92 protein-coding genes, 1 tRNA gene and 12 pseudogenes (1 of these 105 cut by a window edge) are annotated in these 115343 nt (G+C 34.3%); 48 read left to right on the top strand and 57 right to left on the bottom strand.

The annotated features are described in order from the left end of the window. On the top strand, positions 1–115 hold the 3' end of the coding sequence (locus OOT12_RS05255) for an IS256 family transposase (RefSeq protein ID WP_096097236.1). The gene continues 1118 nt to the left of window position 1, outside the view; 115 of the gene's 1233 nt are visible here — the last part of the coding sequence; its start codon lies off the left edge, out of view; it ends in the stop codon at positions 113–115. Here OOT12_RS05255 and OOT12_RS05250 read toward each other — a convergent pair. From OOT12_RS05250 to OOT12_RS05235, 4 genes and pseudogenes are all read right to left on the bottom strand, one after another. Continuing rightward, positions 112–324 (bottom strand): hypothetical protein, encoded by a 213-nt coding sequence (locus OOT12_RS05250; protein ID WP_264685241.1) that lies wholly within the window; start codon positions 322–324, stop codon positions 112–114. The two genes, OOT12_RS05255 and OOT12_RS05250, sit on opposite strands and share 4 nt — an antisense overlap. A gap of 177 nt (positions 325–501) precedes the next feature. Next, positions 502–624, bottom strand: a pseudogene (locus OOT12_RS05245) (IS110 family transposase); the annotation flags it as partial. 265 nt (positions 625–889) lie between these two features. Then, a pseudogene (locus OOT12_RS05240) lies at positions 890–1710 on the bottom strand (IS256 family transposase); the annotation flags it as partial. Positions 1711–2087: 377 nt separating this feature from the next. Beyond that, positions 2088–4700 (bottom strand): hypothetical protein, encoded by a 2613-nt coding sequence (locus tag OOT12_RS05235; protein WP_264685240.1) that lies wholly within the window; start codon positions 4698–4700, stop codon positions 2088–2090. Between the two features lie 746 nt (positions 4701–5446). Between OOT12_RS05235 and OOT12_RS05230 the strand changes: the two genes are divergently transcribed. Together OOT12_RS05230 and OOT12_RS05225 are read left to right on the top strand one after the other, a co-directional pair. Beyond that, a complete protein-coding gene (locus OOT12_RS05230; RefSeq protein WP_264376260.1) occupies positions 5447–6685 on the top strand; it encodes a hypothetical protein in 1239 nt (412 codons plus the stop codon). Between the two features lie 101 nt (positions 6686–6786). Beyond that, on the top strand, positions 6787–20172 hold the full coding sequence (locus OOT12_RS05225) for an ankyrin repeat domain-containing protein (protein ID WP_264685239.1): 13386 nt from the start codon (positions 6787–6789) through the stop codon (positions 20170–20172). On the opposite strand, the gene OOT12_RS05220 is transcribed toward OOT12_RS05225, so the two are convergent. Beyond that, a complete protein-coding gene (locus OOT12_RS05220; RefSeq protein ID WP_264376226.1) occupies positions 20156–21052 on the bottom strand; it encodes an Rpn family recombination-promoting nuclease/putative transposase in 897 nt (298 codons plus the stop codon). The genes OOT12_RS05225 and OOT12_RS05220 overlap by 17 nt on opposite strands. A gap of 364 nt (positions 21053–21416) precedes the next feature. Here OOT12_RS05220 and wmk (OOT12_RS05215) point away from each other — a divergent pair, with 364 nt between their 5' ends. The 3 genes and pseudogenes from wmk (OOT12_RS05215) to OOT12_RS05205 form a co-directional block, all read left to right on the top strand. Then, positions 21417–22346, top strand: coding sequence for a WO male-killing family protein Wmk (gene wmk / locus OOT12_RS05215; protein ID WP_264377138.1), 930 nt, complete (start codon positions 21417–21419; stop codon positions 22344–22346). 171 nt (positions 22347–22517) lie between these two features. Continuing rightward, positions 22518–23102, top strand: a complete 585-nt coding sequence (locus OOT12_RS05210; RefSeq protein ID WP_264685238.1) for a JAB domain-containing protein — start codon at positions 22518–22520, stop codon at positions 23100–23102. A 29-nt stretch (positions 23103–23131) separates the two neighbouring features. Beyond that, positions 23132–23569, top strand: a pseudogene (locus tag OOT12_RS05205) (transposase); the annotation flags it as partial. 63 nt (positions 23570–23632) lie between these two features. On the opposite strand, the gene OOT12_RS05200 reads toward OOT12_RS05205, so the two are convergent. Both OOT12_RS05200 and OOT12_RS05195 read right to left on the bottom strand, forming a co-directional pair. Next, positions 23633–24865 (bottom strand): IS256 family transposase, encoded by a 1233-nt coding sequence (locus OOT12_RS05200; protein ID WP_264685173.1) that lies wholly within the window; start codon positions 24863–24865, stop codon positions 23633–23635. Positions 24866–24894: 29 nt separating this feature from the next. Continuing rightward, complete coding sequence (locus OOT12_RS05195; protein WP_264685236.1) at positions 24895–26154, bottom strand: IS256 family transposase; 1260 nt, start codon at positions 26152–26154, stop codon at positions 24895–24897. Between the two features lie 58 nt (positions 26155–26212). Between OOT12_RS05195 and OOT12_RS05190 the strand changes: the two genes are divergently transcribed. Next, positions 26213–26362 (top strand): hypothetical protein, encoded by a 150-nt coding sequence (locus OOT12_RS05190; RefSeq protein ID WP_264685235.1) that lies wholly within the window; start codon positions 26213–26215, stop codon positions 26360–26362. A 353-nt stretch (positions 26363–26715) separates the two neighbouring features. Continuing rightward, positions 26716–28422: an arginine--tRNA ligase gene (gene argS, locus OOT12_RS05185; RefSeq protein ID WP_264375397.1), complete on the top strand. Its 1707-nt coding sequence runs from the start codon at positions 26716–26718 to the stop codon at positions 28420–28422. A 62-nt stretch (positions 28423–28484) separates the two neighbouring features. On the opposite strand, the gene ccmA is transcribed toward argS, so the two are convergent. Both ccmA and OOT12_RS05175 read right to left on the bottom strand, forming a co-directional pair. Next, on the bottom strand, positions 28485–29108 hold the full coding sequence (gene ccmA, locus OOT12_RS05180; RefSeq protein WP_007302587.1) for a heme ABC exporter ATP-binding protein CcmA: 624 nt from the start codon (positions 29106–29108) through the stop codon (positions 28485–28487). Positions 29109–29111: 3 nt separating this feature from the next. Then, positions 29112–29543, bottom strand: a complete 432-nt coding sequence (locus tag OOT12_RS05175) for a hypothetical protein (protein ID WP_264375398.1) — start codon at positions 29541–29543, stop codon at positions 29112–29114. Positions 29544–29980: 437 nt separating this feature from the next. On the opposite strand from OOT12_RS05175, the gene OOT12_RS05170 reads away from it, so the two are divergent. Next, positions 29981–31024: a hypothetical protein gene (locus OOT12_RS05170; protein WP_264375399.1), complete on the top strand. Its 1044-nt coding sequence runs from the start codon at positions 29981–29983 to the stop codon at positions 31022–31024. A 506-nt stretch (positions 31025–31530) separates the two neighbouring features. Here OOT12_RS05170 and OOT12_RS05165 read toward each other — a convergent pair. Genes OOT12_RS05165 through secG form a run of 4 tightly spaced genes read right to left on the bottom strand, consistent with a single transcriptional unit; the run spans position 31531 to position 34216 of the window. Further along, complete coding sequence (locus OOT12_RS05165; RefSeq protein ID WP_264375418.1) at positions 31531–31938, bottom strand: nucleoside deaminase; 408 nt, start codon at positions 31936–31938, stop codon at positions 31531–31533. A gap of 17 nt (positions 31939–31955) precedes the next feature. Further along, positions 31956–32249 (bottom strand): hypothetical protein, encoded by a 294-nt coding sequence (locus OOT12_RS05160; RefSeq protein WP_264375400.1) that lies wholly within the window; start codon positions 32247–32249, stop codon positions 31956–31958. 39 nt (positions 32250–32288) lie between these two features. After that, on the bottom strand, positions 32289–33896 hold the full coding sequence (locus tag OOT12_RS05155; protein ID WP_063631082.1) for a CTP synthase: 1608 nt from the start codon (positions 33894–33896) through the stop codon (positions 32289–32291). Beyond that, positions 33896–34216 carry a preprotein translocase subunit SecG gene (gene secG / locus OOT12_RS05150; protein ID WP_007302593.1) on the bottom strand — a complete coding sequence of 107 codons (321 nt, stop codon included), beginning with the start codon at positions 34214–34216 and terminating at the stop codon, positions 33896–33898. The genes OOT12_RS05155 and secG overlap by 1 nt, the downstream gene beginning before the upstream one ends. Before the next feature lie 116 nt (positions 34217–34332). Here secG and OOT12_RS05145 point away from each other — a divergent pair, with 116 nt between their 5' ends. Continuing rightward, positions 34333–34857 carry a gamma carbonic anhydrase family protein gene (locus OOT12_RS05145; protein WP_213863939.1) on the top strand — a complete coding sequence of 175 codons (525 nt, stop codon included), beginning with the start codon at positions 34333–34335 and terminating at the stop codon, positions 34855–34857. Here the strand turns inward: OOT12_RS05145 and OOT12_RS05140 are convergent. The 5 genes from OOT12_RS05140 to OOT12_RS05120 all read right to left on the bottom strand — a co-directional run bounded on the left by OOT12_RS05140 (position 34847) and on the right by OOT12_RS05120 (position 39915). After that, complete coding sequence (locus OOT12_RS05140) at positions 34847–35872, bottom strand: hypothetical protein (RefSeq protein WP_213863940.1); 1026 nt, start codon at positions 35870–35872, stop codon at positions 34847–34849. The genes OOT12_RS05145 and OOT12_RS05140 overlap by 11 nt on opposite strands. 227 nt (positions 35873–36099) lie before the next feature. Continuing rightward, positions 36100–36849 carry a hypothetical protein gene (locus tag OOT12_RS05135; protein WP_007302596.1) on the bottom strand — a complete coding sequence of 250 codons (750 nt, stop codon included), beginning with the start codon at positions 36847–36849 and terminating at the stop codon, positions 36100–36102. A 625-nt stretch (positions 36850–37474) separates the two neighbouring features. Then, positions 37475–39286 (bottom strand): glutamine--fructose-6-phosphate transaminase (isomerizing), encoded by a 1812-nt coding sequence (glmS, locus tag OOT12_RS05130; RefSeq protein ID WP_264685234.1) that lies wholly within the window; start codon positions 39284–39286, stop codon positions 37475–37477. 8 nt (positions 39287–39294) lie between these two features. Beyond that, on the bottom strand, positions 39295–39708 hold the full coding sequence (gene yajC, locus OOT12_RS05125; RefSeq protein ID WP_264685233.1) for a preprotein translocase subunit YajC: 414 nt from the start codon (positions 39706–39708) through the stop codon (positions 39295–39297). A gap of 130 nt (positions 39709–39838) precedes the next feature. After that, positions 39839–39915, bottom strand: a tRNA-Asp gene (locus tag OOT12_RS05120). A 181-nt stretch (positions 39916–40096) separates the two neighbouring features. On the opposite strand from OOT12_RS05120, the gene rpsB reads away from it, so the two are divergent. The 6 genes and pseudogenes from rpsB to OOT12_RS05090 all read left to right on the top strand — a co-directional run bounded on the left by rpsB (position 40097) and on the right by OOT12_RS05090 (position 45470). Beyond that, a complete protein-coding gene (rpsB, locus tag OOT12_RS05115; RefSeq protein WP_264375403.1) occupies positions 40097–40912 on the top strand; it encodes a 30S ribosomal protein S2 in 816 nt (271 codons plus the stop codon). Further along, positions 40909–41754 (top strand): translation elongation factor Ts, encoded by an 846-nt coding sequence (gene tsf / locus OOT12_RS05110; protein WP_264375404.1) that lies wholly within the window; start codon positions 40909–40911, stop codon positions 41752–41754. The genes rpsB and tsf overlap by 4 nt, the downstream gene beginning before the upstream one ends. After that, positions 41738–42481 (top strand): UMP kinase, encoded by a 744-nt coding sequence (gene pyrH, locus OOT12_RS05105; protein WP_010407219.1) that lies wholly within the window; start codon positions 41738–41740, stop codon positions 42479–42481. Before tsf ends, pyrH begins: the two co-directional genes overlap by 17 nt. A 7-nt stretch (positions 42482–42488) precedes the next feature. After that, positions 42489–43046 carry a ribosome recycling factor gene (gene frr, locus OOT12_RS05100; protein WP_017532537.1) on the top strand — a complete coding sequence of 186 codons (558 nt, stop codon included), beginning with the start codon at positions 42489–42491 and terminating at the stop codon, positions 43044–43046. Positions 43047–43239: 193 nt separating this feature from the next. Continuing rightward, a complete protein-coding gene (locus tag OOT12_RS05095; RefSeq protein WP_135352867.1) occupies positions 43240–44256 on the top strand; it encodes a substrate-binding domain-containing protein in 1017 nt (338 codons plus the stop codon). A gap of 92 nt (positions 44257–44348) precedes the next feature. Beyond that, positions 44349–45470 (top strand): annotated as a pseudogene (locus OOT12_RS05090) (IS256 family transposase). 77 nt (positions 45471–45547) lie between these two features. Here OOT12_RS05090 and OOT12_RS05085 read toward each other — a convergent pair. Both OOT12_RS05085 and OOT12_RS05080 read right to left on the bottom strand, forming a co-directional pair. Continuing rightward, positions 45548–45802 (bottom strand): annotated as a pseudogene (locus OOT12_RS05085) (BRCT domain-containing protein); the annotation flags it as partial. Positions 45803–45977: 175 nt separating this feature from the next. Next, the gene (locus tag OOT12_RS05080; RefSeq protein WP_264377077.1) at positions 45978–51341 is read right to left on the bottom strand and encodes an ankyrin repeat domain-containing protein; all 5364 of its coding nucleotides are present in this window, start codon (positions 51339–51341) and stop codon (positions 45978–45980) included. 1136 nt (positions 51342–52477) lie between these two features. Between OOT12_RS05080 and OOT12_RS05075 the strand changes: the two genes are divergently transcribed. From OOT12_RS05075 to OOT12_RS05065, 3 genes and pseudogenes are all read left to right on the top strand, one after another. Continuing rightward, positions 52478–53917, top strand: coding sequence for a hypothetical protein (locus OOT12_RS05075; RefSeq protein ID WP_264376879.1), 1440 nt, complete (start codon positions 52478–52480; stop codon positions 53915–53917). 148 nt (positions 53918–54065) lie between these two features. Next, positions 54066–56069: an ankyrin repeat domain-containing protein gene (locus OOT12_RS05070; protein ID WP_264685232.1), complete on the top strand. Its 2004-nt coding sequence runs from the start codon at positions 54066–54068 to the stop codon at positions 56067–56069. Positions 56070–56679: 610 nt separating this feature from the next. Next, positions 56680–57132 (top strand): annotated as a pseudogene (locus OOT12_RS05065) (transposase); the annotation flags it as partial. Between the two features lie 154 nt (positions 57133–57286). Here the strand turns inward: OOT12_RS05065 and OOT12_RS05060 are convergent. The 3 genes and pseudogenes from OOT12_RS05060 to OOT12_RS05050 all read right to left on the bottom strand — a co-directional run bounded on the left by OOT12_RS05060 (position 57287) and on the right by OOT12_RS05050 (position 60158). After that, a complete protein-coding gene (locus tag OOT12_RS05060; protein WP_019236582.1) occupies positions 57287–58375 on the bottom strand; it encodes an IS481 family transposase in 1089 nt (362 codons plus the stop codon). 49 nt (positions 58376–58424) lie between these two features. Beyond that, positions 58425–58892, bottom strand: a pseudogene (locus tag OOT12_RS05055) (IS256 family transposase); the annotation flags it as partial. A 33-nt stretch (positions 58893–58925) separates the two neighbouring features. After that, positions 58926–60158, bottom strand: a complete 1233-nt coding sequence (locus tag OOT12_RS05050; RefSeq protein WP_264685173.1) for an IS256 family transposase — start codon at positions 60156–60158, stop codon at positions 58926–58928. Between the two features lie 70 nt (positions 60159–60228). Between OOT12_RS05050 and OOT12_RS05045 the strand changes: the two are divergent. Next, positions 60229–60393 (top strand): annotated as a pseudogene (locus tag OOT12_RS05045) (IS256 family transposase); the annotation flags it as partial. Positions 60394–60495: 102 nt separating this feature from the next. Here OOT12_RS05045 and OOT12_RS05040 read toward each other — a convergent pair. From OOT12_RS05040 to OOT12_RS05020, 5 genes are all read right to left on the bottom strand, one after another. Then, positions 60496–61989 (bottom strand): recombinase family protein, encoded by a 1494-nt coding sequence (locus OOT12_RS05040; protein ID WP_264685231.1) that lies wholly within the window; start codon positions 61987–61989, stop codon positions 60496–60498. A gap of 2 nt (positions 61990–61991) precedes the next feature. After that, on the bottom strand, positions 61992–62423 hold the full coding sequence (locus OOT12_RS05035; RefSeq protein ID WP_262986422.1) for a DUF2924 domain-containing protein: 432 nt from the start codon (positions 62421–62423) through the stop codon (positions 61992–61994). A 4-nt stretch (positions 62424–62427) separates the two neighbouring features. Next, a complete protein-coding gene (locus tag OOT12_RS05030) occupies positions 62428–62880 on the bottom strand; it encodes an ankyrin repeat domain-containing protein (protein ID WP_264685230.1) in 453 nt (150 codons plus the stop codon). A gap of 38 nt (positions 62881–62918) precedes the next feature. Continuing rightward, positions 62919–63620: an ankyrin repeat domain-containing protein gene (locus OOT12_RS05025; RefSeq protein ID WP_264685229.1), complete on the bottom strand. Its 702-nt coding sequence runs from the start codon at positions 63618–63620 to the stop codon at positions 62919–62921. 168 nt (positions 63621–63788) lie between these two features. After that, complete coding sequence (locus OOT12_RS05020; protein ID WP_262986419.1) at positions 63789–64949, bottom strand: phage tail protein; 1161 nt, start codon at positions 64947–64949, stop codon at positions 63789–63791. A gap of 98 nt (positions 64950–65047) precedes the next feature. On the opposite strand from OOT12_RS05020, the gene OOT12_RS05015 reads away from it, so the two are divergent. Further along, positions 65048–66280 carry an IS256 family transposase gene (locus OOT12_RS05015; RefSeq protein WP_264685173.1) on the top strand — a complete coding sequence of 411 codons (1233 nt, stop codon included), beginning with the start codon at positions 65048–65050 and terminating at the stop codon, positions 66278–66280. A 22-nt stretch (positions 66281–66302) separates the two neighbouring features. On the opposite strand, the pseudogene OOT12_RS05010 reads toward OOT12_RS05015, so the two are convergent. The 20 genes and pseudogenes from OOT12_RS05010 to OOT12_RS04915 form a co-directional block, all read right to left on the bottom strand. Continuing rightward, positions 66303–67076 (bottom strand): annotated as a pseudogene (locus tag OOT12_RS05010) (baseplate assembly protein); the annotation flags it as partial. Between the two features lie 2 nt (positions 67077–67078). Further along, positions 67079–67414: a GPW/gp25 family protein gene (locus tag OOT12_RS05005; protein WP_264685227.1), complete on the bottom strand. Its 336-nt coding sequence runs from the start codon at positions 67412–67414 to the stop codon at positions 67079–67081. Positions 67415–67416: 2 nt separating this feature from the next. After that, a complete protein-coding gene (locus OOT12_RS05000; protein ID WP_264685226.1) occupies positions 67417–67671 on the bottom strand; it encodes a PAAR domain-containing protein in 255 nt (84 codons plus the stop codon). Further along, positions 67672–68136, bottom strand: a complete 465-nt coding sequence (locus tag OOT12_RS04995; RefSeq protein ID WP_264685225.1) for a phage baseplate assembly protein V — start codon at positions 68134–68136, stop codon at positions 67672–67674. Further along, on the bottom strand, positions 68123–68599 hold the full coding sequence (locus OOT12_RS04990; protein WP_264685224.1) for a hypothetical protein: 477 nt from the start codon (positions 68597–68599) through the stop codon (positions 68123–68125). Before OOT12_RS04990 ends, OOT12_RS04995 begins: the two co-directional genes overlap by 14 nt. Further along, positions 68596–69102 carry a phage tail protein gene (locus OOT12_RS04985; protein WP_264685223.1) on the bottom strand — a complete coding sequence of 169 codons (507 nt, stop codon included), beginning with the start codon at positions 69100–69102 and terminating at the stop codon, positions 68596–68598. Before OOT12_RS04985 ends, OOT12_RS04990 begins: the two co-directional genes overlap by 4 nt. Then, on the bottom strand, positions 69103–69408 hold the full coding sequence (locus OOT12_RS04980) for a head-tail joining protein (protein ID WP_264685222.1): 306 nt from the start codon (positions 69406–69408) through the stop codon (positions 69103–69105). A 122-nt stretch (positions 69409–69530) separates the two neighbouring features. Further along, positions 69531–70535, bottom strand: coding sequence for a major capsid protein (locus OOT12_RS04975; RefSeq protein ID WP_264685221.1), 1005 nt, complete (start codon positions 70533–70535; stop codon positions 69531–69533). Between the two features lie 25 nt (positions 70536–70560). Next, positions 70561–70932 (bottom strand): head decoration protein, encoded by a 372-nt coding sequence (locus tag OOT12_RS04970; protein WP_264685220.1) that lies wholly within the window; start codon positions 70930–70932, stop codon positions 70561–70563. Between the two features lie 142 nt (positions 70933–71074). Further along, positions 71075–72127 carry a S49 family peptidase gene (locus tag OOT12_RS04965; RefSeq protein ID WP_264685219.1) on the bottom strand — a complete coding sequence of 351 codons (1053 nt, stop codon included), beginning with the start codon at positions 72125–72127 and terminating at the stop codon, positions 71075–71077. Then, complete coding sequence (locus OOT12_RS04960) at positions 72124–73542, bottom strand: phage portal protein (protein WP_264685218.1); 1419 nt, start codon at positions 73540–73542, stop codon at positions 72124–72126. Before OOT12_RS04960 ends, OOT12_RS04965 begins: the two co-directional genes overlap by 4 nt. A gap of 102 nt (positions 73543–73644) precedes the next feature. Beyond that, positions 73645–73926 (bottom strand): type II toxin-antitoxin system RelE family toxin, encoded by a 282-nt coding sequence (locus OOT12_RS04955; protein ID WP_010962706.1) that lies wholly within the window; start codon positions 73924–73926, stop codon positions 73645–73647. After that, complete coding sequence (locus OOT12_RS04950) at positions 73917–74177, bottom strand: hypothetical protein (RefSeq protein WP_264685217.1); 261 nt, start codon at positions 74175–74177, stop codon at positions 73917–73919. The genes OOT12_RS04955 and OOT12_RS04950 overlap by 10 nt, the downstream gene beginning before the upstream one ends. A gap of 39 nt (positions 74178–74216) precedes the next feature. Then, positions 74217–74450, bottom strand: a complete 234-nt coding sequence (locus OOT12_RS04945; RefSeq protein WP_264685216.1) for a gpW family protein — start codon at positions 74448–74450, stop codon at positions 74217–74219. A gap of 1 nt (position 74451) precedes the next feature. Further along, positions 74452–76284 carry a phage terminase large subunit family protein gene (locus OOT12_RS04940; RefSeq protein ID WP_264685409.1) on the bottom strand — a complete coding sequence of 611 codons (1833 nt, stop codon included), beginning with the start codon at positions 76282–76284 and terminating at the stop codon, positions 74452–74454. Then, positions 76281–77765 (bottom strand): ankyrin repeat domain-containing protein, encoded by a 1485-nt coding sequence (locus tag OOT12_RS04935; protein WP_264685215.1) that lies wholly within the window; start codon positions 77763–77765, stop codon positions 76281–76283. The genes OOT12_RS04940 and OOT12_RS04935 overlap by 4 nt, the downstream gene beginning before the upstream one ends. Before the next feature lie 18 nt (positions 77766–77783). After that, positions 77784–78269: a hypothetical protein gene (locus OOT12_RS04930; protein ID WP_264685214.1), complete on the bottom strand. Its 486-nt coding sequence runs from the start codon at positions 78267–78269 to the stop codon at positions 77784–77786. Positions 78270–78456: 187 nt separating this feature from the next. After that, positions 78457–80349 carry a hypothetical protein gene (locus tag OOT12_RS04925; RefSeq protein ID WP_141456759.1) on the bottom strand — a complete coding sequence of 631 codons (1893 nt, stop codon included), beginning with the start codon at positions 80347–80349 and terminating at the stop codon, positions 78457–78459. Between the two features lie 133 nt (positions 80350–80482). Beyond that, entirely contained in the window at positions 80483–81703 is a 1221-nt protein-coding gene (locus OOT12_RS04920; RefSeq protein WP_264685213.1) for a DNA modification methylase, read from the bottom strand. 103 nt (positions 81704–81806) lie between these two features. Further along, a complete protein-coding gene (locus OOT12_RS04915; protein ID WP_174515997.1) occupies positions 81807–82268 on the bottom strand; it encodes a crossover junction endodeoxyribonuclease RuvC in 462 nt (153 codons plus the stop codon). Between the two features lie 590 nt (positions 82269–82858). Here OOT12_RS04915 and OOT12_RS04910 point away from each other — a divergent pair. From OOT12_RS04910 to OOT12_RS04790, 25 genes are all read left to right on the top strand, one after another. Next, positions 82859–83347: a sigma-70 family RNA polymerase sigma factor gene (locus OOT12_RS04910; RefSeq protein WP_174515994.1), complete on the top strand. Its 489-nt coding sequence runs from the start codon at positions 82859–82861 to the stop codon at positions 83345–83347. Positions 83348–83446: 99 nt separating this feature from the next. After that, on the top strand, positions 83447–84268 hold the full coding sequence (locus OOT12_RS04905) for an ATP-binding protein (RefSeq protein WP_174515993.1): 822 nt from the start codon (positions 83447–83449) through the stop codon (positions 84266–84268). Positions 84269–84279: 11 nt separating this feature from the next. After that, entirely contained in the window at positions 84280–85068 is a 789-nt protein-coding gene (locus OOT12_RS04900; protein WP_264685212.1) for an AAA family ATPase, read from the top strand. 37 nt (positions 85069–85105) lie between these two features. Next, a complete protein-coding gene (locus OOT12_RS04895; RefSeq protein WP_019236461.1) occupies positions 85106–85606 on the top strand; it encodes a hypothetical protein in 501 nt (166 codons plus the stop codon). Beyond that, the gene (locus OOT12_RS04890) at positions 85591–86838 is read left to right on the top strand and encodes an AAA family ATPase (RefSeq protein WP_264685211.1); all 1248 of its coding nucleotides are present in this window, start codon (positions 85591–85593) and stop codon (positions 86836–86838) included. Before OOT12_RS04895 ends, OOT12_RS04890 begins: the two co-directional genes overlap by 16 nt. Before the next feature lie 17 nt (positions 86839–86855). Further along, a complete protein-coding gene (locus OOT12_RS04885) occupies positions 86856–88904 on the top strand; it encodes an AAA family ATPase (protein WP_253303056.1) in 2049 nt (682 codons plus the stop codon). Between the two features lie 83 nt (positions 88905–88987). Then, entirely contained in the window at positions 88988–89689 is a 702-nt protein-coding gene (locus tag OOT12_RS04880) for a hypothetical protein (RefSeq protein ID WP_264685210.1), read from the top strand. 15 nt (positions 89690–89704) lie between these two features. Next, complete coding sequence (locus tag OOT12_RS04875; RefSeq protein ID WP_264685209.1) at positions 89705–91642, top strand: DUF4815 domain-containing protein; 1938 nt, start codon at positions 89705–89707, stop codon at positions 91640–91642. A gap of 14 nt (positions 91643–91656) precedes the next feature. Then, positions 91657–92841 carry a hypothetical protein gene (locus tag OOT12_RS04870; protein ID WP_264685208.1) on the top strand — a complete coding sequence of 395 codons (1185 nt, stop codon included), beginning with the start codon at positions 91657–91659 and terminating at the stop codon, positions 92839–92841. A 4-nt stretch (positions 92842–92845) separates the two neighbouring features. Continuing rightward, positions 92846–93040: a hypothetical protein gene (locus OOT12_RS04865; protein ID WP_141457048.1), complete on the top strand. Its 195-nt coding sequence runs from the start codon at positions 92846–92848 to the stop codon at positions 93038–93040. Then, positions 93037–94458 carry a hypothetical protein gene (locus OOT12_RS04860; protein WP_264685207.1) on the top strand — a complete coding sequence of 474 codons (1422 nt, stop codon included), beginning with the start codon at positions 93037–93039 and terminating at the stop codon, positions 94456–94458. The genes OOT12_RS04865 and OOT12_RS04860 overlap by 4 nt, the downstream gene beginning before the upstream one ends. Positions 94459–94464: 6 nt before the next feature. Continuing rightward, on the top strand, positions 94465–95025 hold the full coding sequence (locus OOT12_RS04855) for a hypothetical protein (RefSeq protein ID WP_155968663.1): 561 nt from the start codon (positions 94465–94467) through the stop codon (positions 95023–95025). Beyond that, positions 95018–96205 (top strand): phage tail sheath subtilisin-like domain-containing protein, encoded by a 1188-nt coding sequence (locus OOT12_RS04850; RefSeq protein ID WP_174515985.1) that lies wholly within the window; start codon positions 95018–95020, stop codon positions 96203–96205. The genes OOT12_RS04855 and OOT12_RS04850 overlap by 8 nt, the downstream gene beginning before the upstream one ends. Positions 96206–96216: 11 nt before the next feature. Next, positions 96217–96714 carry a phage major tail tube protein gene (locus tag OOT12_RS04845; RefSeq protein ID WP_010082216.1) on the top strand — a complete coding sequence of 166 codons (498 nt, stop codon included), beginning with the start codon at positions 96217–96219 and terminating at the stop codon, positions 96712–96714. Positions 96715–96775: 61 nt separating this feature from the next. Beyond that, a complete protein-coding gene (locus OOT12_RS04840) occupies positions 96776–96976 on the top strand; it encodes a hypothetical protein (RefSeq protein WP_007303020.1) in 201 nt (66 codons plus the stop codon). Next, positions 96960–97241, top strand: coding sequence for a type II toxin-antitoxin system RelE family toxin (locus OOT12_RS04835; RefSeq protein ID WP_264685206.1), 282 nt, complete (start codon positions 96960–96962; stop codon positions 97239–97241). Before OOT12_RS04840 ends, OOT12_RS04835 begins: the two co-directional genes overlap by 17 nt. A gap of 583 nt (positions 97242–97824) precedes the next feature. Next, positions 97825–99108, top strand: a complete 1284-nt coding sequence (gene ltrA / locus OOT12_RS04830) for a group II intron reverse transcriptase/maturase (protein ID WP_264685205.1) — start codon at positions 97825–97827, stop codon at positions 99106–99108. A gap of 29 nt (positions 99109–99137) precedes the next feature. Further along, positions 99138–100370, top strand: a complete 1233-nt coding sequence (locus tag OOT12_RS04825; protein ID WP_264685173.1) for an IS256 family transposase — start codon at positions 99138–99140, stop codon at positions 100368–100370. A 210-nt stretch (positions 100371–100580) separates the two neighbouring features. After that, the gene (locus OOT12_RS04820; RefSeq protein ID WP_264685204.1) at positions 100581–100847 is read left to right on the top strand and encodes a phage tail assembly protein; all 267 of its coding nucleotides are present in this window, start codon (positions 100581–100583) and stop codon (positions 100845–100847) included. A gap of 115 nt (positions 100848–100962) precedes the next feature. Beyond that, positions 100963–103221 (top strand): phage tail tape measure protein, encoded by a 2259-nt coding sequence (locus OOT12_RS04815; protein WP_264685203.1) that lies wholly within the window; start codon positions 100963–100965, stop codon positions 103219–103221. Next, on the top strand, positions 103221–103577 hold the full coding sequence (locus OOT12_RS04810) for a phage tail protein (RefSeq protein WP_038536970.1): 357 nt from the start codon (positions 103221–103223) through the stop codon (positions 103575–103577). Before OOT12_RS04815 ends, OOT12_RS04810 begins: the two co-directional genes overlap by 1 nt. Further along, positions 103574–103783: a tail protein X gene (locus tag OOT12_RS04805; protein WP_038536967.1), complete on the top strand. Its 210-nt coding sequence runs from the start codon at positions 103574–103576 to the stop codon at positions 103781–103783. Before OOT12_RS04810 ends, OOT12_RS04805 begins: the two co-directional genes overlap by 4 nt. Next, positions 103784–104719: a phage late control D family protein gene (locus OOT12_RS04800; protein WP_264331024.1), complete on the top strand. Its 936-nt coding sequence runs from the start codon at positions 103784–103786 to the stop codon at positions 104717–104719. A gap of 56 nt (positions 104720–104775) precedes the next feature. Beyond that, positions 104776–105300 (top strand): ankyrin repeat domain-containing protein, encoded by a 525-nt coding sequence (locus OOT12_RS04795; protein ID WP_007301895.1) that lies wholly within the window; start codon positions 104776–104778, stop codon positions 105298–105300. 47 nt (positions 105301–105347) lie between these two features. Then, on the top strand, positions 105348–105566 hold the full coding sequence (locus tag OOT12_RS04790; protein ID WP_264331023.1) for a hypothetical protein: 219 nt from the start codon (positions 105348–105350) through the stop codon (positions 105564–105566). Here the strand turns inward: OOT12_RS04790 and OOT12_RS04785 are convergent. Next, a pseudogene (locus OOT12_RS04785) lies at positions 105557–106063 on the bottom strand (phospholipase D family nuclease); the annotation flags it as partial. The gene OOT12_RS04790 and the pseudogene OOT12_RS04785 sit on opposite strands and share 10 nt — an antisense overlap. Between OOT12_RS04785 and OOT12_RS04780 the strand changes: the two are divergent. Beyond that, the gene (locus tag OOT12_RS04780) at positions 106062–106976 is read left to right on the top strand and encodes a patatin-like phospholipase family protein (protein ID WP_264685202.1); all 915 of its coding nucleotides are present in this window, start codon (positions 106062–106064) and stop codon (positions 106974–106976) included. The pseudogene OOT12_RS04785 and the gene OOT12_RS04780 sit on opposite strands and share 2 nt — an antisense overlap. 78 nt (positions 106977–107054) lie before the next feature. Here the strand turns inward: OOT12_RS04780 and OOT12_RS04775 are convergent, their stop codons facing one another. The 5 genes from OOT12_RS04775 to OOT12_RS04755 all read right to left on the bottom strand — a co-directional run bounded on the left by OOT12_RS04775 (position 107055) and on the right by OOT12_RS04755 (position 111061). After that, positions 107055–107387, bottom strand: a complete 333-nt coding sequence (locus OOT12_RS04775) for a WD_0736 family protein (protein ID WP_264330455.1) — start codon at positions 107385–107387, stop codon at positions 107055–107057. Positions 107388–107795: 408 nt separating this feature from the next. Further along, a complete protein-coding gene (wmk, locus tag OOT12_RS04770) occupies positions 107796–108698 on the bottom strand; it encodes a WO male-killing family protein Wmk (protein WP_264337295.1) in 903 nt (300 codons plus the stop codon). 25 nt (positions 108699–108723) lie between these two features. After that, positions 108724–109638, bottom strand: coding sequence for a WO male-killing family protein Wmk (wmk, locus tag OOT12_RS04765; protein ID WP_264330457.1), 915 nt, complete (start codon positions 109636–109638; stop codon positions 108724–108726). A gap of 87 nt (positions 109639–109725) precedes the next feature. Continuing rightward, positions 109726–110871, bottom strand: coding sequence for a hypothetical protein (locus OOT12_RS04760; protein WP_264685200.1), 1146 nt, complete (start codon positions 110869–110871; stop codon positions 109726–109728). Positions 110872–110971: 100 nt separating this feature from the next. Then, the gene (locus OOT12_RS04755) at positions 110972–111061 is read right to left on the bottom strand and encodes a JAB domain-containing protein (protein WP_264685199.1); all 90 of its coding nucleotides are present in this window, start codon (positions 111059–111061) and stop codon (positions 110972–110974) included. 58 nt (positions 111062–111119) lie between these two features. Between OOT12_RS04755 and OOT12_RS04750 the strand changes: the two are divergent. Continuing rightward, positions 111120–112211: pseudogene (locus OOT12_RS04750) on the top strand (IS256 family transposase); the annotation flags it as partial. A gap of 7 nt (positions 112212–112218) precedes the next feature. On the opposite strand, the gene OOT12_RS04745 reads toward OOT12_RS04750, so the two are convergent. The 3 genes and pseudogenes from OOT12_RS04745 to wmk (OOT12_RS04735) all read right to left on the bottom strand — a co-directional run bounded on the left by OOT12_RS04745 (position 112219) and on the right by wmk (OOT12_RS04735) (position 115322). Beyond that, positions 112219–113451, bottom strand: a complete 1233-nt coding sequence (locus OOT12_RS04745; protein WP_264685173.1) for an IS256 family transposase — start codon at positions 113449–113451, stop codon at positions 112219–112221. Between the two features lie 262 nt (positions 113452–113713). Next, positions 113714–113947: pseudogene (locus tag OOT12_RS07385) on the bottom strand (JAB domain-containing protein); the annotation flags it as partial. A gap of 463 nt (positions 113948–114410) precedes the next feature. Then, the gene (gene wmk, locus OOT12_RS04735; protein WP_264685197.1) at positions 114411–115322 is read right to left on the bottom strand and encodes a WO male-killing family protein Wmk; all 912 of its coding nucleotides are present in this window, start codon (positions 115320–115322) and stop codon (positions 114411–114413) included. Positions 115323–115343: the final 21 nt, after the last annotated feature.

Here is a 115343-nt window from a genome sequence, read left to right as displayed (position 1 = left end):
TTGTGCTATAAAAAAGGTAGAGCAAAAGTGGATTATGGCTCTCCCTAATTGGGCTTTAACTATGTCTCAACTTGATATTTTCTTTCCAGATAGATTGAAAATTGAGTTGAACTAAAAATGCGGCTTGACACACTTTTTTGAACGTTCCCTGAGTTGAACTAAAAATGCGGCTTGACACACTTTTTTGAACGTTCCCAATACTTTATAATGTCCAAGTGGATGAATGTGGATATCTAGCTTATTTTTGCTAACATCAATGCCAGCAATGATATTTGATGAATTCATAATTCCTCCGTAAGAATAATATAATACTGCATTTTCCACCCTTATATACGAGCCTAAAAACTCAATCAGTTGTTCGGAACTATTCAGTATATAAACAGAGAAGAGAACCTTGCTCCAATACGGTCCCTTATGACCAAGATCTATGACGGTTCCTCTTCTCTATACATCTTTATATTACTACTTCTTAATACTTATAAAGACTTGTTTTTAACATATAAGATCTTTGGTGAAATTATCCAAGTCTTTTAAGCGAAACGTTTGAATATGCTCAGGTTTCCCTTCTTGTAAGTAACAAACAGTAAAACTATTGGTATGTAAATCGACTCCAATGTGACGCATATTTTTTCCTCCAATTGCATATTTCAATATATCAGAGTAGAATATTGCCGGTTGTTCCAAACTCCTATACGAGGTCATCACATTTTGTGAGCCTCACGATGATTTTCGGTGGCAGGGGCAGTTAATCTCCCCCACGAAGTCTTCTTTCTACTCCCTGGGCAGAAAGTGCTTCAGAAAAACATCCAACCTGCCACCTATCCACTCTGAGAAGTCATTATCTTCTCTTGCTTCCAACCAAGCAATACTTATTCATACCATCTCCCTATTTTTCCTCCAGTTCAAGTAAATAATTCTCGGCAATTTCTCTACTTGATATGTTTTTTTCAAATCATTCATGAAAACTTTTGCTCGATACATATTTCAGTGAATTTCTTATCTGATGTACTATACATTTCTGCTTTAGGAAATACACTGTTTATTGCTTTAGGAAAGCTTTTTAACACATACAATCAGGATATCTTCTACTCCTTTCTCTTTTAAGTCATTTAACATCCCTAGCCAAAAGTTAGCTCCCTCACTTTCTGCTATATAAAAGCCTAAAACTTCTTTTCTGCCATTTTGCTAATATGTTATACATACATTTGCTTACACAATGCCCGTCCTCCTTGACCTTAAAAAACCATGAACACTATTGGATATACAGATTGCAGCGGACGACTGCGCCATTCGTTGATTACCAGTAACAATTTGTCAGTAATACTTGATATCTCTGCTGCAGATATTTTATATTTCTTCTACATGCGATGCTATATCCCATGCCACTGGCATATGTACTTAAAACCTTTGCTTCAAGTTCGGTTGTTTGCCTTTTTCTGACTACTTGTGGCTCGAAACTTCCTTCTCTATCTCCTGGTGTCAATAGTTCAAATACTTGTCCGTAAAGTCTTTGAATTTCTTCGGTTGTTTTCTTCGCTTTCAGCCGACAAATGGTTTTCTATCTCGCCTTCCCTCTAGCAGTTTTTTTATAAATGGTGTTAATGCTCCATCTCTTTCCGTCAATGGTCTTCCTTCTCGTATAGATGATAAGATATTTGTTTCTAATTCTTTATAGTCTACCAAACCGGTAGTTCTGTTTGCTTGACTCATTGTCAAACCTCCATTTTTTGTTTCTATTTTATTTTTACTTCTCGGTTTGACACAGTTTATTTAACACTCCCAAGCTTAATAGACAAATGGTAGGCAAAAAGCTTGTTACACCACCTCCAACGTTTCCATTACCCTTTTCCTTAAGTCATAACTATATGCTACTGGCATCCTTACCTTCACTACTATAAATCCATATCTTACTCTTTTTGGACTATTATGAGAAGGGCTATAGTTCCTTCTTTCTTTATCATTTATTTTGATAGTTCCAATCCTATCCTATGTTTATCACTATAACCAACACTGCCTGGCTCTAAATTAAAAAGCATCTTCGCTCCTCTTGTTTTTACATTTTAGTATAATGCAGATAATTTGTATTATCATAATCCTGGACCATATCTCCTTGCATTTACTTTGAGTAGTTGATTTTTATTAACCCCCTCTAGAAAGCTAGATGGATTTTCTATTGTATAATCTGACTGTTTAATAGCCTTATCTAACTCTTCAAATACGCTGCTATTTCTTTTAAAATACCCATATTCTATAGCTGTTAAAACACTTTTCCCCCCTAATAGACAATTTAGCCCTAAACTTGATTTATTCTCTAATTTGTTAAATCTTACTTCATCGACAAGCCTCACCTCTATTTTATTACTATCTTTCTCATTAGGACATAGATAAATACTGATCTCTCCTACTTCAGTGGTAAAAGACATTTCAATGATATCTCCTGAGATGTCTGTATAATTTCTCCTTCCTTCTATGTTTTCAACTCTAATTATACTTTTTCCAACTTGAACTATACCAATATTTAGATTTAAATCTTTAGCTTTTTGATTATTGAATATCTTTGCAACTTCAATAGTACTATTTTGTGGGTAATCTATACAAAAATATCCATTATCTATTTCTAGTTCAAAGTCATGTTCATCAATTTGCTCACTTTTACTTATAATACTTTCAAGTGCTAACTCCTTCAGCTTTGAAAGGTTTGCTTTTCTCTGACCTAAGGTATCTTTATCTGAACAAATTACGTTTACTACATCTCCATGCTCTTCATCGCTAAATCTGTTTAAAGATGCACCTTCTGATATTATCTGAAATATTTTTTTCTTGTGTAAAAACTCATAAATTCGAGTAGTGTCAGCAGATAAATATAGCTTTGGGAATGTGTCAGCTATACGATCTATCAAGGACATATCAGATTTATATGGAAAAGTGAACATTATTCCTTGTTTCAGTGCTTCGTTTATAACTTTATCAAGTTCTTTTTCGCACTCCTCATAATCTTCTTCGCTACCAGAGTAACCTAAAATATCCAGATAATCATGGATCTTATTTATTTTTTGCCAAATACTTTCATACTTTTCTTCTTCTCTTGTATTCGGTTTCACTTTCGCTAAAGAAAAAGAATCTTTTTGACGAATTAAAACAAAAGTATCTTTTTCTTTATGAATTATGGCTTCATCATAGAATAGTTGACTGTAACGCCTACCAAAACTTTCATCATAATCAGGGCAAGGGCTAACATTGTTGTCATCGTCACTTTCACTATCCGTTTCGTTCCATACTTCAATTGGGAAATCATTATTTTCAAGGTTTTCATCTTCACTTGTTCGACAATTTTCTGTTTTTCCATATAGCCAGGTTGATTTCTGGTCATCGCTACTTTCATCGTCAGCTTCATTCCATACTCCAATCTCGAAATCATTATTTTCAAGGTTTTCATCTTCACTTGTTCGACAATTTTCTGTTTTTCCATATAGCCAGGTTGATTTCTGGTCATCGCTACTTTCATCGTCAGCTTCATTCCATACTCCAATCTCGAAATCATTATTTTCAAGGTTTTCATCTTCACTTGTTCGACAATTTTCTGTTTTTCCATATAGCCAGGTTGATTTCTGGTCATCGCTACTTTCATCGTCAGCTTCATTCCATACTCCAATCTCGAAATCATTATTTTCAAGGTTTTCATCTTCACTTGTTCGACAATTTTCTGTTTTTCCATATAGCCAGGTTGATTTCTGGTCATCGCTACTTTCATCGTCAGCTTCATTCCATACTCCAATCTCGAAATCATTATTTTCAAGGTTTTTATCTTCACTTGTTCGATAATTTTCTGCTTCTCTATCTGGTAAGGTTGATTCTTGGTCATTATTATCAATAATATGTTTAATTTTCACTTCAGGTACAAACTGAAGCTTTGCTATTTCTTCTATTACGTTTTCTTTGTTTATTTCATCTGCAAGAGACACTTCATTACTAATATAGAAATTTTTCTGTTTTAAACTTTCGTTTTCCTTCTGCAGTCTATTGAATTCTGCAAATAGTTCTTTATACTCTGATAAATAAATACAAAATTGATCTCTTACATCATTAAGCTCCTTCTCTTTTTCTAATATCTGATTTTCATAATCACCTTTCAAATCCTCTATACTGTTTATCAGCACTGTACTTTCTTTTCTTACTCTATTTAACTCATCTTCAGTCAAAACCAGTTTTTGCTGTAACTCTTCATTTATTTTGTCTGTTAACTGAATTTCATTCTTTGCCTCTTTTAATTGATTATTTAAGTTCTTAATTATATCACTTTTGTTCTGAGTTTCTAATAATAATATTTCTATTTTCTTTTTTAGCTGTTCGATGTCTTGATCATTTTCAGTTAAATTTCTCGTCCTTCTTTGTAATTCAACTTCAAGCCTTTTAATTTTCCCTTCTAGGGTTTGCATTTCTCTGGTAAGTTCACTTACTTCTTCGTAATACTCTTCTACTCTTTTCTTATAGTGTTTTTGTAACTCTACATTTTTTTTAAGATCAAAATTTTCTTGTTGTAGATTTTCTATTTTACTTTTCAAACTATCTATTGCTTGATTTTCTTCATTGCTAATCTCAAATACCTCTTCAGGAAAATCTTCAAATTCACAAGATGAATTGCCTTCAAGGTCGTTACTACCAAATAAATTATATTGTACTACCTGCTTTAAACTAAACATACCTATACCCCCTACTAAAATAAACAAGTAATATATTGTATGCGCTATATATCATAAATACAATCAATTTGAATATAATCTATTTACTAATTCGTATTGTGAATTTTTATAGAGTAGGTTTAGGTGTAAAATATTATAATACCATTAAAGCAGGTGAATAAAGCACTGTCTTTTTGAGAGGATAAATTTAATGAAAAGACCATACTAATTAGTGTTATAAGGAATTGAATTATTGACTCTTCTGAAATTGCAAAAAAGATCGTATATTTTTGAGAACAAGCAGCGTAAAAATAAGGTTATAAAAATAGAAGATTTAAATTATTTCAATAAGCTTAGGCAAAACAGTTCGTATGTAGATATGGATGAAATGGGCTAATATGGCTAGTTTTAGCGTATAGCAAAGTCAGAATATAAAAAAGTTCGTATGTATCATTTGGTAGACCATGCCATCCCAAGAAAAACACTTCTCACCGCCCTTCGTTTTTAGTGCTGAAAATGGTTATTTTACTTGAGATCTTAATAATATATTTTGCTAAATTAATACTAGTTTATTTTAGAATAATCACTAAGGTAGACTTATAAAAAACAGAATTAAAAAATGAACAAAAGATCGTATATTAAGCCTATTAAGAGCCTTTTACTAAAAACCACTTTAGGTTAGAAAATTTTTCTAAAATAGTAATTGACAAAGTTTTAAAGGTAGAGCAATATGCCTAAAATATATTAAATCTTGTTAGGGGGTAAGTATGGATTACGAAGATGTACAAAAGATATTACTAACGTCTATCAAAGAAGATGATCCTCATAAAGGGTTTAAAGGGTTAGAGATTAAGAGATATTGTATTGCATATCAGGGACTATTTAGTAGATGGAATAGCATAATACTACCACCTTTTTTAAAGAAAATTCTAGAAAGCGAAATTTGTTGGAAAGCCGATGATACCTTAGGTTATATTAAACTCGATAGGTATGCACTAGGGAAAAAATTGTTAGACTTGAAAACTGAAGATGAACAGAAATCTCTTCTTGATTCCTTTGACCGTTACAGAATTGCCTGCTGGTGTTGTTTTGAAGACGAGATAAGAGCTATTTTTGAGGAATTTAAATTAACATTAGGTAATAAGCCAGTAGAGAGTTTAGTTAAGGGATGTGATAACGGGGCTTTAATGGTCTACTGGTCACATGCTATGAATAACCAGGAACATCAGTTAGAATTAAATAATGAGCATCCATACGTTTACGCTTTTAAATGTGCAATGCTGGAAAAGCATGTTGAAGCTTTGGAATTCTTCTGGAATAAGTTACAGTCAATTGGTTCTGTATCCCCAAAAAGGAAAGAAGATTTATTAATGGAGGTAGCATATAATAAAGGGCGTTTTTCCACTGACGATGTTGGTATGGTTGATTTCTGTCTACGTTACCTTCATGAAGATAAGTATCATGAGTTATTGAAAAGGGATTTTAAACAACATGGGTGTTATTATACTTTAAGTATATTAAGAAGAAACCATTCTTTCGAAAATGCTAGAAAGCTATTTGAACATTTAAAGCCAGAAGATTTATCTCCTGAAGCTTATAGTACATCAATGTTTTCGGCATTAAACTCGCTTGTTTCTGCACCAGATGATAATTTTATCAAATCTGGTAGTGATATGCTTACCTCTATGTGGAATAGTCCTGGCTTTGAGTCTCATAAACAACACTATTTAAATAAGCTAAGCGAACAACTCTCATCAACCAGAGATTTGGTTGCTTCTCTTATTAAGGGAAATAAAGCTGTTAAAATATTATCTGAAATTGTTAACTCCCTTAGCCAAGAGCAAATGTACTCTATTATGGAAGAAGATAAATCAGAATATGAGCTGTTTATGAGAGTTAGAAACACGCAATTGCATCGTGGGGCAGGTGATACTCAGTTACCAAGTTCATCATTAGATGTAGAAACTATACAGCAGAAGGTAAGTGGTGTTAGAGGCGAAGTGTAGAGTTTCTCTTTTGGAAAATTCAGTTACTTAGACTTAAACGAAAGCATGCAAAGAGCTTAGTGAGGATAAAATTTGTAAAGGGTTAAAATCGGGGGCTAGTTATGGTTAATAACGATCAACAGCAAGAAAAACCACAAGATTTCGAGCTAATGGAGTTACTTTTTGGGAAAGTAGATTCTTCAACTTCTGATTCACTGGATAAATCTTTTGAAGCAAGATATCAGTCGTTGGTTGATCAAATACAATCTTATTTACATTCTAGTGAAAAGCCTGGCTTTTTTCCTCATCGATTTTTAGGTTCTTTTTCCAGTGTATTAGATACTAAACTTAATGACAAGTTAGGCATAAAGAAATTGCACTTTCGTTTTGAGGGGGCGAGAACTTTAAAAGTTGTAGCAGAAACAGAATCCAAAATACATGTTTTTATTTTCACTGAAGATATAGAAGCTCAACATTCTAAACAAACAAATACTAAGAATTTCGAATTCACCACAGGTGAGTGGAAGAATGTGATGGGTAGAGATTATACTAAATCAGATGCGCATAAGCTTCAAATTGATGTAATAAAAATTTTAAAAGATAAGTATGAGTTAGTAAAAAGCAGATCGAAGTCAGATAAAGATGTTAAATCGAAGAAGTTATATTTATACTTGAGGAATAACGTATTGAAGTGTAAAGCTAAGGATGTATATGGAAATACTCAAACGATACAAATTGGTCCTGATGAATTAAAAGGTAATAATGCATTTAAAAATAAATTTTTTGATGAAATCAAGCAGTTTTTAGATAAGTCAGGTAAAGATCTTAGTGATGATGTTAGAAAGGAGTTATCAAGAATCACGTCAGCAAAAGGATATACCTTAAAGAGTGATGGAGAAGATGAAAAAATAAACATTAAGGTAGAAAGTAAAAAGAAGATTGTAGATCAACCCATCGAGCCTATAGTGAAGTTTCAGGAAGTGACAAAAAGGTTGGGTAAGTCTGTTTATTTAGAAAGTTATATTGAAAAGCTTGCTAACCCAGATGCAGAAATAGATCAAGTTCAGGAAAATCTTAAAGCCATTCTAAATTATATTAAAAAAATTCATACCAATTTAGACTTACAAGCTAATGTTTATGGCATTAAGGCTCGTGAAGCTGCTCAACATGGCTTTGTAGCAGGAATATTCGATAATTTTCGATATCGTGATAATACCAAACTCTATTTGGAACAATTTGCTGGTGGAGGTTACGCTGATATTGTTTTGCTTGTTCGTGGGCCTAATCGTGCTATTGATTCAGTTCCAATTCTTATTGAACTCAAGGCTGGAACTGAAGGACAAGTTGATCCAAGTGATGCACTTGAGCAAGCTAAAGATTATATAAAAGGTTTTAGACCAAATAAGATGAGGATTTTAACCAATGCAGATAATGCCATTGCTGTTGGGTTAAATTTAGATGACGCGGAACCGTTTAAAACCGAAGTACAACCTATTAAACAACCACCAGCTCCTTTGATGGAGGAATTTATCGAACTAGTTGGCGAGTGGGATAATCAACAAATTTCTGAGGAAGATTTTAAGCAAGAAATAACGGATTTGTTATCAAGTGAATACCATACTTTTCCAGCAAATAAAGAAACAAAAGATCATTACTATTTCAGTCGAGACATATTAGGTCAATCAATTTTAATCAACAAGATTGGTCAAGATCAAAGTAACATTAAAAAATATATATACTCATATGGTGAGTACCCTCTGGATTGGTCTGGAGGAACGGAGTACACTTTGTCCAAAAGCCCGGTTATGACATTAATATTTGTTCAAGGTAATGAAGGGCAAGAAAACACAGCATTCATTTTTCATATACGAGAGTCCAATACAAAAGAATTCTATGCTGATAAAAAAATTCCAGTGCTGAACATACCTGAAATAGGAAGAGTAGGCAATGTTATAGAAATTAAAATGAGTCTCAAAAAATATGAAACAGGGTTATCTTTTGAAGACCTTTTTGAAATAGAACAGATAAGTAAATATGAATCAAGTGGTAATGATCAACAATTTACAGATGGCAAGTTTATTGAGATACCTAATTCTGATGAATTAAAGGCAAAATTTGATCAAGCAATCACTTCTCAACATGCTTCCGACGGTGAGGGTTCATTGCAAGCGTATAAAGTGTTGCTTACTGAAGTAGCAGATACGATTTACCCTATTAAAGATTTGATTACTAATGAAGCAAGGTTACAAGCTGTTCTTAATGGTTTACTTAGTAGTTACAGTGATTTGAAGCTAAAAGAGACTTCTACAAAACAACAAGATTCTGCAAAGACTGTAATTATACCTGAATTTCAAGTAGGAGCAGGTGGTCGTGTAGATATGGTAATTCAAGGTATTGGTCCTTCACCTCAGGGTACTAAAGAATACACTCCTATAGCGCTAGAATTTAAGCTTATAGATAAAAACTTAGATGAAGAAGGAATGAAAAAAGAAGTTGATAAATTAACAAAAGAACAAAATGTTAGATATGCTAAAGGGGCGGCACTGAAAGCAATTACAGATAGTGATAAAATGTTTTTCATGGGTGTGGTTGTTAATATGAAGGCTAAAGATAAAAATTCTTTAATATTAACGAGTGATGAGTTTGTTTCTGCTATAGTAGTTCATAGTTCTATTGACATAGCTAAGAGAAAACATTTAGAAGAAATACAAGAGGTAACTCAGAGACTCAAAAATATTGGTATACAAGAGGAGAATTTACGTACATTAGAATCTGCAACAGCAGAAAAAGATTATCATTATTGGCTTCAACAACATGATATAGCTGATATTGCAAGAATAAAATACGATTATGGAATTGACACATTGTTTGAAATAGTGGGATCACCAGAACATATAGTTAATCAATTGCAACAGTTTCAAGATAGAGTAACAACAAGAGGTGAAAGAAGGCCATTAACTTTAATTGTTAATTTAGATAATAATCACTGGGTTACGTTGGTCATCTCCCATCAAAATGGGCAGTATAATGGATACTATGTAGACTCGTTGGGTAATAATGTTCCAGATAATATTCGTCAAGTTTTACAACAGGCTCAAATTACCGTTAATGATGTTTCTGTTATTCAACAAAGAGATGGTTATAATTGCGGCTTATGGGCGTTAGAAAACGCTAGAGATATTAATACTGTGTTGCAAGGAAATAGATTAAGTAATATTCCTGATGAAATACGTAACCATTTGCGAATTCAAAGAAGAGAAAATCATTTTATACGTATGAGAGAAGGTATTTCAAACACATTAAGTATAGATCCACAACGTATAGCTAACTTAGAGGCTGTACTTGCTGGGACACAACAACCAAAATTCGACCTAAATAGTTGCGTAGGAGGAGGTAGAAGTAGAAGAAGTATCAATCCTTGTTTATTTTCAAAGGGTGATGTGGAAGAGTTTAGTAAAGGGAAAGTAGATGGAAATAATGTGGACAAAATTATAGTTGATAGCGAAAAATTTCTAACTTATGTTAAAAATAGTCAAGATGAAGCAAAAAATGCTCAACTAGTGGAGTTTGTTAGGAACAAAAATATTGAAGGTGACTATAAATATTTAGTTGATAAGGTAATTGAAGATCAAGGATATGAGCGCTATGTCCAGAATGAACGTATCAAGGATTTGCACGGTGATATTGTACATCAAGAGAGTAGTTTAACAAAAAATCTAAAGCTAAAAAGCAGGTTAATGAATGCTGCTGGTGGGATACAATTAATAAGAGGGATCCATGGTGCCATTGTGTCTTGTAAGGATGGAACAGCAACGGATTGTGGATTAAATCTAGGCGGAATAGGATGGTCTTTTGCATCTCAACCAATTGAGAATGTAATGGTTAAAATTACTCCAAGAGTTGTAACATCAGCTGAAAAGGTTGTAGGAAAAGTTATACCAGGTGCTTTAGGTGAACAGACAAAATTTGCTATTCGAGTTGCAGGAGTAAAATTTGGAAGTACAATAGCGAAAGGTACAGCAGGAGCTTTAACTGGTGTCTTTGATATTGTTGATATAGGCATGTCAGCAAGTAATCTTGTAGATTGTAAAAAAAGAGAGAATAGTGATAATCCATGTGGAGAGAAAGAAATAAGAGATAATATAGCATCTATATCTTTTTCTGGTGTGTCATTTGTTTCTGGTGTTGCTCTTACAGCAGCAAGTATGCCGGTAGTTGGTATTGCAGTTGGGTTTGGGCTCATGGTAGGTTGCGGAATTTATAGTGGTGTTAGCAATATCGTAGAGTACAAGAAAAAGTATGATACAACCCATGGAGAGAATTGGAGTATTTTTTGGCGTACACTTCTTTTTCAACCTATGGCAGCTGATGTGCAGCATCTTGCAGCTAGGAAAGACATAGTTAATAGTTTAGCTAAACAAGTTTGGAAGGCTTTAAATAATGCTCCTAATAGTGTTATTGCTTATGGTGTTGGTCTTGGAAAAGTAAGTGGTAATACTCTTCGTCCAGATTATGCAACGATTATGATGAATAGGAAAAATGCCAATACAAAAAATCTTTCACGTGTTGTACCTGATTATATCAAAGGTGCTAACATGCTTTGTTTACCACAGATTACTAATCAAGATTATGAGAAAGGTATTAAAAGCTCAGTTAAGTCGGCTGTATACTACTGTGAAAATGCAATGGTTATTAACCAAGGTGGTAGAGTAAACGTGGCGCAGAAAGACAAGACAATTGTTTATGATCTACAAAATGTAAACAGAGGTACAATTGTTGGAAGTAATGAGTGGCACAATAATTTTCTAATTGGCTCAGGTACAGCAGAAATAACTGGTGGTAATAATGTAGTGAACAGGTTTGTTCTTGTAAATAACCCTAGCTTTTCAGGCAAAATGATTGGTGGAAGTAACTCTATTAATATACTTGATCTAAGTCAATTAGCAGAAAATAAAGTTACAGGTGTGATTGACTATCGTTTTAAGCCTAGTGCCTCTGGGTCATTAAAGGCAAGAGTAAATGGTCGTTGGCTAATCAATGATCAAATTGATAATAATGGCATCTTTAATTACTACTATGTTGGAAGAAAGAACAAGGTGGATGAGATTTCGTGCATGGGTTATTCTGAACACTTTACAGGAACCGATGATCGTGACGTTATCATAGATAGTGGTGGTGGCTCTAACAACAATGAGAAAGATGTAGTTGAAAGTTGCAAAAAAGTAATTATTTCGCCGTATACTAGAGTCAAAGGTAGAAAAAGCAATTATACTTTTTACGTAAAAACTGCAGACTATAAGGGTAGGGGGTTATATTCAGAAATTGACGTAGATGGAACAGGAACTGTAAGTTTTCCTGAATTTGATTTATTAAGTGATTGTGATCAAATAACTTACTCTAAAAACAGTAATACTTTATCTTTGAAAATAAATTTTGGTCAAAATAATCAATTTACTCTCGATATAAAAAATTACGTTGAGCGAAGCAGTAATAAGCCTTACTTTGTACTAATAGATAAAAATGGTAGTAATATTGTTCCTAAGATTGAAAGATCAGATTCATCAACTATAAAAATTACTTCATTTGAATTACATTCAGAACATTCCTTAGATAATTTTGACGATGTTGCAAGTCATTATAAGAAAATTCTAAACAATAACAAGGATTACAAAGTCTTTAGTGTTATCAGAGATAGAGTACAGAATCATGGTAATAGTGCAGTTCCACATATGGTTTTTGGTTCTCTGGAAGATGATGTAATAAACTTCGATCAAGGAACTATGTTTGCTAGGGGAGGAGGAGGAAGTGATGTGTATTTTATTAGCAATGATATAAATAGTAGAGAAGTTAAAATTGATAATAACTCAAGTGATAAAAAACTAGATACACTATTTATGTCGGCAGTTGAGAAAGATTTTTCAATCCAGCAATGTGATCTGTATTTAAAATACAATAATAGTAACATTCGAGTGAAAAATTACTTTCAAGATCCTAATTATAGGCATCTTATAGTTATGAACAAAAAAGGAGAAACTTTTATCCCCAATATACAATCAATGTTTTGTTCTCCCTCTTCTTCGGGAAAGGGTAAATTAGTTCCTTTTTTCCACTCTACACAAGCTCAAAACATGTTTGTGTTACCTAAAGATTTTCAAGATGATCATGTAGTGATAGATTCCCGTCTTGAAGATATTGAAAAATATAAAGATAAAGATGACCTCTTATTAATAAGAGAAAGTGAAATTCCTTTTATTATTAGAATAGAAGGGTTTTATACTAACCGAAATAAATGGAAAAATATTTCTTATTCTTTATGGAATAATAATGACCTTTTCCTATCTTCTGGCTTATTAGAAAATGTTGATAATGTAGTGGAGTATAAGGATAAACTTAGAGGTGATTATGAAAGAATTGTAAAAGAATATATTGAAGACTTTAGTGATTCTACTAGTATCATTCAGCACAATCAAAAATTAGAAAAAAATATCTCTATTTCTGTAGGACAAGATGAGGAACGAATAGGAGTAATGGTACTAAAAAATATTACTCCGGATCAGGTTGAAGTTTCTAGTAGTGGTACAGATCTGATATTTCGTGATAAGAAGTCTAATCATACGATCAACATGAACAATTGGAATAATTCTGAATCTTATAGAATTTCTACGTTGGAGTTTGATCTAGGTTTAGAACCAATAACGCTCCGTAGATTAGATAGGTTTAGTTTATCTGAGGTAAGAAAAATACAAGCTTTAATTGATAAAGCTTCAGAAAATTACCAAAATAGAAGTAAATATACTCCTAAAGTAGAAAATGACTTTAAATGTTTAATATCAGTTGACGATTTTGAAAGAGAAAATAGAGACTCAGCACATCAATGTCTTGGTTTTCCTTCACTGCAAGACCGGGTTAGCTTTACAGAAAGTTCCTGTAATTTAGAACAAATTGAGGAATTAAAAAATAAAACGCCAAGTAGTAATCAGATTTTAACATTGCTTGAAAAGTTAGAAAATGATCTTTTGCTGAATGGTTATGATTCAGACATAATAGATCAGTGCAATAAGCGGATGATAACTTCAGGATTGGGGGTATTAAAACCATTGGTAAGCACAGCAGTTTATGAAGGTAAAGAGGATGAAGTTAAAGTTCTTCTTGATAAAGCTGCTAAAAAAAGTACTGCTGATGTTGAACATAAAAATCAGTGTTCACAGAACTGGACAGCTTTGAATTATGCTGTTTACAACGGTAATGTGAAATTAAGCAAAAGTGTATTTAAATCATTTTTAGAGAAGAAAGGTGACATTAATGCCTTAACTAGTTGCAACGATGATAATTGGGCACTTTTACACTATGCTGTTCATTACAGCAACTTTGATATGGTTAGTTTTCTTGTAGATAAAGGTGCTAACATTGAAATTAGAAGTAAGGAGGGTCAGACACCCCTGCATTTGGCTGTTGAAGAAGCCAAGCAAAATATAATTAATCTTCTTCTTGATAGAGGTGCTGATATCGAGGCTAAAAACAACGATGGTAGAACACCTCTGTACTTAGCTGCTTACAATAATGACTCAGGTGTAATTGAACTTCTTTGTAACAGGATCAAGACTAAAAGTAATGACGCATCTAAAATGATAAAACAGGTTGGATTTTTAAAGAAGGAAGTTGTTAACCAAGCAAATATTCCATCTAATGCAAAAAGATTGGTAGAGTCTTGTATAAGTAGTTTAAGAGATTCAATAAAAAGTGCAGCCAAAAAGGTGCTAAAGGAGGGTATACTGCATAGTCGTAGTGCTTCGACTATTGAACTCATAGATAAGGTTTATAATTTCGATGAAAGGTTGTTTAATGAAGCAATTAAGGAAGCTGTAAATGACACATACGCGGGTGTAGGTATAGAAGGAATATTAAGGTTTATACGCAGTCACCATTATATTGGTCAGTTTATTCCAGGTTATATAGCTGCGTTTGACAAAATACCAAAGAATGATGGTGCAATGTTCAAATTAGCTTACTCTATTAGAGAGACCATGACAACGCCTAGCGTCAATTCAGAAGAGAAATCTGATCTTGAAAAGCTAAAAAACAAATTACCAGAATCAGTGAGAAATGCAGTATTTTCTTCAGAGATATGTATTAAAAATGTTGAGTATGGAAGGTATTTGTACTCACCTAATAATGATTGCATGTACCACTTAAACAAGTGTGACAGGGATAGGCGGTATGTGTTCACTTGGCCTTCAAATGGAAATAGTGATCAATTTAAGTGGAAGGTTGAGCTCAATGGCGATAATGTGTATTTAAAGAATGTTGAGTATGGAAGGTATTTGTATTCGCCTAATGATGATTGTACATACCACTTAAACGATTGTGACAGGGGTAGGCGGTATGCGTTTACCTGGCCTTCAAATAGCAATAGTGATAAATTTAAGTGGAAGGTTGAGCCTAATGGTGATAATGTGTATCTCAAGAATGTTGAGTATGGAAGGTACTTATATTCACCTAATAGTGCTTCTACTTTCCAAGTTGACAATAACAGGCGGTATGTGTTTACCTGGCCTTCAAATGAAGAGGGTGGTCAATTTAAGTGGAAAATTGAAAATTGTGGATCTACTCGCAAGAGACGTAGCATACGAGAATTAAATGGTTATAATCAAACTGCAGTGGACTATCAGTTAATATTAACTGAAGAAAATAGTCAGCAAATAGCAAGTAGAATATCTGCTATAGTGGAAGATGTTGAAAGGCATACCTTTTTAAATCAGTCAAAAAATAAGTTATATTTAGATAGTTATTTAAATAATAGAGGGAGAAGCAATGCTGCGGATTCTATGAGGAGAGATGTATGTAATGAACTCAATGCAAGTGAGAGAAGAAATATTGTTCTAAGCGGAAACGATGTATGTGCAATTACTTCAGGTTATGAAACACTTGATATTGAAAACTTCCCTATTCAAGAAGTAGTGATTAATGATGATGTCAATGGAAAGAAAAGTTTAAGAAGTACATTAGACCTACATCAGTTGGTGCAGCAGATAAATAGGGATTTGAGTATAAAACCGATACCAACAGTTATTAAAGGCAAAAGTGATTTATTAATTAAGTTATCTATATCAGCTACCGGCTTGCAGCAAGATGTAATAACAGTTAGGTTGAAAGATGCCCTTGTAAATAAGTGGTATAAAAAATTACAAATTATTTTTGATAATGCACCGATGGAAATCGATGATAGTTTAGGTTTAAAGTCTTCGTTCTTTATTTCTGATGAGAAAATTATTGTAGTAACACCTCAAGACGTGGAAGAAAAGAATAAACTAATCATATCTAAAAAAGCAGGGCAGTATACCTATCTTCATGATAAATATGATCTGATAGTTACCAATGCCTTTAATGCTGATATAGAAGCAAGTGAGTTGTGTATTATACATTTTAAAGATTTTTATAAAGAACTTAAAATGGAAACATTATCTATAAAATTTGCTGACAAAGAAATATTATTAAGTAACGAAATAGATAAAATACGTAATTCAGATAGTATTGATGAATTAAATAATGTGAGTTCTATTATTAATTCACAAAAGAATTCTATACCTTTAGAGGCTCCAAACAGTGGAGACATAAATGCTCAAGGTAAACTTGGTAGGACATCTTTGCATCTTGCTTCTGGAGCTGGTGAATGGGATAAGGCCAAACTTCTTCTTGACAGAGGTGCTAATACCGAAATTCAAGACGAGTTTGGTTACACACCAATATTTCTTGCTACTCAGTCAGGTAAATGTAGTATAGTAAAACTACTCCTTGATAGAGGTGCTAATATTGATGCTCAAGATAAGGAAGGTAAAACACTTTTACACTTTGCTGCATCAGGAAATAATTTGGATATGGTTCAATTCCTTCTTGACAGAGGTGCAAGTATCGAAGTTCAAGACGGGCGTGATTGGACACCGATACTTTATGCTGCTCAGTCAGGTAAATGGGGTGTGGTCAAGCTTCTTGTTAGTAACGGTGCAAAATTTAATAATGAGATAACGTATCAGGGAACGCCTTTACATTTTGCTGCTCAAGAGGGTAATCTGGATATAGCTCAATTTCTTCTTGATGAAGGTGCTGACATAGAGTCTCAAGACGACCATAATAGAAAACCTCTACATCTTGCTGTTGAAGCAGGAAGGTTGAACGTAGTAAAACTTCTTCTTGATAGAGGCGCTAGTGTCAATGCTAAAGATGAGAATAATAAAACACCTTTAGACTTAGCTACTAAAGGAGATATGATAGAAATTTTGAAGAAGGCGGAGTTGGATCAAGGGTTATTAATTAATGCAAGGGATGGTAATCTTGATAAAGTAAAAGATCTTATTGCTCAAGGTGCTAATTTAGAAGCTAAAGATAATAATGATAATACTCCTCTACATAATGCTTGTAATAATGGTCACTTTAACGTAGCAAAATATCTTATCGAAAAGGGAGCTAGTTTAAAGGCTAAAAATAAAGACAATAAAACACCTTTAGAGTTGGTTGAGCAAAAGGGTTACACAGATATAGTGGAAATTTTAAAACAAACACAATTAAATCTGGATAGAGAATTATTGATTGCTGTAGAAAAAGAAGATCTTGGTAAAGTTAGAGACAATATCAGACGAGGTGCTAATGTTAATGCTCAAAGTAGGCTGGGTTGGGTCTCTGTGTTCTGGGCAATTCAAAAGGATAATTTAAATATAGTTAAACTTCTCATAAATAACGGTGCTGATATTAATGCCAAAGATAATGAAAGTTGGATGCCTCTTCATTGGGCTGTTCAATTGGGTTCATTAGATGTAGTTAAGTATCTTGTTGAGAGAGGTGCTAATATTAATGCTTTAACTGCCGACGGTAGAACACCTTTAGACTTAGCTGCTCAAAAGAATCGCGTAAATGTAATAGAATTTTTGAAAAAAGCACAGTTAGATTTGGATAAAGAATTATTGACTGCAGTGCAAGATGGAGATCTCAATAAAGTTGAAGGCCTTGCAAATCAAGGTGCTGGATTGAATACTAAAGGTAGTAATGATTGGACACTTTTACACTTTGCTGTTTTTAGCAACAAGTTCGACATAGTTAAGTTTCTTCTTGATAAGAACGCTAATATTAAAGCTAAAGATGTGTATGGTAATACACCTTTACATGTGGCTGCTCAGTATGATAGTAAGCTTGAAATAGTTGAATTTCTTTTAGATAGAAATGCTAGTGGCATTAATGATGTAAATAATAACGGTTCAACACCTTTACATTTAGCTATACAAGGAAATAAACCAAGTACAGTCAAACTTCTTCTCAATAAAGGTGCTAATATTAACGCTAAAGACAAGGATGGTAAAACACCTTTGGATTTGGCTGTGCAAGAAGGTTATACAGATATAATACAAATAATAGAACAAGTACAGTCAGATTTAGATAAAGAATTGCTGACTGCAGTACAAAATGGCGATCTCAATAAAGTGAAGAGTCTTATTAGTCGAAATGCTAATGTTAATACTAGAGATAAGTACAGCTGGACACCACTACATTGGGCTGCATACAAAGGTCATTTAGAAGTTGCAGAGTTTTTGGTAAAGAAAGGCGCTGATATTAATGCTGCAGATAAAGGCCCTTATGGTAAAAAGTCTATACATGTTGCTGCTGAGAATAATAGTAAAGATATCATAGAGTTTTTTCTTAGCAAGGGAGTAAGTATTAATGATACTGATAAACAAGGTTACACACCACTGCACTATGCTGCATGGAGAGGACGTTTAGAGGTTGCAAAGTTTTTGATAGAAGAATACGCTAATTCAATATTTAAATACAATAATGGTAGCACTCTTCCATGTAATGCTTCTTTAGGTAATCATTTAGATATAATTAAATGTTCTATGGGTGAGAAAAATATTTTAGAAATCAGAGATAATAGTGGCAGAGTTCCCCTGCACTGTGCTGCTTCCAACGGTAAATTAGATATAGTAAAATATTTTATAGATGAAGAGAAAGTCGATGTTAATGTTAAAGATAACAATGATGATACCCCTCTGCACCTTGCTACTGGTTATTTGGATGTAGTAAAGTACCTTATAAGTAAGGGAGCCAATATTAATGCTAAGTGCAAGGCTGGTAAAACACCGCTAGATATTGCTGCCTATCAAAAACTTAGTGATGTTGTAGAATATTTGAAGCAAACGCAATTAGACTTAGATAAAAAATTGTTGATCGCAGCAAAAGGTGGTGATCTTAATAAGGCTATAGATCTGATAAGCAAGGGAGCTAATGTTAATGTTAAAGATAACAATGATGATACTCCTCTGCACCTTGCTGTTGGTTATTTAGATGTAGTAAAATACCTTATAAGTAAGGGAGCCAACATTAATGCTAAGTGCAAGGCTGGTAAAACACCGCTAGATATTGCTGCCTATCAAAAACTTAGTGATGTTGTAGAATATTTGAAGCAAACGCAATTAGACTTAGATAAAAAATTGTTGATCGCAGCAAAAGGTGGTGATCTTAATAAGGCTATAGATCTGATAAGCAAGGGAGCTAACGTTAATGATACTGATACACAAGGTCATACACCACTGCACTGGGCTTCTTGGAGTGGTCATTTGGATGTAGTAGAGTACCTTATAGTTAAGGGGGCCAACATTAATGCTAAATGTAATGCTGATGGAACACCGCTAGATATTGCTAGAAGCGAAGGACACAATGATATTGTGGAATATTTAAAAGAAAAACTCAAGGAAGAAAGAGAAAAACCTGTGCAACGCAGACGTCGTCATCACCATGGAGATCATGCTCGTCATCATATTTCAAGAAAACCACTTGCTATAAATCAACCTGAGATAGCAGCAAGTAGTGGCACAAGACCATCTTCATGGATAAATGTATTTGGTTGGATAAGAAGCTCTGTGAGTGGGTTATTAGGTTCTAGAGCTGCTTTACCTGAGAAAACATTCACTCAAAGTTCAATCTCACAAATTAGTCCACCAATCGATGTAAATGGTACAATAATGTTACTTGATTTATTAATTAGAAAAGTTACAGGTCAAAAGTATATTTCTACAGTAGGTCAGTCTATATCCCCACTAGAAGCACAGGGCTATGCATTAAATATTACAAAGGAATTTGAGAAAGTAGTAGAGCAAGCTGGATTAAAAAGTGGTGTATCAATGCATCGATTGAATATTGATTTTGTGGGAATGCACAAAGAGATTACTGGAAAAATCATGGGTGGTAAATTCAATGAAATTTCAGGGATTTTAAAATCGTATGTAGAGAAAGCATGTCCTGATGAAGAAGCTGGTAAATTAAATCCGAAGAAATTTGACAAGTTTATAGCTCAATTTAATAAGGGTCTGCTAAATCAATCAATAGAGCAGATATTACACAACAGAGATGGTAGATTAGAAGTTGATGATGCAAAGCAAATGAGTTTAGAGCCTCAAAGTTATTTAAGTAATGCTTCAGTTCAAGGCCATTTGACTAGGAATAAGGTTAAATTAATTTCTTAATCTCATCTAAAGAAAGGCCCGTAGTTTGTGATACAACGTCAATAGAGATGCCAGCTTTAAGTAAATTTTTTGCAACTTCAATTTTACCTTCAATTTTACCTTTTTGATGGCCGATTTGGATACCTTCTTGTCTACCTTCATGTTTAGCATCATCGAGTTTTTGTTCCAAGATAGCAGCTTCTTTCTGTAAATCCATGACCCTTTCTTCATAAGCTACGAGATCTTTCTCATTCCAATGAAACTTGTCTAATTCATCATATGCTAGCTTTATTATCGGTGACTTTTCTGCTATTTTCCTTAAATCTTCATCAGTTGTTTCTTCTGCATATTTGAAGAAAAATAGCCAACGATCTACTACATTTTCTAGCTGTTCTTCTCTACTCTTAGGAAACTTTGGTAACTCAATGAAAATAAATTGAAAATCTTTTAAGTCATGCTCGTTAGTTTTTTCATCTCTTATGGTATGGCTAGATATATAATCAGGCTTATCAGGAAATAAATTACAATTGGAAATAGCAATAAAGAAAACCTTCTTTAAATCAATGTACTTACCACCTTTATCAGCCTGCCTTGAGTAAGCCTTAGCAGCATATAATTGAGCACGTTTTTCAAAGCCTTTATCACGAGCGAGTTGCATCTCAATCACGTATCTGGCCCCAGTGGAATCTCTGCACAGAACATCAACAATACTCTGCTTATCAGAGGCAATTTCAGGGTCCATAATGGTGCTGAGGAACTCAACATCTTGAATAGCATTGACTCCAGTAAAGCCTAAGATATCATTCAAAAAGTGAATAAGGATATTCTTATTTTTTTCAGTACCGAATATTTTTTTAAATGTTAAGTCTAATTTTGGATCGAGAAACTTCGAAAGAGCCATAGCGCGAGTACCTAAAAAGCATTAATAATTATACACAATTGTGAAGAAATATTCAACGTTTTTATGCTAAAGTCTATTAAAGTTAGCTAAATTTCAAGAGTTGGTAAAAAACTACCTTCATAGATGACCCTAGTACGCACCTTGGACGTCCTTTTATAGATCTTTTTATCAACTCTTCTATAAGGTACATTAAAAGGCCAACAAATGGATTCGTGATTTAGCAGCCTCAAAGATACCTATTTAAAGTGTGAACTTCTTAGCTTGTCACAGCATAGAAGTTTAATATACTACTCTTCAATAAAGATAACAATATGCTAGCAAAACTTCTATATAAAATTTCTAAAATGGCAGGTTACGAAAAAGAATGACCGCTAGCGACCTTGAATCTTTAGATTACAAACTAGGACAGAAAGTAAGAAGTTGTAGGTTAGCAAAAGGATATACTCAAAAAGATTTAGCGGGAAAAATCGGAACAACATATCAGGTAATACTGCAATATGAAAAAGGAACACGCAGAATTTCAATTAAGAAGTTATATGAATTAGCAGAAGCATTATCAACAACTGCTAGAGATCTAGCTTGCGGACAAGAAGTATCAAATAAGCAAAGGTATGAGGGAGAAGAGATAGTAAATCTAGTAAGAAGACATAAAGAGATTAAGGATCAAGAATTACGCGAAACGTTTTATTTATTAACTAAATTCATCTGTATTAGTGAGGAAGAGAGTGGAAAGGCAGTAAAAGTAGAGGTGGCAAAGGGTTTAGTTAAGGAAGGAGTTTCTGCTCATGTTATCTCTCAAACGACCAGTTTATCTATTGATGAATATGATAATGATGAGAAAAAAATTTCCATTCCGTATAAAGTAGGTCAAAGAATAAAAGAATGGAGGTTGAGAAGAGGATACACTCAGGAAGATTTAGCAAGTAAAGTGGGTATAATAAATCAAAGAATATATGAATATGAACAAGGACGAGCTGCTGTTTCACTTGAAATGTTAGATGAAATAGCAAAGGTACTACTAATTAATATTACAGATCTGCTTCCAGAAACAACAGAAAATGAGAATAGTGAAGCAGAGCTATCAAGGTTAATAGAAGAATACAAAAAGATTAAAAGCCAAGAACTACGTTATGTACTAATAAAGTCTCTGCTTGAAATCATACAAGTTTGCAAAGAGAAAGTAAAGAAAATAGAAAAGATAAAAATTGCAAAGAACTTAGTTAAGGAAGGAATTTCTATCAATATTATTTTAAAAACAGTGGGCATCTCTTTAGACGAAATTCAACAAATTTAAAATAAAAAAATCAGTATCTATTAATATCTTTACTTTTTGATGAAAAAATAAGTAAAAAAGATTGAAAAATTGATTTGACTTCACTCGAAAGCTATGGCTCTATGCCAATGCTGACAAAAAAACAGCAGTAAATATATAAAAACATTTTGTTATTAGTGAAGGGTAATTTTTATGAATAATAAGAAAGATCGTAGAGAAGAAATAGAATTCAGAGCATTAGAAAGCAACGGTAAAGCACTACTTGATCGTGAAGTAATAGAAACGTTTCTAAGTGCAGTGCATGACAGGGAAGAAGCTCGAATTATTGCTAGAAAGCTAATAGATAGTTTTGGAATAGGAGGAGTTTTAGGCCAGGAAATAGATGACTTGAAAACTATAGAAGGGATAACTGACTCTACAGTAGCAGTAATTTTATGCCTAAAGGAAGCTTCAAAGAGAGTACCAAGAGAAGAGTTAAAGAAAGGACCTGTAATGGATAACTTGGAAACCATAGTAAAATATTTAAGGGTGAGTATTGGCTATTCAGAGGAGGAAAAGATGAAAATAATATATTTTGATCAAAAGTGCCGTTTAAAGGGGGAAGAAGTGTTTACTGGTACAGTAGATAAGGTACCTTTTTACATAAGAGAAGTAACAAGAAAGGCATTAATAAGAAAAGCGACGTCAATAATAATATCGCATAACCACCCAGAAGGAAGGTTAAAGCCATCTGATGGGGAACGTTCAAAAAAGTGTGTCAAACCGAAAAAAAAGTAATAAATTGATATAAAAAATGGAGGTTTGATATGGGTCAAGCAAATAGAACTACTGGTTTGGTAGATTATAAAGAATTAGAAACAAATATCCTGTCATCTATACGAGAAGGAAGACCATTGACAGGAAGAGATGGAGCATTAACACCGTTTATAAAAAGGTTGCTAGAGGCAAGTCTGGAAGGTGAAATAGAAAGCCACATGTCAGCTAAAAGTGAAGAAAATAACCGAAGAAATGGAAGGAATGCAAAAACTTTACGTACAAGTTCAGGCTCATTTGAACTATTAACACCAAGAGACAGAGAAGGAAGCTTTGAACCGCAAATAGTCAAAAAAAGGCAAACAAGCCTACATCCAGAACTTGAAGCAAAGGTCTTAAGCACATATGCCAGTGGCATGGGATACAGAGATATAGCTTCACATGTTGAGGAAATATATGACCACGGGAACGTTCAAAAAAGTGTGTCAAGCCGCATTTTTAGTTCAACTCAATTTTCAATGGGAACGTTCAAAAAAGTGTGTCAAGCCGCATTTTTAGTTCAACTCAATTTTCAATCTATCTGGAAAGAAAATATCAAGTTGAGAAATAGTTAAAGCCCAATTAGGGAGAGCCATAATCCACTTTTGCTCTACCTTTTTTATAGCACAATATACCTGTTTGTACAAGGCATTTGTACTAGTAAATGAACCCTTAGTTTTAGTAAATTTCCTGATTTGTCTATGCAACCCCTCAATTGGATTGGTGGTGTAAATCAGCTTCCTAACTTGCCCAGAATACTTAAAATAACTGGATAAGTTTTCCCAATTGTTCTGCCAGGATTTTATAACTAAAGGATACTTCTCTCCCCATTTTTCTTCCAGCTCAAGCAGATAATTCTCAGCGATCTCTTTACTTGAAGCACGATATATTTTTTTCAAATCATTCATGAAAACTTTTACATCTTTGCTAGATACATATTTCAGTGAATTCCTTATCTGATGCACTATACATAGCTGTACTTCTGCCTTAGGAAACACACTATTTATAGCCGCAGGAAAGCTTTTTAGCCCATCAATGCAGGCAATTAGAATATCTTCTACTCCTCGCTCTTTTAGGTCATTTAGAACTCCCAACCAGAAGTTAGCTCCTTCACTTTCAGCCAAATAAAAACCTAATACTTCTTTTCTGCCATTTTGATTTATGCCCAATATATTATACATGCATTTACTTATACAATGTCCGTCCTCCTTGACCTTAAAGAACATGCCATCCATAAACACTATTGGATACACTGATTGCAGTGGGCGGCTGCGCCATTCATTGATTACTGGTAGCAGTTTATCAGTAATACTGGATATCTCTGCTGCTGATATTTTGTGGTCATATATTTCCTCAACATGTGAAGCTATATCTCTGTATCCCATGCCACTGGCATATGTGCTTAAGACCTTTGCTTCAAGTTCTGGATGTAGGCTTGTTTGCCTTTTTTTGACTATTTGCGGTTCAAAGCTTCCTTCTCTGTCTCTTGGTGTTAATAGTTCAAATGAGCCTGAACTTGTACGTAAAGTTTTTGCATTCCTTCCATTTCTTCGGTTATTTTCTTCACTTTTAGCTGACATGTGGCTTTCTATTTCACCTTCCAGACTTGCCTCTAGCAACCTTTTTATAAACGGTGTTAATGCTCCATCTCTTCCTGTCAATGGTCTTCCTTCTCGTATAGATGACAGGATATTTGTTTCTAATTCTTTATAATCTACCAAACCAGTAGTTCTATTTGCTTGACCCATATCAAACCTCCATTTTTTATATCAATTTATTACTTTTTTTTCGGTTTGACACACTTTTTTGAACGTTCCCTTTTCAATCTATCTGGAAAGAAAATATCAAGTTGAGACATAGTTAAAGCCCAATTAGGGAGAGCCATAATCCACTTTTGCTCTACCTTTTTTATAGCACAATATACCTGTTTGTACAAGGCATTTGTACTAGTAAATGAACCCTTAGTTTTAGTAAATTTCCTGATTTGTCTATGCAACCCCTCAATTGGATTGGTGGTGTAAATCAGCTTCCTAACTTGCCCAGAATACTTAAAATAACTGGATAAGTTTTCCCAATTGTTCTGCCAGGATTTTATAACTAAAGGATACTTCTCTCCCCATTTTTCTTCCAGCTCAAGCAGATAATTCTCAGCGATCTCTTTACTTGAAGCACGATATATTTTTTTCAAATCATTCATGAAAACTTTTACATCTTTGCTAGATACATATTTCAGTGAATTCCTTATCTGATGCACTATACATAGCTGTACTTCTGCCTTAGGAAACACACTATTTATAGCCGCAGGAAAGCTTTTTAGCCCATCAATGCAGGCAATTAGAATATCTTCTACTCCTCGCTCTTTTAGGTCATTTAGAACTCCCAACCAGAAGTTAGCTCCTTCACTTTCAGCCAAATAAAAACCTAATACTTCTTTTCTGCCATTTTGATTTATGCCCAATATATTATACATGCATTTACTTATACAATGTCCGTCCTCCTTGACCTTAAAGAACATGCCATCCATAAACACTATTGGATACACTGATTGCAGTGGGCGGCTGCGCCATTCATTGATTACTGGTAGCAGTTTATCAGTAATACTGGATATCTCTGCTGCTGATATTTTGTGGTCATATATTTCCTCAACATGTGAAGCTATATCTCTGTATCCCATGCCACTGGCATATGTGCTTAAGACCTTTGCTTCAAGTTCTGGATGTAGGCTTGTTTGCCTTTTTTTGACTATTTGCGGTTCAAAGCTTCCTTCTCTGTCTCTTGGTGTTAATAGTTCAAATGAGCCTGAACTTGTACGTAAAGTTTTTGCATTCCTTCCATTTCTTCGGTTATTTTCTTCACTTTTAGCTGACATGTGGCTTTCTATTTCACCTTCCAGACTTGCCTCTAGCAACCTTTTTATAAACGGTGTTAATGCTCCATCTCTTCCTGTCAATGGTCTTCCTTCTCGTATAGATGACAGGATATTTGTTTCTAATTCTTTATAATCTACCAAACCAGTAGTTCTATTTGCTTGACCCATATCAAACCTCCATTTTTTATATCAATTTATTACTTTTTTTTCGGTTTGACACACTTTTTTGAACGTTCCCGATAAAACAATTGATGAATGCAAAGAATTTTTTGATAGTGATAAAAGAACTAGTTTTGCAGAAGAAAAAGGAGATTGTGAAGTTTGCAAAGAAGTAATTTGGGATTCTTCGGAGGTAGTGCCAGTGTTTTTTATATAAATGATATTTTGAACAGGGAATGGAAATTTTATAAGCTTATATGATTTTGATGCATGTGTCGTTAAAGGCAAGACTTCAAGATTGGAGTCTTGCATAACCATATGAAAAATCAATAGCCTTTCTTCTTTGCCATTCCAGCGTTACGCATTGGAATGACAGAGCTATAGTTGTCATCCAAGTAGCTGACACGGAGCAACACGTCATACCACCGCGGCCGCTAACAAGTAGCGGAACGACAGTTCTTCAAATTGTCGGTAAACCTAAGTCGCTTTAGCTATAAATTACATCAGATAAACCTTCAACTTCCCCCACTTGTCCGCTATACTGCTATAGATTTTATAACAGTATAGTGAATGAGCATTTTTAAGCGGATTTTTTCTCTAATTTCTGGCAAATTAAATGAATTGAAACGAAGGGGTATTATAAGCACGAATGCAACAAACTTTATTGTGGAACCTCCAAGCAATAGAGCGCATGGAGATATTTACACAAACGTTGCTATGGTGCTTGCAAAACATGAAAAGAAGAATCCCATTGAAATCGCAGAAGTTTTAGCTAAAGAGTTTGAACTTTTTGATGAAGTTGCAAAAGTGGAAATAGCAGGTCCTGGGTTCATCAATATGCACTTGAAAATGGAAGTATGGCATGGGATTTTAAAACAAATAAATGAGCTAAAAACGGAGTTTGGCACTCTCAACATTGGAAACAATCAGGCCATCAATGTTGAGTTTGTATCCGCAAATCCAACTGGGCCACTACATATTGGTCATGCAAGAGGGGCAGTGTTTGGTGATGTTTTAGCAAATTTGCTAAAGAAAGTTGGTTATAAAGTTACTAAGGAGTACTATATCAATGATGCTGGAGCGCAGATAGATACGCTAATTCGGTCAGTATATTTGCGGTATAAGGAAGCTCTGGGAGAGAAAATTAGCATCGAAAAAGGTTTATACCCAGGTGAATATTTAAAACCAATAGGGGAGGGGCTAGCTAAAAAATATGGCAAGGAGCTTAGAGAAGAGGAGGATAATCAAATAATTAGAGAGTATACTTTAAGTTCCATTTTAGAGATAATAAAGGAAGACATGAACTTACTTGGAGTAAGTCATGATGTCTTTACTTCAGAGTATGAGCTACAAAAAAGTGGCAAAATCGAAGAGAGTATAAAGATATTATCTGATAAGGGTCTTGTGTATGAAGGATACTTGGAGAAACCAAAAGGCAAAGAAAGTGAAAATTGGACTTCCAGAAAAGAAATGTTATTTCGCTCTACAACATTTGGTGATGATGTTGACCGCGCACTGAAAAAAGAGGACGGCAGTTGGACTTATTTTGCCTCAGATATTGCTTACCATTTTGATAAGATATCACGTGGTTTTAACAATATGATCGTAGAGCTCGGCAGTGACCACGGCGGTTATGTCAAAAGGCTTAGAGCAGTTGTCTCTGCGCTCAGTGATGATCAAGCAAAGATAGAGGTAAAACTGCATAATATTGTGAATTTCTTCGAAAATGGCAAACCTGTTAAGATGTCGAAAAGATCAGGAAATTTTCTTACAGCTAGGGATGTAGTGGAAGAGGTTGGCAGGGATATAACTCGTTTTATAATGTTAACACGCAAGAATGATATGGTCTTGGACTTTGATTTTGCTAAAGTTAAAGAACAGTCAAAAGACAACCCTATTTTTTATGTGCAATATGCGCACGCCCGTGCTCATTCGTTAATGCGTAATGCTCCAAAAGAGCTCCCAACAACAAACCTTTCACTTTTAAAGACAGATGGCGAGCTATTCCTCATAAAAACCTTAGCAAAGTGGCCAGATGTGATAGAAATATCTGCAAGGCTTTGTGAGCCACATAGAATTACTTTCTACTTACTTGAAGTTGCAGAAGCGTTTCACGTTTTATGGGGATATGGCAAAAGTGATTTAAATATGAGGTTTATACTGGAGAATAACTTAAATCTCACCGCTGCAAGAATGTTTCTTGTCCAAGCCTTAGCACACGTCATTGCTTCTGGACTTTCGATTTTTAATATAGAGCCTTTGAAAGAGATGAGTTAATTTTAATGCGTAATATTAAATGTGATAATAAATTATTGATGTAAGTACAATAAGGCCAAAAATTATACAAGAGGTCTGTTAAAATCACGTATGTCGATTGTCTTGAAGTCACACAATTGTTCTGTAGAGCTATGTCCTGTAATAATTACTGTACCGTTCTGCTCAGAGCGTATTGAGATTAGGTTCAATACTAATTCACATGTTGTGCTATCAAGATTACAGAAAGGTTCATCTATCAGCCAGATATTTGCATTAGAAATTAAAAGGCGGGCAAGCGCAACTCTTCTTTTCCAGCCTGCAGAAAGTTCACCATATCTAATGTTAAATACAGGTTGCAACTCTAAACAATAAGCAGCTGCCATAACTGATTCTCTAGTGTTCCGTATTCTTGCCCAGAATTCTATGTTTTCACCAATTGTTAAGCTATCTTTACAGGCGTTTTTATGTCCTACGTAAACCATGGAAGATATAAAGGATTTTGGATCATCATATATGTCTTTTCCGTAGTATCTTATATTGCCTGATACTGGCGGTAAGAGTCCAGATAAACTTCTGATTAAGCTGGTTTTGCCGCTACCATTTGGACCAGTGATTAAGATTTTTGATTTTGGCTCAGCTTTAAAATTGAGGTTTTTAAATAATACTTTGTTATTACGAGCACAGGATAGATTTTTACATTCAAGCATGGATTATCTGCCTTTTCCTTTATATTTACCCTTAGTTGAAGACTGAGCTTTTATAAATAGCTCCCAAAATCCTTTTTTATCACCTTCTCTGTGTATCAATTGTGCAAAATGCTTCATTAAACCACTACCCATCATAACCATCTTTGTCCATTTACCTAGTGGCTTTGTTATATCAACTATTTCTAGATCTTCTTTGTAAACTTGAATATCTTTTTGCTTCTCGCTTAGCATTTCCTGTTGTTTCATCAACTCTTTTTGCTTATTTTTTTGATATAATTCATTAAATCTTCTATTTTCTTCCCACTCTTCTTTGAGAACTTTTAGAGGAAATATAATTTTTCTAATGTGATTTTTGTATATTTTTCTCAAAAAGAGAAATACTGCAATTATAGCAAGTAATATCGTGCTATATGTAATGATTTGTCCGAACGGCATTTTTATACTTAGCTTATTGGCAAGCGGTATTTACAATTATACCATAACTATAGAAATTTTACAATTTTTTTCTGGATAAAGATAGTAGACTAAAAATTTCTAAAGGACAAAAGCAACGTATTTACGTACAGGCTATCAACTACTACACTCAAAACTGACAAGTGATTAATCATTGGAGAGTAGAGGAATCACGGCTCTCTAATGAATAAAGATGGACTGTGTCAAGCTGGTGAGTAAGGTGGAAATTGAAAGAAAATCTAATTGTTGGTTATCATGCTAGATCTATAATATAAGTTATAAAATTTTTAATCATTTTGGCTTATAATAATTTCTGAGTTAACCTGAGATTTCCTGAACTGTGGTTTCTTTTACTCACATTAAATTTGTAGTTTTTTTATTTTAATACAATTTCAATTTTGACTGTAGAGGAGGTTCCGATGTCAAAAAATACCTATAGTGATCAAGTTAATAGTAGTTATTTATATACCAATAAACTTTTTTATGGTAAAGAAGGTATAGACGAAATGACTGAGGGTGAAACTACGACTGAGAAGCAATTCACAAATATAGTTCCGATAGTAAAAGAGGATTTTGAACTAGTAGAAAAGGAACTTACGAAATGCGCAGAGGAGGTTAAGCGAGCAAAAGCAGAGACTGAGTGGTATAAAAAAATAGCTGAAGAATGTAAAAAAGGAAGTGGTACGGGCGAACCTGTTACTGATGAAGGAGAGAATGAAAATGGAGAAATTACATCTCAAAAAGTAACCTCAGATTGTTCCAAGTATGAAAATTGTGGGCCATATTCTCATTTTTATAAAGTTGATAATAAGATAGGTTGTCAAGGTTTTAGTGCATCTGATTTACTAAAGGAATTATATCCTGAGATGTACAGTAATCCTAAGATTGCAAAATATATAGAAGAGGGAGCAAATGGTAATTATGGTGCAGTAAATTTTAAATTTGCCTTTACAGAGGATCTTAATTCAATATCCTGGCTTGGTAATATAGAATGTGAAAAATGTGTGGATAATCAAAGAGAGTTAGCGTGTCAAGAAGAAGAGATTAAGAGTGTCTGTTACCCGAACGTTTACCATAGTAATCCAGAATTCAACAAGAGCTTTTTTTCCAGAGGAGCATGTCCTAATCTCTTTAGAGAGTCCAGTGAAACAAGTGTTGTAAAAGCAAAACAAGTTGCACCATTGATACTTGTTAATACCTTAGGACAAATGATAGATAAAGAGGGTAATAACACTAAAGTATACTATGATGCATTGAAGCGTTATCTAAATGATGATAGTAAAATCAAGGATTGTGGAGATAATCAAAAGTGTAAGGATTATATTCCAATTATGGAGAAAGTTGCATGGAATAGTGATAAGGAAGTACTATTAAAAACTGCTGTTAATAATACGCAAGAAGCAAATCCTTACTATTATGGAAATGAGGATAATTCTACTTCCGTTGAATTTGGTTCTATATAAGGCTGAATTTGTCTAATTTTTTCTACACTAGACACAATTTAGTCGTATCTGAACAAATACATAATCTATATAAAGAGGACGTAGGTACCATCTGTCCTTTTAAGGCATTTATGTCAATGATATGCGTAATCCATGATTTTAAACATGATGATCCTCCTAAGTAATACAAAAAAACTCAGAAAAATGTATATAGCTATGATAGAAGTTATCTATACATAAGTACAATATACTTTAACTAGAGATTATAAATTAATGAAGTTGAAAAGTCTGCAGACGAAGATAGATTTCGAGCTCTAGAATATCTTCACTATCAAAATAACAAAGCTGTCAAAATTTGTCAAGTAATTTTTATCGCAACTGTACAAACATTGCACAGGACAAATTTAAAATGCTGTAAAATGGTGTCTGTTCAGACGCATGTGAAACCAGTGCTTCTTTTCATCCCACTTTCATGCGGCTAAAACCCTTTTCATAATCTCCTATCTATCATTTCTTAAACCACTCCCCTAAGTTCTCAATTTCTCAAAGAAATCTTTTAACAAAAGAGAACATTTTGTTTCTAATATTCCACCATAAACTTCAGGTATGTGGTTACAGAATTGAAATATTCTAGTGCCGTTTTCAACTCCTCCACCTTTGGGATTGTAAGCCCCGAAGTACAGACGTTTAATTTTTGCAAAAGAGATAGCTTGAGCGCACATCGGGCACGGCTCTAACGTTACGTACATTTCAGCTTCATAAAGCGTGGAAGTTGAAAATGCTTGTCTAATTGTTAACATTTCTGCATGTGCAATTGGATCATTAGATATATTGTGTGCAGAGGAGATGATATTGTTTCCATTAACTATTACAGCACCTATTGGCACTTCGCCATCTTTCTGAGCAAGTTTTGCTTGCTCTATGGCAAGTTCCATGTATTGGTACTTAAACATTAGGTGCTTGGGTAAATATAATTTTCTTTTCTTGGCTTTTCTATTTTTTCTAGGTTATAGAGTTCACTAAGGACTATTGTCCTTTTTACAAGGCTATCTATTTCTCGCTTTAAATATTTTTTTATTTCTTCTACCGATTTTAGTTCGTTTATAGCTACAACTACTTCTTCCATTATATCCTCTATAATTTGATCCTCCTCTAATTTATATATTATTTGTTCTACATGCCTATTCAATTCCTCGAAGGTCGCAGATCCATATGTAATGCTATCTTTACTATTTCTTAGTAACATTTTTTACCTCTCTATTAGAATATAGTTTATTAAGTTCTATTAAACTCTATTGTCAATAGCTGCCTTAATAAATGATGTAAAGAGAGGATGAGGAGAAAATGGTCTTGATTGAAATTCTGGATGAAATTGCACACCAATAAACCATGAGTGATTTTTTAGCTCCACTGCCTCTATGCATGTTTTATCTTCTGATATACCACTGCATATCATTCCATTCTCTTCTAAGTTATTTTTATAATCTAAATTAACTATATATCTGTGTCTGTGTCTTTCTGAAATAGTGACACTACTATACACATTTGCCATTTTTGAATTTGGACTTACATTACACTTGTATGTTCCAAGTCTCATGGTTCCACCAAGATCAACGTTCTTACCATCAGCGAGCTTGATGATTGGGTGTTTGCAAGTATAAAATTCTTCAGAGTGTACATCTTCAAGCTTAATAACGTTACGAGCAAATTCAATCACTGCAAGCTGCATACCAAGACATATTCCTAAAAAAGGAATGTTATTTACACGGGCATAGTTTATTGCTAATATTTTACCTTCTATTCCATTATCACCAAATCCTCCTGGAACAAGGACTGAATTAGAGCTTTGTAATTTTTCTCTGATAAACTTTGCATCTATAGATTTTCCATTCTCTTCTCTTGAGTTGACCCAATTTATCTTCACTCTAGCTTTATTACTAATTGCACCATGGTTTAATGCTTCAATCAGTGATTTATATGCGTCAGGAAATTCAGTATATTTTCCTACTATGGAAACGATAACTTCTTGTGTTGGATGTCTCATAGAGTGTACTATTTGGTCCCATTCAGGTAAGCTTGGTTTTGGCTTACTTAAGTGAAAGTGATCCAAAATTTGTGTCCCGAGCCCACATTGATTATACAAGGACGGTAACTCGTATATATGGTTTACATCAGGAGCAGGTATTACGTTAGATAAAGAAACATTGCAAAGATTGGCTATCTTTTCTTTTTGATTATCGGAAATTTCTTTTTCACTGCGACATAATATAATATCTGGTTGTAACCCCGCAGAGTTTAACTCTCGAACTGAATGCTGTGTCGGTTTTGTCTTTAATTCTTGTGCTGCAGTGAGATATGGTATTAAAGTTAAGTGAATAAGGATAACTTTTTGCTTTCCTAGTTTATAATTAACTTGGCGTATAGCTTCCAAAAACGGTTGGCTTTCAATATCACCTACGGTTCCGCCTATTTCGCATATTACAAAATCTAAATCTTCTGTACCATTAAAAATGAAAGATTTGATTAAATCTGTCACATGAGGAATGATTTGCACAGTTTTGCCTAGATAATCACCACACCTTTCCTTCTTTAATAATTTATTATATACTTTACCAGTTGTTATATTGTCGTCCTTGGTTGCTTTAATTTTAGTAAAACGCTCGTAATGTCCAAGGTCTAAATCAGTTTCAGCACCATCCTCAGTAACAAATACTTCCCCGTGCTGAGCTGGGCTCATTGTTCCAGGATCAATGTTGAGATATGGGTCAAGCTTTCTGATGCGAACATTGAATCCATGAGCTTGAAGAAGTGCTCCCACACTTGAAGCAACTAAACCCTTACCAAGTGATGAAACAACTCCACCTGTAACAAAGATAAACTTGGTTTCTTTCATTAATTTTCAAATGGAACAGAAGTTGATTGGCCTTCTTGCTTCTTTTCTGATATAATCTTCTCTGCAATTGATTTTTTATGTACATCTTTTGAACATAATCCTGATAGTAACAGTGTATTTATAATGAACAGCCCAGCAACTATAGAAGTTATTCTACTGAGTGGATTTTCAGAAGACTTTACCGGAATTATTGAATTCATTCCCTGTTGTGAATTACTAAAGCCACTTAATGAACTACTTCCAGGTGGCTGCAGGAGCACTAAAATTACCAATACAACAACTAATATTATTTGAAGTACACTAAGTACTGTTACTGACATTATGAATAGAGCTAAAAATAAAGATTTTAGGAGCATAAGGATCATAAGTCAAGAATATCTTTACCCGAGTAACTTGACTACTGGAACCCAAGTATGTATTAAACCTTATTTAAATTATGAGCTATCAAATTTTAAAATACAAAGATTATGAACCAAAAATGGATGAAAGTTCTTTTATCGCAGATGGTGTGCGTATCATAGGTAACGTTGAAATAGGAAGGAATGCGAGTATCTGGTTTAATTGTGTGATCAGAGGAGATGTTGGATCAATCAAAATAGGTGATGAAACGAATATTCAAGATGGCACCGTAATTCATGTAGATAGAAATCCAGGCGGTGACACGATTATTGGTAGTATAGTGACGGTTGGACATTTTTGTGTGTTACATGCATGCACGATACATGATAAAGCATTTATTGGTATGGGCTCTGTTATAATGGATCATGCGATTGTCGAGTCTGGAGCTATGGTAGCTGCTGGCTCACTGGTGACACATGGAAAAGTGATAAAAAGTGGTGAAGTATGGGCTGGCAGGCCAGCACAATTCTTCAAAAAAATGTCAGATGAGGAAATAAAACATATTACACAATCTGCACAAAATTATATCATGCTGATGAAAGAATATAAGGCTATATGCTAGGTTGAGAAATCTTCAGCTCTGATGCACATTCTACGTTAACTACTTCAAAAGTTTCTTCAACTATATAATGCTTATCAATATAAGCTTCTTCAACTCTAGGAATATGCTGATTAATAAAACTACCTCTGACTAGAATATCCTTTACTGGCCAGTTTGTTTCTATCTGAGTACCTGATGATTTAGCTGCACATTTTGTCCATGCTGACGTTAGAAAAAGAGATATAGTATTGTTTGAGTTAAGAAAGAAATTTACACGACTCCTGCAGTATTCAAGCGATTTGCCCACTGGATAATCTGGTATTTCACCTACAACCTTTCTTATTAACCAATTGCACTCTTTGGTAAATATGCTTGCTTCTTTTGGAACTTGTAGCGGTATTATAATATCATTGCTAATTCTATTTTCTTCTTGAGAAAAAAGTTCGGTGTAAGCTCCTTTTTTACTGTGTTTCTCAAAATACTTAGGAAAATAAATATTGAGATATTCAGAGTGTAATTCTATTCGACTTTTCTGATCATTTTCTAAGATAAACGTATATTTATCACCATTTTGCTTAAGTTCGCATAACTTAAATTTACTAAGGTCAGAGTCTGGAAATGGCTTTTCAATTTCAAAAGCAAGTGTAAGAGTGTGCGTTGTGTGATCAAATTCATTTTTTTCTTGTAGACCATCTTGTAGACTATAGTACTTATTTTTTTCATACTCTTTTCCTTCTATGTTAGCACTCACTTCCTCTTCATCCAAATTTTCAATAGCATCAAAAAATTCTTCTTCATCCAGATCTCTTTCTTTTTCACCTGGCTCTTGTTCTTTCAGAGAATCATACCATACATCCTCTTCATTAACTTTCTCCTCTATTGTATTTTCTACACTTATTTTTCTTGTATGATCATTTCCATTGCTAGCAGTTGTTTGATGATGTGTATCGTTAGTTTGAAAAAAGCTCTTTACTTTTGATATTAAGCTAATCCATGAAAGTCTGACTTGATTAAGTAGCCATTTAAAACTCTTCATTGTTTTACCCCAACCTAATTACTAAAAATTGTAACAGAATAAATTAAATATGTCAATAAGATACACAAATTGTACTAACTGGGAATTAGTGGCAGCACTTAACATCTGTGTAAATTTTGACATAGGCGTTTTCTGCATTTTAACCAAATCAGTAAGGAGAACACCATTGATATTCTCCTTTTAGAAGCAACTTGAATAAAACTGATAAAGTTTGAATTAAAGTGTGATTAGGAAAGTGAGTGATGAGAACTCTTTATTTGGACTTCTTTTGATTCATCTATTTTAGTATTAGGTCTTAGTGCTTCATATGTAGCACCACCAGCTACGAGTGCAGATGCTGTAGCTATGCCAATTATTGCTAATATACTTAGTCTAGTTGTATGTTCAAGTATAGTACTTGCTACCAGCCCAACAGCAAGACCAACACCAATAACAGCAGTGTACAACATTCTAGGATTATTTGAATTAGGCATATAGCTCACTAACTCTCTGCAACACTTTTCTGATTCTTTCTTTATATCCTCGAGCTTATTTAGATCTTCTTCTTCTATTTTAGCATTTAATTCTAGTTTCTTACATAATTCTTGCATTTCTTTTACTTGTTTTTCTAATTTTTTTAAAAAATTTATTATTTTTGTTCCTTGTAATTTTATTATTGTTTCCTTAAGTAGTAACGTTGATATTGGCATTGCTATTTCTTCTATCTCTTTTTCTGTTTTCCTTTCCAATTCCACTACTTTTTCTATTCCTTCGTCTGATATTTCAGTGTCTTTTTTTAGTTCTATTTCAAATTTTCTTTTTTTCAACTCTGATTTTGCTTCTTCTAATGATTCTAATGCATTCCATAGCTTTTCACCAGAATTCTGACTCCGTTTTGGTGACATAGACTGACTGCCTTTGAACTTTTTTGGTGATATGGGCTGATTTTTACCATCTTTAAGCTTTTTTGAGTTTTCACCAGCACTTACTTTAGCCATAATAAACCTCGCATATTAAATAATGCTATTACATAATATCTTTAAAGCTCAAGGTCAAATAGTATCTTTACATAATATAAATCATAAACAGAAAATTTTAGTGTAAATTGCCATATTTACTTTGTGCTACGGTTTGAGATAGAATAACAACTTGCTTCAAATATGGAAAGGCAGTACAACTCTATAATCAAGTTACTGAACTCTCATTTACTCCTCTTTTTTTGTAAAACAATCTACAATTAATTAGAAGATCTTCAGATAGACGTTGATCATTGGTTGTGTTTTTACAATGAGACAAGACCTCATTCTAGTAAATATTGTTATGGCGATGTAGACTTTCCTGAATAGAAAACATATTAGAAAAATATTAGTAGCATTACATAAGAGACTGATATTAGTTTTCAATTTTTCTGTTAGTTAATTCTTGCTTGCTAGGTTAAGTTGTGTCTGGTAACCATAATGGCAAATCTTGTTAATTTGAGGTGTGGATTTTAGCCTCTCTCATCCTTACATTAGTTACATATTCTTTCGCAGAGGGCTAATGATAGCAATGAATTTATTAGTAAAATTCAGTAATTTATAACTGACAATTAGAGCTGTTAATTAGCAACTCACTTTAAATAAGTTACTCAACTGTGACAGATTTAGCTAAATTTCTCGGACAATCTACATCTAACCCTTTTTTTTCTGCAATAGAATAAGCAAGAAATTGCATAGCAACACTGTAGATAATTGGAGAAACAAAATTGTCAACTTCTGGAAGTTGCACCACATCTATGCAAATTCCCTTTAAGAGCGGTGCTCCTTGCTTATCACTAAAGGCAATTACTTTACCTTTTCTTGCAATAATCTCTTGTATATTGGATAGCGTTTTAAAGAATAAATTATCGTAAGGAATAATTGCGATAACAAGTACAGTAGAGTCTATCAAGGCGATAGAACCGTGCTTCATTTCTCCCGCTGCAATACCAATTGTGTTGATATATGAAAGCTCTTTTATCTTCAATGCACCTTCCATTGCAACTCCATATGAGCTTCCTCTCCCAATTATAATTATATTATTGTGCTCTAATATACTGCCTGATATATGTTGTATTTCCATCACATTCAAAACATGCTCTACATGTTCGGGAATGGAATTAATAGCACCGCTTAGTTCCTTTATCCTCTCTCTACCCAGTATACCTTTTATTTTTCCAAGCTCTACAGCAAAGCATGCTAAAATTGCAAGCTGCGTAGAAAAGGTTTTTGTCGAAGCAACACCAATCTCAGGTCCAGCAAGAGTATGCAATACAATATCTGAGGCTTTTTCTATGCTGCTATTAAATGTATTAATTATGCTAATGATCATTTGTTTCTGCAATCTCGCATAACGTAGTGCTTCCATAGTATCTGCAGTTTCACCAGATTGAGAAATGAATAAGCCAATACTACCTTCTTCGAGCTTGACGCTGCTATACCTAAATTCTGACGAGATTTCTAGATATACCCGAATTTGAGCAATACTTTCCAGCCAACACTTTGCTATTAGTCCAGAAAAATAGGATGAACCGCATCCAACTATAGTAATGTAACCTAGTTCAGAAAATAATTCTTTGTTGATTTCTTTATATTGTTTATAAAATTGATTTATTGTTTTGTTTAATGCATACGGTTGCTCAAAAATTTCTTTTAGCATAAAGCTAGGGTAACCATTTTTACTAATTAGAAAATTTCTTGGACTGCTATTTTCTGTTCTGCGTTTAACTTGTATACCATTATTATATATACTGAATTCGTTAGATTTTATTACTGCAATATCATTATCTTCTAAATGCAATATTTTTTCTACAAATGAATTCAAAGTATTAGTATCAGAAGCAGCAAACACTTTATTACAGTTATATCCTATTGCTAAAGGCAAATTTCTTTTTGCAACAAATAAAGTATCTGGATATTCTGCAAATAATAAAGCCAAAGCAAGTGAACCTTGTAAATTGTTTAGACACTGTAATATAGAATCAACTGGTGACAATCCTTCATTAAGATATGCAGTTAATATGTTTGGTATTACTTCTGTATCAGTGTCGGTATGAAAAGATACTCCCTTTTCCTCCAGATCCTTTTTTAATATATTGTAATTTTCAATTATGCCATTATGAGCAACAACAACATTATTTATATAAATGGGATGAGCATTTTTAAGATTTGGAGCTCCATGTGTAGCCCAACGAGTATGTGCTATACCAACTTTGCTACTAGATATCTTGCTCTCATGAACAACTTCACACAATCTTTCAACTTTACCTTCTGATTTTTTTACTTCTATCTTACCTCTATTATTTATAATTGCTATACCTGAAGAGTCATAACCTCTGTATTCCAATTTTTGCAACGCGGTTAGTAAAGTTGGTATTACTGAATCACCGCTACTTACTATACCTAATATTCCACACACTTCTTAAATTATGAAGCATTTTTGTCTTTTTTACTTTCCTCTAGTTTATTTTTCTTGCCATTCTTTTCAACTTTGCTTTTTTCAATAGATTTAGCTACTGGCTTTTGAATTTCTTTATTTAAGATTTCAGATATAGCAGACTTTAGGATTTTTATTTCAATTTTTGGTGCTATTTCTAGTATTAGTTGTGCATTTACTTCGTCAACTTTGTTTACTTCACCTATTATTCCACTAGAAGTAATAACCGTATCACCACGTTTTATTTGATCTATCATCCTTCTATGTTCTTTTAGTTTTTTGTGATTGGGGCGAATAATGAGAAAATAAAATACTACAAATATTAAAATGAGTGGAATAAAGTTAGCAACAGATACTGATACATTGTTAGTCGCATCTGCCGCAAAAACCTCAGAAATGAACATATTTAATCCCAATTATTAATAATAAAATTAAATAGATTAAGCAGCAATTACAATATCATGTCAAGTCTCTGAAAGAAATTAATTCAAATTAATAAGAAACTTAAAGAATTTTAAGGTGTTTCTGCTGTAATGGCGGGAGTGATGAGACTTGAACTCACGACCTCATGCGTGACAGGCATGCGCTCTAACCAACTGAGCTACACCCCCCATTGCTTTTTAACGTTTGCAACCTTAAAGCTAATCAACGTGTTGCCACTTGTCAATATTTTTTGTTTGCGCTTTTTTGTCTTTTTTATTACCATGTAAATAACTTAATTTCACACATGGCTTATGCAAGTAGTCCCGTTAGGGTTATGCCATGGAGGATAAACTATTTGGAGGAGTAAATATGACAAATTTGCCTAAAGTTACTATACGTGATTTAGCTGAATCTGGTGTGCATTTTGGCCATAAAGTTAGTCGCTGGAATGCGAAAATGGCCCCATATATATATGGTATACATCAAGAGAATCGTATACACATAATAGACTTACGAAAAACATTACCATTGTTAGAGGCGGCGATGAAAGCTTTATACGATGTTGCATCTCAAGATGGTCGCATTTTATTTGTTGGTACGAAATTTCAAGCTTTAGATATTGTTGCAAGTGAAGCAGTTCGTTGTGGTCAGTATTATGTAAATGATCGATGGCTTGGTGGTATGCTTACTAATTGGAACACTGTTTCTTTTTCGATAAAAACTTTGATACAATATGAGAAAATATCCAATGATGAAGATAGCATCTTAACAAAAAAAGAATTAGGAAACATTGAAAAGAAAAGAAAAAAGCTTGATAAAGAATTGGGTGGAATTAGAGAAATGGGAGCAGTTCCTGATATTTTATTTATTATTGATACTAACAAAGAGCATATAGCGGTTAAAGAGGCTAAAAAACTGGGTATTCCTGTAGTTGGAGTACTTGATACCAATTCTGATCCAGATGGTATTGCCTATCCTATACCAGGAAATGATGATTCAAGAAAATCAATAGAGCTCTATTGTAAATTAGTTGCTGATTCTATATTAGCTGGAATAGAGTCTAGTTTGACAAGGTCTAGAGTTAAGGATGATGAGCTTATTCAAGGAAAAGAAGAGGATATTGTGCAAACTAAAAAGAAGCGTATTAAGGTTGAAACAGCAAAGGAGGTAGTAGTAAGTAAATGAAGATGGATTCAAGTAGTATAAGGGAATTACGCGATAGAACAGGGCTTGGCTTAAGCGATTGTAAGAAAGCGTTAGAAGAGTGTGATGGTGATATTAAGAAAGCCGTTGATAGGTTACGTACAATAGGATTTGCTAAAGCTGACAAAAAGTCTGATAGAGTAGCTTCGGATGGGCTTATTGCTATGTGCTTGGCTAAAAATTATGGTGTATTGGTTAAAGTCAATTGTGAAACTGATTTTGTTGCTAGAAATGAGAAGTTCATAGCATTAGTTTCAAATTTAGCATCAATTGCTTGTCAAGAACGTTGTACTAGTCTTGATGAGTTAAAAAATGCCAAATATGAAGATGTTGGTACAGTGCAGGAAGCTATTATGAGTGGTACATCGGTTCTTGGTGAGAAGTTAGAGTTAAGCAATCTTTGCTACCTAGAGACTAAAGATGGGATTATTTCTGGATACGTACATGGTGATATGCATGGCTTAGGTAAGATTGGTGCTTTAGTAGCATTGCAATCATCTGGTGATAAACAAGAGATTGGAAAGCAAATAGCTATGCATGTAGTTGCTATGAAACCTGAAGCTTTATCTATAGATGATTTAGATCAAGAAAAATTAAACAATGAGCGTTCTATAATTGAGGAGCAAGTAAAGAGCTTAAATAAACCTGAAGAGGTAGCGAAAAAAATAGTAGATGGACGAATGGCTAAATACTATGAAGAAGTTGTTCTGCTAGAGCAGAAGTTTATAAAAGATGATAAAATGAAGATTGCTGATTTTATAGAATCAAGTGCTGTTAAATTAGCTAATTATAAGTTACTTACTTTGGATGGTGCAAATAAGTAACAAAACTTCAGAAGTAAAGTACCCCAGAGTGTTATTCAAAATCTCTGGGGAGGCTTTGATGGGATCAAAGCTATTTGGCCATGATATGGAAGTTATAGATAAACTATCCAAAGACATAGTTGAAGTTTGTAATCTCGGAGTTCAAGTTTGTATTGTTGTTGGTGGTGGGAATATTTTTCGTGGTGCATCAGCATCTTTAAGTGGCTGTGAAAGAGCAAGCAGTGATTATATTGGAATGCTTGGTACTGTCATTAATGCTTTAATTTTGCAAAATTTTTTAGAAAAAAGCTCTATAGTCTCTAGGGTGTTGTCTGCTATACCCATGACTACTATATGTGAGCCTTATATAAGAAGGAAGGCTATTCATCATTTAGAGAAAGGTAGAGTAGTCATTTTTGCAGCAGGCACAGGTAACCCATTTTTTACTACAGATACAGCTGCAGCTTTACGTGCTGTTGAAATGAATTGTGATGTTATTTTAAAAGGTACTCAAGTAAGTGGTGTATATTCTGCCGATCCAAAAAAAAATGAGAATGCTGTGATGTATGATAGGCTTTCTTATACAGATCTGCTAACTCGTGATTTAAAAGTTATGGATGCATCAGCAATTTCACTTGCTCGTGAGAATTCTATCCCAATTGTAGTTTTTTCTTTAAAAAGAGAAAAAATGGTTGATATTATTAAGGGTCAAGGCACTTATACTATAGTTTCAGATTGTAAACATTAGGTAATTTATGTTAAACGAAATAAAAGCTAAAACAAAAGAAAGAATGCTAAAAACTATTCAGTCTTTTCACGATGATATGAAAGGTGTACGTACTGGTAGAGCTAACGCATCATTACTTGATGGTATAGTTGTAAATATCTATGGTGGACATCAAAAACTGAACCAAGTTGCAGGAGTTTCAGCTATAGATAACAAAACTCTATCAGTTAAAGTTTGGGATGCTACTGTTATCGGTGAAGTAAAAAATGCGATAATCAATGCTAACCTGAATTTAAATCCTGTTGTTGAAGGAAATACTATACGTATAGTTCTTCCAGACTTAACACAAGAAACTCGTGAAAAATTAGTGAAATTATTGCATCAATTTTCTGAAAATGCACGAGTTGCAATTAGAAATATACGCAGAGATGTTATGGAAGAAATAGAGGAAATGAAGAAAAATAAGGAAATCTCAGAAGATGATTTTCATGTTGCCAAAAAGGAAATACAAAACATTACTGATGATAATGTAAAAAAAGTCGATGATGACTTATCTATTAAAGAAAAGGATATATTGCATCATTAAGTTAATATGAAAGAATTTTTCAGTATTGAAAAACATAAGAGGATTCGATATAGATACAGTTGTATGAATGCTGTGATTCAGATCTCATCATTACGCACACATTTGATCGTTATACCTTTTGAAATCTAGAAAAAAAGCTTTTCAGTTTGATTTTTTATTACGATAATTAAGTTTACACTCTTGAGCGAAAACGATGCTGAAACGCCTTTTCCTTATTTTTGCATTTGTATTACTCATCCCACTGTCAAATGTTGATGCCAGAAGATATATCAGAATTGTTGGATCTTCAACTGTTTTTCCTTTTATCTCATTTATATCTGAAGAATTCAGCCGTATATTTTCCTTTAAAACTCCAGTTGTAGAATCGATAGGAAGTGGATCAGGGTTCAAAATGTTTTGTTCAGGAATAGGGGAAGGCACACCAGATATCACTACTTCATCTCGCCCTATGAAGGAAGTAGAGAGAGAATTATGTAAAAGAAATAAAGTGAATGAAGTAATAGAGATCATAATTGGCTATGATGGAATTGTTATTGCAAATTCAAATCAAAGCCATAGATTTGATTTTACAAAAAATGACCTGTTTGAAACTTTATCTTCATATTCTGAAGACAATGATAGATTAGTAAAGAATAACAAGAAATTTTGGTCTGATGTAAATCAAGCTCTACCAAAAACAGAAATTAAAATCTATGGCCCACATCAAAATACAGGTACACATGAAACTTTGATTAATTTTATTATGCTTGATCAATATTCATGTATGAACTCAAGGATTTTCAAAGAGAATTATCAAGACCAAGAAAAAAGAAAGAAAGCATGTAGTAATATCAGAGATGATGGAAGATATATAGAAGTTGGAATTAATGAAAACATAATAATACAAAAATTGAAGAGCAATAAAAATGCTTTAGGAATATTTAGCTTCAGCTTTTTAGCGAAAAACCAAGATGAGATTCAAGGAAGCACAATCGCAGGAATTGAGCCAACTTATAAAAATATATCATCGGGGGAGTATATGTTAGCAAGGCCTTTATATCTTTATATAAAGAAAGAACACTTAGATACTGTTGATGGATTAAGGGAATTCATTAGAGAAGTTGTAGACTCTATTAGTACTGAAGGTGGATATTTATCTAGGCTTGGCTTAATTCCACTTTCAAGCGAAAATATGAAAAAAGTCTTGGAAAAGGTTCGTGATATAATATGATGACTTTGATATTTTTTTATTGGAAGTGTTAAATAAACTGTGTCAAACCGAGAAGTAAAGTAATAAATTGATAAAAAAATGGAGGTTTGACAATGAGTCAAGCAAACAGAACTACCGGTTTGGTAGACTATAAAGAATTAGAAACAAATATCTTATCATCTATACGAGAAGGAAGACCATTGACGGAAAGAGATGGAGCATTAACACCATTTATAAAAAAACTGCTAGAGGGAAGGCGAGATAGAAAACCATTTGTCGGCTGAAAGCGAAGAAAACAACCGAAGAAATTCAAAGACTTTACGGACAAGTATTTGAAATATTGACACCAAGAGATAGAGAAGGAAGTTTCGAGCCACAAGTAGTCAGAAAAAGGCAAACAAACCGAACTTGAAGCAAAGGTTTTAAGTACATATGCCAGTGGCATGGGATATAGCATCGCATGTAGAAGAAATATAAAATATCTGCAGCAGAGATATCAAGTATTACTGACAAATTGTTACTGGTAATCAACGAATGGCGCAGTCGTCCGCTGCAATCTGTATATCCAATAGTGTTCATGGTTTTTTAAGGTCAAGGAGGACGGGCATTGTGTAAGCAAATGTATGTATAACATATTAGCAAAATGGCAGAAAAGAAGTTTTGGGTTTTTATTTGGCTGAAAGTGAAGTTCTGGTTGGGAGTACTAAATGACCTAAAGGAGAGAGGAGTAGATGATATTCTGATAGCTTTGTGTTAAAAAGCTTTCCTACAGCTATAAATAGCGTATTTCCTAAAGCAGAAATGTATAGTACATCAGATAAGAAATTCACTGAAATATGTATCGAGCAAAAGTTTTCATGAATGATTTGAAAAAAACATATCAAGTAGAGAAATAGCCGAGAATTATTTACTTGAACTGGAGGAAAAATAGGGAGAAAAATATCCGTTGGTTTTGGCAGAATAATTGGGAAAATCTGTCTAGTTATTTAAAATATTCTGGCCCTGTAAGAAAATTAATTTATACCACAAATCCTATTGAGGGACTACATAGACAGATCAGAAAATTTACTAAAACCAAGGGCTCATTTACTAGCACAAATGCCTTGTATAAACAGGTATATTGTGCTATAAAAAAGGTAAGAGAAAAATGGACTATGCCTATACATGATTGGGCTTTAACTATCTCTCAACTTGATATCTTTTTTCCTAGTAGGTTAAAAATTGAGTTGAACTAAAAATGCAATTTGACACAGTTTATTTAACACTCCCATTCTTCTATCAGTTAATTCATTCCCGTCAGATTAAGTTGTGTTTAGCACAATTTGTTCCACTGTTCTTCATATAAAATTTCCACACCCAATTCCATTGCTTTTTTATATTTTGAACCTGGATCTTCTCCTGCAATTAAATAGTCAGTTTTAGTAGAAAGGCTTGAACTGATCTTTGCCCCTAAAACTTTAGCTCTTACTTTTGCCTCCCCTCTGCTCATAGCACGTAGCTTACCAGTAAACACTATAATTTTGTTATTCAAAAAAGAATCGCTAGAGTTGGAGCTCACGGGAAGAATTTATATGTTTACAGTGCTCCTCATTTATTTACACTACCATCACACTCTGGAACCATGTATCTAAACTTCTGCTGAAACCTTACTGTAATTGTCCTTAGATTATCATTAAATAATATTAGAAATTTAAGCATCTAGACCCATCTGTTGTAAGAAGATAATGTTTTGCCAGTCAATATTATAAATTGACTATAGCATCTTGCTGACGGCTAAGATTTACGTTGACATCGTTAAGATAAATCTTACTGGCTGGCTGGTTATCTATTTTTCTCCTTTTAGTTTTTGTACTCTCTGTGTCTAGAAACCTTTTGTTTCCTAGCAGTAACTCTTCACTTGATACTGAAGAAGAACTTTCCCTATTTTTTTCTACATAAAGCTCTTTTAAGATTGAAACACCCTTAGCATTCAAATCAGATTTTTCAAATTGTAAGAGCGATTCTCTTTTTTCTACCTCATTTTTTAAATATGTTGATTTATCTTCATCTCTAGTAAACAACTTTTGTATAGCATATACAGTATCTAAAGTATCAAGATGATTTATCCCTATAACCTTCTCTTGTAATTCTTGCAATCGTTGAAGTTCTTGTAATGCTTTTTCTTTATCCTCTAAGCAACTATGTAAAACAGCTATATAAAACTTCACAGATAGTACGTTAGGATGATTATCTAAAAATCCATAATTTTTTTGTAGCTTCAGCACTTTCTCAAAATATTGCAATGCTTTCTCTCTTAATTCTCTTTGAATTACTTTTCCTACCTCTATTGCAACAAAATAAGGAGCCGGTTGTAAGTACTGACTACTCTCTTGATTTATCAGAATATCTTGTAGCTGCCTAAATAAAGCTTTTATACTCAATTCACGAGGTAAATCTTCTTTATGTGGTAACGCTTCTTCATTTATAGTTACTTTTTTTCTTTCTTGACTCATAAAGAAATATGCTAAGGCATAGATATATTTTGTATCTAAATTATAAAATTCATACACCTCGGAAGGATCAAGATAAGGATCATCATCGGAGTTAAAATCACTTATTTTAAGGAAAATTTCATTTCTCAGTTGTCTTACATAGTACAAAGTTGTAAATGCATCAGTATATCTTTTTTGCATTACAAATACTTCAGCTATAATAACTGCCATATCTAGATGTTCTTCTATAAGTTCCATGATTTCTTCGTTAAATGAACTAGTAAATATAAAGTTATTGTATTTACTGTACGACAATGCTTTTTTATAATTTTTTTGTTTGAGATAAATAGAAAGTATTTTTTTATCCAAAGCAAGAGAAGGAAATACATCATTTACCTTCTCTAATTTTTTCAAATCTAGAAAGACTTTTAATGCTTTATCATACCATCCCAAACCAGCTCGCGCACAGGCAAACTCATATTTGATCAACCTTGAATATCCATCATCTACAGCAAGTAATTGATATAATTGCGACGTAAGATTGATAACTTTTTGATACTCATATAACTCATTTAAGCCACTTAAAATTAAACAAGGAAGATTCTTATTTTCTTCTATTAGATAGTCATATTTTTGACCATGATCAAACAAAGATAAGAGGTGAACTACATCTAAAAACCCTCCTTCAGTTTCAGATACCAATTCTATTATACAACTTAATATGTATTTTTCCTCATCTATGGTAAACTGTGAACGTATTACTTTTTTTATTAATTCATGCATAGTATAGACCTTGTATTTACCTTCCTTTTTTGGATAAATTATCGAATATTGTTCTAGCAATTTAAAAATGGAGTATAGCCTATCCTCATATCTAATCCAGGGAAGAAATAAATTGGGATCAATTGTACCATGACCAAAATAAGCCATAGCATTTAAAATTTTTAGAACTTTCTCTCCAGAACTCATCTTTTCTATTGTTTCCATCGAGATTAGTAATGTTATTTGCAGTATTCTATCGTATTCATTTTGTCTAGTGTTTCGTGGAAATTTCTGATTAAAACTTTCGTATTGTATTAAATATTCAAAAATTCCAAATGCTTCGCTCAAAGAGCTTGATCCTTTGTTTTTAATACATGCTACTGCTAGATTTATAGCTAATGGAAAACCTTCGAGTTTTCTTATTAGTGCTTTTATTTTTTCATCTTGCGACTTATCTGCTATCTCTAAAATTCTTTTTACAAGTTGTATAGCTTCTTTTTCTCCAAGACTATCTAAAGACACTTCTGCTATATCTTGATAACCTTGATCAGAAGAAGTAAATAAGCAGTCAAAACCACCTCTTTTACCTCTGATCTTTAAAATTCTCTCTAGATCTTCTTTTTTAACTCCCTGAAAAAGGAATAGGCATTTTTCCTCTCCTTTATTTCTTTCTCTTTCCATACACATGCTTAGCCTATCTCGGACAAGGGAATCAAAAGAACTTTCCATGGACAATATATCTTGAGTATTTACCTCATAGATATGAAGATAAACTCCTTTGTTTTCTTCAACAAATTTTCTAGCTAGTTGAGTTTTGCCAATTCCAGATGGACCTACTATTATTACTTCTCCCCCATGTAATTTTGTATATATCTCCTCTATTTGTTTCTTTCTTCCAGTGAATTCTTCTACTGGAGCACATACATCCTTAAAATTCATTTTCCCAAGTAGAGATGATAATCTTTGTATATCTGATACTTTTATACTAGGCCAAAAACTCCTAGATCTTGCTGTATTACCATGCTCTGATTCAAGTAGGTTGCTATAGTTTTGAGAGACTGTTTCAGCATGATTTACAAATGCTTCTTTTACTTTTAGATAATAAAACGAATTTGGAATTGTTTTTAAATTTTTTTCCATCAAAGATACAACATCACTATTTTTTTCAGTTCTTCCTATTAACTCTTTGCCTCCTATTATATGTTGTTCTTTTTTTCCTTCTTCTTTAACTAAGTATTTCAAATTCATATCTAAATTTTGTTTGCGCTCTTGACAACAAAATAAGATATGCTCGTTTAAAAAGCTTACCTCTTGTTCAATATGGGATTTAATTTTTACTATAAGATCCTCAATTATCTTTTTGCTTGGCATTTGGATTTCTTTATTGACAATATAAAATACCTTCTCCACTTTAGCCTTAAATTCTTGTATATTTAAGGCATCTAAAGTATACACATAGTTTTCAAGTTCTACGTTTGTAGCTTCTACTCTAATATATCTTGTATCATATGTTCTTTTCGACTTTTCACCCATAAGGGAACGGCGATAACCATACTGACTAGATTTATCCTCACTTTTCTTTCTATAATAGACGAAAGAGCCTTCACTGCCTTCTGCAATTCCGATATTTTCATATAGGTCTCTAAGATTATAACTTATTTCTCCATACTGCGCAGACATACCTTGAAAGTATGTATTTAGAACAAGGGTTTCAGCTATTCTTATATTGCTCAAATCTCCCTTGTATTCTTTCTGAATGTAATATTCAATTATCTTATCTACGATATCATCTGCTATCTTTGAAATATGATCAAAGCCTATTTTCTCAAACTGCATTTCAAAACTTTGAAAAATATTGCATCCAGCATCCATTAATATTTTTCTAAAGCCCAGTTTATATTCATTAAACGTTCCTATTAAGTCTGATAGATTAATAAAACTTTTTGTCGCTTTTGTTACATTACCTTCTCTCAAAGATGCTTTCATACCAAACATCTCCCAATCATCATGTGTTGAACATCCAAAAATACTTTGCACAAACCTGTTAATGCTCACCCCATCCGAAAATATTCTGTTCCCCTCTCTCAGTGTACTTGCAAGTATATCATATATAATAAGCCTCGTTTCAAATGATTGAATGAAACTCAGAACAAACTTCATCAAATTTGAATACTCTACTTGATAAAATTGATAATGATTATTTTCTTTATAAGACAAGCGTATTTTGTTACAGTATTTTTTCTTTTCATTGTATATAAGATCTTTTGAATCTTTCTCAGACACTATTATCGCTGTATTTAGTAGATCAGACATTGCATTTATTTCATGCTTTCCACCCCAAGTTTGAGTCATTTCCATGCATTTCAAGTATGTATCAAATATAAATTCCTGAACTTGATCACGTTTTTTTATCTTATTAAGTTCAGTACAAATTTCCTTTATTGCACTTTCATCAAAAAAATTGGGTTGGAGTTTACTAGTGTCAATATTATACTGCTCAATTTTTTCAGCACCGAATTCATGTTCAAACTCTTTTTTAAAGGTACCTCCTGTAAAATAACTTCCACTGTGACTCTCAAAAAGATCCATAATTTCAACCTTATTTTCAAATCTTCTTTGGCTGAAACATACTTCATCAGCAACCTCACAACGAAATGTCTTCGTTACTAATTGCTTCATTACACTATCTTCATAAATATTTGCATTACTTTGTATTAGCCTTTGAATTGAATGTACATCATAGTCGCTCGCAAATAATTCTTTAAACCTTTCATGAAAGGCATAATCATCAAATTTTACGGGAGTTAAGTAAGCTAAAGCAACGGACCAAAATAAGCAACTGCCATCTCCCGGTACATCAACTTCTTCATATGAAATAAGCGGTTGCAGTATCTTAGCGATATCTTTTCTGTTATTATCTTTAGCAATATCTATAGGAGTCTTTCCCTCTCCATTTAAAACATCAACTTGCGTTCCTATCTTTAGCAAAAACCTAACAATTTTTGATTCTCCAGCACGAACAGCAATATGTATCGGTGTATCATTATATTGATTCACCTGAAAATTAACGTTTAGACTCGGATATGCTTCAAAAAAACTTTTTAGCTTTTCAAGCTTTCTATCTTCTATAAGATTAGAACCCTCTAGAATACTAGTAAATTCTTTCTGTATTTCACTTATTAATAGTGTCTCGCTCAAGATTGGCTCAAAATGAAAATCTCCTTTATTTATTATATGTATAGTATCTTTTTCATTATAATCTGTACTTACAAATTTGGATCCTAATCCATAAATAAGAGACCCTGACCATTCATATATGGGAAGATATTCAATAACATGCAGCTTAACATTATATTCATTACAAATCATTCTTCCCTCAATTTCAGGTCTGCCACATATAGGAACCTGCAACGTATTTCCATACTTTAAATCAGTTAATGATGAAGCCACTTCTTTATTGTCCTTCTGCATTCTTTCTATATCTTCATTACTGTATTCTATACCAACCAAATAAGTCTTCCATAATTCATCATCATCAATACCAGGCCCTGGAGGTATTACTGTAGAATCTTCACGGTTTCTAGCATCGGCTATAATCTTTTCTTTCATTTCTTGACTACTTAAAGCTTGCTTCCTACAAATTTCTCTCAAAGATTTCACAGTAAAGTTTGTTTCAGGCTTTAATTGCTTAAGTCCTTGTGCAACTGCATCAAAGAAACAATCCCCTCTTCCAATTGCTTTCCCTATTGTAAAACCTTCTGGCAGCTTTAATATTTGCTGATTACTAGATGGCAGTATGTCTTCTTTTTGCATTCTTATTAACCTAGATTGATTATCTGTTACTTGTTCCTTTGTATTTTCTTTACCTAACATAAAGCCCCCTATATTTTAATATTCATATTTTGATTGTTTTGTCGTACACCTCTTTTCTGAAGATTGGTTTTGACATCTCATTCATTTGATTCTTATGCAGCTGTAACAAACCAATTTGCTGTAGAAACTTTACGGTAATCCTAAGTAACTTTGATTACAGTGCGCCTTTCTTTTGATTTCTTACTAAACTAGATATATTCTTAAAAAAGCCAGGATTGCTTTCTGAATGATGTACATAATACAATTTATCTAACACCCCATGTATTCTTTACATTGAATCACATTATAGCTAAAAAGATCTAGCAGAGCAAGAAATTTTTAGCATTTTATTTTAGTTTGTATTTTTAAAACTAAAGCCAGTACTTGCAAAAACACTTCTGTTTTTTTACTGCAATGTACTCTTTCTATTTTTAAGTACTAATTCAACTTTACATATTACTCAAAACTGAAACAATACAGCCATTTCCGATAACTAAAATCAGCAAGCGTGAGAGCTTTTTGTTTTGGGATCCATTGGTCTACCGCGCGATACATACGAACTTTTTTGTATTCTGACTTTGCTATACGCTAAAACTAGCCATATTAGCCCATTTTATCCATATATACATACGAACTGTTTTGCCTAAGCTTATGGAAATAATTTAAATCTTCTATTTTTATAACCTTATTTTTACGCAACTTGTTCTCAAAAATATACGATCTTTTTTGAAGGAGTAAACAATTGAATTGTTTATAATACTAGCTAGCATGGTATCTTCACTAAAATATTTTTTGAAAAAGTTAATTGACTTATAAATAATTCTCTACTAATACTGGCATGTGTTTGTTTATTCTGCTGAAGTTGCTCCATACAGGTTTGCTGTAAAAACTTCAGCAGTTTCCGTACTCCTTTAAAGCATAATCCATCACGCTCTTAATAATAGTGATATCAAATATAGGTCTTAACTATTTTAATCTATAGTAAAATTAGCTCAAATTTGCAGTCATAAGCAACTTTTAACCTATCTACATACTCCATTGTTACTCACCATAAAAACTTAACAAAAATATGAGTAGTAAAAAGATTGTGTTGAAATTAGCTTGACCAATATTATATATTGTACATAATATATTCTATATCTAGGCTAGGAGGTAGTATGGATACAGAGTCAGTAAAATATGTTGTAGAATCTATCAGTGAACAAAAGCTAGGAGAGGAATTAAATACTGAGCCATGGCATTCAAAAATTGAGCGTAATAGCAATGAGGAACCAACGCCTGAAGATGACATAACAGATTTAGATGATTATAGTTTGTTTGTTCAAGGAATAAGTAATCGTTCGGAATGTTATGACCTTGATCAGAGACATGAAACTAGGGAGGCTGTTGACACATGTGTAAAACATACATTGTCGTATCAGAGTGAAACTGATGATAGTGATTTATATTGGAAAAATTACTCTATTAGTCCAAGAGACTCTGCTTTAATTAAGTTAGATCTACTACTGACTGAAAGTGAGAGAAGTCTAATTGATGAATTTCGTAAAGAGTTAAAAGATGTAGTAACAAAAAATGATCAAGGTTATAGGGATAAGCATGAAAATTTTACAAACACTGCTTTAGAGCGTATAGAGTGCATAACAAATAAATATTTGCAAAAAGGGATAAGACTCAATTCAAAATATAACGATGATAAGTATACTATAACAAGTTTAATTTTTAAGGAAATAAGAAATATCCCTGATAGAATACGACAGCATAAGGGATTACCACCTTATGAGAGTTTATCAGACGATAGTGAGACTATAACAAGTTTAGTTTCTAAGGGAATAAGAGATATTCCTGCCTACGAGGGTGTATCAGATGATAAAAATATAGGTATTATACGCAATATCATGAGTAATTTACTATTAAAAGGTGGAAGAGTAAAATGCAGTTCCTTTTATGATGATAAGTTATTGTATGCAACTTATGGGTTCAGTTATGAGATTTTTGCAGAACGTGAAGAAATCGATAACAAGCTAAAAAGTGTAGCAGATGAAGGTATTATAAACAGTAGTGCCCAAGGCAAAGCTTTACACGTAGAAATGGATAATGGATATTTTTATGTAAAATATTCGCAAGATAGCACTGTTGAGGTTGCAAAAGTTATAAATAATCCAAAAGTGAAAGATTTAAGTTTTAGACATCATATATTTCATGTTGGAAAGAGTATAGTAAGAGTTGAAAATGTAGGAGGAAAAAGAAATTATACAGACGTTTTAGAAGGTGGCATTGAAATGTCTTTTACTACTGAAGTAGGAAAGATTAGTATTCATCTACGTTCTAGTGATAAAGACAACAATAAAATTGAAGTAAAGATAAGTGACGATGACAAGAAGAAACTTGATCAATTAAAAGATAAGGAAGAAATAGGAGAAAATTGCTTACTTGGTGGATATTCAGTACATGATGCGATTAAACGAGGATATTTTGAAAAACATGAAACACTACGTCAATCTTCTGAAAAAATTACCTTATCTAATGAAAAGAAAAAAAATAGTTGGTGTGAGATAGTAACAAATTCAAAACAGACAACAAGCCGTACTGTAGGGTAAATGCTAAACTGCTTGATTGTCTAAAGATCTTATATTACTCACCATAAAAACTTAACAAACGACGTGAGTAGTAAAAAGATTATGGTTATTGATTTAATGTTATATATTGCATATAATATATCATATGTTTTAGCTCAGAGGAGTAAGTATGGGTAAATTTACTGGGATAACAAAATCTATCATCAATCAAATAAAGCTAAAATCCAAACCAGAGCCATCTGATTTTGAATATGAATCAATTATAGAACATCTATCATCTAAAGAGCATTTATTAAATGAGCTGATGAATGATATGTGGTACTCAGGAGACTTACCATCAGTCAGAAACTATAATGAACCATTATCTTTGATAGATAGCAAACTTGGATTAAGTGAACAGATTTGTGTTTGGTTTGCTCTAGATCATGACCTTACACCAAGTCAAAAAAATTTAAACAAAAAGTTACTTAGTGCTCTAAAATGTTTAACTTCTAACTGTGGTTCATTTGATAATACTGAGCCCCTTGAAGAATTTTTACATGATAATAGAAACAATAAAGATTTAAAAGTAATTCTTAACCTAAGAAGAGGAGAATCTCAATCAACAGTATTGCATGCAATTGCAGGAGCAAAGATTGGTGGATTTCGTCGCACAGGAAATCAGGCTATAGATTTACTCTTAGAAGCAGGCGCAGATCCTAACATACAAGATAATAAAGGAAAAACACCATTATACCTTGCTGCTGCCAAAGGTCACCACGATAATGCAAACTCTCTTCTTTTGAAAGGAGCTAAACCTAATATAACAAGTAGAAAGGGCAAAACTCCACAACAAATAGCAACTAATAAACTCTGCTATAATATAGAAGAATTATTTTTAACTGATAAACAGAAAAAGTTGAATAAGGAATTGTATGACTTACTTGTACTCGATTCAGACTGCACTAAAAATTTAAAGGAGTTTTTAAGTAAGCATAAAAGAGATTCAGACCTAAAAGTAGTGCTAAATATTAGGCAAGGAATGGGTGAATCAAAAGTGTTTTCGTATGTTGATCGTTTTGCTTGGGATAATGAAGATCTTGCTCAAGAGTTAAGAAAAATATTTCTAGAAGCAGGAGCATTAGATTATGGTATAAATATTTATCGTCAGCAAAAGAAAGGACAGGTCAGTAAATTACTCGTTAATTTAACCTCAAATCAAAAGGAAAAGTTAAATGAGTTTTCTGATAAGGTGTTTCAGGCTCAAAACATGGCTGAACTTGAAGAGATTGTAAACGATGCTATAAAGTCTGGTGTACGATTAAACTATTCTCTTTCACAAGATTTCTTTTCAGGTAATGAGTACACTTTTACCGATTATGTGATGAAAAAAATCAGTGAGTTGGAAAAAAATCCTAAAGTTGCTAGTAATATAATATGTCAATTAGTATCAAAAGGGGCAGTGTTTGGTAATACAGTTGATGCTAACACACTGACATCAGAATTTAAAGAGCATAAAACTAACCTAAAAAAAGCTTATAGAGATTATATTAGCAATTCTCATAAGTTTATTGAAATCGCAAAAAGTGCAACCAATAGCGAGCTAAAAGATGCAAGAGTAGACAACTCCGTTTTTTACTTAGAATATTCTAAAGATAGTAAAATAGACATTATAAAGATAACAGATGGGGCAAGGGATTTAGGTCTAACAGATGGAGATGTAAAGTGTGGAAGAAATATAGTAAAGATCGGTAATAGTGAAGTAGAAATTAAAATTGAAGATGGCATAAGGAATTACACAGATCTTACAGAAGGCAGCGATGTAGTATTAACTTTCTATACTAGTTTGGGAGAATTAGAAGTTAGGTTATATCCTGATGAGAAAAATAAAAATTGGATAAAAGTAGAGGTGAGTGAAGAAGGCCTACTTCTACTTGATAAAATAGAAAGTTATAATGAAGCAATAGAAGATTGTAATGAGGGAATAGAAAATTATGAAGAAATAGGACAAAATTGCTTACTGGGAGGTTTATCAGTCATTGAAGCCATAGACCGAGGTGTTTTTGCTAGATCTGGTGGGTTAATGCGTCCTGAATTAATAAGCGAATCCAATAAGCAGAAGGGTTCATGGGTAAAACGTGAAGAATTAAGAAGAGTTTCTGATTCTAGGGAAAAAATTGCTAATTTACCATAAAAGTTGAAAATTATTATTTAAATATAAATTACTACAGTTAATAAATTATTGCAAAGGAGTCGAATCGATATCAATAATCTTTTAAGAATACTCTTTTATGTTGTTTTTCAGGAAAATGAGATGTCATTGTACAGGAGCTGGCCACAAGGTGTATTTTCAGGATATGAGACTGTATTAAAACACGATTGGCTGAGCCGACCTTTTACAGAATTTTTTTTCCAGATCTATAGCTCTTTTCACAATAATCCAAATAAATCATAATATGCTACTGGCCTACTATAGCCATAAACACATATCTTACCCTGTTCGGACTACTATAAGAAAAGCTATACTATTAAAATATGCAGCTAAATTGTATACATTGTCTACCACTGTTGCATCTAGTATGCTAAAATCTTCATCATCTATATTAATATTTTCGCATAATTGATTTTGTAACATCGACTTACATCAATCTCAATATCTTTTGGCATGGCCCTTTGTAGCAGCTCCTTCTTGCACATACTCTTTTCAATCTCCCGTTGCTTTTGTAAATTAAGAGGGAACGTTCAAAAAAGTGTGTCAAACCGAAAAAAAAGTAATAAATTGATATAAAAAATGGAGGTTTGATATGGGTCAAGCAAATAGAACTACTGGTTTGGTAGATTATAAAGAATTAGAAACAAATATCCTGTCATCTATACGAGAAGGAAGACCATTGACAGGAAGAGATGGAGCATTAACACCGTTTATAAAAAGGTTGCTAGAGGCAAGTCTGGAAGGTGAAATAGAAAGCCACATGTCAGCTAAAAGTGAAGAAAATAACCGAAGAAATGGAAGGAATGCAAAAACTTTACGTACAAGTTCAGGCTCATTTGAACTATTAACACCAAGAGACAGAGAAGGAAGCTTTGAACCGCAAATAGTCAAAAAAAGGCAAACAAGCCTACATCCAGAACTTGAAGCAAAGGTCTTAAGCACATATGCCAGTGGCATGGGATACAGAGATATAGCTTCACATGTTGAGGAAATATATGACCACAAAATATCAGCAGCAGAGATATCCAGTATTACTGATAAACTGCGGGAACGTTCAAAAAAGTGTGTCAAGCCGCATTTTTAGTTCAACTCAATTTTCAATCTATCTGGAAAGAAAATATCAAGTTGAGACATAGTTAAAGCCCAATTAGGGAGAGCCATAATCTGTACTAGACACAACTTAATCTGACAGCAACGAATTAACTGACAGAAGAATTGAGGTAGTTAAAACTAATATCAGTCTCTTGTTTAACGTTACTAATATTTTTCTGAAAAGCAATGTGTTTGCTATCAAGAAAAGTCTGCATAGGCGTTTTACCATAGCAATATTTACCTGAGTGAGGCCTGGTCTCATTGTAAGAGCGTAACCAATGATCAACATCTATCTGCAAATCTTCTAAAGAACTGTAGATTTTCTTTCTAAAGATAATATTGTAACACTCATCTTGCATAGTTTTATGAAACCTTTCGCATATGCCATTAGTTTGTGGTGAATTGGCTTTAGTTCTTGAATGATCAATATTTTCAATTCCCAAATAAAGCTGATAAGCGTGATTTTCTGGTTTACCACAATATTCTGTACCTCTATCAGTCAAAATGCGCAATAATGGCACGTTTTGTACATCGAAAAATGGTATTACTCTATCATTCAGCAAGTCGGCAGCGGTAATAGCAGTTTTATCTGTATAAAGCTTAGCAAAAGCCACTCTCGAATATGTATCAATAAAAGTCTGCTGGTAAATGCGCCCAACGCCCTTGATATTGCCTACGTAATAAGTATCTTGAGACCCTAAATAACCTGAGTGTTCTGTTTCAATTTCACCGTGAGCTTCTCTTTGCTCTTTAACTTTTTCCAATGCTGCAAGTTGCTCTTCAGTTAAAATTATGCCGTCTTGTGCAACCTTTGCTTCAAGGGCTTTAAGTCTTTTTTTGAACGTTTCAATGTCATTTCTTAGCCATACAGATCTTACGCCACCTTCGGAAATTATTACACCCCTTTTTCTCAGCTCATTTGCAGCTCTTTGTTGTCCATATGCTGGAAATTCTGTAGCTATGCCAATTATTGCCCTTTCTATATCTTCGGAAACTCTGTTTGCTAATAGGGGTTTTTTCTTACTTATTTCATGTAATGCTCCTTCTCCCCCACTTTCATATAACTCCTTAAATCGATAAAATGTATCACGCGAATAACCCATCACCTTACACGCTTGTGATACGTTACCTAATTGCTTTGCTAGTTCTAATAACCCTAACTTTGGTTTTAGTATTTTTGTTTGTATCGTACTCATATCTAACACTCCTTTCTTTTATTATTTTATAACTTACTTTTTTAAAGTGTCAGATCAAGTCTTGTTTAATACACATAATCCACTTTTGCTCTACCTTTTTTATAGCACAATATACCTGTTTGTACAAGGCATTTGTACTAGTAAATGAACCCTTAGTTTTAGTAAATTTCCTGATTTGTCTATGCAACCCCTCAATTGGATTGGTGGTGTAAATCAGCTTCCTAACTTGCCCAGAATACTTAAAATAACTGGATAAGTTTTCCCAATTGTTCTGCCAGGATTTTATAACTAAAGGATACTTCTCTCCCCATTTTTCTTCCAGCTCAAGCAGATAATTCTCAGCGATCTCTTTACTTGAAGCACGATATATTTTTTTCAAATCATTCATGAAAACTTTTACATCTTTGCTAGATACATATTTCAGTGAATTCCTTATCTGATGCACTATACATAGCTGTACTTCTGCCTTAGGAAACACACTATTTATAGCCGCAGGAAAGCTTTTTAGCCCATCAAGGGAACGTTCAAAAAAGTGTGTCAAGCCGCATTTTTAGTTCAACTCAATTTTCAATCTATCTGGAAAGAAAATATCAAGTTGAGAAATAGTTAAAGCCCAATTAGGGAGAGCCATAATCCACTTTTGCTCTACCTTTTTTATAGCACAATATACCTGTTTGTACAAGGCATTTGTACTAGTAAATGAACCCTTAGTTTTAGTAAATTTCCTGATTTGTCTATGCAACCCCTCAATTGGATTGGTGGTGTAAATCAGCTTCCTAACTTGCCCAGAATACTTAAAATAACTGGATAAGTTTTCCCAATTGTTCTGCCAGGATTTTATAACTAAAGGATACTTCTCTCCCCATTTTTCTTCCAGCTCAAGCAGATAATTCTCAGCGATCTCTTTACTTGAAGCACGATATATTTTTTTCAAATCATTCATGAAAACTTTTACATCTTTGCTAGATACATATTTCAGTGAATTCCTTATCTGATGCACTATACATAGCTGTACTTCTGCCTTAGGAAACACACTATTTATAGCCGCAGGAAAGCTTTTTAGCCCATCAATGCAGGCAATTAGAATATCTTCTACTCCTCGCTCTTTTAGGTCATTTAGAACTCCCAACCAGAAGTTAGCTCCTTCACTTTCAGCCAAATAAAAACCTAATACTTCTTTTCTGCCATTTTGATTTATGCCCAATATATTATACATGCATTTACTTATACAATGTCCGTCCTCCTTGACCTTAAAGAACATGCCATCCATAAACACTATTGGATACACTGATTGCAGTGGGCGGCTGCGCCATTCATTGATTACTGGTAGCAGTTTATCAGTAATACTGGATATCTCTGCTGCTGATATTTTGTGGTCATATATTTCCTCAACATGTGAAGCTATATCTCTGTATCCCATGCCACTGGCATATGTGCTTAAGACCTTTGCTTCAAGTTCTGGATGTAGGCTTGTTTGCCTTTTTTTGACTATTTGCGGTTCAAAGCTTCCTTCTCTGTCTCTTGGTGTTAATAGTTCAAATGAGCCTGAACTTGTACGTAAAGTTTTTGCATTCCTTCCATTTCTTCGGTTATTTTCTTCACTTTTAGCTGACATGTGGCTTTCTATTTCACCTTCCAGACTTGCCTCTAGCAACCTTTTTATAAACGGTGTTAATGCTCCATCTCTTCCTGTCAATGGTCTTCCTTCTCGTATAGATGACAGGATATTTGTTTCTAATTCTTTATAATCTACCAAACCAGTAGTTCTATTTGCTTGACCCATATCAAACCTCCATTTTTTATATCAATTTATTACTTTTTTTTCGGTTTGACACACTTTTTTGAACGTTCCCAAAACTAAGGGTTCATTTACTAGTACAAATGCCTTGTACAAACAGGTATATTGTGCTATAAAAAAGGTAGAGCAAAAGTGGATTATGGCTCTCCCTAATTGGGCTTTAACTATTTCTCAACTTGATATTTTCTTTCCAGATAGATTGAAAATTGAGTTGAACTAAAAATGCGGCTTGACACACTTTTTTGAACGTTCCCCAATACCTTTCAATAGTTTTGGTGTTTTCATAGTTTCTCTCCTTTTGTTGTTTTTATAAATGGTATAATTACGCCGCTAATCCATAAAATTTCTCCCTTTGCTCACCCCAAAGCATCGGTATTTCCCTTAATTCAGCTAACCTCAAATCTCTTGGCTGCCTCCCATTTACTATGTCTTCTTTAATCTTTGGTGCTAAATAATTCAGCCTCAAAATTTGCTGTATACGTCTTGTACCTATATTAATTTTGGCACTCAGCTCTTTCACACTTCCATATTTTCCTGCCTCCAGTTGACGTTTCCACGAATGAGCTCTTACCACTGCTTTCAGTAGTGCATTGTTTGTTTTGCCTTCTGGCTCAGTTACTGTGCATTTCTTTCCTTTCTTTTTTATTGGTATAAATTCCACCTTATCCTCTAAACTCACCTCTATTCCATCTTCTTTTATCATTACTCCTTTTATTAACTTTTTCACTACTTCTTTCTGCTTTCCAAAATTTAAATTTTCCCATTTTTCTTCGGTCTTTTCTCTCCAATTTTCATATATCTGCTCCGCTTTTCTCATCACTTCTTTTTCTACTTCTCCTGCTACTATTGTTCGATTTACTGATTCACAATTCTTTCCCCTTAAGTGATTGTTGCATACATAATATCGGTACCTTTTATTTTCTTTTTTTGAGTATGTCAGTGTCATATTTACACTACAGCTCTTACACTTAATTATTCCCCTAAGCAGCGCTTCCTCATATTTTGCTTTTCTATATGGCTGATTACTTATCAATTCCTGCGCTTTTTGCCATTTTTCTTCCTCTATTATTGCTTCATGCTTTCCCTCATACTGTTTGTCATAATGTCTTATCTTTCCCACATATATTGGATTTGTTATTATTCTTCTCACCGTTGCTTTTTTAAAGATATCCGTTTTTGCTTTTGTTCGGTATCCTTCCCTGTTTAACTCTCTTGCCAACTCTGCCATTGACTTCAGCTCCAAATATCTTTCAAATATATGCTGCACTGTTTTTGCTTCTTTTTCATTTATTATTAATTCCTTATCTTTTACATCATACCCAAGCGGTAAAGTTCCTCCCATCCATAAACCTTGTTCTTTTGATGTTGCTATTTTATTTTTTACTCTCTCTACTATCATCTCTCTTTCTAGTTGTGCTGCTCCTGATAATACTGTCTGTACGAATTTTCCCATTGGCGTATTATTGTCAAATATCTGTGTTACTGCTACAAAGTTTACTCGGTGCCTTCTAAAAAATGACGTTACTTCTATGCTGTCTTTTGTTTCTCTTGATAACCTATCTAGTGTATATACTACTACACAGTCTATCTCTCCTCCTCTGACATCTTCAAATAATTCCTTTATCGCTGGTCTTTCTAAATTTTTTCCTGAATATCCTCCATCATCGTACTTTTTTGCCAATGCTACCCAGCCTTCTTTGCTCTTTATATACTTTTCACATGCTACTCGTTGCGCATCAAGACTGTTAAACTTTTGTTCTAGTCCATCCTCATTTGACTTTCTCGTATATATTGCACATCTTACTTCTTTTAGCATTTTCAACTTCCATTTTTTTCACGCATTCCAAATAATAAAGGGCCGTTGTAACTCATTCCCATTATTTTTCCGGCTACTGCTGACAATGACGTAAAAAATTCTTCTCTGTAGATTAAACCCTTATCTGTTACTATTACCGCATGCGTCTCTTCCCCTCTCTCTAATATTAGCTCTGTTCCTGCTACTGGCAGTTTATCGCTACTTATTCTTTTTCCCTTCTCTAGCCGATCTGCCAGATACTCTAGTCTTTTTCTCCCCTTTCTTGACATTTCTCCATACGCTTTTTCCTGCATTCTATAAGCTAATCTTGGTATCAGATATTTCTTTGAATGTTTAGGTGCCTCTTCCCCAAATACCTTCTTCCACATTCTCCTTAGCTCTTCTAACGTTTTTTTCTCCAAATTCATTACTTTCTTTTCTATTTCTTTCTCCATATTTTTAGCCCTTCATAAATAGCTTTTCAATTCTGTCTGTTTCTTTCTTTAATACCTCGGTTATCTTTTTGCTACTTTTAGCATAATCCATCCCTGTCATTCCAAATTTATCTGCTTGCTCTATTTCAGCCCCTGCTTTTACTAGCTCCTCCACTATTTCCACTTTCCCCACCATACATGCAAGGTGCAATGGAGTGCATTTATTTCCATATTCTTCCGCATTTACATTCCCTCCTGATTTTATCAATTCTCTCACGTTTTCTAGACGTTTCTCCGTTACCGCTAGATGCAGTGCTGTATATCCTTCCGCATCTGCTACATTCACATTCGCTCCTTTTTCAACTAATAACTTCACTGTTTTTGCGTCTACCGCGTAATGCAGAGCTATTCTGTCTCTTGCATAAATATTTTTAAATGAGTTCTCTAATAGTGACTCCTCTTTTCCTTTTTTACTCATGACCTACCTCACCTTTTCTCTGAATTTAAACCCCTTCTTTAAGCCCTCCTTTTCACCACCTCATCTATCATTTCACTTACTTGGCTCATTATTTTGCTTGCTAAATTTTCACATTCTTCCTTTATTAGTGATTTATCTTTCTTCCTTATTTCTCCTATCTCTATTATTTTTAGCTCCGGCATATAGCTCCCATTCAACATGTCTGCTATTTCTCCCACTATCCTCTCTATTCCATAGCACGTCAGTTCTCTACTTTTTGTTATTCCTCCTTTTTCTCTCAGAAATTTACTTGCCCTTTCACTCTCTTTGCTATCACACAGACGATACTTTTCACTTTCCCAAATGTAATACATTGGTGTTGCACCATATTTATTCAGTTGATTAACCTCAGCTCCTGCTTTTACTAGCTCTTTTATTATTTCAACTCCTGCTCCTCCTATTTTGCACGCAGAGTGCAGTGGCGTACATCCAGTGACATATTGAGTGGCATTTACTTCTGCTCCCGACCTTAGCAGCACTTTTACATTTTCTAAGCTTTTCGCAAATACTGCACAGTGTAGTGGCGTATAACCATTTTTATCTCTTGCATTAACCTCTGCCCCTTTTTTTATTAATAATCTCACTGTTTTGTAATCGGAGATTTCTACTGCTTGATGCAAGATCGTTTCTCCTTCTTCATTTCTTTTATTAATATCGTTACTTGATACTTCTTTAAAAAACTTACTCTTTCTAAAACTCATTTCATACCTCACAAAATTAGCTTTTCTAGCGCCAGACAAATTTCTTATATTTACCTGCTGCTATTCAAGTCATGTCCTTTTTAGCATGAGAAAGCAAGTCCTTTTCTTTTTATTTCATACATTTTAACCTATTATTAATATAATATATGAGGATCTAAATATAAGTACTTAACTTATTAGAGATATTACTTGACTATTTTTCCAACTTCTGTGCAAATGTCGATGTTCATGCCACTTCAGTACTCCTGGGTAAAACACTAAAATGTAATTTTCTAATTCGTGTATTGAATCTTCTTTTCCTGAACTTCTATCATTTTTGCAACTAACGTGATATTCCGTTAAATTAGCTTTCGCAACCTTTTGATCAGTAAGATTCTTTGCTTCATATTCATAGCTGATATTAAATCTTTCCAAAATTGGTGTGTATTCCAAGTTCCATAGCTGATCAGAAAGTTTATCATTACCAAGGAAAAGTGTGCCTCCTATCTCTTCTTGATAACAAAGAGGAAAACAGCTATTTATTTCTCCTAATTTCCAGCTATCTGACAGTACAATCTGTGCTTTCGCAAACTTAATTTCTGGTAATAAACTTTGTGGTAATGGATATAGTGCTTTTACGTTATACCACTGATGACTTCTTTCATAAATGCCTTTGTAATCCTTTGTGTGAGGCTCTGTTTCTCCAAGTACTGCTACATCTAATCGATATATGTCATTACTAAATGTTTGTTCATAATGCTCTCTTAAATAGTTGTCTACAATCTCTACTAACGGACCTCTAGAACTGAAAAAATTTATTCTTCCAAACGATAACACTGGCCCATTTTTTTCAACTTTTATACCAGAGTAGTCTGATAACAAACTTCCAAATAAACTTTCATCTAAAATAAACCTATCAACGTTATAGTGATCATTGAAAATCCTCATTAGCCGCGATCTTGCTGGTAACGATAGTTTTGCAAGTTCTACTACTGCATCTACAAAAAAGTCATTTGGAACATCTTTTATTCCTATTTGTAATTCAAAGAAGTGTTTACCAGGTGGTTCTTCGATGATTGTAATATCTTCTATATTTGCCCATTTTAGTGCTACTTTTAGTGATGCTGGAGTTCCTCTCAGTCTTTGAAATTTTACTCCTTCTATTACGGCTTTTCTTCTATCTTTTACCCAGCGCAGTATTTCTTCTAAACCATATTCTTCTATTATCCACGGCAGTATTTCATCTTTAAGACTAAACTTAAATCCTCTGATACAGCTCGGATCAACCTTATAATCTGTTGCATCAACCAGTGCTTGCTCTTGCTTTGTTGCGTTTGGGGGTAATAACATTAATTCAACTCAATCTTTAAATTTTTCAGGGAACGTTCAAAAAAGTGTGTCAAACCGAAAAAAAAGTAATAAATTGATATAAAAAATGGAGGTTTGATATGGGTCAAGCAAATAGAACTACTGGTTTGGTAGATTATAAAGAATTAGAAACAAATATCCTGTCATCTATACGAGAAGGAAGACCATTGACAGGAAGAGATGGAGCATTAACACCGTTTATAAAAAGGTTGCTAGAGGCAAGTCTGGAAGGTGAAATAGAAAGCCACATGTCAGCTAAAAGTGAAGAAAATAACCGAAGAAATGGAAGGAATGCAAAAACTTTACGTACAAGTTCAGGCTCATTTGAACTATTAACACCAAGAGACAGAGAAGGAAGCTTTGAACCGCAAATAGTCAAAAAAAGGCAAACAAGCCTACATCCAGAACTTGAAGCAAAGGTCTTAAGCACATATGCCAGTGGCATGGGATACAGAGATATAGCTTCACATGTTGAGGAAATATATGACCACAAAATATCAGCAGCAGAGATATCCAGTATTACTGATAAACTGCTACCAGTAATCAATGAATGGCGCAGCCGCCCACTGCAATCAGTGTATCCAATAGTGTTTATGGATGGCATGTTCTTTAAGGTCAAGGAGGACGGACATTGTATAAGTAAATGCATGTATAATATATTGGGCATAAATCAAAATGGCAGAAAAGAAGTATTAGGTTTTTATTTGGCTGAAAGTGAAGGAGCTAACTTCTGGTTGGGAGTTCTAAATGACCTAAAAGAGCGAGGAGTAGAAGATATTCTAATTGCCTGCATTGATGGGCTAAAAAGCTTTCCTGCGGCTATAAATAGTGTGTTTCCTAAGGCAGAAGTACAGCTATGTATAGTGCATCAGATAAGGAATTCACTGAAATATGTATCTAGCAAAGATGTAAAAGTTTTCATGAATGATTTGAAAAAAATATATCGTGCTTCAAGTAAAGAGATCGCTGAGAATTATCTGCTTGAGCTGGAAGAAAAATGGGGAGAGAAGTATCCTTTAGTTATAAAATCCTGGCAGAACAATTGGGAAAACTTATCCAGTTATTTTAAGTATTCTGGGCAAGTTAGGAAGCTGATTTACACCACCAATCCAATTGAGGGGTTGCATAGACAAATCAGGAAATTTACTAAAACTAAGGGTTCATTTACTAGTACAAATGCCTTGTACAAACAGGTATATTGTGCTATAAAAAAGGTAGAGCAAAAGTGGATTATGGCTCTCCCTAATTGGGCTTTAACTATTTCTCAACTTGATATTTTCTTTCCAGATAGATTGAAAATTGAGTTGAACTAAAAATGCGGCTTGACACACTTTTTTGAACGTTCCCATTTTTCAAATTTGCAGATTCATTTCCCAGAACCACAACATCCTCTCTTGGCTCGATCAATTCCACATTTTCTACACCATCTACAAATAGATTCGCTATTATCCATGATCTTGTTACACTCCACCCTAATCTTTTTGCTAATTCAAACTTCTTAATAAACTGCTTCTTGATTTCTTCCTCTGATATTAAAGGACTTATGCTCATTCTACTGTGGATATCTATTTCCATAATATTGCAGCCAATTACTGTTACTGTATCGGTTAAAACCCTTATATCATCTCTAGTAACCTGCTTTTTTACAATTTCTAGTAGCTCTTCTGACACTATGCCAGTTTGTGTTGATAAGATTGAGATTTGTACTTTCCCTGGTATAGTTGATTCCACTAGTGCATCTTTTACTCTACTATCTGCTGACAGTGCATGATATTTATAATATTCCTTACTTCCTCCTGTTAACCAACCTGCTATTTTTGCTTTTACCCTCTTTCTAAATCTTTCATCCTCTTCTTCTTTTTCTCTCTCTACTCCATAAAACTCAGCCAAATTATCAAGATCTTCTCCTGTCGCAAATTTAAGTAAGTTACTCTTTACTGCTTCATTTATTCTTTCTCTAAGCAAAAGTTCTCGCCATGCTGCTACTTCTAATACCTTCATCGCTGGGTCACTTTCTACTAATGCTGTAAAACTTTTCACTAACTCTTCCTTCATCCGAGAAAAAATCTCTTCAAAGCTCAGTGATTCAATAATATTTGGCTGCTGCATCTTTATACTACAACCCCATCGAAGCGAATCTTTCTTCCCATTGGCAGATACAATCCTTCTAGATCAAGCGTCACTTTTCCTTCTTTTACTCCTTCAACTTTTACTTTTTCTAACTTAAATCTCTTCTCAAATTTCCCCAGTGCTTCTGCAGTTGATGCGTAAATTTCCAAAGTTAAATCCCTATTTATTGGCTTATCCAATAATTCAAATAGCCTAGACCCGTAATTCCTCATCATAATTCGTGATCCTATAGGAGTCGTAAGTATATCAATTATTGATTGCTTTAAGTGCTCTATTCCTTCTAACGCTTTTCCTGTTTTACCATCCATACCCTTCATTTCTATTTTGCAAAGACGCTTTTACTGCCTTTTATTACTTTTAACCCACAAGATACTGAATCCCCTACTCTTCCTACACCATGACCATTTGCAAACACTGTTTTTGATCCTTGAATCATTACTTTTCCTTCGTTAAAATTGTCTCCTTTCCTACAGAATGGGAAATCATTTACAAAAACATTATTACTGCCGCTAATGCAAAAGTGTGGTGTTGCTTCTCCACAATAATCTCCTACTCGTACAACCGATTTATTCATTTAATTAAGGTTTATTCTATCTGCTTTCAGTTTTATTTCGCTCTTCGTCATCTCTATGCTCGATTCCCCAGCTTTCAGTGTTATTTTGTCTACTACTTCAATCTCTAAATGATGCTTCTCTTTATCATATAACAATCTTGTTCCATCCTGAAACTTCACACTATTTATTTCTTTTTTATCCTCTGGTGCAGAGTATTTTTCCTGATATATTCCTCCTAATACCACTCCTAATGATAGTTCACCAAGAGGAGAAAATACCATTACTTGTTCATCGATATCTGGTGGAGACCAATTTCTATCTTTTCCTGCTTTGCTTGTTATCCATGGTAAATAATCTGTTAAAAATTCTCCTATTTTCACTCTTACTTTTGCTTTTTCACAATCTATTTCTTTTACAACTCCTATACGGACAATATTGGCTAATTTCCTCTGTAATTCTGCAATCGCAAAATTATTCTCTAACATTTATTTCACCGATTTCTATTTTGTGTGGCATAAATTTTCCTTCTTTCCAAATAGATCGCCCTACGTGTATTGTATGCACCCATTCTACCATCCACACAAGATATGCATCTAATTCAGGTCTAAATTCGTCAACTTCTGCAGAGATAAATTCTCCTGGTGAAACATTTTTTACGTTCCAAGTATTTTTATCTACTACTTTTGCTACTTCTGCTGCTAATGACCTGACAATAATAGCTGCATTTTCTATTGTGCTATCAATCACAATCCTCGCTTCAAATCTTGCTTTCAGCGCTAATTCTTCTGTTCCAGGATCATGTCCTTTTTCAAATCCGCTAAGTTCCACAAACACCGCTGGCGCTACTAATTCCTTTCTTATCGATGGATAAATTTCACATGTCTGTATTGCTGGTATTTCTTTCTTCAGTGTGGTGCAAATTGCGTTATGCAAATCTTTAAAATTCATACACTTCCTGTAATATAACTTAATTCACGTTCAAAAAATTTTGTAAATACTTTCTCAACCTCATAATTAACAAGATTCCCTATTATCCTTGAAGCCTCAGGTTCTAGTGGCAACTTAACTTCCTTTATTGGCAATGCTGCCCTTCCTTCACGTTTAAACATACCGCTATTTCCTTTTGGCATAACTGCTGCAAATCCTCCTATAAACTCATGCTTTCCTACTTTCGATCCTCTTCTTGTTTTTTGTATTTTGCCAATTGCCGATGCTTTAATGTCATAGAGATTTGCTCTAATTAACACTTCTAATCTGCTAGTTTTCGCCTTAAAAATTCTTAATCTCTTTCTTATCAAACTTAATTTTACCTTCTTTTCCTCACTGATTTCCTTAGCTGCTTTTGATTTTAGCCATATTGCTGTTTTGTTTAATGCACTCACTGTCGCTTTTTCCACTTTTTTCCTTTCAGCATCTATACTTTGTATAATACTACCGGTGTTAATACGCATTTATACTCCTGACGCTCGAATTTTCCATACCATTCCTGAATTATCTTGCAGCGGTGGAGAATATACTTTATATTTACCGTCACCTATAACAAAAATATCTCCTACAATTGGCTGCAGTACATCAAACGCACTTACTTCCAACACTAAAGTTTCTCCTACAAATTGCCCTTCACCAATCTCGTATAATTTATCTGGCTCTTGCTTTAATACTTGTACCATGTACGCCTTATTTTTCGACTCATACAAAGCTAACTCTCCTAAATGGGCAAAACAATCTTTAAATAATCTCTTTATATTTTTCTGCATACCATTTTTTCTAAAAGTCTTTACATATTATTTTAAACATATTGCATATCTTATATTTTTATGGTATATTTTTATGGTATATTTTTAAGGTCATAAATAGAGTTTTCTATGTGGGGACCCTACTATGTTGTTACTATTTTCGCTAAAACGGCCGGACGATGGCACATTGGCAGAGGATTTGACTGCGTATGTAAATCGGTCCCTCTATCAAATCTTCTTGGCTCTTGTTTTGCATAAAGCGGTTGTCCTAGTGTGTTTACCGTTTCATTAAAATCTGCTGGTGCAAAATATGTTGTAAATGTGCTCGCTGTTCCTACTGGAAAACAGTGCCCTGTATCTCTTTCTATAAACCTTCTTACGGTTCCTTCAGGATCAGTTGCTTGCCCTCTATATTCCTCAAATGTTATACCACAAAACGTAAATCCTGACCTCATATCATTTCGAAGCGCTGCTCCTTCTTGCCATCTCTCGTATGCTTCTTTCACTTTAGTATGTGAAGTTAATGCATCAAAAAATTCAGGGCTTACCAAGGCATGTACTCCTGTCATATATTCACCACTTAAGTTATCTTCTATATGCCGGAGTACTTCCAGACACTTACGCTTTACATCAGTTGTTGCAGTTCCTAGTGCAAAATTTACTACTTTTGGTGTTATTTCAAATTCGTTGTACAGATTTAATAATTCTGACCCATCAGCATCTAAAATTATTCCTTTCAGCGCTCCCATTCTCAAATGCTCCAACGTTATTGCATGTTTGTTTCTCATTAGCTGCAAATGATCCGTTACTACATCTGCCAGCGCTTTAAGTTCACTCTCTGATCCAAATGCCTTTATTCCCTGTACTTCCTCTGGTAACACTACATCATCATGTGGAATATGTGGAATCGTAAACGTTCTTACCTTTCTTTTTCCTCTTTTTCCTACTGTTGCTGGTGCTCCTGGAACTTGTGTTGGCAACAGGCTTAAAACTCCATTATGTTCTTCTATGGTGATATGTCTAAATCTTACTGACCTATTTGGAAACAAGTTTAAATTTTCAACACGTCCATAATTTATCGGCAATATATTTATCGCATTTGTTAGTGCCGTCATGCTAAATGCTGTATTTGTAAATGGATTTTGCATTCTTTTTCCCCCTTATTAATTTAAGTTACACTCCCTTGCGGATAATGATCCCTCGTCCTTCAAGTTGCTTTATTGCTGCATTTTTCTGCTCTTCAGTGATATTTGCTGGCCACACAACTGCATGATCTGCTAGCATTGCTATACGTGTAATGATTACTGCTTTGGTGTTTTCTGTTGCGTTTACATCACTTGTTATTACACCTATTGCTGTTTGTGTGCCATCTGTTCCAGTGGAATTAAGTACTCTAATAAAACCATCTTCCGTCTTTTTGGCAACTACTGCACCAAGCTTAAGATTTTGACCTTTAGCTACTGTTATTTGGTCTCTTGAATATAGGTTGGACACTTCATATTTCAGAAGATCGCCTAAATTATTTCCTTCAGTTATACTTATCATTTCTTTTTCTCTCCTTTTTTTTATTTTTTACCGCCGTGTTTATAACTGCTATACACCGCGTGTTATTACCTTATAATTAGCCATTATGGCGCATTTTGGACACTTATTTACCGCAGAGCACTATATATGGCGGTTATAAAATTTAAATGCACCGACTTTTCGCTACCTGTGTCATCAAATCTTCCTGCGAATTCCGCGGTATTGCACTCAGTATCTCTGTCTTTTTCGTTCGCTCTGCAAGTAACTCCATTAAAACTTCCCGTGCTTGCTCAACACTTACGCCTTGCTCTATAAATTCTCCTATCTTTTCTGGCATTCGTGATAAGTTACATAAACGTATTAATTCAAGAACTTCAGTACGATACTTAGTTAAATTGTCAGTTTCTAGGTCATTTGTAGTTTTTTCATTCATAGTAATATCCCCTTTTTTATTAATAGATTTAAACTCTGAAAGAATTGTAATTCCATCTGCAAGACCTATTTCTACTGCTTTCTCGCCAAAATATAGCCCTGCTTCTGTTGATCGAATCTTTTCAATTGAAAGACCTCTGTTCCTTGCTATCAGCTGCACAAACATTTCATATAGTCGGTCTACTTCTTTTTGTAAGCTTTCCAGACTTTCAGACGTCATTGGCTCATGTGGATTTAAATCATTTTTTCTACTTCCTGCAAATACTGTGGTATATTTTATTCCACATTTTTCATTAAATCCACTTTGATCTATATGACTTGCTATTACTCCAATACTGCCAACACCAGAAGTTCTGCTCACAAATACCTTCTCAGCGCTAGAGGCTATAGCATATGCAGCAGAGTATGCATCATCATTTGCTATTGCCACAATCCTCTTTTTTCTCCTTGCTTGGTAAATAAAGTCGGAAAGGTCGAATAAACCGTTTACTTCTCCTCCGGGGCTGTCTATGTCCAAAATTATTGTTTCTACTTCTTTATCTATTAAAGCTTCTTCTATCTCTTCACTTATCTTCTCATACGATGTCATCCCCAATACATCATCAAAAACTTCTGACTTTTTCGTCAAGATTCCATGTATTGGTATTATTCCTCTTTCACTATTTCTTACCGCATGTTTTATATTTTTAAAGATAGGCTGCTTTCCTGTTTGTAGTGACAGTAATTCAAAACTCCTTGGTTCTACCATTACACATCTGTTTAGCCATATCGCTTGGTTTTTCATATTATCTCTTGATTAGTAGTAACGTCGGAATCAAAACTTAAACCCAAGGAACTAGCACGTCTTTGATCTTCTGCAATTTCTTGGTCTATTTCTTCTACATCATAACCTAGCTCTGAAACCACTTCTGATCGACTCTTAAATCCATTTCTTACTGCCATTTGTTGTGCTTGCTGGTCTTTTAAAGGATCCACCCAATCAAATCCCTGTGGTATCCATCTTACTTCTTCTTTCGCTGCTTTTACTACTTTTTCATCTATACTCAGTTCTCCACAAAGTACTGCTAACTCTAGCCATCTACTCCATACTGGCCTGCAAAACTGAAATACTATAATGTTGTGTTGCAGCATAGCGCATCGACGACGAAACTCTATTAATCCAGCTCTGATTGATGAGTAATTAACACCTGTTAAATCTCCTGTTAGCTGTTCATATGTTATTCCTGTACCTATTGCTATTGCCCTCAGTTGCTGTCTCATGAATGCTTCATAACTTCCTCCAACATCTGATGGCTCTGAAAATTTTATGTCCTCTCCTGGGTCTAAAAGCTGCATTGTTCCAGGTTCCAGGCCAGATAGTGCTACTCCTTGCTCATTACTTTCACCTTCTCCCATGATATTTGCTTCTGGATCGAGTCTCGTAATAAATCCAGCAAACATTGCTGCTGTCTTTTTTCTCACTAATTCTGCATCATCGTATTGATCAAGTTCATAAAGCTTTAGCAGTATATTAGAAAGCCATGGCTCTCCTCTAATTTGCCCAGGTCTTAGTGGTCTATAGATATGTAAAACATCGTTTGCTGGTACTCTCACTGATTCTCCAAATGAGCCTTCTCCTGGATGTTCTCTAAATAAGTAATATGCTTCTCTTTGCCCAAGTCTATTGAACTCAATCCCGTTTCTTATTACATTACCATTTGCTAAAGTTTTATTTGTTTTATTTTCTAAATGTTCAGACTCAAGTACTTGCAGTTGTAATGGTACAGAAAATCTATCCTCTAGCTTTCTCGTTCTTAAACGTATAAAACATTCTCCTCCCTCTATCATACTTCTGCATACTAGAGCTTGTAATCCATAAAAATCACTTACTCCGTTACTATCTGCTTCATCTGTCCATCTTAGCCATAATTCTTGTACTTTCTTTCGAAATTCTCCATCCCTTGCTTTTGATTGCGGTTTTATTCCTGTTCCAATAGAGTTACTTACTATTGTATCAATAATATTTGCTGCATATGGATTTTTTCTCACCATATCACGTGATCTACTACGTAAAGTTTCAAGGTTTTGAGACAGCAAATTGTTTATACTTCCTAACTCTGGTTGAAAGTGAAAAAATCTTCTTCCTGAGCCTGCAGCATCCCAGGCTGAGCTTTTTATCTTTGGTTTGTTAAATAGTTGTTTGAATGATTTTAATAACATTTTGCCTCTTTGATTATGCAACAAGTTGTTGCACAATTTGACATTGAAAAATTATAGCAAGTTGCTAGAGAATTTGGTCAACAGATTGTATGTAGAGAGTCATTACTCTGGACTACGTTTATAAATTTCTTTTCGATGTCCTATTGCTGCAATTTTGACCATGTGCTCTGAGTTATCTATTAAGTATATGACTCGATAATCGCCAACACGCAACCTAAAGTAGCCTACCCATTTATGCGATAAAGCCTCACCTACTTTATCAGGAATAATTGTGAGACGTTTTTCTATAGCTTTTTGCACCCTTAACCGTATTGTTTTCGGAAGAGAAGGAAGATCTTCGGTATCTACACCTTCTAAATAACCAATTTGGTAAATTATTCCCACTTGATATCTTCATGTCTAATTATTTTTGCTCCAGGAACATTACGTTTAGCAGCAAGTTCAAGTAGAGCTATTTCTCCTTCATCCATTTCGTCACCTTCAGATAGTTTACTTACCTCAAGTTCTTCTTCTACTAGATCTTTTACAATTTCTTCAATAGTTCTATTTTGAACTTTTGCCATTTCTATAAGGTAGTGAGCAAATTCCCCCTCAAAATTTACATTAACATTAAGCCTTTCTTGACTTTGATCCATATTTTAACTAGAAAATACCAATCTTAAACTATAACATTTTTACACAATTTTGTCAATCCCCTTACTTGTCGCAATCACAATTCTTCTCTTCGGTCTCACACCTGCAACTTTCAGTTCAGCTTTAATACGTTGTCTTAAGTTTAGTAAATCATTTATCTGAACTTCAGCATATCTCACAACATGGTCACCATATGCAATTGATACTACTCTCTCTCCATTTTGTAGTTTCTTTATCGCTTCTTCGACTTGAATTAAATATTCTTCGTTATACATTTCACTTCTCATTCAACCATTGGCTTTGCCTTACTTTTTTAGGCTTTTTGCTTTCCATTTTTCCACTCAAACTATTCCATTTACTCTCTGGCCAACGATCGATTCCAAGCGCAATAGATGCAGCTCTCGCATAAATTCGGCAATCTAGCACTTCATTTCTTTCTCTTACCTTTTGCCACTCTTGTTTGGTGTATCCTTTTACTACCTTGCTGACTAATTGCTCTGCCGTTAGCTGTTTAAAATATTCAGGTGCATACTCGGGAAAATGACAATATCCAGGTAGAGCTTTTCCCTCTTCTTCTTTCAAAATATTAAGTAATTGAAAAAGCTCTGACTTTAATATCGATACTCCTACTGGCCATAGCTTTATTCCTCTCTTTAGCTTTTGACCACCAACTGTTATATCTACTCTACTTGGGCTGCTCAGCGGCACTAGTGCTTTATTTACACCTTTCACTGCCATTACTCTTCCAGACCCTTGATGACTTCTCACCCAGTTGTAAACTTCCTGCGTTGCATACCCTGCATCAACCGCCATCATACTTATCATATATTCAAGCCCATTTTCACCAATAAAATGATGATTGAGGAGCTCCGAAAGCTTTTTCCATACTTCTCTACTTCCTGTATCTCCTTCAAATACTCGGTAGTCTATTGACCAACTTTCACGACTTTTTCCCCATGCTACAACTTCTACCTCTAGACGATCTTTTTGGACATCTACTCCTGCAGTAAGTACCACTTCTCTCCTTGGTACTGTGCCAATCTGAAAAAATTCTCTCCTGTTAAATAATTGCTTCCAATCAGGTACTTCTCCTTTATCTACCCAGGTTTCTCCAAGCGTTGTGTTGATCCAAACTTTCAGTAATTGTTCACTTTCCTTTGCATGCAGAAAATCCTCTACTGCTTGTTGCCAACTATACCACCCAACTGGGCTATAAAGACTTGAAAGGTGAAATCCTATTACTTTGCTATTGTGTACTTGATTTGTAGCTCTCCATTCTCCACGTTCAAGCATCTCTGTCTTTTGATGATTTTCTATCTTTTCACCACATTCTATACATATATAGTGTGCTGTACTTGGATTTTTATCTTCCCATTTTATTTGTGACCATTTTAGAACTTGATAGTAATTACAATACGGACAGGGAACAAAAAAATATCTCTTATCTGTTGCTTCAAATTCTTTCTCAATTCTGCTTATTCCATGAATCGTTGGTGTCGATACTAAAAAAATCTTTCGCCTTGCAAATGTATTAGTTCGAGCAATACTGAGCAGTACTGGATCTCCTTCTCCTCCTGAATCTCCTGGGTAGGCATCTATTTCATCAAGAAAGAGATATTTTACTGGCATAGATCTCAGTCCTACACTACTATTCGCTCCAGTTATTACTACTATTCCACCTGGAAACTCCTTACTTTGTACAGTATTCCCTGAATCTCTTGACCTTGGGTCTTTTACTTTACTTTTTAAACATGGTGTACTCTCTATTAACGGTGCAAATCTTCCCTTCGACCAACGTTTTCCCATTTCAACTGTTGGCTGTACTACCAGCATTGGACCTGGTGTTTGATCGATGATATAGCCAATCCAATTGTTGCCAGCTTCTGTTCCCCCAATCTGCGCTCCTTTCATGAATACTACTTTTTCTGCAGGTGAAGATGGTGATAGTGAATCCATTATTTCTTTTAAATAAGGAGTTCTTTCTGTTCTCCATTTACCTGGCTCTGATGCTGCAGTTGGCGCTAAAACTCGATACTCATTCGCCCACTCTGATACTTTAAGCTGGGGATCTGGCCTTAAACCTTCAGAAAAAGATGTAGCGTATATCATTGTCTGCATCTACTCATAACTGGTTCTATCTCGACATCATTAACAATAGAACTACACTCATCCAATTCCATAAACATCTTTTTCTGAAATTCCTTTTCTATATATCTTTTGCTCATCTCACTTATCATTATTGCTATAACAAGCGCAAATACCCCTGTTATTGTTGCAAAAATGATTGCACTGCTTATTGTTGTTGCTGTTAAACCTATATATGCTGCCATTGCTACTGCGCTAACTGTAATACAGATGCAGATAATATTATTATGTTTTTTCATCCTTTTATCTGCTATTTCTCTCTGTGCTATATATTTATTATGAAGGGTTGGAAAATTAACAACGGTATCTCTGCAGAGCAAAGACCCATTTTTTTCAGTAAACAAAACTTTAAGTAACTCTAAATTGTTTGATTTAATTGCTAAATGTAAAACAGGTGTATAATTTGCTCCTTTTTTCAGCAATAACTTTACTACATGTAAATGCCCTTTTTCCGCAGCAAGGTAAACCGGTGATAAACCTTTATTATTTACAATATCAATATCGATTTCTTCTTTTAAGATAGACTCTACAAGCTCAATTTCTCCTCTTTGTGCAGCTAAATGTAGTAGACTATTCTTTTCAGAACCGTATTTATTACTCATCAAAGCCTTCTTTATCTCAGGTTTAGCGTAATCAAATGGTGTCTTGCCGCTATCGTCTTTTACCAGAGGGTCTATATCTTCTCGCGTTAGTAAGACCTCTATTGTTTTAAGTCTTTCAGCGTAATGTAGAGGTGTTCTATTTTCGTAGTCCTGCAAATTGACTTGAGCATTAGGCTCCTTTATTAAGCATTTGAGAATATCAAGACATAAATCCCTTTCATCGTAATTAGTATTACTTACAGCTATATGCACAGGTGATAATTTCATCGAGTTTTGTCCTACACGTGCGCTATTTACATTTGCTCCTAGCTCCAGTAATAACTTTACTATCTCCAATTTTTTGTTGTTAACTGCATAGTGCATCGGTGTCTGATTTCGTGCATCAAAAACCTCGATTTCAGCATTTCCTTCTCTTATCAAAATCTTTACAACTTCTGCATGTCCTATCCCTGCTGCTAGATGTAATGGCGTATGATGCAAAGCATTTCGTACATTAACGTTAATACCTTTTCTGATCAAATATCTCACTGCATTAATTTCACCTATCATTGCAGCTAAATGAAGTAAGCTATCTTGTTCTGACCCGTACTTGTTATTAATTAACGCTTGTAATATTTCTGCTTTTTTCCCTTCTTTGGCGTAATCAAGAGATGTTTTACCTTCATTATCTTCCACAAAAGGATTAATGTTCTTCTTCGTGAGTAACAAATCTACCATGCTTAATTCATCAAACTCTATAGCGCAATGCAGTGGAGTTTTTCCGTTTAACCCTCTGACATTAACATCTAATCCAGGTTGATTGATTAAACACTTTATTAACTCTAAACTTAAGTTATCAGCCATTTTGTATTCAAAATCTTTTTATATTTTAAATTTAGCGTTAGATAATTCTTCAAGTGAGTTTGTAATCTCTTCAGTTAGCGTCTCGTGAATTTTTTCAGTGTCACTCAGTGATGCAAGCAGTGCTGAAACTCTATTTGGAACATTAAGCAAATTATTACGTACAACTCTTGCTACGTTAAATGCCTCACTTTTTACTTCCTCTACTGCTACAAGTTCTCCTATTTCAGCTTTTGCCTTTGCTTCTAGCAACCTTCCTCGCTCCATTTCATTTTTTATTCGCGTTTTTAGCAACATTGTAGAAAGGTTATTTGTATTTTCGTTTTCTGGATTTTTCCTCCTAAGTGGCTGACTTGGATCTCTTATTGCTGCCACCGCTTCATTTGCTTGTTCTCTATTGATCAAACCATCCTCCAACTCAACTATTCCTTTTTTTACTAAATAACAGACATATTGCTTTGATACTCCTATCTCTCTTGCCCATTCTGTTTGTGTGATTTTTTCCACTCTTTTCCTCCTCTCTTTTCGCTCCTTTTTACGAATTTTCTTCTTGAATCTCTGAAAAGGTTTTGCCAGTATCAGCAATTTCCTACCTGTTTATACTTGCCGGCGTCTTAGAGATATTTTACTAATATAGAGCGAAGTACTCCGGTTTATAGCTGCTTTCTTTTTACATAGTGAAATTTGGCCATTTTCAACTAATACTATAAATTGCATCTTTGTAGTTATGAGATTCAACCACTACTTGCTCTAGCGTTAAACTGCTGCATTTGGCATCTTTACTATGGTTTTCTTCAAGCACTTTTGTCCTTGCTTCCTTTATTTCCTCAATGAACTTTCCATTAACTTTTTCTGGTTCAATTCTTTCCTCACAATATACAAGATTTGTGCAATTTGTTTTTCTGTAGTAATGTACTCCAAGGAATATCACTGATAGTGCAAGTATACTCGAGCCTATAAGTAGTGATAACCCTACGTTATTAATCAAAGCGTTCTGGTAAAACTTCTGTACACTATTAATACCACCTTCTACATACAGTAATAAAGGCAATACTATATTTGCAGCAACCAAACTGCTTAATAATGCTGTAAATAATGGCCTATCTTTGATTACTGATTCTACTTTATTTCTTCTACTAATGACTTTGTCGTCAATATTAATGAAGTTGTTCTTACCCTCCCAAGCGTTAAGTGTAAAATGCGAATGAGTACCATTGCCGTATTCCAGTTTGACTGATTTTATTACTTTATCTTTTGATTGATACTCTCGCACCTGATTCAAAGTTTCATTCGCATTCTTTCTCCCTATTTGACACTCTTCAGTATCTCTAAATTGCTTTATTCCACAAAATATCGGACTAATTGCAACCAATAATGCAACAGCTAGAATTGGTATAGTTACATAGATGACACTGTTTGCAAAAAATGCAATAAATTGTGCTTTATCCTGTAAATATACCAAAGCTGCAGAAACGCTAAGTGCAACAGCAGCTATACCGAAAATTATAAATTCCTTCTGCTGCACTGCATATTTTACTCTTGGCAAAATTCTATTTGTTTTCTTTTCTTTTTTAATTAACGGGGTTTCTTCATTATCACTTTTTTCTGATGAGCTAGTTGAAAGTGTAACTGGACTATCATGATTTAATGACATATTCTCCCATCCTTGATTGCCACAAGACTCACTCATTTCTGTTACTTGAGAATTTGATCTTGTCATCTCTGCACTTCTATTGTCTATTCCACTATCACTTCCTTCCAAACTCTTTTTTAAAAATTTTGTATTCAGATCTACAGGTTCACCAATTATATCTTCTGATCCTTTCTTAATTGATGTTTCTTCAGAATTTGACTTTTCCATCTCCGGACTTTGATCGTTTATTTCACCATCTAAACCTCTTTTCGAGAATTTTTTATTTTTGTCTATAGTTGCATACATAGGTTCTCCTATAGCTTCTTGCTCATCACATTTTTCTCCATTTAATTGGAAAGAAGAATGTGGTAGCTTTGGTGGTGCAATATCCTGAATAATACTCAACCGATGATTTTCTGCTGTTCTAGGTGAAGGTGGAGCTACATTTCTAATATTGTCCTTCTCCAACATTCCATTCCTAGGTAACGGCTTTGGTTTATCTCCTAATTCTTTATCCTCTTCCTCTTTTTGCATTTCTTTTGTATTGTCTATTTTGGGGTTGGAAGATGTGTTGGATGCTGCCTCAAGCTGATCAAGAGAATACGGACGGTTATATTCTATTCCATTTGCCTCACAAACTGCATTAAATTCGTCCTCTATGTCTTTACCATCATCAAATACTAAAGAAGAACAACTCACTGAAAAATCAGCACCTGCTTCGTCTATTTTTGCTGTAATACTGCTATCGCTACTATTGCTAATCACATTTAAAGAAGCTAGTTTACATTCAGTGTTCAGGTCAGGTTCTTGCTTCGTACCTTTTTCAAACAATTCAATTCTCTCCTTAACAGATAGTGTAGAATTTGAAACATTATTTTCTACTTCTTCAGAAAACGATGCTTCATTATTTGTTTGCGACGTTACTACTCCAGCTGACGTCTTTTCTTGATTCATTGAGTACACCACATTTAATCCAAAGTTATTTGTTACGCTAAACTCATTAAAATACGGTATATACCAGTAAATTAATATTACAACTACCAAGGCTTACTAAATTTCTGTTTGCGTTATCTTTTCCACTTTTTTCTTACTGTTTTTCTTCTTGAATCTCTGAAAAAGTTTTACCAGCACCAGAAAGAATTGCTTCCCTACCTGTGTACACTTGCCAACGTTTTATGGTTACATCTACAAATTTTGAATCTAGCTCTATTGTCCTACAAATTCTTCCTGTTCTCTCACATGCAATCAGTGTACTTCCAGAACCGCTAAATGGATCAAGTACTATGTCTCCTGATCTGCTGCTGTTTACTATTGCTCTCTCCATTAGCTCTACTGGCTTCATTGTTGGGTGCAGTGAGTTATGTATTGGCTTATCATAAAACCACAGATCACTTTGATTTCTACCTCCATGCCACTCACGTTTATTGCCCCTTTTCCACCCATAGAGCATTGCTTCGTATTGTCTTTGATAATCAGACCTGCCTAGTGTAAAATGATTCTTTGCCCAAATGATAAATGTTGACCATTTTCCTCCTGCCTCCTCAAATACTTTTTGCAACGTTGAAAACTCTGATGATGATGCACAGATGTAAATTGCACCTTTAGTATATGCTAAAATATGAGTACAAATATCATAGAGAAAAAGCTCATACTTTTCACCTTGATTATCGTTTAGTATCTTTTTATCCTCTCTTTCTTGACTGCTACCATAATCAACATTATATGGAGGATCACAAACAGTAATGTCTGCCATTTTATCATCTAACAGCGCTTTATATGATTCAACTACAGAGCTATCACCACAATAGATTCGATGATCACCTAAAATCCATAGATCACCTGGTTTTGTTATTTCTACCTTTTTGTCATCACCAACCAAGTCAGAAAAATCTTCTTTTTCACTATCTAAATCATCAAGGAAATGTTGAACTTTTTCTAATTCAAATCCAGTCATTTTAAGATCAAACTGTAAATCTTCTAACTCTTGAATTTCTACTTTCAAAAGCTCATCATCCCACTTTGCCCAATTAGCTGATTGATTTGCCAGTAATCGAAAAGCTTTAGTTTGTGGTTCATTTAAATTATCACTTAAAACCACTGGAATACTCTCCATACCAAGCTTTCTTGCTGCTTTAAGTCTTAAATGACCATCAACCACAGTTCCATCGCTTTTTGCAACTATTGGTATACGAAAGCCAAATTCCCGAATAGAAGCACACATTCTGTTGACCACATCGTCATTTTTACGTGGGTTACGCTCATATTCAACTAGGTTTCGAGTAGGATAGTAGTGGATTGCTAAATTCATATCTTAATAATTAAAAAGTTAATATTCAAAATATATCTGACGCTAGAGAAGGCCTAGGGTCTGACCCACCAAACCCGCCATTATGGCCGAAAGGACCCACTTTTTATGGATTTTTCATCTTATTAATATCTTTACTGAAATCCATAACATAGAACATTAATGCTAAAGCATCAGATTCATTATCATCTTTAGGCAAACCCCCTTTTTCCTTTACAGCTTCAATAACTTCACTCTTACTTGCATTACCTTTGCCTGTTATAAAGCGTTTTATAGTTTTAACATTAACACCTTGGTAGGGAATATTGTTCTCTTCACACCAAGCAGACAGCACTGCAAGAAAACCACCATAGCAATGAGCTGCATCAGTTCCTAGATGTCTTCTTACTTCCTCAAAATACACTGCAGTGAACTCATGTTTCAAAGAATTAAGCCAATTGTGAAAACTTAAAAAACACATTCCACCTCCACTGAAACGGCTACCATGAAAGCTTTTGCTTCCACTTTCAATTACTCCATCTGTTAGAATTGCCCAGCCCGTTTGTTTGCCAAGATCTAATGTTAAAATCGACGTACAAAAACTCCTTTGTGTAATTAAAGTTCAATGCCCTGTATAATATATATGTACGATGACTCGCAAATTCGTCCGCAATTTTGAAAAAAAATTAAAAAAAATTTTCATATTCCTTTTCCTACCATTTAAGTTTTTACTTATCTCAATAGCTATTTTACATAACTTATATTACACCAATATTTATATTATTATATTATCATATATTATATTTTACCTGTATTTAAATATATATATAATATATATAAGACTTCAGTAATCCGTAAGTCCTCTTCACTGGCCGATTTTAGCCACTTAACTTTAGAAACGACTTTTAGGAATAGAACATAAAAAAGACAATATTATCAATAATTTAACGATTACTGCTTTCTGAAATACTAATTAGTAATTCAGAAATTAGGTACGAAATTGGTAGTTTTTTACCTATGAAAAAGTAGCTTCAGTAGTGTATCAAAACGTTTAAATCTTATTTTAATTTTTAAAGATTTTATTCTTTTAGATAAAAAAATTATTACTACTTTTTTATAATAAATTAGTCATACAAAGTCTTGGTAAAAATCTCTATTCATGAAACTTTTGGAGTTTTTATGAAGAATTCTTATCAAGGAATCGATTCTACAATTGTTAAACATGTGAGATTTCAAGCTTCGCGCCTTAAATCCAAAAGCTGTTTTATTAACGAAAGTCTCGAAGATATAGAACAAGAGCTTTTTTGTCAGGTTTGGCAATATCTTAACCAGCACGATGAGAAAAGAAGTAGTTTTAGTACTTTCGTTGCTAGATTAGCTAATTATTGTGCTCGCAATATGTTACGCAATCAGTTATGTCTAAAACGTAATATAACTTTTGATGATATAAACGACGATATTCCAGATCATAGGAACTCGGAAATCGAAGCGATAATTCGCACTGATATAAATAATATAATTTCAACTTTGTCTGAAAAAGATAGTAATTTATGTCAATTACTTAAGGTATTTACTATTACTGAAGTTTCTATAATAACCAAAATACCAAAGACAACTATCTATCGCACACTAGAACGAATACGCGATAAATTCTCAGTTTTAGAGTAAGTTATAAGCTCTCGATTATATTTGCTCAAAATTTTTTTTGCAAATTGCGGACGAATTGCCTAGGTCATCGTACATATATATTTAGGTACTGGGAGAAAAATGAAAATAATGAACAGCAATGAACGGCTAAAAGTTCAAACAGGTATAAAAATGGTCATCTTTGGTCCTTATGGTATAGGTAAAACTAGTCTCTTAAAGACCATAAATGAACCAACACTTTGTCTTGATTTTGAGGCAGGTTTACTTGCTGTTCAAGATTGGCAAGGGGATTCTGTAAGTATTCGTACTTGGAATGAGGCAAGAGATATTGCATGTCTCATAGGTGGTCCTAATCCTGCGTTAAAATCTGACTCAGCATATAGCCAAAGACACTATGAGCATGTATCCAGTAAATACAAAGAGCTTTCTTCAGAGTTTTTCAAGTATCGATGTATTTTTATCGATAGTATTACAGTAGCCTCTCGTTTATGTCTATTATGGGCAAAAATGCAACCTGAAGCTTTTTCTGAAAGATCAGGAAAACAAGATATGAGAGCTGCTTACGGGTTACTTGCTCAAGAGATGATGGCTTGGCTCAATCAGTTTCAACATATTCCAAATAAAGACATCATTACAGTTGGAACTCTTGGACAATACCTCGATGATTTCAATCGCTCGACTTGGCTACCTCAATGTGAAGGAGCTAAAACTGCAAGTGAAATTCCTGGGATAGTTGACGAAGTAATTAGTATGGTTGGAATCAAGAAAGATGATGGTACAGAGGTTCGTTCATTTGTCTGTCAGACGATTAATTCTTGGGGATATCCTGCTAAAGATCGAAGTGGTTGCCTTAATATGGTTGAAGAACCGCATCTAGGAAAACTTCTTACAAAAATTAAAACTAAAGCTTTTGCAATTCAACCTGTCACGCCCAACATATAGGAGGTTATTATATGCTACAAAACTTTTTAACTATTGGTCAAAAAATTCCTTTTTTCAGTGTGAAAGAATACTTGGACGATCGATCGCCAACACCAGAGGATATAATCTCACCAAGAATTTTAACAAAAAGAGGCTTATTGGTACTGGGTGGCCCACCTAAAATCGGCAAAAGCGACTTTTTGATTTCATGGCTCGTTCATATGGCTGCAGGTGTTTCTTTTCTTGGTATGGCTTCAAATAGACCTTTAAAAATTTTCTACATGCAAACTGAAATTGAATATGAATATATGAAAGAACGTTTGCAACAACTTGATAATGAACTTTTGAATGTAGCTGCTAACAACTTAATCATTACGCCAAAAGTGCACTTATCATTTAATCATGATGAAATAAGTGAAATTAAGGAGATTGTAAATGAACGCTTTAAACCTGATGTTTTGGCCATAGATCCATTACGTAACATCTTTAGCAGTGAATATGGGAATGAAAATGATAATAGTGCTATGCTGTTCTTTCTGCAAAAGACTCTTGAGAAGCTACGCAGTGCTATCAATCCAGATGCTTGTATTGTACTTACTCATCATACAAAAAAATTATCAAAAAAGATGCTCGAAGAAGATCCATTTCAAGGCCTAAGTGGTGCTGGATCTTTACGTGGATTTTACAGTACTGGTATGGTGATGTTTGCTCATGATGAAGAAAGCAGTGCACGCCAGATAGTATTTGAGCTTCGCAATGGTGAACGCGTGCCAAACAAACTTGTCGATAAGATAAATGGTCATTGGCAGCTAATGGAATAGCTAACTTTCACTTTAAAGTCAACTTATAGGAGAGCGTATGCTACAAGATTTTTTAACTGATTTTAATAATGCAAAACTGCAGAGCAGTTTAATACCGAAAGGTACAATAGTCAAGGTAAAAATGGCAATAAAGCCTGGAGGTTATGAAAATTGGTTCACTAAAAACTACACTACTGGCAGTATCTATTTAAATGTAGAATTTACCGTCACTGAAGGCCCATATGCAAAACGCAAGATTTTTCAGATTATAGGTATCAAAAATGGCAAAGCAGAAGGTGAAGAAGACATCTGGGGAGAATCTGGACGTTCTATGCTGCGTAGTATTTTGGAATCATCCAGAAATATTCATGCAAATGACACTTCAGAGAAAGCAGTTACTGCTAGAAGAATAAACTCTATAGCTGATTTCAACGATTTAGAGTTTACAGCGAAAGTAGGCGTTGAAACTAATAATACGTACGGAGATAGAAATAGGATTACTACAGTTATTACTCCAGAATTACAAAAAAGTTTTCAAGATGATTGGTTGCCATTTTGAAGTATGACGAAGGAAAGTTGTGGGCTGCTGTTATTACTAGAGCTATTCAGGATGCAGCAGGAAAAAACCCTAAACTTAAAAAAGAGGCTTGTCAATGGATTCGCTCACGATCTTTTGAAACTGTTTGTGAGCTGGCTAATCTTGACTTTAAACGTCTAAAAAATATGTTGAACAAATTTGGAATAAACAAGGAGAATTTTATGGATTTTTCATCTAAAAATGCTTTGAAAATAAAATCGTTATTAATTAATAATATCAAAGATTGTTTATCTTATTTGTTGCCTGATGGCAAATCTTACCAAGATAAATTCTATATTGGAAGTAGAAATGGAAATAAGATAATAGTTGAAATGGAAGGAGAAAATGCAGGAAATTGGTACAACCTGATCGAAGAAAAGAAAGGAAATATAATAGACCTTTGGACTTTAGTTAAAGGTAATATAGATTCTGCTGAAACATGGTTGAACGGTAAAGATGAAAGAAGTTCCATATTACAAGAAAAACAAAACGAAGGAAAAGCATTTTCTGTAAATCATTACTTAAATGACAAATCACCAATGCCACAAGATATAATAGGCCCAAGAATTTTGACACCAGGTGGTCTTTTGGTCATAGGTGGTACTCCAAAGATTGGCAAAAGTCATTTTCTTCTTTCTCTATTAGCACATCTGGCAGCAGGAAGATCATTTCTTGGCATGAAACCTACAAGACCGCTAAAAATATTCTATCTACAAAATGAAATGGAATATGATTATATTAGAGAACGTATACAACAACTCAACAAACTTCCTCATTTAGCAACAGAAAACTTAGTTGTGACGAACAAGATGAATTTGACCTTAAATGAAGAAGGTATAGAAAAAAAAAATATGGTAGAGGAAAAGTTTGATTTAGTTGTGATTGATTCTCCTTATAATTACGTTAACTATGGTCTACAGCATGCAATAGAAAAACTACGTTCCAAGATTAATCCTATGGCTGGAATAATCATCACAAATCACACCAAAAAAGTATCTACCTCTACATTGGAAAAGAATCCATTTCAAGCTCTCGTTGGTGCTAATGCTTTAAGAAGTTTTTATACATCTGGAATAGTAATATTTCAACCCAATAAACGTACAAATATCTTGCAAGTAGTATATGAACTTAGAAACGGTAGATCTATACCAACAAAATTCATCAACAAGATTAATGGATGTTGGAAATCTGCTAACGTTATAGCTAGAACATAAAAATTCTTCAGGTAGGTATGGATATTTATTGTTCACAAAGAAATGGACATTATAAATTATTAGGGAAGAAAGAACAGTTAAGAACTCAACTCCTATCAAATATAAGGTCATGTCTTTCTTATTTACTGCCAAGAGGAACTTTTCGTGGTGATAAGTTCTATGTAGGTGATCTACAAGGCAATAAAGGACAAAGTATGATAGTGGAGTTAACTGGCAGTAAAGCCGGATTATGGCATGATTTTTCTACCGGAGAAGGAGGAGATATTTTTGATCTTTGGGCTGCTGTTACTGGAAAAAATCAATTTACTGATACGATAGAAGATATTGCTAAGTGGATTGGTTATTCGGAAAAAAATAACACTCTGGGGCAACCAACGGCATCATGGAACTATTACGATAAAAGTGATCAAGTGATTGTTACAGTTTATCGTTATAACACTGATTCAGGAAAAAGATATCTTCCTTTTGATGTAAAAAGGTCTAGTTTTACTCTACCAGAGACCAGGCCTTTATATAATATTCCAGGTATCATGAAATCTGATAAGGTAATTTTAGTTGAAGGTGAAAAGTGTGCAGATGCTCTGATAGAGCAAGGTATGACTGCCACAACTGCAATGTTAGGAGCAAATGCACCAATAGAAAAAACAGACTGGTCACCACTTAAGGGTAAGCATGTTATTATTTGGCCAGACAATGATGAACCAGGTAAACAATATGCTGAGAAAGTTGTGAAAAAGCTTACTTTTCTTGGTGTTTTATCACTTACTCTTCTTGAAATACCGGAAAATAAACCAAAGGGATGGGATGCGGCAGACGGCATACAAGCAAATATAGATATTTCTGAATTCATTGAAAGTAACTCGAGAAAAGTAATTGTTAAGCAATTGCTTAATATTCAAGAATGGAGCATAGAACGTTTTATAGGTCCAGTACCAGAGCAAAAGTTTCTTGTTGAAGGGTTATTTCCTTTAGGAGTGACATCTATTCTAGCTGCAATGGGAGATACTGGTAAAGGTATGCTTCTGCTTGATTTAGCACTGAAAGTTGCGAGTAGAAAAGATCAGCCATGTGGTTTTGGTCCTTTAGTTACTGAACATGGATCTGTGGTAATTTTCTCAGCAGAAGATGATATGAGTGAAATACATCGTCGTTTGGAGCGTCTTGACTCACAATGCGAGAGATTAAAATATAAAGATAGGCTCTTTATCGTACCATTACCAAATGTTAGTGGATCACTTACAATCATAAAGAGTGTTTCAGGTAAAGTGATAGAGACTTCTCCTGAATTTGAATCGATAACAAAACAACTTAATAAAATAAAAGACTTAAAATTAATCGTATTTGATCCACTTGCATCATTCGTGCATGCTGATTTAAATACTGACCCAGCCGTAGGCGATTATTTGATGTCTTTATTATCTGATTTAGCAGGTAGCACTGGAGCATCAATAATTACTGCCCATCATATGAGAAAGCCAAAAAGTGAAAAACCTATATCGACTGTTGAGCAAGCACGTGATGCCATTAGAGGTACATCTGCTCTTGTTAATGGTGTTAGGTGTTCATACGCTTTTTGGTCTGTGGAAGATGCAGCTAAACCGACAATTTTTAAATCAATAGGAGAATCTGTAAGACAGAACGCATTATTTTATGGAGCAATTGTTAAAGCAAACGGTTTGGCTGATCGCACTTTACGCACTTATTTAAGAAATGAAGAAACAGGATTGTTAGAGGACATAACTGAAAGATTAAGAATAAAAAATATGAACGAAAAAGATTCAAAGCAGCATCTTATAACTGCAATTACACGAGCAGCAATTTCTGGACATCCATTTACCCATACAGGAAGTACAGGAGTGTATAAACAGCGGCATAGACTACCTGAGGAGTTTCACAGTATAGGAAGAGATAGAATGGAGCGTATAGTTCAAGAGCTGTTACAAGCACGGAAGTTGGTTAAAGGAATGGCTACTGGTTCAAAAGAAGATAAATGGCTTGACATTCCTAGCGGACCATTTGCTCGCGGTGTTGGAAAGTTTAGCTGTGGAGCTGAGCTATTCTCCTAAAAAATTTTCCTGATATAAAAAAATATTTTGATTTTTGCGGACGAATTTTGAACTCACCGTACATATATAATATAGGGGGAAAAATGTCAATACTCACACAGTCAGGAAGAGCAGCAATAGCAGCCAGCATCAAAAAGCAATCTATCCATCTTGCTTGGGGAACAGGTGATTCAAGCTCTGGAAGTAGCCACAAAGTAGAAAAAACTTTCGTTAAGGGTGAAATAAAATTTGATCATCAACCTATTTTTGATCGTCAACCTATTAAAGATGTGAAGGTTTTTACAGGGCAAACAACTTATCAGCCAAGTATTGACTATACAGTTAATGGCAGTACTGGTGTAATAAAACTTACGGAAAATAGCTCTATTCCAGTAAGTGATAAAGTTACTGTAGAGTATAGTGAAAGCACACCACCAGAGCTGATAACTTCTGAAAAGCTGCTCAATGAACTTGGCAGACGTACTGCAGACGAAGTGCTATTCTGCACAGGTGATGAAAACGGTGAACTTATAACTCCATCTGGAAGGTTTAGGCCCTCAAATGTACCAACTAATAATCTCTATCTCAAATTTACTTTCGATTTCACAAACGCAGCAAATCAAGTTATACGGGAATTAGGGGTTATGGTTGGTACTAAAGTAAAAGAAGAATTACCTATAGGACGGAGATATTTTGAACCACAAGATATAGAAGACCCAGGGATCTTATTAGTTTTAGAGCATACAGTACCGCTCATTAGGACTTCAGCAACCCGGGAAACTTTTTCGTTTGTAGTGACATTTTAGAAAAAGAGAAAAAAGATGACCTTAAATAGCTATTATAACCGCTTTAATCCTGACAAAGAATACGAAAAAAGCTTGTTTCTTGCAGGAAGAGGTCTACAGTCTGCAGAATTAAACGAGACTCAGGAGTATGCTCTCTCTAAGCTTAAAGGCATAGGCGATGCAATATTTCGTGATGGCGATGTTATAACAGGAAGCAATTGTATTATAGATGGGGAAACTGGTAAAGTTACACTTGAGTCAGGAAAAATCTATCTTCGTGGAGCAGTTAGAAAAGTAGAAGCAAAAGAGTTTGTTATTCCACTGAGTACCACAGTGCGTATCGGTGTTTATTATCTAGAATCTACGATTACAGAACTTGAGGACGAAAATCTTCGTGATCCTGCTGTTGGTACACGTAATTATCAAGAAGTAGGAGCTGCAAGACTTAAAGTTTCCACCATTTGGGGTTATCAAGCAGAAGGTGTTTCTTCCACTTTTTCTGTAAATGGCGAATTTTATCCAATTTATAACATTGAAAATGGAGTATTGATAGAACATTCACCGCCACCACAAGCAAATATAGTAACTACTGCTCTTGCTCGTTATGACAAAGAAGCCAATGGTTCCTACGTCGTAAATGGTCTTGAAGTAATGTTCCTGCAAAAGGAAGAGGGAGAAGGAGGAAAAAAAATATTTGTGATTAATGAGGGCAAAGCTCATGTTGATGGCTATGAGATTGAACTTCCTCACAGTATTCGTGTTTCTTTTGATGAAGATCCGGATATAAAATCAGTTGAATCAGAACCACATACTTTTCAGCCAAATAGCCAAAGAGTAATGGAACTTAAAGTTAATGATTTTCCAATAAGTGAAATTAAAAAAGTAGATATAACCGTTCAAAAAACCATTACCATTACTCATGGTTCATATTCAGGAGCTGTTGATCCAATACCTGACTCTGCAGTACTTGAGATTATTCAAGTTAAACAAGGCAATGTTATTTATGAAAATAGTATAGATTACAAATTAAACGCAGGAAATGTTGATTGGTCATTACCAGGTAAAGAACCAGCTCCTGGAAGTAGTTATCAAATAACTTACCGCTGTCGTACTCATGTAAGTCCTGAAGATATAAGTGAACAGGGATGCAAAGTAAAAGGAGCAGTTGATAACAGCTTGGTTTTGATTGATTACACCTGGAAAATGCCCCGCTATGATTTAATTACTATCGATAGCAAAGGGGTGGTAAGAAGAATAAAAGGAATTTCCCACTCTTGGAGACCATCGATGCCTAAAGCACCTAGCGGACAACTTTTGCTCTGCTACATTCATCAGACATGGAAAAACGGAGAAAAAGAAGGGGTAAAAATAGTGAATAATGCTATTCATGCTGTACCGATGAATGAGCTTGAAGCAATGAAAAAAGGAATAAATGATCTTTATGCGCTGGTTGCACAGGAACGTTTACGCAGTGATGCAAATTCAAGAGAACCTACAACGAAAAAAGGAGTATTTGTTGATTCGTTTTTTGATGATGATATGCGTGATCAAGGAATTTCGCAGTCTGCAGCAATAGTAAACAAAGAATTAATTTTACCAATAGATGTAACGATTGCTGATATTGATGGAGGAGAAAAAACTTATTTGTTGCCGTATGAACTTGAACCGGTACTGGAGCAGCTTTTACAGACTAAAGGAGAAAAGATCAATCCATATCAAGCTTTTGATCCAGTCCCGGCACAAATTACTCTAAATAAAAATATAGATTACTGGACGGAGGTTACCACGAATTGGAAAAGCCCAGTAACCAGAGTATTTAATATTACGGAAACAACAGAGCTGCTGTCAAGTACTTCATATGAAACTGAATTTATGAGAGAAGCAGTACAAGATTTTGAAATTGAAGGTTTTGAGCCAAGTGAGCAGCTTAAAGAAATAAAATTTGACGGAATAAACATTCAACCTATAACTTAAAATTGGAAAAATAAATGTTAACAGCTAACAACCAGGGAAAATTAAAGGGAAAAATAAAAATCCCAGCAAACATTCCAGCAGGTACTAAATTGGTGCAATTTTATGGGAATAAAGGAAGCTATGGAGAGACAACTTATACTGGTAAAAAAACAATTACCATAGAAGAGAGAAGAAGAGTTATCGCAGCAAGAAGAGTTGATCCTTTAGCGCAAACATTTACTTTAAATGAGAGCAGACACATAGGAGGTCTAGAGTTATGGTTTATAAATAAAGGCAAAAAACGTGTTGTTGTGCAGATTAGAGAAACAGCAGTGGGAATGCCCTCGCAGACTGTCATTGCTGAAAGCTATATTGAGCCAAAAGATATAAAGATAGATGGCACAGCAACACGTATTACTTGGTCTCCTGTCTGGTGTGAAGCTGGCAGAGAATATGCAATAGTTTTACTTACCGATGATGCAGATACTGCAGTAAAAATAGCAGAGCTTGGCAAGTATGATGCAGTAAATAGCCGTTGGGTAACAAGTCAGCCATATCAAGTAGGAGCATTACTGTCATCTAGCAATGCAAGCACCTGGACTCCACATCAAAATTTAGATTTAACGTTTCGACTACTAGCTGCAAAATTTAGTGAAGTTTCTCATGTTGTTGACCTGGGCAAAGTTACTGTAAATAATGTATCAGATTTAATTGTTTTGACGAACGTCGAAAAAGTAGCATTTGATACCAATGTAGAATTTATCTTAACAGATGAAGAGGGAAGAGAAAACTTTTTGTCTGATAATTTGCCGCTTGCACTGCGTGAAAGAATAAATGGGGAATTAACGGTAAAAGCAAGCCTAAAAGGAGGGCGAGAGAAAAGTCCAGTGCTATATCCTGGGTTACAGCTAGTTATGGGTAATCTTTCTAAGAGTGCAGATTATGTAACTAGAAGCATTACAGCAGGAGCTAACACTAAGATTACCATAACATATGATGCGCTGATACCTGGCACTGCAGATGTTAAAGCGTATGTACAAAAAAACGTGGATTGGCAATTAGTAAATTTAACATCAGGAAAACCAATTGGAGAAAATTTGGTAGAGAGAACTCATGTGCTAACAAACTTTAATGGTAATGAGACAAGGGTAAAATTAGCTTTGAGTGGAACGGTTGTTTATCGCCCTAAAGTCAAAAATCTACGAATCATTATCACTTAGCAGAATGTCAGATGATAAAACAAGCAGAGGGTATCCACTACCACATCCAGAAAATATTGCTGTGCAGGATGTTGTTCGTATCCGTACCACAATTAAGAAAATAGATGAAGATATTACCGAAAGAGAAGATGAGCATAATCAACTTAAGAGTAATTTTGAGCGGTTTAATTTTGAGACTTTTTTAAATTTTTGGAAATGAAAGAAGCAATATACCAAAGGATAAAGGATTTAGCAGCAAATAGCACACCTGATCAACTGGCATATCTTGCAAAATCGCTGGAATTGATAGCAGATAAAAAAGCTATTTCTGATATTGCGCAAATGACTAAAGTAAAAGAAATAATTGATGCACTACAAAAGAGGCTTAAGGATTTAGCAGCAAACAGTACACCAGATCAATTAGCATATCTTGCTAAAGCATTGGAATCAATAGTCGACAAAAGTGCAGTTTCTGAAATTGTACAGATGACTGATGGTAAGCTAAAAGAACTTCTTGATAGTGCAAAAAAACACTTAACTGATCTGGATAATAAAAAAGCTAGTTCTTTAGCAGTGATCTCTGAATCAGAGAAGCAGTTATTAAAGAGAATTGATGAAAAAGGAACAACAAATTTATCGCTACTTGATACGAGAAAGAATGCCAATATTGCAGCAATAAATAGCATTAGTAATAGTCATAAAGATGGTCTTAAAGGTTTAGTAGAAGATTTTCGTGCTGTTAATAATGTACCATCTGGCTCATCAATTATTGGGGAAATAGAAACTCGAATTGAAAACATCCTGAATGAGGTAAAAACTCGGGATGAACAGTTAAAAGTGTCTCTTATAAATGAAATAAGAAAGCGCAACATGGTTGAACCAGGGTCATTACCTTTCTTATTTGGTGTACTTGGCAGAAAAAATAATTATTTTGGCCACGGAACTTTTACGACAGAGCTTGGAAAGTGGAGTAGTGATATAACAAAAACTGACTATATGTTACAACTACTAGCAGGTAGCCATACGTACAATACAGATTACGTTAGTTTTTATCGGCCAAGACAACTAAGTTTTATAGAGGGAAGTAAAGGAACATTTATTTACGGAGAGTTATGCACAAAAAGTTTTTCGGGTAGTTATGATGAGATATACTATTACCCGTATGCTGCACTTGGAGTAGTATTTGTAAAAAATACAACCAATGTGAACATAAATAAGACAATGGAATTTGTTGGATCATCGTATTCGAGTACGGAGTATGGGGGAGCAGGATTATTTGTGGGAACTCCTGATAACACTAATTCTAATAAATCAAGTATTTCAAAAATAGTATGGAAAAATGTTTACCAATACACGAGTTCTGATAGCAAGTTAGCCGGATCTGGTAATGTGGAGATTCCAGCAGGAAAAACAGTTGCAATATTACTTTACACATCATCTTATCTGTATTCCAGAACACAAGTTAGTCAAGGTATGCTTGCATCAAATTATGTACACAACTATGGTCAATTTATTCAGTGGGGGATTTATAACATACGTAGCAATTTTCTCACCACAGGGCTTGAGGTAGATGTGGAAAGGACGCTCAGGGGTTGGCAATGTCCAGGATTATCTAACACGTATGAGATTTGGAGGTAACAAACAATGTCTATCTACATTAGATTTGAAAATGATAAACAAGTAGAAACAACAACACTTGAAAGCAAGCCAACTGAAAATGATTGGTATGAAGCACCAGAAGATTTTGATTGGCAAAAAAGCTATTGTTTAACAGAAGGAGGAAAAATTGCTCAGCGTACTAAAGAAGATATACAAAAGGAGTTACTGGATAATGCGAAGCTTTGTGCATTTGATAGTATGCGTTTCTATTATGATAATCATACTCACCAATATGCAGGTCATTCTCACCAAAAAGCTAAATCTTATGAGATTCAAGCGGAAGCCGCAAAAAGCATTCTAGCAGCACCAGAATCTATAGATGAAAAGGATAAAGAAATTATAGAACCTTTAGCAAAAGTCCGTGGTATTACGGTTATTGAAATGGCAAGAATAATTGAGGAAAAAGTGAAAAAAGCAGTAAAAGCAATAATTAAATGTGAAGAGCTTGAAGATTTAGCCAAAAGAAAGATTGAAGAAGCCAAAAGTGAAAATGAGCTACAGACTTTGCTAGATGATTTCAGGAAGAAAATACAAAGAAATGGCTGAAGAATTTTTACATGGCGTAAATGTTATTGAGGTAACCTCAGGAGCAAAGACAGTACGTACAGCTAAATCATCAGTGATAGGTGTAATTGGTACTGCACCTGAAGCAGATGAGCAAAAATTTCCGCTAAATAAACCAGTGTTAGTTGCAGGAAGCTTAAAGGAAGCAGCAAAGCTCGGAAAGAGTGGCAGTTTACCTTCTGCAATAAATGGAATATTTTCCCAGATTGGTGCAACAGTAGTAGTTATTCGAGTTAAAGAAAGTGAAAACAGCGATCCAAAGCTCAAAGAAAGTGAAACTATTCAAAGTATAATCGGTGGAGTTGATAAAGAGACTGGAGAATATCAAGGGATAGAGGCATTCCTCAGTAGTGAAAGTATAGTTCATGTTGCTCCAAGAATATTAATTGCACCTCAGTTTACTCATCAGTTACCTGAAATAGATGGAGTAAATCCAGTAGTGAGTGCTTTAATTTCCATAGCAGAAAAATTAAGAGCAATTATTGTTGCAGACGGACCAAATACTAATGATGAAGAAGCAATAAAATGGAGAAAAAGTGTAGGCAGCTCAAGAGTTTACGTAGTTGACCCATGGATTAAGTTATTTATTGAAGGAAAAGAAAAAATCTTGCCATCGAGTCCATTTGTAGCTGGTTTAATAGCTAAAATAGACAGCGAACAAGGCTTCTGGCATTCACCTTCAAATAAAGAGATAAATGGTATTGTTGGCACAAGCAGGCCTATTGATTTTAGCTTAGGTTATGCAAATTGCAGAGCAAACCACTTAAATGAAAATGAAGTAACAACGATAATTCATCAAAACGGCTATAGGCTTTGGGGAAATAGAACATGTTCAAATGACTCAAAATGGGCTTTTCTGTCAGTGAGAAGGACTGCAGATTTAATCAATGATAGTCTACTTCGAGCTCATTTATGGGCAGTTGATCGCAATATCACCAAAACTTATATAGATGATGTGATTGAGGGGGTGAATTCTTATTTGGCCAATTTAAAAGTACAAGGAGCGATTATTAGCGGAAAATGTTATGCAACTCCAGAGCTCAATACACCAACAAATATTGCAAGCGGGAAAGTATATTTTGATTTCGAATTTACACTACCATATCCGGCTGAGCAAATAACATTCAAATCTCATCTCGTAAATAATAGTGTAATAAGTTAGGAGAAAGCAAAGTGTTACCGAAAATACTGAGAAATTTTAACGTATTTGTTGATGGCCGGGGTTATGCAGGAAAAATAGATGAAATAACCTTGCCGAAGCTTACCATAAAAACCGAAGAGTACAGAGCTGGTGGTATGGATATTCCAATAAATATTGATATGGGCATGGAGAAACTTGAAGCAGACTTTACTTTCGCTGAGTATGATTCAGAACTATTTAGACTTTTTGGCTTGATAGATGGAAACTCAGTATCTTTAACGCTCCGTGGAGGAATGCAAGGTAATGATATTGAAGCAGTAATAATCAATTTAAGAGGCATTTTTAAAGAGTTTGACTTTGGCAACTGGAAACCTGCTGAGAAAGCAACGCTGAAGTGTACTGTAGCTGCCCATTATTATAAACTTACTATAGGTGGTAATGAATTAATAGAGATCGATGCTGAAAATATGATTAGAAAGATAAATGGCGTTGATCAAATGGCCTTGCTACAAACGATTCTAGGGATCTAATATGGTTGACAAAATTACATAAAAATGTTAAAATATAAGAAGTTGTAGGTATATAGTTAATATGGATTCTAAAGCTCATACAAATTCCATAGAGCAGCTAACTGGTTTACTTGTTAGTGTAGCACAATCTCAAGACAAGTCCGTTTTAAAGTTATTAACTGAATTAATGGAAGAAGAAATTGAAGATATGGAATTATCTAAGATTGCTGACGAACGCTATAAAGAAAAGAGGGTTAAACATCAAGATGCCTTCTGGGATTAAGCCTTACAATATAGACTATTCAGAATCTGTTATAAAGAAAGACATTCCGGCTCTTCCAGCAAAAGTAAAGTTAATGATTAAGAAGGCAATAATGGAGCGTCTAACAGTTGATCCAATTGGACTTGGAAAGCCATTAAAGCATAACTTAAGTGGACAACGTAGTCTACGGGTGAGTACCTATCGTATACTTTATTATATAGATGCACCAGAACATACAGTAGTTATTACTTCAATTGAACACAGAAAAGATTCTTATCAAAGCTAATCCTATTTATAGCACCATACAAAGAAATTAGTTATGTAAAAGCCGATATAGACTTTTATTTAATTAACTTTTTAAGGAGGAACATGCGTGCGCCAAGCAAAGTGCGTAAAGTCCAGTTGGTGAAAATCCAACCCAGGCAAAGCCTAGCCAGCAGGCTGGAACAAACCACTATGCTGCGTAAGGTAACGAGCGTAGTAAAGCTAGTGGAATGGACAACACAGGGTACAACGAAAGTGAAGGTATTGAGTCCCGAAATTCTCGATGTCATAGAGGTCGACACGTTGCATATAGTGGAAGACAGCAAGAAGGGTAACAATAGGGCAAGTTATCACTCACTCTATCGGGATCTGAGGCCGTATCACGTGTTGAGATGGAGTTTACGTAAACTTGGGAGATCCTTTGTATTCCTATTAAGGTACGTTGGAACAAGTCAACAAAGGCGAGTACTGACGGAAGATATAAAGGAAGTCGGACTGATTGATAGTACTCAGAGTGTGGGAAAGCCACATACAAGGGGAAGCGGTCAGCAATATAGTGACTGGTTTAGGAATTGCTATGCCAATACAACGGAGGTTGGAATAACGTGCAAAGAAAACTAAATCAGATAGCAGTAAGAGCCAGGCAAGATAAACGATTGAAATTTACATCGTTAATTCATCTGATAAACGCAGAGAATCTTGCTGAATGTTATAAAGAGCTAAAGCATAACAAAGCATGCGGTATAGACCAGGTGACAGTAGAAGCTTATGGAGAAAATCTTGAAGAGAAGCTCAACACTCTGGTGGATAGTATGAAAAGAAAGCGATATCAACCGCAACCAGTGAAAAGAGTATATATACCAAAAGCTGGAAGCAAAGAGAAACGCGGGCTTGGAGTACCGTCTACAGAAGATAAGTTAGTCCAGATAATGCTGAAGAAGATATTAGAAAATATTTATGAAGCTAACTTTCTGGATAACTCATATGGTTTTCGTCCTGGTAGAAGCTGTCATCAAGCGGTAAATGCACTAAATAAAGCAGTTATGTACAGACCAACTAACTATGTAGTAGAAGTTGATATCAAGAAATTCTTTGATAATGTCCAGCACAAATGGCTAATGAGATGCTTGAGAGAACGGATAACAGACCCAAACATACTGTGGTTAGTAAAACGATTTCTTAAGGCAGGAGTAGTCGAAGCAGGACATTATGAAGCAACTGAACTAGGCACACCTCAGGGGGGAATAGTAAGTCCTATACTAGCTAATATATACTTGCATTATGTGCTGGATTTGTGGTTTGAAAAGAAATTCAAGCTAAGATCTAAAGGTTATATGGAGCTAGTTAGGTATGCAGATGATCACCTGATTTGCTGCGAAAGAGAAAAAGATGCTAGAGAACTCTTAGAGTCACTGAAACAAAGGCTAGGAAAATTTGGACTGGAAATATCTGAAGACAAAACAAGAATAGTAAAGTTTGGCAAAAAGGAGTGGCAACAAGGAATAAGGGAGAAACGAAAAACGGAAAGTTTCAACTTTCTAGGATTCACCCATTATGGTACAAGGAGTCGTAAAGGTAGAGTAATGGTAGGTCATAAAACCTCGAAAGAAAATCTATCTAGAAAACTTAAAGAAATCAAAGAATGGGTGAAAAAGATCCGAAATAAAGTTCACCTTAAAGATTGGTGGTCAATACTTAAAGCAAAACTAACAGGACACTATAACTACTTCGGAGTTAGCGGAAATTACCGGTGGTTGAATAAATTCTTCTGGCGGGTAATCAAGCTAGCGTATAAATGGATGAACCGACGTAGTCAGAAGAAGAGTATGAATTCAAAGCAATTTATACGGGAACGTTCAAAAAAGTGTGTCAAACCGAAAAAAAAGTAATAAATTGATATAAAAAATGGAGGTTTGATATGGGTCAAGCAAATAGAACTACTGGTTTGGTAGATTATAAAGAATTAGAAACAAATATCCTGTCATCTATACGAGAAGGAAGACCATTGACAGGAAGAGATGGAGCATTAACACCGTTTATAAAAAGGTTGCTAGAGGCAAGTCTGGAAGGTGAAATAGAAAGCCACATGTCAGCTAAAAGTGAAGAAAATAACCGAAGAAATGGAAGGAATGCAAAAACTTTACGTACAAGTTCAGGCTCATTTGAACTATTAACACCAAGAGACAGAGAAGGAAGCTTTGAACCGCAAATAGTCAAAAAAAGGCAAACAAGCCTACATCCAGAACTTGAAGCAAAGGTCTTAAGCACATATGCCAGTGGCATGGGATACAGAGATATAGCTTCACATGTTGAGGAAATATATGACCACAAAATATCAGCAGCAGAGATATCCAGTATTACTGATAAACTGCTACCAGTAATCAATGAATGGCGCAGCCGCCCACTGCAATCAGTGTATCCAATAGTGTTTATGGATGGCATGTTCTTTAAGGTCAAGGAGGACGGACATTGTATAAGTAAATGCATGTATAATATATTGGGCATAAATCAAAATGGCAGAAAAGAAGTATTAGGTTTTTATTTGGCTGAAAGTGAAGGAGCTAACTTCTGGTTGGGAGTTCTAAATGACCTAAAAGAGCGAGGAGTAGAAGATATTCTAATTGCCTGCATTGATGGGCTAAAAAGCTTTCCTGCGGCTATAAATAGTGTGTTTCCTAAGGCAGAAGTACAGCTATGTATAGTGCATCAGATAAGGAATTCACTGAAATATGTATCTAGCAAAGATGTAAAAGTTTTCATGAATGATTTGAAAAAAATATATCGTGCTTCAAGTAAAGAGATCGCTGAGAATTATCTGCTTGAGCTGGAAGAAAAATGGGGAGAGAAGTATCCTTTAGTTATAAAATCCTGGCAGAACAATTGGGAAAACTTATCCAGTTATTTTAAGTATTCTGGGCAAGTTAGGAAGCTGATTTACACCACCAATCCAATTGAGGGGTTGCATAGACAAATCAGGAAATTTACTAAAACTAAGGGTTCATTTACTAGTACAAATGCCTTGTACAAACAGGTATATTGTGCTATAAAAAAGGTAGAGCAAAAGTGGATTATGGCTCTCCCTAATTGGGCTTTAACTATTTCTCAACTTGATATTTTCTTTCCAGATAGATTGAAAATTGAGTTGAACTAAAAATGCGGCTTGACACACTTTTTTGAACGTTCCCATTTATACACTATCTACAAGTTAATCCATTACCAAAACCAAGAATATGCTACTCATTATATACAAAATAGGAAATGCTGTGAATACTACATTGTGGAGCCGTGTGCGGGAAAGCTGCAAGCACGGTTCTGGTGGGGGAGTCATAGCGATAAAACTTAATCAGGAGGATTTAAAACTATGACTTCTACCAAACAAGCTATAACACTTAATAACCCAATAACAGTTGATGGAATTTCTGTCTCAGAATTATCGATACGTGAACCTAAAGTAAGAGATTTACTTGCTATAGAACGCATAGAAGGCGAAGCTTTAAAAGAAGTAGCTTTAATTGCTAATCTAGCATCCGTACCAAAAGAAGTAGTTGAAGATTTATGTATTAAAGATTATGTAGAAATACAGAAGGTGCTAAAAGGTTTTTTGTCGCCGCTGGAACAGAGGAGTTAAGATTCAATATTTTAAAACTTAGCTCAACAACAGGAAGTGGAATTGAGCAAATTATTAATATGAGTACAAAAGAGTTTCTAAAGTGGTTAGAAGTAAGTGAAGGAGTAACAAAAAAATGTCAATGCTTTCAATAAAAATAGGTGCAACGTTAGATGGCAGTTTTAATAATGCAATGACAGGTAGTGCAGCAAAGCTTTCTAAGTTGGGTGATAGTATAAAGCAGCTTGATTCATCAATGAAATCGGTTTCCAAATTTAAGCAATTAAATCATGATGCCCTTCAAGCCATGAAGAATTGGAAGGAAGCGGAGAAGAAAGCGAAAGAATCAGCTACAGCAATTGCTAAAGAGAAGAAGGAAAAAAAAGAGCCAAGCAAAGCACTGAGAAATGAATTCGAAAAATTGAAAGCATCGGCATCAAAGGCAAAAGAGGCTTATATTAAAAAGAGAGATGCACTTCACACATTAAATGAAGAAATTAGGAAAAGTGGAAAGGATGTTAAATCTTTAGTGAGAGATCAAACTAAACTTGGTTCATCTATTGAAGTACTAAAAGGAAAATACAGTAAATTAGGATCTGTAATACAAAAACAGCAAAATGCTTTAGCAAGAAAAGCGCATTATAGATCACAAGTAATGGAGACTATAGGACTAGGTCTTTCGCTTGCAGCGCCAATTAAAGTTGCGATTAACTTTGAAAGTGCTATGGCTGATGTTAAGAAGGTTGTAAAGTTTCAGAATGATGAGGAATTTAATAAGTTTAGTGAGAATATAAAGAAGTTATCCCGTGAAATACCTCTATCAGCTACAGAATTAGCACAAATAGCTGCAAGTGGTGGACAACTTGGAATTCAAAAAGATAAGTTAATTGGATTTACAACAACAGTAGCTAAAATGGCCACAGCATTTGACATGTCTGCTGAACAAGCTGGTGATTCTATTGCCAAACTCGCTAACATTTATGGAATCGCAGTAGAGAAGATGGAAGAAGTTGGTGATGTTATAAATTACCTATCAGATAATACTGCAGCTAAGGCGAACGATATGATTGAAGCACTCGCTAGAGTGGGTGGTAATGCAAAACAATTTGGTTTAGATATTAATCAGACAAGTAGTTTAGTAAATGCCTTCGTTAGTTTAGGTAAACAACCTGAAAAAGCAGCAACTGCTGTCAATGCTCTGCTTTCTAAACTTCAAACTGCTGAAGGGCAAGGAAAAGAGTTCAAAGCAGCATTGGAATCGATAGGTATCACTGCAGAGGAAATGTCACAAAAGGTTGCTGAAAACGGGCAAAACGCTCTACTTCATTTTTTTGAAATTTTAGAAAAAGTAGGACAGGAACGTTCACAAATCCTTCTCAATCTCTTTGGTCAAGAATATCAAGATGATATTGCATTGATAGTTGGGAGTTTGGAAGAATATAAAAAAGCAATAGATTTTGTGGCTGATAAAGAAAAGTATAATAAATCTATGCAAAAGGAATTTAATAACCGTGCAAGTACTACAGCAAATAATTTGCAGCTACTTAAAAATACAATAGCAGAGCTAGGAATGAACTTAGGGTCAGTTATGCTACCTCCTTTAAATTGGATAAGTAAGATTTTGAGGTCAATATCTACAGGTATAGCTTGGTTCGCAGAGAAGTGTCCAATTTTAACTACAGGAGTTATGAGCATAATTTCAGCTCTTATTATTGGCAAGATTGCAGTGGTAGGTTTTGGTTATGCATTTGCATTGGCTGGAGGTGGAATACTAACTTTTAAGGCTATTTTGCAGGGAACACTTTTGCCAGTATTAACTTCGTTATCAGCGCGAGTAATTCCAGCAGTAATCATGGGACTGAAAGCTTTAACGCTAACCAATCCTATAGGAGCTGCTATTGCTGGACTATCAGTTGGTGCAGCGCTTGTAATTGCTAATTGGCAAAAGGTAAAGGACTTTTTTTCAAGTCTCTGGAAATCAATTACAAAATCTATAGAAAATTGGATTGGTATAGGAAAATTTTTTAATGATAGTCCAATAAAAGCATTAGAGAAACCAGTAGAAGCAAAAATAGGCAGTGCAACTAGTGAAAATAATGTTTTTAGTAAAGGAAATCCTTTATTGAATAATAATGCTTTTAGTAGAATTTCGAATAGTAGAACGAATATTGAAAGTGTGATTACAGAAAAAAGTTCTGTAGCAGATAATTCAGAGAAAGTTTTAAAAGACTGTGAAAAGTGTGAACAAAAAATTTTCAATCAAACTTTTACATTTAATATAAGTATAAAAGCAGAACCTAACCAAGATGTACGTAGTCTTGCTGATGCAGTAATAAAAAGAATAAGGGAAAAATCTCGTGATGTTTTATTTGATTCAATAGAACCAATTTACTAATGCTATCACTTGGTCAACATAAGCTTTCTCCAACAAGTGTAAGGTATAGTAAAGAAAATCGTTGGAGTACAATTGAGTGCATTGGTAAAATACCTTCATTACAAAATATTGGTCAAGGTGCAGAAAATATAGACTTAGAAGGAGTAATTTATTTCCATAATCTGAATGATTTAAATCAATTAAAAAGTATGAAAGAAACTGAGAAAAATCATGAACCAAGTATCTTAGTAGACAATTTAGGGAATGTTTTGGGAAGATTTGTTATTGTGCGGTTAGAAGAAAAGCAAACGTCGTATTTTCCCTGTGGATTACCAAAAAAGGTTGAATTTAGCTTAAGTTTAAGGAGTTATGTATGACAGTACATTATATAACCCGAGAAAATGAAATGTTAGATTACATATGTTTTAAGCACTATGGATATAGCTCTGGAGCAGTAGAAATAGTATTGGAGGCTAATCCTGGTCTTGCAGAGTATGGAAGTTTTTTGCCTACAGGATTAAAGATCAGGTTACCTAGAATACAAGAGCAATTAAAAAAATCGAAGTTAAAAGTGTGGGAATAAATGAAACCTGAATTTAGCATTGAAGGAATAAAAGATCATGTAATATCGGTGCATCTTACTGATGAATCTGGTACTATAGATGATGTTGCAGAGGTATGCGTTGATTATGGCAATGAAAATGTGGAAGTTCCAAATGAATTGAACATAGCACTAGGTTATAAGGAATTTGGAATCTTTCCAATGGGTATATATACAGTCAACGAAGTGACTATACAGGGTCCACCTAAGACTCTACTAATCAAAGCTCATGCAACAAATTTAAGAATATCTTTGAAGGCAAAAGTATCAAAAGAATGGCGCCAAATTACCATAGAAAACTTAGTAAAAGAAATAGCCCAAAAACATGGATATGGACATAAAGTTGCTGAGGAATTTAAGAATGTATTAATACCCCACATTAATCAGGTAGATGAAAGTGATATAAGTCTGTTAACAAAGATCGCAACAGAGCGTGAAGCAATGGCCAAATTAGCTGGTGGGTATGTATTGTTTATTTCAAAAAATATGGCAAAATCAGCCACAGGAAAAGCTTTAGGAACAACAACTATTAGACCTCAAGACACAATTAATTGGAAAGTGCATTTTACCGTACGTGATAAGTATAATTCAGTAGTAGCAAAATGGCACAGCTATGAAAAGGGCGAAACTATTAAAGAAACAGTTGGTAGTAGCGAGCCAAGTTATATTATGCTGGAACTTTACTCTAATGCAGAGTCAGCGCTGAGTGCAGCAAATGCCAAGTTGAAACAATTGAAGCGTAACAATGAAACTTTAGATATAACTATGCCTGGTAATCCAGAGTTATTTGCAGAAGCTAAACTTAATCTTATAGGTTTTAATCAAGCGGTAGATGGTGAATGGATAGTTAACAGAGCGGAGCATACTTTAAATAGCTCGGGTTACCTTACTATGTTGTCAGCATCTTTGAGTAAGTAATGTTAAGAAAAAAATGAGTAATGATCTATTTAATATGAAGAAACTGTGTGCGAAATATGAAAAAAATAAAGTCTAATGAAAAATATAAGTTACATTTCGCATGGTTCGCACTATTAATAGTATGTCTTGTTATTACATATTGCTATCAAAAATCTAAAGCTACAGATAATTACAAAACAATCTTACGCATTGCTTCTGAAAATTGTAATCTAGATGTAGTAAAGTTTTCAGTAAAGAACCTATTGAGCATTAACACACAAATTCCTAGATTAACGGCGCTACATTGTGCAGCAGAAGGAAAATGTCTAGAATTAGTAAAATTTCTAGTGAATGAAGGAGTTGATATAAATGATACAGGTAGATATAAAGGATGGACAGTATTACATTCTGCCGCATACGGAGGCAATTTAGAGATAGTTAAGTTCTTATTAGAAAGAGGTGCTAATCCTAATACTAGAGATACAGATGGAAAAAACCCTCGGGATGTAGCTGTAATAGAATCAAGGCACAACAAAGATAAACCTTACAGAGAAATTATTAAGCTACTTGCAAATGCAGAGGAACAGCATAAATCAAAATAGTAGTTACTAAAGTAGCTATCCATAATAAATTCACATTTTAAATCATTATGCAAAATCAAAAAATCCCAATTACATTAATTATCACGTTATTAATCCAAACCGTAGCATTGATATGGTGGTTATCCAAGTTAGACTCAAGGGTACAATTTCACGATAAACTTATTGAATATGGTTTAATGGAAAAAGTGTTAGTACTTGAGGAAAGGGTGAAAAATCTTTCTGAGGAATTAGATGAATTCAAAGATAACTTAAAGTCTGGTGTATAATGCTTAGACTGCGATTGGCGATTTTTCCAATTTTTGACGTATTGTTCAACTAGTGGAGAATCTCCTGTTATGATCAGTAGGTTTTCAGCATTTCTTTGCTGAGCGGCATCTGAAAAGTTAAATGATCCGGTTATGATTTTTTGCTCATCAATAATAATTACCTTGCTATGAGCAATAGCGGGTTTAAAGTCAATCCATATCGGGATTTTGTGCTCAAATAATTCGTTAATTACACTATGTTTTGAACTAGTTTGTGATTCATCTAGAATAACCTTAATATCAACTCCACGCTTTTTAGCTTGAACCAAGGATTCAGCAATAGGCTTTGAGGTAAATTGGTATGCCTGAACCAACAAGGATTTTTTAGCATGACCCACGGAATCAATTATTAGGTTGGTGCAATTTTCTCCAGGCGTGAAGCAGACTGTGGCTTTTAGGCAGGAAACACATCCCGATAAAAGCGAACAAGTTAATAAAATCAATAAATACCTAACCATGGCAAAATACATCCTTTCAATTGACGGCGGAGGCATAAGAGGCATCATACCAGCCATTATTCTAGCAGAAATAGAAAAAAGAACAAGAAGAACTATAGCTGAAATCTTTGATCTAATGGCTGGTACTTCAACCGGTGGGATTGTTGTGGCAGGATTATGTAAAAAAGATAAACCTCAATATTCTGCTAATGATTTAGTCGAGTTCTATCGGGAATATGGACCATATATTTTTAAGTCTTCATTTTTGAGAAGATCAATATTATCTTGGTTTAACTGTACACAATACCCACATAAAAATATTGAGTATGTACTTCATAAATATTTTGGCGATGATGTCTTTAAAAACACTTTAAGTAATGTGTTGATTACGAGTTACGATATTCACAATAACTGCCCATTTTTCTTCAAAAGCTGGAAAGAGGATAGGAATTTTATTAAATTAAGGGATGTATTAAGAGCAGCAACTGCAGCACCTACTTACTTTGCACCTAAATATCTTAAAATTAACCAAAAGGAAATGGTATTAGTGGATGGAGGGGTTTTTGCCAATAATCCAGCGGCTTGTGCATATGCAAGTAGTAAAAGGTTATTTCCAAATGATGATATTGTACTGTTATCGATAGGTACTGGAAGAACAGATAGAAGCATAGCCAATTCAAAGAGATTTGGAAAAATAGGCTGGGTAAAACCACTACTACATGTGATGTTTGCCTCAAGTTTAGATGCAGTAAATTACCAACTTGATCAAGTTATAGCTGATAAATATATACGCATACAATCGCAATTGAAAATAGCATCACCTGACATGGATAATATTACATCAAAAAATATCAAATCTCTTCAGCAAGAGGCAAAGGCAATGATAGAGAATAATCAAAAAGTAGTCGATAAATTTTGTAACATTGTGTCTTAATTTACATCAAGTAAAATATAAAGCTTTCATTGAGCCAGAAAAGTAAAATAAGCAAATTTGCCTTGTTGAGAAATCTTATTATCTTTGTGTACTACTTTCTTTTTCACTACTAAAAAATCCACGTAAATGGTTAAAAACCTTTTCAATAAAAAGCTCGCTTTCCTCTCCTGTAAAAGCTTCTTTTATTTCATGCAAACTACTTGTTACCTTATTGCTATTTTTTATGACTGAGTAGCTTTCAATAGCTTGGCAAGCAGACAAAATAGTTATTGCCCCTATTATAGTTGAAACAATTATGGCAATTAAAGGTGCTATTGTTGTAAGTACTGCTGCAATTAATGAGATGCCAACACAAAACGCAATAGCTGAAATGCAAAATGCTACTGTATGTTTCTTTTCATGACTAACCATACACACCTTCTTAATAAATCTGTTAAAAGGATAACTTATTTTTTTAGTACCGTCAATATTTTTAGAAAAATTGGCATACTCAAGATAATCATTTGTGATACCAATGAATTACATTAAGCAAATTCTAATTTAGTTAATTCACTTCAATCTATTTGAACATTATATATTAAACACAGAAGCACAAGAATTTCATTCAGTAATTTAGATATATTAAATATACAATTATTTTTATTGATATTTTAATGTATTATTTATGAGTAAGTAAACTACTGAAATCTTTAATCCAGGTTAAGTTTTGAAAGCATGATTTTCAAGCTCCTCAATAGAAATGTCCAGCATAAGTAGATTATTTGCAACCTTTATCTATATTAAGTATATAACTACTTTTACTTATATCTTTAACACAATTCAATTTTCACACTCATCAGTAGTTAGGCCACTTGCTCGCACAATAATATCAATAGCAACACCTGCCTTTGCTAGATTTTTCGCAACTTTGATCTTTTCTATTTTTTTAACTTTTTTCTTGCCATTTTTCATACTTTCAGATAGAGATTTGACTAGTGATTCTTGTTCTCCGTACTCATCCATTAAACTCAATAGCTTTTTGCTTTCTCTTGTTTTAGGTAGCAGAACTTTAATATTCACTGATAATCCTTCTGCTATTTGATATAATTTGTCAAATGATATGGCAGTGTATCCTATTTCATATTCGTGTATTTCCTTGAGTGTTAAACCAACTTTATCCGCCAAATCTTTTTGAGTATATCTTCTTATCAACCTCCATTCTCTTATTCTTTGCCCTATTCTGTAGTATATAGAATCAGTGCAGACTTCTTTCTCTGTATTATCATACTCGTAAATAGATAAGCCGGTTGCTTGGGAAATTATGTCAACTGAAACTCCTTCTTTAACTAGATTTTTTGCTACTTCTAATCTTGCCTCCTCTTGATTGATTTTCTCGCTAATATGAACAAACCTGATTAATGAAGGTACTATTTTGCCTAACTTTTGATTCTCATATATTTTTGTTAGATAGAGTATTTCTTCGTCTTCATCTTCATACTCTCTTACTGTTATTGGTTTAGGTAATAGATCTACAACATTAACTGACAGTACTCTTGCTATTACATATAGTACTTCAATCGGAATAGGAATATACCCATTTTCATAATTGGTTACTTCTTTATATGCTAATCCGATTTTACTTGCTAACTCTGCTTGAGTACACCTTTGCATTAATCTACAATCTTCTATTTTTTGCCCTATTTTGTAGTGTATAGAACTAACATCTCTTACAGAAACAAACATATATACCTTACTTAGAAATAAATTTTCATGCAATTTGATCAGCGGATAAACCAACTATTTGCAAAATAATATCAATAGAAATTCCCCCTTTTACTAAATCCTTTGCAACTTTGATCCTTTCCGCTTTTCTTACTTTTTCTTCACAAATCCGTATGCCTTCAAACAAAGATTTTATTAGTGCATTACGTAGTTCTTGACTTTCAATCTTTTTGTATTCTTCAATTAAATTCGGTAGTTCATTTTCTACTTTACTACCTTCCTCTATTAGCAGATCTGTAATATTAATCGATAATGTTTCTGCTATTACATATAATTTTCCCAGTGGAGTAGCTACACGTCCTTGTTCATAGTTGCTTATTTCGTGACGGGTTGTATTCATTTTCTTTCCTAAATCTTTTTGAGTATACTCTTTTACTAGCCTCCATTCTTTTATCTTCCTTCCTATTTGGCAGTAAATAGAACCAACTTTTTCTTCAACACATTCATCAGCAGAGAGACTGATTGTTTTTGCAATAACATCAACAGAAACTCCTGCTTCAACCAAACCCTTTGCAATTTTTACTTTCTCTGCTTTCCTACTACTTTTTTCACTAACTTGGACAAATTGGGTTAATAAACAAAACATCTTACGTAACTCCTGATCATTAATCTTTTTATATTCTCTTACTAGATTTAATATTTCTTCTTCCTCATCTTCAAGACAGATTTTTTCATTTGATACAGGAATAAGATCGGTAATACTGATTGATAGTGCCTCAGCTATAGCATATAACCTTTCAATTGAAATTCTACGATTCCCTTTCTCATATTGCAGTATTACCCAGTATTTTACACCAATTTTCTCAGCTAAATCTTTCTGAGTATACCCCCTCTCTAACCTCCAACTTTTCACTTTTTCCCCTACTTCATAGTCTAGAATTTTTTCCACGCAAAGAACCATACATATAATATTTTCTACTATAGCTCAAAGGCTCCAGATATAACGGTAGAAAAAACCTCTGGAACCTTAAAGTTTGCTGTAGACGCATTAAAGTTCCCTAAAGGTTTCTTTACTACCTCCACATACCCTATTTACCCATGAAGACAATACTTCATCATTGCTAATCTCTTTTATAGCATACTTTTCATTCCATATGCCACATCTAGTGAAATTACCTCTTTCTACCACTTCCTTAAGCTTCACTCCCCCAAAAAGGCAATTTTTTCCAATTTCTTCGCCTCTTTTTTGTAACTCAGCCCACATTTCCTTGTTTTCTACTCTGACTTGTACTTGATCATATTTTTTTACATCGTGGTACAATATAATATTTAGCTTACCAATGCTTGTAGGAAACTCTAATATAATAGAGCTTTCATCTGACATATCGATATAGTTTCTTATACCTCCCTTCTCACTTTTAACCTCAACTGCATCATTGCCAATTTTTAAAATATTAATTCCTAACTCTCTCAGTATTTTGGCTACCTCTACCTTGCTATCCCCAGAAAATTCTATATACGATGTTGTATTATCTATCTCAACATCTATTAATTCTCCTTCTTGCATAGCATTTTCGCCAGCTTTCTCTAGTTCTTCTAGTCTCTCATCTATCTGTGGCTGAACTTCTGGCTGTAGCTCATTATAGATTTCACCTATTAGTTTATTCTGCAATAAAGTATCATGAAAATCTGCACCACTTAGCATTAATTTACGCATTATCTTTTTTCGATCAGTCTTATCAAATTTATGAAAATGTGTACCCAATACTACATACTCTGCAATGCTCCATTCCCCATCGTTATATGCATTTATTCTTGCTCCAGAGGCTAGTACTTGGTCTATAGTTTTGTGCAATTCATTTACGTTTTTTGCCTCTACTACAGCACTCTTAAACCAGCTCAACTTTTCACTTTCGCTTGCACTTGGTTTTATTTTTTGCAAATTTGAAGCAAATGGATTTAAATCTTCTGCTTGATCATTTAAAGGTTTTGTGCCATAAACATAGTCAAGGCTTTTCCCGTAGTTGATTTTGTTTTCGCGAATGTTTCTGCTAGGGGAGGCCTCCCGGTTTATCTCCTTCTGGTTATTAATTTTACTCACAAATTTAGACTGCTTTATATCAACGCCTTCAAGAGCACCAAATATTTTCTTGTGATTAACATTAGTCTTTTTATTCCGATCTTTACTAGTCATATAAACCTCATATTAAAAATACTTTTTAAGCGTACAATAAACTTTATACATCTTACTACTCATTATAAATTATAATGAGTAGATTTGCAAATACTTTCTACTATAACAATCCATTTTCTCGAAAGCTGAAATAGCCTCCACTTGTGATGATAATATGGTCAAACAATTTTACGCTTACGGGAACGTTCAAAAAAGTGTGTCAAACCGAAAAAAAAGTAATAAATTGATATAAAAAATGGAGGTTTGATATGGGTCAAGCAAATAGAACTACTGGTTTGGTAGATTATAAAGAATTAGAAACAAATATCCTGTCATCTATACGAGAAGGAAGACCATTGACAGGAAGAGATGGAGCATTAACACCGTTTATAAAAAGGTTGCTAGAGGCAAGTCTGGAAGGTGAAATAGAAAGCCACATGTCAGCTAAAAGTGAAGAAAATAACCGAAGAAATGGAAGGAATGCAAAAACTTTACGTACAAGTTCAGGCTCATTTGAACTATTAACACCAAGAGACAGAGAAGGAAGCTTTGAACCGCAAATAGTCAAAAAAAGGCAAACAAGCCTACATCCAGAACTTGAAGCAAAGGTCTTAAGCACATATGCCAGTGGCATGGGATACAGAGATATAGCTTCACATGTTGAGGAAATATATGACCACAAAATATCAGCAGCAGAGATATCCAGTATTACTGATAAACTGCTACCAGTAATCAATGAATGGCGCAGCCGCCCACTGCAATCAGTGTATCCAATAGTGTTTATGGATGGCATGTTCTTTAAGGTCAAGGAGGACGGACATTGTATAAGTAAATGCATGTATAATATATTGGGCATAAATCAAAATGGCAGAAAAGAAGTATTAGGTTTTTATTTGGCTGAAAGTGAAGGAGCTAACTTCTGGTTGGGAGTTCTAAATGACCTAAAAGAGCGAGGAGTAGAAGATATTCTAATTGCCTGCATTGATGGGCTAAAAAGCTTTCCTGCGGCTATAAATAGTGTGTTTCCTAAGGCAGAAGTACAGCTATGTATAGTGCATCAGATAAGGAATTCACTGAAATATGTATCTAGCAAAGATGTAAAAGTTTTCATGAATGATTTGAAAAAAATATATCGTGCTTCAAGTAAAGAGATCGCTGAGAATTATCTGCTTGAGCTGGAAGAAAAATGGGGAGAGAAGTATCCTTTAGTTATAAAATCCTGGCAGAACAATTGGGAAAACTTATCCAGTTATTTTAAGTATTCTGGGCAAGTTAGGAAGCTGATTTACACCACCAATCCAATTGAGGGGTTGCATAGACAAATCAGGAAATTTGGGAACGTTCAAAAAAGTGTGTCAAGCCGCATTTTTAGTTCAACTCAATTTTCAATCTATCTGGAAAGAAAATATCAAGTTGAGAAATAGTTAAAGCCCAATTAGGGAGAGCCATAATCCACTTTTGCTCTACCTTTTTTATAGCACAATATACCTGTTTGTACAAGGCATTTGTACTAGTAAATGAACCCTTAGTTTTAGTAAATTTCCTGATTTGTCTATGCAACCCCTCAATTGGATTGGTGGTGTAAATCAGCTTCCTAACTTGCCCAGAATACTTAAAATAACTGGATAAGTTTTCCCAATTGTTCTGCCAGGATTTTATAACTAAAGGATACTTCTCTCCCCATTTTTCTTCCAGCTCAAGCAGATAATTCTCAGCGATCTCTTTACTTGAAGCACGATATATTTTTTTCAAATCATTCATGAAAACTTTTACATCTTTGCTAGATACATATTTCAGTGAATTCCTTATCTGATGCACTATACATAGCTGTACTTCTGCCTTAGGAAACACACTATTTATAGCCGCAGGAAAGCTTTTTAGCCCATCAATGCAGGCAATTAGAATATCTTCTACTCCTCGCTCTTTTAGGTCATTTAGAACTCCCAACCAGAAGTTAGCTCCTTCACTTTCAGCCAAATAAAAACCTAATACTTCTTTTCTGCCATTTTGATTTATGCCCAATATATTATACATGCATTTACTTATACAATGTCCGTCCTCCTTGACCTTAAAGAACATGCCATCCATAAACACTATTGGATACACTGATTGCAGTGGGCGGCTGCGCCATTCATTGATTACTGGTAGCAGTTTATCAGTAATACTGGATATCTCTGCTGCTGATATTTTGTGGTCATATATTTCCTCAACATGTGAAGCTATATCTCTGTATCCCATGCCACTGGCATATGTGCTTAAGACCTTTGCTTCAAGTTCTGGATGTAGGCTTGTTTGCCTTTTTTTGACTATTTGCGGTTCAAAGCTTCCTTCTCTGTCTCTTGGTGTTAATAGTTCAAATGAGCCTGAACTTGTACGTAAAGTTTTTGCATTCCTTCCATTTCTTCGGTTATTTTCTTCACTTTTAGCTGACATGTGGCTTTCTATTTCACCTTCCAGACTTGCCTCTAGCAACCTTTTTATAAACGGTGTTAATGCTCCATCTCTTCCTGTCAATGGTCTTCCTTCTCGTATAGATGACAGGATATTTGTTTCTAATTCTTTATAATCTACCAAACCAGTAGTTCTATTTGCTTGACCCATATCAAACCTCCATTTTTTATATCAATTTATTACTTTTTTTTCGGTTTGACACACTTTTTTGAACGTTCCCGTAGAGCAAAAGTGGATTATGGCTCTCCCTAATTGGGCTTTAACTATGTCTCAACTTGATATTTTCTTTCCAGATAGATTGAAAATTGAGTTGAACTAAAAATGCGGCTTGACACACTTTTTTGAACGTTCCCACGCTTACAGTACTACATGCTGCTGCTAAGCTCTTCGTTACTGCTTGATCTTCTTCTGATGGCTCTAAGCTCCCTCCAGGATGGTTATGTGACATTATTATTGATGTTGCATTTTTCATTAATGCCTTTCTTGTAATTTCCTTTATGTATACTGGTGCTTTTTCCATTTCACCAATATAGGATTCTTCTCCAATTAGTTGACGCCTTTTATTCAAGTACAGTATTTTTACACATTCCCTCTCTGCATGACCTATACTTACGTTTAAGTACTCTACTATCCCTTGTAAGTCCATGATTGGCTCACTCTTAAGCTTTTCTTTCAGTACCCTTTCTAGTGTTTCCTTAACACACATAATCATTGCTACTGCAGAATCAGTTACTCCTTCTATAACTTTCAGGTCATCCATTTCTCTACCTAAAATCCTTCCTACTCCTGTATAAGTATTCACCAAATTTTTAGCAATTTCTTGAGCCTGTGGGCTTTCATGTACTGCACTTAGAAACGTTTCCATTATTTCACGATCAAGTAGTGCTTTGCCTTTGCTTTCTAATATTCTGAATTCGATTTCTTCTTTACTTTTATTCATATAATTTACCTTTCACTAACAACAAACTTTTTTTAGATATTTACTGCTGTTTTTTATCAGCATTGGCATAAAGCCATAGCTTTCGAGTGAAGTCAAATCAATTTCTCAATCTTTTTTACTTATTTTTTCATCTAAGAGTAAAGATATTAATATATACTGATTTTTTATTTTAAATCTGTTGAATTTCGCCTAAAGAGAGGCCTGTTATTTGCAAAATAATATCGGTAGAAATTCCTCCTTTCACTAAATCCTTTGCAATTTTCATCTTTTCTGCTCTTTTCACTTTTTCTTCGCAAATTTGTATGCTTTCAAACAGAGATTTTATTAGCGCATAGCGTAATTCTTGACTCTCAATTTTTTTGTATTCTTTTATTAAATCAGGTAGCTCACTTTCTACTATCTCATCTTCCTCTATGAGCAGATCTGTAATGCTAATTGATAATGTTTCTGCTATTGCATATAATTTTTCCAGTGGAATGGCCACACGTCCTTGCTCATAGTTGCTTATTTCATCACGTGTTGTATCCATTTTCTCAGCCAAATCCTTTTGAGTATACTCTCTCACTAGCCTCCATTCTTTTATCTTTTTTCCTATTTGGTAGTAGATAGAACCTGTTTTTTCTTCAACATACTCATTAGCAGAGAGGCCAATTGCTTGTGAAACAATATCAACAGAAATTCCTGCTTTAACCATACCCTTTGCAATTTTTACCTTCTCTGCTTTTTTACTACTTTTCTCACCAACTCGGGTAAATTTTGTTAGCAAGTAAAACACCTTGCGCAACTCTTGATCATTAATCGTTTTATATTTTCTTACTAGATTTAATATTTCTTCTCCCTCATCTTCAAGACAGATTTTTTCATTTGATACAGGAATTAGGTCTACAATACCAATCGACAATATCTCTGCTATAGCATACAACTTTTCAATCGAAATTTTACGTGTTCCTTTTTCATATTGTAGTACTACTTGATACGTTACACTGACTTTCTTCGCTAAATCTTTTTGAGTATATCCTCGCTTTAACCTCCAGTTCCTTACTTTTTGTGCTATCTGATACCTTATTGAGATGTTTGCCATAAATATTATACATGTTAATAC

The organism is Wolbachia endosymbiont (group B) of Parapoynx stratiotata, from assembly GCF_947250635.1.
Taxonomy (GTDB): Bacteria; Pseudomonadota; Alphaproteobacteria; order Rickettsiales; family Anaplasmataceae; genus Wolbachia.
This window is presented reverse-complemented; position numbering and strand designations above follow the sequence as displayed.

Bases quoted from the DNA above. Each gene is read 5' to 3' on its own strand.
- OOT12_RS05235 (WP_264685240.1), bottom strand. From the start codon at position 4,700: ATGTTTAGTTTAAAGCAGGTAGTACAATATAATTTATTTGGTAGTAAC.
- OOT12_RS05230 (WP_264376260.1), top strand. From the start codon at position 5,447: ATGGATTACGAAGATGTACAAAAGATATTACTAACGTCTATCAAAGAA.
- OOT12_RS05225 (WP_264685239.1), top strand. From the start codon at position 6,787: ATGGTTAATAACGATCAACAGCAAGAAAAACCACAAGATTTCGAGCTA.
- OOT12_RS05220 (WP_264376226.1), bottom strand. From the start codon at position 21,052: ATGGCTCTTTCGAAGTTTCTCGATCCAAAATTAGACTTAACATTTAAA.
- wmk (WP_264377138.1), top strand. From the start codon at position 21,417: ATGACCGCTAGCGACCTTGAATCTTTAGATTACAAACTAGGACAGAAA.
- OOT12_RS05210 (WP_264685238.1), top strand. From the start codon at position 22,518: ATGAATAATAAGAAAGATCGTAGAGAAGAAATAGAATTCAGAGCATTA.
- OOT12_RS05200 (WP_264685173.1), bottom strand. From the start codon at position 24,865: ATGGGTCAAGCAAATAGAACTACTGGTTTGGTAGATTATAAAGAATTA.
- OOT12_RS05195 (WP_264685236.1), bottom strand. From the start codon at position 26,154: ATGGGTCAAGCAAATAGAACTACTGGTTTGGTAGATTATAAAGAATTA.
- argS (WP_264375397.1), top strand. From the start codon at position 26,716: ATGAGCATTTTTAAGCGGATTTTTTCTCTAATTTCTGGCAAATTAAAT.
- ccmA (WP_007302587.1), bottom strand. From the start codon at position 29,108: ATGCTTGAATGTAAAAATCTATCCTGTGCTCGTAATAACAAAGTATTA.
- OOT12_RS05175 (WP_264375398.1), bottom strand. From the start codon at position 29,543: ATGCCGTTCGGACAAATCATTACATATAGCACGATATTACTTGCTATA.
- OOT12_RS05170 (WP_264375399.1), top strand. From the start codon at position 29,981: ATGTCAAAAAATACCTATAGTGATCAAGTTAATAGTAGTTATTTATAT.
- OOT12_RS05165 (WP_264375418.1), bottom strand. From the start codon at position 31,938: ATGGAACTTGCCATAGAGCAAGCAAAACTTGCTCAGAAAGATGGCGAA.
- OOT12_RS05160 (WP_264375400.1), bottom strand. From the start codon at position 32,249: ATGTTACTAAGAAATAGTAAAGATAGCATTACATATGGATCTGCGACC.
- OOT12_RS05155 (WP_063631082.1), bottom strand. From the start codon at position 33,896: ATGAAAGAAACCAAGTTTATCTTTGTTACAGGTGGAGTTGTTTCATCA.
- secG (WP_007302593.1), bottom strand. From the start codon at position 34,216: ATGTCAGTAACAGTACTTAGTGTACTTCAAATAATATTAGTTGTTGTA.
- OOT12_RS05145 (WP_213863939.1), top strand. From the start codon at position 34,333: ATGAGCTATCAAATTTTAAAATACAAAGATTATGAACCAAAAATGGAT.
- OOT12_RS05140 (WP_213863940.1), bottom strand. From the start codon at position 35,872: ATGAAGAGTTTTAAATGGCTACTTAATCAAGTCAGACTTTCATGGATT.
- OOT12_RS05135 (WP_007302596.1), bottom strand. From the start codon at position 36,849: ATGGCTAAAGTAAGTGCTGGTGAAAACTCAAAAAAGCTTAAAGATGGT.
- yajC (WP_264685233.1), bottom strand. From the start codon at position 39,708: ATGTTCATTTCTGAGGTTTTTGCGGCAGATGCGACTAACAATGTATCA.
- rpsB (WP_264375403.1), top strand. From the start codon at position 40,097: ATGACAAATTTGCCTAAAGTTACTATACGTGATTTAGCTGAATCTGGT.
- tsf (WP_264375404.1), top strand. From the start codon at position 40,909: ATGAAGATGGATTCAAGTAGTATAAGGGAATTACGCGATAGAACAGGG.
- pyrH (WP_010407219.1), top strand. From the start codon at position 41,738: ATGGTGCAAATAAGTAACAAAACTTCAGAAGTAAAGTACCCCAGAGTG.
- frr (WP_017532537.1), top strand. From the start codon at position 42,489: ATGTTAAACGAAATAAAAGCTAAAACAAAAGAAAGAATGCTAAAAACT.
- OOT12_RS05095 (WP_135352867.1), top strand. From the start codon at position 43,240: ATGCTGAAACGCCTTTTCCTTATTTTTGCATTTGTATTACTCATCCCA.
- OOT12_RS05080 (WP_264377077.1), bottom strand. From the start codon at position 51,341: ATGTTAGGTAAAGAAAATACAAAGGAACAAGTAACAGATAATCAATCT.
- OOT12_RS05075 (WP_264376879.1), top strand. From the start codon at position 52,478: ATGGATACAGAGTCAGTAAAATATGTTGTAGAATCTATCAGTGAACAA.
- OOT12_RS05070 (WP_264685232.1), top strand. From the start codon at position 54,066: ATGGGTAAATTTACTGGGATAACAAAATCTATCATCAATCAAATAAAG.
- OOT12_RS05060 (WP_019236582.1), bottom strand. From the start codon at position 58,375: ATGAGTACGATACAAACAAAAATACTAAAACCAAAGTTAGGGTTATTA.
- OOT12_RS05050 (WP_264685173.1), bottom strand. From the start codon at position 60,158: ATGGGTCAAGCAAATAGAACTACTGGTTTGGTAGATTATAAAGAATTA.
- OOT12_RS05040 (WP_264685231.1), bottom strand. From the start codon at position 61,989: ATGCTAAAAGAAGTAAGATGTGCAATATATACGAGAAAGTCAAATGAG.
- OOT12_RS05035 (WP_262986422.1), bottom strand. From the start codon at position 62,423: ATGGAGAAAGAAATAGAAAAGAAAGTAATGAATTTGGAGAAAAAAACG.
- OOT12_RS05030 (WP_264685230.1), bottom strand. From the start codon at position 62,880: ATGAGTAAAAAAGGAAAAGAGGAGTCACTATTAGAGAACTCATTTAAA.
- OOT12_RS05025 (WP_264685229.1), bottom strand. From the start codon at position 63,620: ATGAGTTTTAGAAAGAGTAAGTTTTTTAAAGAAGTATCAAGTAACGAT.
- OOT12_RS05020 (WP_262986419.1), bottom strand. From the start codon at position 64,949: ATGTTATTACCCCCAAACGCAACAAAGCAAGAGCAAGCACTGGTTGAT.
- OOT12_RS05015 (WP_264685173.1), top strand. From the start codon at position 65,048: ATGGGTCAAGCAAATAGAACTACTGGTTTGGTAGATTATAAAGAATTA.
- OOT12_RS05005 (WP_264685227.1), bottom strand. From the start codon at position 67,414: ATGAAGGGTATGGATGGTAAAACAGGAAAAGCGTTAGAAGGAATAGAG.
- OOT12_RS05000 (WP_264685226.1), bottom strand. From the start codon at position 67,671: ATGAATAAATCGGTTGTACGAGTAGGAGATTATTGTGGAGAAGCAACA.
- OOT12_RS04995 (WP_264685225.1), bottom strand. From the start codon at position 68,136: ATGTTAGAGAATAATTTTGCGATTGCAGAATTACAGAGGAAATTAGCC.
- OOT12_RS04990 (WP_264685224.1), bottom strand. From the start codon at position 68,599: ATGAATTTTAAAGATTTGCATAACGCAATTTGCACCACACTGAAGAAA.
- OOT12_RS04985 (WP_264685223.1), bottom strand. From the start codon at position 69,102: ATGCGTATTAACACCGGTAGTATTATACAAAGTATAGATGCTGAAAGG.
- OOT12_RS04980 (WP_264685222.1), bottom strand. From the start codon at position 69,408: ATGCAGAAAAATATAAAGAGATTATTTAAAGATTGTTTTGCCCATTTA.
- OOT12_RS04975 (WP_264685221.1), bottom strand. From the start codon at position 70,535: ATGCAAAATCCATTTACAAATACAGCATTTAGCATGACGGCACTAACA.
- OOT12_RS04970 (WP_264685220.1), bottom strand. From the start codon at position 70,932: ATGATAAGTATAACTGAAGGAAATAATTTAGGCGATCTTCTGAAATAT.
- OOT12_RS04965 (WP_264685219.1), bottom strand. From the start codon at position 72,127: ATGAAAAACCAAGCGATATGGCTAAACAGATGTGTAATGGTAGAACCA.
- OOT12_RS04960 (WP_264685218.1), bottom strand. From the start codon at position 73,542: ATGTTATTAAAATCATTCAAACAACTATTTAACAAACCAAAGATAAAA.
- OOT12_RS04950 (WP_264685217.1), bottom strand. From the start codon at position 74,177: ATGGATCAAAGTCAAGAAAGGCTTAATGTTAATGTAAATTTTGAGGGG.
- OOT12_RS04945 (WP_264685216.1), bottom strand. From the start codon at position 74,450: ATGTATAACGAAGAATATTTAATTCAAGTCGAAGAAGCGATAAAGAAA.
- OOT12_RS04940 (WP_264685409.1), bottom strand. From the start codon at position 76,284: ATGATATACGCTACATCTTTTTCTGAAGGTTTAAGGCCAGATCCCCAG.
- OOT12_RS04935 (WP_264685215.1), bottom strand. From the start codon at position 77,765: ATGGCTGATAACTTAAGTTTAGAGTTAATAAAGTGTTTAATCAATCAA.
- OOT12_RS04925 (WP_141456759.1), bottom strand. From the start codon at position 80,349: ATGAATCAAGAAAAGACGTCAGCTGGAGTAGTAACGTCGCAAACAAAT.
- OOT12_RS04920 (WP_264685213.1), bottom strand. From the start codon at position 81,703: ATGAATTTAGCAATCCACTACTATCCTACTCGAAACCTAGTTGAATAT.
- OOT12_RS04910 (WP_174515994.1), top strand. From the start codon at position 82,859: ATGAAGAATTCTTATCAAGGAATCGATTCTACAATTGTTAAACATGTG.
- OOT12_RS04905 (WP_174515993.1), top strand. From the start codon at position 83,447: ATGAAAATAATGAACAGCAATGAACGGCTAAAAGTTCAAACAGGTATA.
- OOT12_RS04900 (WP_264685212.1), top strand. From the start codon at position 84,280: ATGCTACAAAACTTTTTAACTATTGGTCAAAAAATTCCTTTTTTCAGT.
- OOT12_RS04895 (WP_019236461.1), top strand. From the start codon at position 85,106: ATGCTACAAGATTTTTTAACTGATTTTAATAATGCAAAACTGCAGAGC.
- OOT12_RS04885 (WP_253303056.1), top strand. From the start codon at position 86,856: ATGGATATTTATTGTTCACAAAGAAATGGACATTATAAATTATTAGGG.
- OOT12_RS04880 (WP_264685210.1), top strand. From the start codon at position 88,988: ATGTCAATACTCACACAGTCAGGAAGAGCAGCAATAGCAGCCAGCATC.
- OOT12_RS04875 (WP_264685209.1), top strand. From the start codon at position 89,705: ATGACCTTAAATAGCTATTATAACCGCTTTAATCCTGACAAAGAATAC.
- OOT12_RS04870 (WP_264685208.1), top strand. From the start codon at position 91,657: ATGTTAACAGCTAACAACCAGGGAAAATTAAAGGGAAAAATAAAAATC.
- OOT12_RS04865 (WP_141457048.1), top strand. From the start codon at position 92,846: ATGTCAGATGATAAAACAAGCAGAGGGTATCCACTACCACATCCAGAA.
- OOT12_RS04860 (WP_264685207.1), top strand. From the start codon at position 93,037: ATGAAAGAAGCAATATACCAAAGGATAAAGGATTTAGCAGCAAATAGC.
- OOT12_RS04855 (WP_155968663.1), top strand. From the start codon at position 94,465: ATGTCTATCTACATTAGATTTGAAAATGATAAACAAGTAGAAACAACA.
- OOT12_RS04850 (WP_174515985.1), top strand. From the start codon at position 95,018: ATGGCTGAAGAATTTTTACATGGCGTAAATGTTATTGAGGTAACCTCA.
- OOT12_RS04840 (WP_007303020.1), top strand. From the start codon at position 96,776: ATGGATTCTAAAGCTCATACAAATTCCATAGAGCAGCTAACTGGTTTA.
- OOT12_RS04835 (WP_264685206.1), top strand. From the start codon at position 96,960: ATGCCTTCTGGGATTAAGCCTTACAATATAGACTATTCAGAATCTGTT.
- OOT12_RS04825 (WP_264685173.1), top strand. From the start codon at position 99,138: ATGGGTCAAGCAAATAGAACTACTGGTTTGGTAGATTATAAAGAATTA.
- OOT12_RS04820 (WP_264685204.1), top strand. From the start codon at position 100,581: ATGACTTCTACCAAACAAGCTATAACACTTAATAACCCAATAACAGTT.
- OOT12_RS04815 (WP_264685203.1), top strand. From the start codon at position 100,963: ATGTCAATGCTTTCAATAAAAATAGGTGCAACGTTAGATGGCAGTTTT.
- OOT12_RS04810 (WP_038536970.1), top strand. From the start codon at position 103,221: ATGCTATCACTTGGTCAACATAAGCTTTCTCCAACAAGTGTAAGGTAT.
- OOT12_RS04805 (WP_038536967.1), top strand. From the start codon at position 103,574: ATGACAGTACATTATATAACCCGAGAAAATGAAATGTTAGATTACATA.
- OOT12_RS04800 (WP_264331024.1), top strand. From the start codon at position 103,784: ATGAAACCTGAATTTAGCATTGAAGGAATAAAAGATCATGTAATATCG.
- OOT12_RS04795 (WP_007301895.1), top strand. From the start codon at position 104,776: ATGAAAAAAATAAAGTCTAATGAAAAATATAAGTTACATTTCGCATGG.
- OOT12_RS04790 (WP_264331023.1), top strand. From the start codon at position 105,348: ATGCAAAATCAAAAAATCCCAATTACATTAATTATCACGTTATTAATC.
- OOT12_RS04780 (WP_264685202.1), top strand. From the start codon at position 106,062: ATGGCAAAATACATCCTTTCAATTGACGGCGGAGGCATAAGAGGCATC.
- OOT12_RS04775 (WP_264330455.1), bottom strand. From the start codon at position 107,387: ATGGTTAGTCATGAAAAGAAACATACAGTAGCATTTTGCATTTCAGCT.
- wmk (WP_264337295.1), bottom strand. From the start codon at position 108,698: ATGTTTGTTTCTGTAAGAGATGTTAGTTCTATACACTACAAAATAGGG.
- wmk (WP_264330457.1), bottom strand. From the start codon at position 109,638: ATGGTTCTTTGCGTGGAAAAAATTCTAGACTATGAAGTAGGGGAAAAA.
- OOT12_RS04760 (WP_264685200.1), bottom strand. From the start codon at position 110,871: ATGACTAGTAAAGATCGGAATAAAAAGACTAATGTTAATCACAAGAAA.
- OOT12_RS04745 (WP_264685173.1), bottom strand. From the start codon at position 113,451: ATGGGTCAAGCAAATAGAACTACTGGTTTGGTAGATTATAAAGAATTA.
- wmk (WP_264685197.1), bottom strand. From the start codon at position 115,322: ATGGCAAACATCTCAATAAGGTATCAGATAGCACAAAAAGTAAGGAAC.